Here is a 115343-nt window from a genome sequence, read left to right on the forward strand (position 1 = left end):
ATCCACTCAGCCGGGTGGCGATGTCGACGTCCTTCCGAATCTGCTCCGGCGCCATCGAGTCGGCGAACACCACGGTCTGATGCTGCACGATCGCGGTCGACAGGGCCGCGTCGGCACAGTCGGTGATGGCTGCCACCGTGACCGCGTCGGCTAGCTCAGCGCCGACCGCGATCCCCATACAGACGTCGAGAAACCGTGCCACGCCATCGTGTTCCACCCGACGAGACTCCAGGTTGCCGCGCGCGGCGTCGATGAGTCCTCCCAAGCCGGGGTCAGACGCCGATAGCCAGATCAGCCATTCGAACGCCGACCGCTTCTCGAACCGCGCGGCCGGGCTCACCGGCCGCAACACCTGATCAACGAATTCGTCGGCGATCTGAGCCGACTCCGATTGCCCGTAGGCCACCGCCGCCCGGTGATATGGGTCTGCGGCCACCGCGATTGCGGTCATCGCCGCATATCCCTCTTCTGTCACCGGCGTCCCCGTCCCTGTATTCTGGCCCCGGTCAGCCAGTCCTCACAGTCTAAATCCTAGACCCCATCTTTGGGGACACCGCTCCTGCCGTTGTTCTTGTCAATGGTACGGATTTGGTTGACACTCACCGAATCCCACACCTCATCGATGCAACTGGTCATGCACCCCTACACGCCAACAAATCCGGCGGTGCAGGCTATGATCGAGTGCAGCAATGACCGGTTCATCGATGCAGCCCAGACGGAGGTCGGAGTGCAGCGTCTGAGTGTGTGCATACCGCTGTTCAACAGCGCGGACACCGTTGCGAAATGCCTGGAAAGCGTTCTGTCGCAGTCGTACGGCGACTTCGAGTGTTTGGTGGTGGACAACGCCTCCACCGACGAGACCGCCGAGCGAGTACGGGATTTCGACGATCCGCGAATCCGACTGGTGCGTAACGAACACAACGTCGGGCTGGTGGGCAACCACAACAGGTGCGTCGAACTCGCCCGCGGCAGCATCGTCCAGTTCGTCCACGGCGATGACTGGCTGCTGCCGCATTGCCTCGAACGACTGCTGCCCTACTTCGACGATCCGACCGTGAGTCTGGCTTTCGCCCCGCGCACCGTGGAAAGCGAAGACGCCGAATGGAAAGCACAGTTCTCTCGACTCGAGACATCGTTGGCGCCCCTATCGACACTCAACGACGGCCAGGAGCTCATCCGCCGGCACCTCGACGCCGGCGGTGGCGGCAATCCGATCGGTGAACCCACCGCCGTGATGGTGCGACGCGAAACACTGATCGCAGCGGGCGGATTCCGACCTGACGTACCGCAGCTGCAGGACATCGACGCATGGCTACGGGTCATGGCCTTGGGCGACGTCGCCTTTGTGGACGAACCGCTGACCGTCCGTTGGCACCATGCCGGTTCGGAGACCGACATCCATCAGGGCGCCCCGTCCATCGACCGGATGTGGGTGATGACCGGGTTGGTGCAACGCCCGGAGCTCGACAAATCGTTACGGCGACACGCATTCAATCTGTGGTTGCGGTCGTTACGGCATGTCCCCGGAGACGTGATGCGCAACCCCGCAGAGCAACGTCGCATATTGCTGAAACGGCTCGGTCGGCAGTTGGCCGCCACGGCGCGGCGTGCACCGCTGACATTCGGTGACAGCGAATCCTGACCTCTTACCCGCGCAGGATCGACGACAGCGCCGGCCCGATGGTGCTCCAGTCCAGCGACCGCTGCGCGGCGACGACGGCACGCCGGAAGCCGTGGTTGCGCTCCGACTCCTCCACCGTGGTGAGTGCGTCGGCCAGCGCAACCGGATCCCGGGGCGGCACGACGAGGCCGATGCCGAGCGCGCGCACCGTCTCGCCGAGCCCGCCGACGTCGGAAACGATCACCGGCACCCCGTACTCGATCGCCATGTGCAGCACTCCGCTCTGTGCTTCGAAGTCGGTGTAGGGCAAGATAACAGCCTGTGCGCGAGCGAACAGCCCGGGTACCCGTTCGGGTTCGACGAAACCGTCGATCCATTCGATGCGGTCATCCCGATCGACGGCATCGACGATGACCCCCCGCACCGAGTCCTCGGCACGACCGGCGATCACCAGCGCGCTCTCACCCGAGTACTTCGCGAAACCCTGCACGAGGACATCGACACCCTTGTTCGCCCGGATCTCGCCGAAGAACAGAAAAGTCGGCGAACCGGCGGGTGGCGATCCCGCTCTCGAAACAGACGAAATTCCGTGTGGGACAACACTCACACGCGTCAGGCCGTACCGTGCAGCGGCAACCTCGCAGTTGCCTTCGGTGTGCACCAGCACCGAGTCCGCTGCCCGCAAGCCCCGGCCGGTGATCCATTCGTCGACGGCGTCGATCGTCGACCCGGTGTAGTCGTGCCGACGAATGTTGTGCAGCCGCACCACCACTCGCCTACCCCGGATTCGCGACAGCCGCACCACCAGTGGCAGCGTGAAACGCTGGATCTCCTCCAGCAAAACGACGTCGATGTCTCGGGTACGCAGCAGGAACAGGCAGAACGCCATGTCATGTCGGCGCCACGGCCGCGCGCGTTCCCAGACCCATCGCCACGTCGATCCCAGATCGGTTCTCGGGCGTTGCGCCGGTATCGCCACGGGCTGGCTGATCCGATCGGAGACGAAGCGATCCTCGAGGTCTGGGCGGCGAGGCCAGACGAACCGGATGTCCTCACCCGAGTCGAGGACGCCGTCCAGCGCTTTGCGGACATACTCCGGATGGCCGCCGGCTGCGGTAGGGGCGAACACCGCGACTGTGGTGGCCTCACGTCGGCGTGTCCTGGCCTGTCGTAACGCCATGCGCATACCCTCGAGCAACCCGGCGAGGGCGGCGACACACTCCCCAGCACCCCCGCGCCATCGACGTTCCCGCAACGGCCACACCAGCTGGCCGGCAGTGCGTTTCGCACCGGCACCGACGAGCAGCGACAACAGCCCCATGTGCGCGGCGAGAACCACCGTGCGGTTGCGGTTCATGTAGCGGTGATAGACGGCGCCGTGCTGGTCACCGACGTGGGTCTGCGAGCCGCCTTCCTGGTGCCAGACGCGGGCGCGAGGCGCTACTGCCAGCATGACGCCACGCTCCTGCCAGCGAAGGGCGAGATCCACGTCCTCCCAGTACAGGAACAGGCTTTCGTCGAACGGCTCACTGCGCCATACCCGCAGCGTCGTCGCCATCACCGCACCGCTGAGAAATCCGGCCTGGTACACCGCACCGTCTCGAGGTGGCGGCGGTTGCCCATAGCCGCGATGAGTGACCACGCCGCGCCGCAGGTCGATGTCCCCGCCGGCAAACCAGACCACCGGAGCCGTCGGGTCGCCGGTGACAATGACCGGTGAGACGACACAGTCGGGCGCCATCTCGTCCAGCGCATCCGACAACGCCCGCAAACACCCCGGCTCCATCCGCGTGTCGGGATTGAGCACACAGAGCACCTCATCGTCGGCGAGGTTGCCCAGGTGCCGCACGATGATGTTGTGTCCACCACCGAAACCCACGTTGCGCGGGCTCCGGAGCATGGTGACGCCCGGTCGGCCCGTCGCGAGCGCCGACAGTGCGTCCCATTCCCCGTCGTCGCAGCTGTTGTCGAGGATCGTCACCGATGCCGCCCCGTCGGCCAACAACTGCGAGACGAGAACGGCCAGATACCCGGAGGTGAAGTAGTTGACGATCGCCACGTGGACGTCGCGTCGGTTGCTGTCGGTCATCAGTTCCTCGGCTCGAATGTCCGCCACACCGCTATCACGTCGTTCTGCCGCACCCGGCCGGTCTCGGTCATGAGCCCGTACTCATCGTTGATCAACCCCCATTGGTAGACGCCGCGGACACGGTCCGACGAGTTCGCCAAGTTGTCGATACTCCGGTAGACGTCGACCCGATCGGCGTCCTCGTCGCGGCTCGCGCCCGCCTCACCGAACACCAACGGGATGTCCGTGGCCAGTTCATACGGCGCGAGAAAGTTGGTGCCGGCACGGATTGTCGGGGGCCGGTACACGTGGACGTCGAAGAAGTCGACGACCTCACGCCATCGACTCATGGCCGCCCGGTCGGTGATCTTGTCGATCAGCTCGCCGGTGTGGATGTCGGACACCGACAGCGGCAGCTCAGTCTCGCTCCGGATCGTCGACGCCCACCGGGCGATGAACCCGAACACAACGGGTTCGGGCACTTGCGGATAGATCACCGACACCTCGTTGCAGAGATCGACCGCCACCACGTTGGGATGCCGCGACAGCCCGCGCGCGATCATCCGCGCCAGCGGCTCCACCTCCGCCAACCGATCCAACGGTGTGTGCCGAAGATCGAGAAGGCAGTAATAGACGGTCAATCCCCGCCGACGGCAGTAGTCCAGCAGCTGATCGAGTCGGCGCCGGTAGGTGGCGGAGTCGATCCTGCCGAGCAGCAGGGCGCCGACGTCACCGATGATCCGGATCGACCGCGAACCCACCTCGATCGCGAGATCGATCGACTCGCGCACCCACTGCCAGTCCCATCGGCTCCAGAAGTTCTGCCAGGCAGAGCCGTTCACGATGTCGACGGCACGCGGGACCACGGAACTGCCCTTGAGTCCCGTCGGAACCGGCATCGCGGCGCCGACTCGGCCGCCGATCAGCGGGACGATCCCCACCCCCCACGTGGCACCCAGCCAATCGAAGTTGCGCCGCAAGGTCGTACCCGACACCGCGTGATCCCAGTACCGCAGTTGGTGCAGCACCCCGGCGAACGACGAGTTCCCACTGACGGCGCCCAGCGACAGCCGCCGGACCGCCTTCAGGCCTATGCGGTCGGTGAAGCTCGCCACGTAGACACCGTTGAGGAATCCGTACGCGGTGCGCGAGGCGTCGAGAGTGACCGCGAAGGCGAAGGGCCGCAGCATGATCGATGGATCTCGGATTCGCATCAGCTCGCTACCCCGCGACCACACGGCCAGCGTGTCGGGTGCGGCGAGTACCACTCTCAGTTCGTTGTTCCGGGCGTCGGTCAGTGCGCAGATCGTTCCGGTGCCTCCGCTGCGTGCATCGACCACCACCATCAGACCGAATTCGGTCAGTGCCGGCAGGTCGGCCACCATGGCATCCGTGGGCGAGAACCGCCAGCCGGTCCCCGAGGGCCGCGGCACCGTCGAGTTCGCCACCTGGGCCGGTCCACCCACACCACCGGTGACCTGGTTTCTGATCACCGAGATACCGTCGACCTGATCCAACGACGCCTGCGTGCCGTCGAGGTCCAGGATTCGCGTGGGATCGTTCGGCTCGGTGACATCACGCGCGGTCGCCGCACATCCGACGACGACAGCGGGAACCGCGCCCGCGGCGAGTTGCAGGAGTCGGCGGCGGGTGAGCCCCACTACGCCGCTCCCGTCCGGATCTCCACCGGCGGTGCCGTCTGTGGAGTCGTCGGACGTTGCCCGCGAGCGTATCTGGCGATAGCGTAGCCGAGCAGGCAGCCGAATACGATGGAGCCCCCGTGGTCGTTGGGCATGGGTGACACCGCGATGATGGCCGCAAGGCCCGCCGTGGTCGCGGCGACCGCGATGCTGGGGCCGTCTCGCCATCGGCGGATCATCACCGGCAGGAGGCAGGTGACGAGCACTGCGACGAATGCCGCCAAGCCCACCAGTCCCGCCTTTGTCCGTAACCAGCCGTAGTAGTTGTGCGCGTACAGTTGCCCCTCGTTGGCTGCGAACTCGTCGGCCACGCCCATCGGCGGCTTGTACCGGAAGCCGAGCCCGTTGCCCAGAATCTCCCTGTCGCTGACACTTTCGGCGAGGTAGCGGTTCTCCTGCCGTCGGTCCTGAGTGGATGAGTCGACCGTCCGGGTGGATTCGTCGAGGCCGGCGAACACTCGATGGGAGTAGCCGGAGACCTGGCTCTGCGCCCACTGACCCGCCCCCATGGCGCCCGCGCCGACGAATGCAAGTCCCAGCGTGGCCGCGAGCACCGCGACGGTCACCGATATCCGCACCACGACCCGGGTCAACATCCCGTTCAACGCGGCGGCGACCAGTACCACCGCGACCATGATCACCAGGCCCAGGAACACATTGCGCGAGAAGCTGAAGAAGTCGACCACCACCGCAGGTATCAGCAGAGCCGTGACGGCCTTTGTGCGGCCGGCGCCGACAAGCAGCATCGCGACCGCGATCAACGTGACGGCCAGCGCCAACGGGGTGGTGGACGTGAGCAGGCGGTGCGCATCCGACCCGCCGGCCACCAAGCGACCTGTGACGGTGTAGAGCTGTGCAGCCTCCTGGCGCCCGGCCAACGCGAAGCCGGTGACCGACGACACGAGCATCGCGAAGGCCGACACCGACAGGGTGAACAACAGTGCGGGCACATACCGGCCCACCTCACCGATGCCCACGATCACCGCGGCGACGAACACCGCCCCGGCCAGCGCCACCGCCGGCCGCACGTCGTACTGGATGTCACGGATCGCCAGTCCCGACATCAGCCCGTGCGCCGCCGCGAACACCAGCGACATCACGAACACGACGAAGGCGATCGCTGTCGGCGACAACAGCATTCGACGCCCGAGAGTCCCGGCCGAACGAAGCCGGTAACCGGCGTAGATCACGGCGGCCAGGAGGGCGCATTCGTGGAAGTAGACGAACAGTCCGCCGACCCGGACACCGTCGGGAACCGATGCCGGCACGGTGATGAACGTGACGACGATGACCGCGTCCACGACGGTGGCGGGACGGCGCCACACGCAGACCGCCACCGCCACGACGGCCGCAATGGCCACCGCGGCATCGACGTGACCCAATCCCAGCGGCACCACCACAGCCAGGAGCGCACCACCGGCCAGGGCGACCCAGCGCAGGCCCCCGGATACCGATGCTGCACTGGTCATGTCGGTGCCAGAATGTCGTCGACAAGGGTCAGCCACCGCTCGGCGACGGCCGGTTCGGAGAGACGGTCGCGCACCGCCTGCACACCGGCATCCAGGGATTTCCGGGTGACCTCGTCATCAAGGCTGCGTACCGATGCGGCCAGTCCGCGTGCATCGTCGACCTCGAAGACCAACGCCGCACCCGAGTCGGACACGAACCCGTGAGCGGGGATTGCGCTGACCACCAACGGAACCGAGCAGGCGATACCTTCGAGCAGCACCATCGGCATGGCCTCCCACCGTGAGGGCAGAATTAGGGCGGAAGCGCGCTCCATCATCTTCCTGACCTCGGTGTTCGGCTGCGGTCCGGCGAACACCACCCGTTCCTCGACCCCTGCCGCCCGCGCGTGTGCCTCGAGTTCGGAGGTCAGTGGCCCCTCACCCACCAGGGTCAGGGTGCGGCCGGGCAAGTACTGCAATGCATCGATCGCCGTGGACACCGACTTCTCGGCCGAGTGTCGGGCCACGATCAACAGATCCACCTCGCGGCGTCGCGCCGCAGCGCCATACGCGGCAAGCGGGACCGGGTTCTCGATCACCACCCCCCGATCGGGGTCGGGGCGTACAGACGGCGAGACGAAGACCTCTTCGTCGATGAGCGCCTTGCGCACACCGAGCGAGTACACCTTCGCAGCCAAACGCGGATACCGCTCGATCGGCCAGTGATGCACGGCCACCACCTTCGGGCGCGCAGCCGGCCGCATCGACATCGACATGAGGATCACCGCGGCAATCGCATAGTGGGTGTGCGCGATCACCACGTCGCGTCCCTGCATCAGGTTGCGGAGCTTGCGCAGCATCGTCATCAACCCGCGCGGCGATCCCGGCCGGGAGTCGGCAAGACACCGGGAACCGGTGAACAGATCGCTGCCGGACTTGTTGTACAGGAAGTACGATCGGAACCCGCTGGTACCGCTGGCCTGATTCTCGATCCACCACGACAACGTCTGGGCACCCGCCCGTTCGAGCTGGGTGACGACCTGGACGACGTCCGGTTCATCGACGGGGTCCCGGTGGACGAAGAAGCGCTTGTCGCTGTACAGCCGAAGCCCGGACATCTCGAGACGACGGGCCACGTTCCGCAGCCGAACGGCGGCCACGAACGGTTCGACGGTGTACCGTCCGGCGAGCCGCCGAGGCTCATGGCACAGCCGCCACAGCCACCCCAGTCGCAGTGCGTGCACCATCGGCGGGAAGTAGTTCTCGGCGTGCGCGAGTTGGTCGAACCAGCCTCCGGCGGTGTAGATCTCCACGCCCTGCAGGTCGTCGCGCAGGCGGATCGCTATCCGGTCCTGTGCCGGTGATCCCATGCCGAGCACGATGACCGTCGCGCCGGATGCCCGCAGCCGCTGCACGAGTCGCGGATGGTCGGCGACCCCGTCGTATCCGTCCACGGCGAGCACGACGCCGGAGAAGCGTTCGGCTGCGGCTTTCGCTATGCCGAGACCACCACCCACGAAGGCGATCGTCCGGCCCTCCCGATGTCGCTCACGCAGGATGTTGGGCAGGTCCAGATCCGCTGAGGACCGCGTGACCGATGCCCCCTGCAGGCTCAGCATCAGCTGCAGGAATGTCCCGTCCACACCCACCGCATCTGCCTGGGCCACCGCATCCCAGTCGGCCACCAACGCGCTGTGGTGGTTGAGCCACGTCGTCACCGTTGATGTTCTGGTGATCGACAGGTCGATGACCGTTGCCTCACTTGTCATGACCGTGCGTCCTCTCGGTCCAGGGGCGAGTGACCGTTCGGCCAGGTGTGCCCGTTGAGTTCGTCGGTCTTCGGTTCCTCGGCTTGCAGAGGCTCTGCACTGGAATCGGTTTCGGAATCACCGGACTCGGAGGTGCGGTCACCGAGCGAGCGCTCGACGCGCCCCCAGCCGAGGACGACCGCGGCGGCGAGCAGTAGCCCGGCCAGCAGTCCGATACCGAGATTGCGCCCGGTGTTCGGCGAGGAAGGCCCCTCGGGCGTCAGCGGTTCCTGCAGGATTCGGAGCGCCACGATCGGACCGCCACCATCGTCGGGTGAGTCTCCCCATCGGGCGGCCTCGACGAGCTGCTGACAGACCTCACGGCTCAGCCGGACGGCTTCGGCGGCGGAGGCGCCGGTGAGGCTCACATCCATGGCCACCGACTGCGGCTGGGTCTCGAAACCGATCCGGTTCTGCAGCTCCGGAACGCTCATGTCCAACCCGAGCGAGGCGATGGTCTTCTCCGAGACCCGATCGCTGAGGGCGAGATCCCGATAGGACATCACGCGGTCCTGGGCCAACAGTGAGCCCTGGTAGGACTCACCCGGTGTTCCGCTTGCGGCCGGTGAGGCGTACAGCAGGCACACGGCGGTGTATTCGCGTGCCGCAGTTGCGTTGCCCACCGCGGCGGCGGCCACGCACAGCAGACACACAGCCGCCGCGACAATCCATTTGAGACTGCCCATGCGCAGGGTGCGGTACAGGTCACCACGATTCATGGCTCGGTCTCCTCCTACGATGGCGCCTCGGCGGTCCAGGGTTCGGCGCGGTGGTCCGATGAACTCGGTCGGTCATGTGGGCTGTCGATCCGGTTGCTGTCTCCGACCGCGTACCTGCGGAAGGGTCTTGAGCGCAGCGGCGACGGCTACATAGGCCGTCGTGAACACGGCTGCCGAGAGAAGGAACGGGAGGATTGCCGTTTCACGGGTGGTGGGCTGCGCCAGGATGCCGATCGGCACCGACGCGATCAGCCCCACTGCGGCGGCTGCATAGCCGGGTGCGACATTGGTCAGGTAGTCGCGGATCGGCACGTCCAACGCCAGGTGCACCAAGACGACACCCACAGCGACACCGAGGATCACCGCTGCCGCCGCCGCGACGACGACGCCGTGATAGCCGAACAGGAACCCCGCGGGGATGGCCAACACCAGGGCCAGCACGCAGGAGGCGACCGCGGACCAGATCAGCATCCGCATGCGGTCGATGGCCAGGGTCGCGGCGGTGCTGACTCCCGTCGCGACGTTGAACGTGAACGCCACCGACAGGATGACCGCCGCCCACAGCACGTCGCTGTTGGGTTCGCCCAACCAGAGCGGGATGGCACTGACCGATGTCGCCACCAACAGGAACGGCGCGAAGATCGACACCCCGCAATTGATCCGGACCAGTGGTAGGTAGGCGTCTCGGACGGCGCCGTCGCCGCCGGCGGCGAATCGCCGGGTCATGTGGGTGGTGAGGGCGACCGAGGCGATCGATCCGAATGCCCGCGCACCGAGCGCCAGCCGGCTGCCGAGGTCGTAGGCTCCCGCGGCCGCCGGACCGACGATGAACCCCAGGATCAGCTTGGGCGACTGGAACAGGACGATGTCGCCGATGCCGAGGACCTGCCCCTTCAACCCGAAAGCGATGACGTCGCGGGTGATCTCCGCGGTCGGGAGGCCGAGGGGGAAGTGGCGTTCGTCGATGAGCACGGCGGCAATCACCACCACCAGCCCGATGACCCCGCCCAGTGCGCTGGCGACCGCGAACGTGGCGAGTTCGGGTTCCACGATCAAACCGACGACACCGCCGACCGCGATCAACCCCGTCTGCACGGCCAGCCCAGCATTGCCGGCGATCATGCGTCCGCGCCCGAAGGCGGCAGCGGCGATCACCCGCGCGAGCATGCCGGTCACCAGGATCACCACAGCGGCCAACAGGAGCGTGCGTGCCAGCCCGACGGAGCCGGTGTGCAGCGAACCCTCGAACGCATACGCCGCCAACGCGCACAGAGCGATCAGGATGGCTCCGAGTCCGGCGGTCACCGCCAGGGCCACCCCCAGCACGGCGCGTTCTTCGCGCCGTTCACCACGGGCATGGTGCAGCGCCACGAAGCGGGTGACCGCCCGCGATACCCCGAGGTCGAACAGCGCGGCGTACTGAGCCAGTGCGCCGGTCACCGACCAAATGCCGTAGTCGTGCATCCCGAGCCGGAGCACGATGAAGGGGGTGACCAGTAGGTTGACGCCGTAACCGGCCACCAACGGCAGCATCTGGGCCGTGGTGCCTGCGCGCAGCGAGTGTTGTTGTGTGGGCGGCGACCCCGTCACGTCGGGATTGTCGTCGCCGGTGACGACCGTGGATCGGGCCACAAGCGGAAACTCTCGTTCAGTTGACTTCGAGGACTTTGGGATCGAACACGAGGACACCGTCGGCGCTGCCGTCGGCGCCGTACCGCGCGATCACCTCGTCCGGCAGCGGTTCGAAGGTGTCCGCGCGCAGGTAGTCCCGCACCGATGTGCCGGTGGAGCGCGAATCGACGTTCACGGGTCCGGCATCGGACAGCAGGTCGTCGATGTGCAGGGTGCGGAAGTCGAAACTGATACGTGCGGTGTCGGTTTCGTTGGGCACGGTGGAGTGCAGCTGGGCTCCCGAGAACGACAGGATGGAACCGGGATCCCCCACGACGCGCACGGCGGACCCTTCGGCTCCGGGTGCAGCCTTCGGGTGCGGCCGCGGATCGTGGGTCACGTACTTCGCGGCATCACGTCGCGAGGTGCGGTTCCATTCGTAGGCGTCGAAATCGGAGCTGCTGTTGTCGACCGGATGTCCCCAGAAGTCGGGGTGGAACTGCATACCGGTGTTTGCGGCGTTGCCGGCCACCGGAACCCACCAGTTGTTCTGGCAGTCCGGCGACGCGTACCAGGTGTCGCGGTGCGCGGCATAGTTGTAGCCCAGCCCCGAGGACAGATAGCTCGCGGTGGGTACCACCCGGAGTTTCGGCACGTCGAAGTAGGTCTTCGACGTGTCGGCTCCGAGATCCAGCAGGATCTCCCGCAACAGTTCCTTGCAGCGCCGGTGGTGGGTGAACGCGGGTTTCAGCGCGGCCAGCACACCCACGTACTCCTCGACGCCCATGTCCTGGTGGGCGGTCAACGGGTCTCGTCCGTCGAACGCCCGCGACACCATCTCCAAAGCGAAATCGGCCATGGCTTTGATGGAATCGCGGGGTGGTAGACAGAACACCGTCCCGGCATAGAGTTGTCGACGGCGGATGTGGTCGGGCAGAGCCGCTTCGGTGGATACGACGAATGGCATGAGAGCTCCTGACTATTGGTCGACGGCGGCAGGGCGGAAGATCTCGAGATGCGGTACGGGTGTGACGAACTGGCCGCCCCACTCACGGATGAACGCGAGATCCTCGACGATCTCGTCGCGCAGGTTCCAGGGCAGGATCAGCACGTAGTCGGGCTTGGCCGTCGCGATGAACGCGGGATCCTCGATGGGCAGACGGGTTCCGGGAAGGTACCTGCCCTGCTTGTGCGGGTTGCGATCGACGGTGCAGTCGATGAGGTCGCGGCCCACGCCGCAGTAGTTGAGCAGCGTGTTGCCTTTGGCCGGTGCACCGTAGGCCATCACGCGCTCGTTGCGTTCCCGTGCTGAGATGAGGAAGCTCAGCAGCTCACGCTTGGTGCGTTCGACCGAACGCGCGAAGCCGCGGTAGCCGTCCAACTGGTCGAGGCCGGATTCGGATTCCCTGCGTGCCAGCGCTTCCAGATGCTCCGACGGCGCGTAGCGGTCGGAGTCGTCGTGACAGGCGTAGATGCGCAACGAGCCACCGTGGGTGGACACCTCATCGACGTCGAACAGTCGCAGACCGTGCCGGGCGAAGACCTGCGTGACCGAGTGCAGGGAGAAATATGAGAAGTGTTCGTGATAGATCGTGTCGAACTGGGAGTGCGCAATCAGCTGCAGCAGATGTGGGAACTCCATCGTGATCCGACCGTCCGGCGCGAGCAGCAGTTTCATCCCGGCAACGAAGTCGTTGAGGTCCGGCACATGCGCCAGGACGTTATTGCCGATCAGGTGGTCGGCCTGTCGGCCCTCGTCGACCAGCTTCTCGGCGAGCTTGGTGCCGAAGAACTCGACCAAAGTGTCGATGCCGTTGGCACGGGCCACTTCTGCGACATTCGCTGCTGGTTCGATGCCGAGAACCGGGACGTCGTTGCGCGCGAAGTACTGCAGGAGGTAGCCGTCGTTGCTGGCGATCTCCATCACCCGCGTCGACGAGTCGATGTCGAAGCGGCGGGTCACCTGTTCGACGTAGGTTCGCGCATGCTCCAGCCAACTCGACGAGTACGAGGAGAAGTACGCGTAGTCGGAGAAGATCTCCTCGGGGGTCTCGAACTCCCCGAGCTGCACGAGCAGACATTCGCTGCAGACGTACGCGTGCAGCGGGTAGAAGATCTCGCCTCGGTCCGTGTTCTCGGGTGCGACATACGAATTGGCCATCGGCGACAGTCCGAGGTCACAGAATGTCTCGGTCAGTTCGGTCCAGCACGACCGGCATACGGGTGATGTCATCTCAGTCGTTCCAGATCTTCCAGGGGGCTTTGCCGCTATCCCAGAGGTCGTTGAGCATCACCTTGTCCCACAGGGTGTCCATGCCGCGCCAGAAGCCACCGTGCTGGTACGCCGACAGCTGACCATCGGCCGACAGCTTCTCGAGCGGTTGCCGCTCGAAGATCGTGTCGTCGCCGTCGATGTACTCGAGCAGCTTGGGTGAGGCGACGAAGAAGCCACCGTTGACCCAGCCAGAGCTGCCGTGCGGCTTCTCCTGGAACTGGGCGAGTCCGTCCTCGATGTCGAGCGTTCCGTACCGTGCCGGCGGCTGCACCGCGGTCACCGTCGCGACCGTGCCGTTGCGCTCGTGGGCGTCGATCACCGCGCGCACATCCAGGTCGGCGACGCCGTCGCCGTAGGTGAAGGTGAAGGTGTCGTCGCCGATGTGGTCACGCGCCCGCAGGAGGCGGCCACCGGTCATGGTCTCCATCCCGGTGTCGAGCAACGTCACCTTCCACGGTTCGCACTTGGAGCTGTGGGTACTGACGGCGCCGTCGCCGAGATCGACGGTGATGTCGGACATGTGCAGGAAGTAGTTGGCGAAGTACTCCTTGATCATGTATCCGCGGTAGCCCAGCAGGATCACGAACTCGTTGATGCCGGCGGCGCTGTAGATCTTCATGATGTGCCACAGGATCGGGCGTCCGCCGATCTCCACCATCGGCTTCGGGCGAGTCTGGGATTCCTCGCTGATCCGCGTCCCGCGTCCACCCGCGAGAATCACTGCTTTCACGATGGGTCCTCTCCGTTGTGGAGGATCTCGACGAAGGCGGTACACACTGCCTCGACCTGGTCCTCGGTGAGCATGAGCGCCGACGGAAGATTGATTGCCCGCGAAGCGATGTCGTAGGCGACGGGATTGTTCTTCGCAGCAGAAGCGGCGGTCTGATAGCCGTCGAACGCGGGCAGCGAACTCAGCGGCGGCAGGAACGGCCGGCTGTCGATCTGGTGTCGATCGAGCAGTTCCATCATCCGGCGGGTGGACAACCCGCGGGCGCGGTCGACCACCGCCGTGACCATCCAGCAGGTGTTGACCGCATCGGCTTGCGACGGGTTGAGTGTGACGCCGGGCAGGCCGGCCAACCGTTGCGCATACCAGTCGAAGATCTCCCGCTTCTTGTCCACCAGTTCGTCGATGCGGGCCAGCTGGGCGCGGCCGAAAGCCGCTTGCAGACTACTCATCCGGAACTTGTGGCCGATCTCGTCGGTAACGAAGAACTTGTGGTCGGCAGATGTGCGACCATGATCGCGGATGCGCGACATCCGTTCGTGGAGTTCGTCGTCGTCGGTGACGACCATGCCGCCCTCGCCCGTCGTCATCGTCTTGGTTCCGTGGAAGCTGAAGACGCCGATGTCACCCAGAGCTCCCGCCGGGACACCGTTTCGTGACGCACCGATCGCCTGGGCGGCGTCCTCGAGAATCGGGATGTCGCCGGCCACTTCTCGAATCCGCGTCATGTCGGGGGTGTTTCCGTACAGGTCGACGGTGACGATGAGCTTCGTTCGCGGTCCGATGACGCGGTGCAGGGAGTCGACGTCGAGACACCAACTGTGCGGATCGATGTCGGCGAACACCGGGGTCGCACCGAGGTAGACGATGGGCGCCGCCGAGGCCACCCACGTCGCCTCGGGCACTACCACTTCGTCGCCGGGTCCCACGCCGAGTGCCAGCATCGCGAGGTACAGCGCGGACGTGCCGTGCGGCACGGCGATCGCGTGGCGTCGACCGAGGTGATCGGCGAACTCACGCTCGAACAGCGGAACCGATCGCCCGGCATCGGCATACCAGTCGTTGGCGGCGGCTTCGCTGACGTAGCGCACCTCGAGGTCGGTGACCCAGGGGCCGGCGACCGGGATGCGCGGGCCGGTCGGATAGACGACCGGCGTGGACAGATCGGCAAGCTCGGTCATGCTGCACTCCAACGCAAGTCGGTCCCCAGCGACCCGGTGGCGCGCAGCCGCTGGATCTCGCGCAACCGGATATAGGACGGTCCCGCAAACATGTCGGCGGTCATCCCGCCCTGGCGGTAGGCCGCCCACAGCTGCTCGACACCCCGACGTACGGTCCATTGCGGCTGATAGCCGGGCACCATGCGGTGGATCTTGGTGAAGTCGACCCGGTAATCGCGGATGTCGGGTGATGCGTTCATGCCGAATCCGACGGCGCAGTCGGGGACGACGTCGGCCACGATGTCGGCGATCTGACGTACCTGGTAGTTCTCACCGGCGCGGCCGACGTTGAAGGCCTGATCGTGGATCGTTTCGGCCGGCGCGTCGAGCACCGCGGCGAACGCATCGGCGATGTCGAGGACGTGGACCAACGGTCGCCATGGTGTGCCGTCGCTTTCCATCAGGATTTTCCCTGAGGTGGCTGCGTGGGCGACGAGGTTGTTCACGACGATGTCGGCTCGCAGCCGACGCGAGAGTCCGTAGGCGGTGGCGTTGCGCAGGTACACCGGCGAGAACGTGTCGCACGCCAGCGTGTGCAGCTCCTCCTCCACTCGCACCTTGGATTCCCCGTACGGCGTCACCGGATTGAACTCGGCGTTCTCGTCGAGTTCCGCGTCGCCACCCTTGCCGTACAGGCTGCACGAGGACGAGAACAGGAAGCGACGGACACCGGCCGATTTCGCGGCCTCGGCCAGACTCACCGACGCGTCGAGGTTGATGTCGTACGTCAGTTGCGGATCGAGATCCGACAGTGGGTCATTGGACAGTGCGGCGAGATGGATCACCGCGTCGACGTCGAGTCCGGTCAGATCGGCGGCCGTCACGTCGCGCATGTCGACGTTCAGCGTCGGGACGTCGACCGGTGTGCCATGAAAGTCACAGTTGCCGAAAAGGTCGGTGTCCAAGCCGATCACGTCATGCCCGCGCGACTGCAGAACCGGAACCATCTCCGATCCCAGGTACCCCAGATGTCCGGTGACGAAAACCTTCATCACCGCACCTCGCAAACACTCTGCGGTCCAGGACAACTCGAACCCAGGAGGCGATCACACGGTGTCTGCGGATATTTGTGGCACGTCAAATTTACTGTCCTCCAGGGATTCTGGACGAAAGGATGTGGGCATGGTCGAGTACGGCTCGGCGATGAACCGGCTCGACGAAGAAGTGGTCAGGTCCAAATGTATGGACAGCCACCGCGGGCCACAATCAGATTCCGAGTGACAATTGACAGTCAACCGTTGTGTGCGCTGCTAGGGGGCATCGACGCACCCCCGAAGAGCGTGCACGTAAGCGTCACCACCGATCACGCGAGCGTCACAACTGGTCCCTGAGGAGCGAGCTTGCGAGCGCGCCGCCCTGAGTAGCGAGCCTGCGAGCGTATCGAAGGGTATCGAAGGGTCACGAAGGGGCCCTTCGTGACAGGCCTCCGCAAGCTCCGGCCTTCCTCAGGGACCAGGGGTTACCCAACGCACCAACCCTTCCCACCCCCGGTGAGGCCTCAGGGACCGATTGGCGTCAGGGCTGCAGCGACGCGAGAATCTCGGCCCGGATGTCCGAGGATGTGTGCGGCAGCCACATGGCCTGCACCGGCACGGTCGGCGACTCGTTGAGCTCGATGACGCGAATCCGGTTGCCGTAGAGCCACCCCGGTTCGTTGGTGACAAAAGCCGCGGCCTGTGGGTGCGCGATGACCGCGGTATGCGGTGGGGTACCCCGCAGTCGCGACACCGTGATCTGGGGCTCGAATCCGGCAGCCTGACAGATGGAGATCAGCAACCGGAGGTATTCGCTGTCTTCCTCCGGTTCGGCGACAGCGACCACGATCTCGTGGTCGGCCAGATCTGCCAGGCTGGCCCGATCCTGTTGGGCCAAAGGGTGATCGCTGCCGACGGCTAGCCGTAGGTGATGCCGGCCGGCGACGGTCCCGGCGAGGTCGGGTGGCGGCTGGATACCGCGTCGCAATGCCAGGTCGATCTGCCCGTCGAGCAGCGCGCTGCGAATCTGCTCGGCGAAGATGGGTCGCACCGTGATCGGCACCGACGGGTCGGCCACCACCACCGGCTCGATGATCGTGAAGACCTCCGACGGTGCGAGATTCGGCGTGTGGCCGATCACATACGGCGGTACGCTTTCTGCTCCGGCCGCTTGAACCTTGGCGGTCAGTTGATGGCCGCCGGCGAGAAGTGCTGCGGCACCGCGATACAGGGTCTCGCCGGCCGGGGTCAGCATCAGGCTGCGGCGTGTCCGCGAGAACAGCTCGACGCCGAGGTTTCGTTCGAGCTCCTTGATCGCCGATGATGCCGCCTGCTGCGTCAGGAACATCTTCTCGGCCGCCACCCGCAGGCTCGGCGCCTCGGCCACCGTCACGAACATACGCAGACGCCGCAGGTCCAGATCGTCTCGACTCTTCATCAACTCGTCCTTGTCAGTTGTCCACGACGCTGTGATTGTAGGTTGTGAGTTCCATACTTACATTGGTGGTGAGTTTTCCGGGAGTGCACTGCCCACAACCCGCACTTCGGATTTCGCCGTCCGTGCACTGCGTTGCGGACCGGAGCACACAGTCAGACGACCGGTTGGGGGATGATGACCGCGTACCGCAGCACCGGTCACGAGTCGCTCGCCGTCACCCGCCGCCGACGGCTCGGCCGCGATCGCGGTTTGCCTTTACTGAGCGCTTCCATGACCCGACGTGCATGGGCGCCGCGGTACGTGACCGCGATCGCGTTGACCGATGTAGCCGTGATTGCAGTGGCAGTCGTTGTGGCACAAGCCCTTCGGTTCGGCTCCGATCTGGAGTCCAACGACTTCGGCGGTGTCCATGGTGAGCCGCTGCTGGTCATGACCGTGTTGATCGCCGCCTGGCTGTTCTCGTTGCGGGTGTATCAAACCCTGGATCGACGCATCCTCGGCGACGGTCCGGAGGAATACAGCCGAGTGGCCACCGCGTGCCTGAGCGTCTTCGGGGTGCTCGCGATCCTCGTGCTGGTACTGCAACTGGATGTCTCCCGCGGATACTTCGCGTTGGCGTTGCCTTTGGGCACCGTCGGACTGTTGGTGTCGAGATGGGCGTGGCGCAGACAACTGAGCCGACAGCGGTCTCGCGGCATCGGATTGGAGCGGCTGCTGGTGGTGGGCGAGCCACAGTCGGTGGCCACGGTTACCGATCGGCTGAGCCAGGCTCCGGAGCAACCGTTCACGGTGGTCGGCGCGTGCATTCCCATCGACACCACGGCACGGTCGGCGGGCCGTAGGTCGGTGGGCGACGCCCACGTACCCGTCTATGGCGGCCTTGATGACGTGGCGACCGCAGCGGGCAGATGCGATGCGACGACTGTCGCCGTCACCTCCCCCGATGCTCTCGGTCACCGCGCCATGCAGGACCTGTCGTGGAATCTGCATCAGATGGACATCGACCTGCTGGTGGCTCCCGGCGTTGCCGACGTCGCCGGCCCACGCATGATGGTGCACCCCGTCGCCGGGCTGCCGCTTCTACACATCGACCGCCCGAGTTATGCCGGCGCCAATCGGTTCCGCAAGGGTTTTCTCGACCGGGTGGGCGCTGCGGCCCTTATGCTCGCCCTCTCCCCGCTGTTAGTTGGCATCGCGCTGGCGATCGTCGTCGACACCCGAGGTCCGGTCTTTCACCGATCGGTCCGCCAGGGCGTCAACAATCGGCCGTTCCGGATGTGGAAGTTCCGGTCGATGGTGCCCGACGCCGAAGCGTTGGTGGCCGATCTGGCCGACCGCGACGAGGGCAACGGACCGCTGTTCAAGATCCGCGACGACCCGCGCGTGACGCCGGTCGGCCGCGTCATCCGCCGATACAGCCTCGACGAGTTACCCCAGTTGTTCAACGTATTGGCCGGATCGATGAGTTTGGTGGGGCCGCGCCCGCCACTGCCGGCCGAAGTCGCCACCTACGACGGCCGGGTGGCCCGCCGCATGCTGGTCAAGCCGGGGATGACCGGACTCTGGCAGGTGTCCGGCCGGTCGAACCTGTCGTGGGAGGAATCCGTACGTCTCGACGTTTCCTATGTCGAGAACTGGTCGATCATGCAGGATCTGGTGATCCTGTGGCGCACCTTCCGGGCGGTAGTCGCAAAGGACGGGGCGTACTGACTCCGCGTCCGATCATTCGACGTCGCCGCGGCGTATCGGCCCGCAGCACTGACATCACCGTTCGAACGCCCCAGATGCGGGTTCGGGCTTGCCGAACAGGTACCCCTGCGCGAGGTCGAACCCCAGGTCGACGACCGCCGCCCGGACCTCCTCGGTTTCGACCCCCTCTGCGAGGGTGGTCATCCCGGTCGTGCGCGCCATGTCGCAGATAGCCTGCACGACGGCACGATCCGACGCGTCGTCGATCACTCCGGAGATGAGACCGCGATCCACCTTGAGCACGTCGACCGGCAGATCCCGCACATACCGCAGTGCGGAGTAGCCGGCGCCGAGGTCGTCGACGCAGATCGTGCAGCCGAGCTCGTCGAGTCCTTCGATTGCACGCGCGGCGGCACTGCCGAGCCTGATCACTTCGTCCTCGCGTACCTCGATCCACACCCGCTGCGAGGCCACGCCATTCGCCGCGATCAGCTCACCGATATAGGTGACGATGTCGTCGGCCCAGAGCTGCTGCGCTGACAGGTTGATCGAGATGAACGCGTCGTCACCGAAGACTGGGGTGATCTCACCGGCCAAGTTGCGGATCGCCGTGCCGATCGCATGTTCCCCGATCGGCACGATCAGTGAGGTCGCCTGCGCCGCCTGCAGAAAGGACTGCGGGGTCAGCACGGCGGAATCGACGTACCACCGCAGCAAGGACTCGAACCCGACCGGACTGCGGTCGTCGGGGCGAACGATCGGTTGATAGTGCAGACGGAAGTCTTCTGGTCGCGCCGCGGCCAGCCGGTTGCCGATCTCCACCTGTTCGCGCACCAGCGGCAGCGTCTCAGCGTCGGCGAAGACGACATGATGCTGCCTGATGAGGGCGAAACACATCGCCGCATCCGCACACCGGACCAGGTCACTGTGGTCGCCGATGGCGGGTAGTTGGTCTCGCACGGCGACGCCCATGCACACGTCGAGAAAAGTGGTCTGTCCGTCGACATCGACCGCGTGTGCGCCCGAACGGACGCGGGACGCCGTGACGAACGCTTCCGGGTCCCCGTCCATCGGGGACAGAGCGATGAGCCATTCCAGATCCGAGCGTCTGTCGAAACTGCTGTGTGGACTGAGCGGCTTGAGGACACGGTCGATGAACCGTTCGGCCATCGCGGCCGAGGTCGGATGCCCGTACGCGGTGGCCGCGCGGTGATAGGGATCTGCGCAGAAGGCGATGACCGCCGCTTCTGAGGCACTGATTTGACCTCTGCGGATGGGCTCACCCATGTGCATCCCCCGAGTCTATGTGCTGGACGTCCACTTCCCCCGGATCTGGCGATGGCGCCGAGTCGCCGCGGACTCAGTTGCTGAGATAAACAAAGCATGTGCGGCGATCCACCCCACAGCTCAATACATTGGAGTATTGTTGATCGCCGGGTCGCCAGATGCGACATCCTGCGTTAGTCTCTAATCGCTGATCTGTTCGTTTCGAAAGCGGCCATAGCTGTCCTTGAATTCGTTTCGTTCACAAAGCATTACAGACTAAAATGCGCGGTCGGGGTCGCCGGGGGCAGAATTATGACCTTTTTCAAGCAGCTTCTCGACCGCTACGATGCCCGTTCGCTGGCCACTCTGATCAGTACCGGCGGCGTGCTCCCGCTGCCAATCGTCGCAGTCCTCGCACCGGACACCCTGCGGCCCGGTGGCATGGTGTTGCTGTTCGTGATCTGGGGGTTCATCGCTGCCGTCTTCGTGGTGACCGCGTTGCGCAGTCACCTCACCGACGCCGAGTTCGCCGTCCTCGGCGGGATGGGCATCATCGGCATCTGCGGCACCGCCCTGATCTTGTCCTACAAGACGTCGGCAACCGCCGTTCTCGCGCTGGTCGCGGTGATCCCCACCATCGCCGCCATCTCGCCGTCGATTCCGCTGGTGCTCGGGTTGTCCTCTCTGGCCATCGTGGGGGCGATCATGGTGTTGGGGATGATCGCCACAACATCGGCCGCGCTCATCATCGGCATCGGCGCCGTCGGCGGCACCATTGTTGTACCGGTCTTCCTGGTGATCGCCCTACGCCGGTCGCTGGAAGCCACACTCGAACGTCAGACGCAGCTCAGCGGCATCGACCCACTGACCGGGCTGCTCAACCGCCGCGGATTCCTCAGCCGGGTCTCCCAGCTCCTGTCTGCTGCGCACGTCTCGAACGGTTGGATCGGAATCCTTCTGATGGACATCGATCACTTCAAACGTGTGAACGATCGACACGGCCACATCGCGGGCGACGGCGTGCTGCTCACCACCGCCGCGGCGATCCGGGAGGTCGCGCCTCCTGGATCGGTGGTCTGCCGCTTCGGCGGTGAGGAATTCCTGGTGTTCAGCGTGGTCCGCGATGAGGCCGAGCTCCGCGCATCCGCCGACCGTGTCCGGATCGCGGTATCGGAGGCCACTCCGGTGACCATGAGTGTCGGCGGGGTCTGCGCTCCGCTGATCGCTTCGATCCGGACCCGGGCGGCACCCACCGACGACGTCGTTGCCATGATGCTCGACCGCGCCGATCATTGCGTTTATCAGGCCAAGACCCAGGGCCGTGACCGGTCCGTCGTCGAACCGATGGACCCGGTGCTCTGGCGCCGACCGCCGGCCGAACGAACCGCGGACAAGCGCGCAGACGCCGCCCTCCAGTACACCGTCCTAGAACTCTTCACCCGCGAGCTCGGTCCGAATCATCAAGCTGCCAAACGTAACTGAGTCAGATCCGACGTCCGGAGCGCATCGGCCTCGGCACGCATGCGCGACCACGTCGCGGGCGTCGTGAATTCGGACAGCCGAGCACGGTCCCACCACATCAGCTGGGTGCGATAGCGGTCGTCGGGAAACGGGGTCGGCGGGATCGACACAGCAACGCGGCCGCCGCCGGATTCCCACCGTTTGAGCACATGATCGGCCGCCGTCGCCATCATGTGCCCGACCCCGGCCAGCTCCATGATCGGCAGACCGAGCCGCGACAGCTGACCCGCGACGTCGCGGGCGACCGGCGAACGTTCATCGACCCACGCGGTCTTCACCTCCACCACACCCTCGTCGAGTCGGGCGTCGATCTCGTTCACGAGGGACTGCCGACCCGGCTGCCCCGCCCACTCCTCCAGGGCATGGGACTCAGCCGCATGCTCGAAACGGTGCTGCACGCGAAGTCCACCGATCACTTTGCGCTCCTCGCCGAGGATGGCGAAGAACCGGGCCGTACTGGTGCCATCGACCACCAGGTCGTAATCGAGTGCGGCAGCGCATCCGTGTCGGGTGTAGGCCTGCGCTGCGCCCCGCATATAGCGTTCCCACAGCCGGGGTTCGGCACGCGGGGTGGCGGTCACCAGCAAGTAGTCGTCGGTACGGAGGAAACCGGTTCGAACAGAAGCCGGAACGGAGCAATCGCTGTTGTCGAGAATCGCAGGCACGGTTGGGTCAACCTCTCATCAGTTCACATTTGAGACGAATGACTGCGCGGAACTGATTCGCAGCTTGCGATACTGCTCAGTATGCGGCGTCATGAGGCATGAATTTACCCGGATTGGCAGCGTGGCGAAGCATTGTTGCGTGAGCGAAGATATGACTATGCAGAACCCCGACGGCGCCGTCGCGACCATCTACACCGGAGACACGGTGCCCGCAGACCTGCTCTCCGACCCGACCGTTTCGGTGCTGGACATCACCGAATCGTCGGCGGCGGCCTTCGCCGGGCTCTTACAACGGTCGTTGAACGATCTCTTCGATGAACCGCCACGGTATGCGCACTTTCCGTGGCGTCGGACCCTGGTCAGGATTCCCGGCCCGGACGCCTATCGGCGACTGCGACTCGACCGCAACCGCCACAAGATGACGCTCGCCGATCTGGACCGCGCCGCCCGGCTCCGGATCGGCATCGTCGGCTTGAGCGTCGGCCATTCCATCGCATTGACACTCGCGTTGGAAGGTCTCGGCGGCGAATTACGATTGGCTGATTTCGACACACTTGAATTGACGAACATGAATCGAGTGCCGAGTTCGGTCACCGATGTCGACACGAACAAATCGGTGATCGCGGCACGCCGTATTGCGGAGATTGATCCCTATGTTCGAACCTTTTGTTTTACCGATGGAATAACGTCGGAGAACATTGATGATTTCATCGACGGACTCGATCTCGTCATCGAAGAGTGTGATTCCTTCGATGTGAAGGTGTTGGTGCGAGACCGCTGCCGAGAACTCGGCATACCCGTGGTGATGGAGACCAGTGACGGCGGCACCCTTGATGTGGAACGCTTCGACCTCGAACCGCAACGTCCGCTGTTCCATGGTCTCGTCGGAGATCTGCGGGCCGCCGACCTGAGGGGTCTCGATCGGGCCGCGACGACCCCGCTCGCGGTCAAGGTGCTGGAGCCGGCGAAGGTGACCGCAGCGATGGCCGCCTCCGCGCTGGAACTCGGCCAGACCGTCACGGCATGGCCGCAGCTGGGTGGCGATGTGCTGCTCGGCGGGGCCACGGTCGCGGCCGCCGTCCGACGCTTCGTGCAGGGCCGGCCACTGCCGTCGGGCCGGGTGCGGTTCGATCGCGACGCGTGGCTCGACGGCCTCATCGATCCCGCCGCACCGCAGACGACGTCGGCTGACCGCCCTGCAGCCGTAGCGACGTCCGCCACCGACTCGCCGGTCGTCGAGTCGATGTCCGTGCCCGACCTGATGGCCTACGCGGCATCGTGGGCGCCGTCGGCGGGCAATCAACAGCCTTGGCAGATCCACACCGACGAACACTCAGTCACCATCGCGCTCGACCCGACGCGCACCTCGATCCTCGACGTCGACCACCGGGCATCAGCCGTCGCTGTGGGAGCAGCCGCCTACAACGCCCGAGTGGCTGCCGCAAGCCGCGGACTGTCGACGCAGACTCAAGTCGTCGGCGCAGGCGACCGGCTCGGTGTGCGGATCACGCTCGACCCCAACGATTCGGCCGCCGACGTCACGCCCGCCATCATGGACCTGTCCGCGATACTCGAGCGACACACTCATCGCGGGCGCGGGGACGCTTCGCCGATATCGGCAGCCGATGCCGAACGGGTGGCCACCGCGGCCGACACCGACCACACGCGGGCCATCGTGCTCACCGATCGGGCGGACATCGAGCGCTACGCGGCGATCGCGGCACACTCGGATCGCATCCGATTCCTCACGCCCGAGCTGCATCGCGAGATGTTCGCCGAGCTGACCGACATTCCCGACGACCCCACTGGCATCGACGTCGAGTCACTCGCGCTGCCGCCGGCGATGAAGGGCATGCTCGATGTGCTAGCACGGGCCGACGTGATGGCCCTGCTCGACCAGTGGGACGCCGGCGAGGCGTTGGGGGCCGACGCCGCCGCCCGGGTGATGTCGTCGTCGGCGCTGGTCATCCTGGTGCAGGACAGTGATGACCTTGCGGCCTACGTGAACTCCGGTCAGCTCGTTCAGCAGGTGTGGGTGATCGCGGAATCGCTGGGCTTCGCGGTGCATCCGGTGACCCCGACGTTCCTGTATGCCACCGATGACACGACCGTGCGCGGGCTGTCCTTTCGGCACGGCGATGACCTCGTCGGCCTGCGCCGTTCGATGTTGGCCGCCTGGCCCATACGTGACGGCGAGGTTCCGACGATTGTCCTCCGGCTCTCGCGCACCGACGAGACGCCGGCGCGGAGCCGGCGCGAACCGGCCGGTCGCTGATCAGCCCCCGATGATCCCCCGCAGAACCTCCATGTCGGCGACCCGCTCCTTGTGGGTTCCCGCCACCGACGACGCCAGCAGACAGGTCACACCCGCCGACCGGAACGCCGCCGCCCGCTCCTCGACCTCCGAGCGCGAACCGATCAGCGACATGGAGTTCACCAGGTCGGCGGGCACCGCCTCGGCGGCCTCGTTCTTCTTCCCGTCGAGGTAGAGGTCCTGGATGAGCTTGGCCTCTTCGACGTAGCCGTAGCGCTGGGCGAGGGTGTTGTAGAAGTTCTTGCCGCGCGCACCCATGCCACCGATGTAGAGGGCGGCGTGGTGACGCACGAGGGTCTTGGCGTTCTCGATCTCCTGCGCGTCGTCGGAGATGCGGGCGGTGGCCTGCACGACGATGCCGAGTTCGCCCAGCGACGGATCGCGCTTGGCCTTGCCAGCGCGCAGCGACTCACCGAAGGCGGCATCGATCTGCTCGGGGTGGAACAGGATCGGCTGGAACTCCTCGAACAGCTCGGCGGCCAGTTCGGTGTTCTTCGGGCCGATCGCGGCGAGCAGCATGGGGATACGCTCGCGGGTGGGGTGGTTGATGATCTTCAGTGCCTTACCGAGGCCCGAGCCGCCGTGCTCCTCGTCGAGCGGCAGGGTGTAGTGCTTGCCCTGGTAGTCGGTCTTGTCGCGGCGCCACACCATCCGGCAGATCTCGGCGTGCTCACGGGCGCGGCCGACCGGGTAGTCGTACTTGACGCCGTGGAAACCCTCGATGACCTGCGGGCCGGACGCGCCGATGCCGAGCACCACCCGCCCGTCGCTGATGTAGTCGAGGCCGGCAGCGGTCATCGCCAGGTTGGTGGGGGTGCGCGAGTACATCGGCAGGATGCCGGTCTGCAGCTCCATCTTCTCGGTCTTGGCGGCGATGTAGCCGAGCTGGCTGACCGCGTCGAAGCTGTACGCCTCCGGCACGGTGATCCGCTCCACGCCGGCCGCTTCGTAGTCGACGAGGTTGTTGATGGTCTCGCGGAAGTCGCCCGCGTAGTTGATCGGCATGCCAAGCTTCATCGCAGTCATGGTCGGATTCTTCCACAGCGGCACTTCGGGCCACCAGACCCGGGTTAACGCTCGTTAGAGAAGAATCTCACCGTTGACCGCGGCCTACGATGGGTGCGTGCCCGCGCCGACAGAACCCGGTATTTCGCCGACGGAACCCCTTTTTTCGCCGACAGAACCCGGTTTCGCGCCGACAGAACCCACCACCCCCGGGGAAGACCGCTGAGTCCGCTGCTGCACGCCCTCCATCTCCCCGCTCGGCCCGAGATCCTCGACCGCCGCGCGGAGCTGTCGGCGATCCTTGACGGTTCCGCCGCCTACGTCCCGGTCCCCGACGACCCCCGCGAGACCGCACTGCTGCGCGACGCCCTCGCCGTCGGCGAACCGATCGGCGACGATATCTCCCTCGTCATCACCACCTCCGGCACCACCGGGACACCCAAGGGCGCCCAACACACGCCCGCCACCCTCGTCGCGTCCGCGCAGGCAACCACCGAACGTCTCGGTGGTCCGGGCAACTGGCTCCTCGCTCTCGCGCCGCATCATATCGCCGGCCTTCAGGTTCTGTTGCGGGCGTTGGCATCCGGCCACACGCCCGCCGTCCTCGACGTCACGGACGGTTTCGACCCGGACGCCTTCGCCCGCGCCCTCGACGCCCTCGACGGCCCCCGCCGCTACACCTCACTCGTGCCGACCCAACTCATCAAGGTCCTCGACTCCCCATCTGCGACGACAGCGCTCGCCAACTCCGACGGCCTGCTGGTCGGCGGGGCCGCGACCCCGCCGGCACTGCTGCGCCGGGCCGTCGACGCGGGCATCCCGATCATCCGCACCTACGGCATGAGTGAAACCGCCGGTGGCTGCGTCTACGACGGCGTTCCGCTGAACGGCGTGCGCATCCGCATCGACGACCCGAACCCCGAGGGTGTCGGCCGCGTCATCCTGGGCGGCCCGATGATCGCGCACGGCTACCGCAACCGCCCCGACCATCCCGCGTTCGCCGACCCGAGCTGGTTTCGCACCGACGACCTGGGCACCGTCGACGACGACGGTGTCCTGTCGATCGTCGGCCGGGCCGACGAGGCGATCACCTCGGGCGGATTGACAATCGTGCCGCAGGTGGTGGAGGCCGTGATTCTCGACGACCCGGCGGTCCGGGAATGCGCCGTCGTCGGGCTCCCCGATGACCGGCTCGGCGAGAAGGTGGTCGCATTCGTGGTCACCTCCGACTCGGTGCCGCTCGACGTGGATCGCATCAGAGGTGCGGTGACTGACCGATTCGACCGTTATGCCGCGCCTCGGGACGTCATCGAACTCGATGCGCTACCCACCCGCGGCCCGGGCAAGATCGATCGGCGGGCGCTGCGGGCCCGCTTCACCTAATCCCGCGCATTAATGGCCAGTTCCGCATGTGTTTCCGCGCACACCGCGACCAACCCCCTCGTCAGGCGTTTGCCACCCCACTTTCTCGGGTAGAAACGACCCATACCCCGCCGCGAGAAAGCGACCACCACCATGCGCGACTTCCTGTGCCACAACTGCGGACAGCGCTTGTCCTTCGAGAACAGCCAGTGCCTGAATTGCAAGAAGGAGCTCGGCTTCTGGCTCCCCACGCGCACCATCTACACCCTCGACGACAAACAGCAGACCGAGATCGACGGCACCCTGGTCGAGCGCTGCGAGAACACCAAAGTCGCGCAATGTAATTGGCTGGTCACCTGGACGGGGACACCGACGCTGTGTGAGTCGTGCCGACTCACCCGGACCCGCCCGCAGGACACCGACGTCGAGGCGATGGCCGAGTACGGGCGCGCCGAGACCGCCAAACGGCGACTCATCCTGGAGCTCGACGAGTTGGGCCTGCCGATCATCGGGCGCGACGAGAACCCGGAGACCGGCCTGGCCTTCGACCTGCTGTCGAGTTCGCAACAATCGGTCATCACCGGCCACGACAACGGCCTGATCACCCTCGACCTCGCCGAGGGCGACGACGTGCACCGCGAACAGCTACGCGTGGAACTCGAGGAACCGTACCGGACCCTGCTCGGACATTTCCGGCACGAGATCGGGCATTACTACCAGCTCGTCCTCATCGACGACAAGGTCCGCGCCCGGTTCGAGGAACTGTTCGGCAACCCCGACGACGACTACCAGGCGGCGCTGGACCGCCACTACTCCGAGGGCGCGCCGGAGGGCTGGACCCAGAACTATGTGTCCTCCTACGCGACGATGCACCCGGCCGAGGACTACGCCGAGACGTTCGCGCACTATCTGCACATCCGCGACACCCTCGACACCGCCGCCGCGTTCGCCATGGCACCGGCCGGGTCCACCCTGGAGAGCGTGCTGCCCGGCGACGTCGGGTTCGAGCAACTCATCGACTGGTGGCTACCGCTGACCTGGGCGCTCAACCAAATCAACCGCTCGATGGGCCATCCCGACCTCTACCCGTTCGTGCTGCCGCCGGCGGTGCTCGACAAGATCCGATTCGTGCACAACCTGATGTCGTCGACCTGAGCCGCAGTCGGCGTCAGCAGGTCACCGCGCTCGACGATATGCCCGCACGGCCAGATAGCCGAACACGATGGTCAGCCCGACCGACCAGACGACCGTGATCGCGGCGTCGGCTCCGAGCACCGACTCGCCCGAGGTCGTCGCGTCGCGCATGGCGCCGATGACGTGCGACACCGGATTCGCCGACGCGACGGGCTGGGCCCAGCCGGGCAGGTCCTCGAGGGGCACCATGCCGGTCGACAGAAACGACAGCACCAGCATCACGGCGTTGAGCATGGACGCCGCGCTCTCGGCGGAGTCGGCGATCATGGCGATGAACACCATGAACCAGGCGATCCCGAAACCGAAGATCAGCGGCAGCACGATGTAGATGACGACGCCGGCAGGCCCGTTGTCGAAGCGGAAGCCGAGGGCGATCGCCACGATCGTCACCAGCAGTAGCGTCACCAGGTTGCGGCCGATGTCGGCGATGATGCGGCCGGCCAGCGGCGCCACCGGTGAGATGGGCAGCGTGCGCAGCCGGTCGTCGAAGCCCGAGATCCGGTCCTGTTGTGCGGCAACCGCCGTGGAGATGGCCCCGAAAGCAACACCCATCGTGACGAACAGCGGCGTCGCGAACTGGACGTAGTCGGAGACACCGGCCCCCGGCATCACCACCGACCCGAACGACACCGACAGCAGCAACAACAGGATGATCGGCATGAACGCCGAAGTGGACAAAGTCATCGGCGAGCGCACCATCAAGGTCACGCCCCGGCGGGTCATCACGGCGATGTCGGTGGTCATGACACCTTCCCGAACACGCGCGGCGCCAGCAGTCCGAACACCACCAACGACCCGGCCATCCACAACAGGGCGATGCCGACCGTGGCCGGCACATCGGTGAACCCGTCCGTCGACACCGCGCGCAGCGCCTCGGTGATGCACGACAGCGGCTGGTACTCGACGATCGGTTGCAGCCAGCCCGGGTAGGCCTCTTTCGGCACGAACAGTGTGGAGACCAGCAGCATCGGGAAGTAGATGACACCGCCGATCGCCTGGGCGGGTTCCGGTGCCGCCAAGCGGAATCCGAGCACCAGGTACGGCAGGCAGATCGCCGCGGCCGCCACGATCACGAGGGCGAAGAACCCGAGCACCCCCAGCACGCCGGTCTCGAAGCGGAAACCGAATCCGTAACCGACAGCGACCAATACGACACAGCTGATCACCGACCGCACGACCTCGCCGATCAGCAGCGACAGGATCGGGGCGGGCCGCGCGATCGGCATCGCCCGCAAACGTTCCACCATTCCCGACGACGCGTCCTCGGCCGCCCAGATCGACCCGGACATCGCCGCGAAGAACGCCGACTGCACCACGATCGCCGACATCATGTACTGCGGATAGTCGAGGCCGGCGCGTTCCATCACGCGCCCGAACACGGTCAGGAACAGCACCGCGAAGATGACCGGCAGCACGATGCCACCCATGATCGACGCCGGGCGACGGGCCATCAGCCGCAGGTGGCGGCCGGTGAGGGCGAGGCTGTCGGCGACCAGCGCCGGTTTCGCCTCCGGCACCGGCGGCGCGACGGTGGTGGTCATGAGGCGTCCACGGCAGGCGCATCCGACGACGTCGCCGAACCGGTCAAGGCGAGGAAGACGTCGTCGAGCGTCGGGTGGCGCAAGCTGATGTTGTCGGGAATCAGGCTCTGCTCGTCGAGGACCCGGACGACGTCGAACAACGTCGATGCACCGTCGGCGGGCACGATCACCTGCGTCTCGGTATGCGTGACCTCCCACCGCGACGCGAGTACCCCAGCCACCCGATCCCGCAAGTCCTCGCCGACCGCAACCTCACACACCGCGCCGCCGACAACCTCCTTGAGCCGCGCCGGCGTGCCCTCGGCGATGACGGTGCCCTTGTCGATGACGACGATGCGGTCGGCGAGCTCGTCGGCCTCGGCCAGGTACTGCGTGGTGAGAAACACCGTGACGCCCTCGGACCGCAGCTGACGGACCACGTCCCACAACATGTTTCGACTGCGCGGGTCCAGGCCGGTGGTCGGCTCGTCGAGGAACAGCACTCGGGGACGCCCGATCATGGAGGCCGCCAGATCGAGGCGCCGACGCATCCCGCCGGAGTAGGTGACGGTGCGGCGGTCGGCGGCGTCGGCCAGGGAGAACGCCTCGAGAAGTTCATCGGCCCGACGGGCGGCGTCGCGCGCGCCGAGCTTGAACAGGCGCCCGAACAGCACCAGGTTCTCCCGCGCGGTCAGGTTTCCGTCCAGCGCCGCGAACTGTCCGGTGAGTCCGATCAGCGGCCGGACCTTTGCCGGGTCATGCAGCACATCGATCCCGGCGACCCGCACCTCGCCCGCGTCCGGGCGCATCAGCGTGGTGAGGATGTTGATGGTGGTGGTCTTCCCGGCGCCGTTCGGTCCCAGGACGCCGAGAATCTCGCCCTCGGCGACCTCGAGGTCGAGCCCGCGCAGGGCTTCGACCTCTTTGAAGGACTTGTGCACACCCTTGGCTTCGACGATCACGTGCGACCTTCGTCTCTGTAGTCCGGCACCTGAGCAGTCAGGCACCTGGAGTTAGGTTACCCTTACTCGGCGTACCGTATCACCGGGTCAACGGGTCCTCAATGCCTTGCTTGCCGCATTTCGGGTTTCGTTCGCGCGGCTGCGGGTACTCGCGGCGAGGCATCTGCACACTGCCGGGTCGCCGGGCAGCAGCTAGTGTCGATCGATACCGCAATGACAATCGGCGCCAACACCTGCGAGGTGTCGGCGCCCTGCCCGGTCCGTTCCACGACGGTTCGGACGCAGCTCGTACGTCGGAACGGAGGGGTGCACGACGTGACCCGAACTCTCGACACGACCACAGCGACCGCTTCCCGACCGCCGGACGGAACCCTGGCGCGGGACGGGGGCTGGCGCGCGGCCCTGGCCGGACCGCCGGACGCGTCCGGCCTCGTGCGGGTCCAGCGCATCGTCGCCAGGTTCATCGCGGTCGGGCTGCTCGTCATCACGGCGGTGCTGACGCCGGTGATCATCGACCGCGCCGACCTGACCGCTGCCTGGTGGCCGCCGCTGAGTGTGCTCCTGGTGGCCGGACCTGCGGTCGCGGTGGCGATCTCCACCTACCGACCCGGGCTGAATCGGCTGACCGAGTTCGGCATCCTGTCGTGTGTCTCGGTGAACGTCGCCGTCCTGTTGTGGTTCGTCGCGTCCAATGGCGCAGTCGCACCGGACGGTTCGCGGTGGGCGATTTGGATGATCCAATTCATCGGCGTCCCGGGCCTTTTGCTGTCTATGTCGGGGCATCATCGGTGGGCGTTTTTCCACGTGTTGGGTTCGACTCTGTTGGCGTACACGGCAAACCAGTTCGGCCTCTACGGGGGATTCAACTGGGAGTCGTACCTCAACGCCTTGCTCACCGTTGCGCTGATCTGCGTCTTCCTGTCGATCACCGTGGTGACGCGACGCACCGCCGAAGTGCTCGACGACGAGGAGGAGGCCGCCATTCGTGGCGCGGCGGCGTCGGCCGCATCGTCGGCGCAAGAAGAGGTTCGGGCCCGGTTCGCCGGCCTGATCCACGACAAGGTGATGGCGATCCTGCTGACCATCCGGCCCGGCCGGCAGGAACCGTCGGTGACGGCGCAGGCCGTGTCCGCGCTCGACGAACTCGACACCCGAGCAGCCGGCAGTTCGCTGCCGGCCGAGATCGGCGCCGACGACTTCGCGCACCACGTCCGGGCCGCAGTCGAATTCATCGACGACGACCTCACCTGCAGCATCCGGAGCGCCGCGGACACCGAGACGGTGTACCCGGCAGCGGTCGCCACGAGCATGATCGATGCGATGAACGAGGCGGTCCGGAACTGGCGTCGCCACGGCGGCGTGGGGTCGAGCTGCGCAGTGACCTGCGATCTCCGCGATCACTGTGTGTCGATCACCGTCGTCGACGACGGCCGCGGCTTCGATCCGCTCGACGTGGCCCCCGAACGACTGGGCCTTGCCACCGGAATCGACCGGCGGATGGCGGTTCTCCCGGGTGGACGGTCGACGGTGACCAGCTCGCCCGGCCGCGGGACAACAGTCCATGTGGAGTGGGTGCGCGATGCCGCTGAATGACGCCCCGCCTCCTGCACCGATCACCGACATCTTCGGAATCCGTTCGCGGACCGTGATCCTCGCCCTCGCCCACCTCGGGTTCGTCTATGTCGTGGTGACCATCGGCGCCGGCCTCGACATGCGTGGCCTCTGGGCGTGGACCGGTGTCACCATCGCCTTCTTCATCCTCAGCGCACTCGCGGTCGCCGTGGTCCGCGCGCCCGGGGAGAAGTATCCGCTGCCGACCGGCATCGCCGTGGTGGCCGTGATGCTGGTCGCAACCGCGTTGAGCTGGTGGTCGATTCCCACGGACACCCTCGACATCGTCCAGTGTCAGCCGCCGTTGATCGCCGCCGCCGCGATCCTGGTGCTCCTCGCCCTACGCGGACGGCCCGTGGTTGCCTGGGCGGGAACGCTGTTGATGAGCCTGTCGGCCGGCATCTGGTCCGATGGCCGCGACCGTGGTTTCCTCAGCGGCGTCTTCTTCACGACCTGGATCTATCCGACGATGATCCTGGCGACCCTGTTCGTGGTGATGTTGCGCCCCATGGCCACTCGCATCCGGGTCCTGCGGGAGGAGGCGGTGCAACGCGCCGTCGACGATGCCGCCGCGCAGGCCGAGAGCGAGGAGAACGACCGGCAGGTCGCCCACCTGGACCGCACCGCCCGTCCCATCCTGCGGCTGGTCGCCGACGACCACGAGTTCGCCGACACCGAGGTCACCCGCGCCCGACTGGTGGAAGCCGATCTGCGCGATGGCCTTCGGGCGCAGGGTTGGCACTCTCCGCGCGTTCGTGACGCCGTCTGGCGCGCCCGCGAGCGCGGCCTCGCGGTGACGCTGCTCGACGATCGTGTCGAGGGTGACGCCGGCGTCGTGCACCCAGAGTTGGAAGACGCCCTCGTCGACATCCTCGACGAGGCGACGGCCGGGCAGGTGACCGCCCGCGTGGTCCCGCCTGGACGTGCCACGCTCGCAACGATCTTGGTCGAAGGCGGCGGAGTCACCCGGCGCTACGACTACGCCGGTGACGGAAAACTCACCGTCGCCGAGCAGGCACCGTCGTTCGGTCCCTGAGGAGCGAGCCTGCGAGCGCGCCGCCCTGAGTAGCGAGCTTGCGCGCGCCGCCCTGAGTAGCGAGCTTGCGAGCGTATCGAAGGGTATCGAAGGGCCACCACCTGGTCCCTGAGGAGCGAGCTTGCGAGCCTCACGAAGGGCCACCAAACCTCAAGCTCACTCGGGCGGTTGCACGATCGTCACCGCCGACGGCGGTTGGCGCACATCGATTCCCGCGCGGCGAGCCGCGACCGCGAGGCTGATGGACTCACGACCGGACGGGTGCGGCCAGCCCGGATCGCCCATCTCCCCGAAGATCGCCACGGCCTGGGCATCGGGTCCAGTGCTGAAGCGTGGCTGATACAAAATGCCGTCGGCCCGGCGCGCGAGTGCAGTCGCCCATTGCTGCGGAACGTCGTAGGACGTCATCGCGCTGAGTTCCCTGGTGACCCCAAAATCCGCGACGGCCGATGCGGTGAGGTCGGCGACACGGTGTGCCTTAGGCAGTCGGAGTCGGGACACTCTCCGCGCAGCTGCGAACTCGGCAGTGATGAAGCCGAATTCGACGATCTCCGGGCCGATGGCCTCGCGAACCGCAGCCACCTCGTCGAGCCCCAGGTAGCAGGTACCGCGTGGTGGAGCGAGATCGAAACGCCCGTGGCCGAGGCCACTGAACCACCACGGCCCGCGCGATGCGCGATGGCAGCGGAAGAGGTCGGCATCCGCCCCAAGGGCGGTGGTGGGAAAGTCGTCGAGTTTCGCGGGCGGTGGCTTCTGAAACGAACGCTGACGGCTCATGCACTCCACCGCGCGGTGGTATGCCGGGCGGCAGCAATGACGTCGTCGATCCGGCGGCCGGATCGCAGCCAGTCGACGGGGGTCAGGTCATCCAGGCCGGCATTGGCGCTGCACATCCAGGTCGCGGCCGTCCACGGGTCTGCGTCGACCGTCAGGATCGCCCACACCTCCGCCATGCCGTCGACGAGGCCGTGGTCGTCGCCGAACTGCCAGGTGGGAAACACCCAGCTGCGGCTGGGGTTGTCGAGTTGACAACCGATGAGCCGGCCGGTGCTCAGCCGTTTGACGATCGCGTTCTTGGTGATGCCGAGAAACCCGACCATGCCCTGCATGTCGTAGAACGGACCGATCAGCGCGTCGAACGGATCGCCCAGCGGCAACGACGCGATCATGCGCTGCGCAAGCAACTCCGGGTCGTCGAGGGCCGACGACAGGTCGACTCCCGAACGTCGCGCACGACGAAGGCGCTCGTCGAGCTGCACCGCAAAGGCGCGGGTCAGCGCGGCAACGCGATCGTCGAGGTCACCAGACATAATGGTCATCGTACACCTCGTACACCCATATCGAACACTGCATACACCGCGCTCGTAGCCGTCAGGAAGACTCGAAAACCCCAGCACCCAACGCCGCCATCGTCGCCCGCACCGCCCGGCGGGCATCGCCGTCACCGAGACGTTCTGTGGTGGTGAAGAATTGGTAGTACAGCGGTGCGGACAGGTATCGGATGACGGCAGTCGTATCGGTGGTCGCCGGTATCGCTCCCCGGTCGATGGCATCGGCGACCGACGTGGACCACTCGTCGACCCGGATGCGATAGAACTCCGCCAACGCGCGTTTGGTGTGCGAATCGTGGGTCGCCGCTGCGATCAGGGCGGCGAACAGCCGACCTTGCCGACGATGACCGAGCGTGCGCACGATCAGATCGGCATTGGCCTGCAGGTCACTGTCGAGTTCACCGGTATGCGTGGCGCGGACCGACTGGGCGGCCATCTCATCGAGCAGGTCGCTCACCAGCGCCTGCGGTGAACCCCACCGGCGATAGATCGTCGTCTTCCCCACGTCCGCAGCTCGAGCGATCACGGGGAGTTCGATACCCGCGAAACCGTGCTCGATCAGTGCGTCCTCGGTCGCGGTGAGGACGCGCCGTCGGACGTCGGCGGTCCGCCCGCCCGGGCGGGCGTCAGCAGATCGTCGACCGGCCGGCGTTTCCGAAGCATTGCTCACACACGCATCGTACGACGACCACCCCGCTTAACGGGTCTGCAGTTCCTTTTTCCCGAATCCAGGCGTAGAGTCACTAACAGAACCACAGTCCCCTTAAGGAGAGTCATGGAGTATCGGCGCGTTGGCAGTTCAGGCCTTCAGGTCTCGGAGTTCGGCTTCGGTGCAGCAACTTTCGGCGGGCGCGGAGAGTTCTTCAAGGCGTGGGGCGACACCGACGTCGATGCTGCGCGCCGCCTCGTCGACCAGTGCCTCGACGCCGGGGTCACCTTGTTCGACACCGCGGACGTCTACTCGGACGGCGCGTCGGAGGAGGTGCTCGGTGCGGCGTTGCGGGGCCGCCGGGACAGTGTGGTGATCTCGACCAAGGCTGCGCTGCCCACCGGCGACGGCCCGGCAGACTCCGGCACCTCCCGGCATCGGCTGATTCGCGCTGTCGAGTCCGCGCTACGACGCCTGAACACCGACTACATCGACCTCTTTCAACTGCATGCCTTCGACGCCGCGACACCGTTCGACGAAGTCGTCGACACGCTCGACGACCTCGTCCGCAGCGGGAAGGTCCGCTACACCGGCGTCTCGAACTTCTCCGGCTGGCAACTCATGAAGATGGTCGCCGTTGCCGACCGGCGGAATTCCGTGAGACCCGTCGCGCACCAGGTGTACTACTCGCTGATCGGGCGCGATTACGAGTGGGAACTCATGCCGCTGGGCGTCAACGAAGGTGTCGGAGCGATCGTCTGGAGCCCGCTGGGGTGGGGTCGCCTCACGGGCCGCCTCCGACGAGACACCCCTCTGCCGGCGACAAGTCGGCTGCACACCACCGCCTCCGCGGGCCCACCGGTCGACGACGAGCGACTGTTCCGAGTGGTCGACGCGCTCGACCAGGCAGCCTGCGACACCGGCAAGACGGTCGCTCAGGTAGCGCTGAATTGGTTGTCGCGCAGGCACACCGTGTCGAGCGTGATCATCGGCGCGCGCGACGAGGCGCAACTGCGTGACAACCTCGGGGCGGTCGGATGGTCACTGAGTAGCGAGCAGGTCGCGCACCTCGACGCCGCCTCGACCGTCGATGCGCCCTACCCCCACTTCCCGTACCACCGGCAGGAGGGTTTCGCTCGGCTCAACCCGCCGCTGTATGACTCGTCTCGAATTGCATAGATCTTCGGGCTCATTTCGCTCGACGAGGTGGGAGCCCGTGCTCCTCCCGCAGCTCGTCGAGCGAGATGGTCTCGCCGGCAGCGTGTTCGTCGTCGGCCCTTCCGATCGCCTCGATGGCGCCTGGGCGCGAGCGCCAGTAGATCGTCTCGTGGTGAGACTCCCGATCGTCGGCGGACATCAGGACGCCGAAGCAGTCGCCACCAGCTCGCTGAGCCTGGCTTTGGCTGCGGTCATGGGGACGAATCGCATAGATCGAGGATAGACCCTCCGACGGCGAGCGCACCCGATTGCATTTCCCCCCGCACCCGAACTTCAATGAAAGGAGTCAACACAGGAGGCGTGGGTGGTCAGCGAGTACGTCGACAGCTACTCGGCGGAAAGTGGCATCGAGGGCGCGCTCTACCGCACCCTCCAGTCGTTCGTCGGTACCGCCGAACATCGTCTGTGGATCAAGGTCCCGTGGTGGGATGCCTCGCCCCACGCCGACGCCCTCCTGGACGCGACGATCGCCGCGCGCCGACGCCACGTCGACGTCATCGTGTTCGCCCGGCCCGAAACGTCCAACGATGCGGCGCTGCGTCGCCTGCGTAGTGCCGACGTCCGCGTGATCACCGTCCGCAACCTGCACGAGAAGGTCGTGCTCGCCGACAACCGCGTCCTCAACCATTCGACCAACTTCACCCGCAAGGAACTCGAGGTCAACGAGAACTCGGGGACGGTGCACAGCACGCCGCGGCTGGTCGACGCGTTCGCCGCGGGCTTCGACCTGATGGCTGATGACCCCGACCGCAACACCAGCGGCGAGGAGTCCTGGACGCCCACCGCCACCCTGATCCCACCGGCCCTGCTGCCCTACCTCGACCGTTTCGACCGACTCAACCCGCTGCAGTCGAAGTCCGTTCCGGCAGTGCTGAACACAGCAGGCCACGTGATGGTGGTCGCGCCGACCAGTTCGGGCAAGACACTGATCGGCGAGGTGGCCGCACTGCGGTCGATCCTGCTGGAGAACCGGCCGGCGGTGTGGCTGCTGCCGGCACGCGCGTTGGCCGCCGAGGTGGCCGCGACCGCGGCCCGGTGGCGCGAACACGGAATCGCCTCGATCGAGCTGACCGGCGAGACCAACATGTCCAGCGACCGCATCCGCACCGCGCAGCTGTGGGTGGCGACCACCGAGAAGTTCGAATCCCTCTATCGTCGTTCGTCATTGAGGTCCTTCCTGGAGACAGTCGGCTGTCTGATCGTCGACGAGGTGCACCTCGTGGGCGACCACGAGCGCGGCGCCACCCTGGAGTCGCTCCTCGCCCGGCTGCGCGCGTCGGCCGACCGGACGCGGATCGTCGCCCTGTCGGCGACGGCAGCCAACGCCGAGGAGCTGGCCGCGTGGTTCAACGCCCAACTGATCACGGTGAATTGGCGGCCTACGCGCCTGCTCACGCAGTTCGTCACCTACGACTCCCCCTCGGGCAAACCCTGGGCCGACGAGGACGCCAAGGACGAAGCCATCACCGACCTGCTGCACGACATGTCGGACGACGGCGACGGCTCGGGTACGGGCAGCGTGCTGGTCTTCTGCGGCAGCAAGAACGCAGTCCGCCGCACCGCGGCCCTGCAGGCCGGCGTCCGCTACCGCGGCGTCGACGACGACACCCTGGTGGACCAGACTTTCGGCAAAGGTGTCGGCATCCACTTTCGGGATGCGCCGAAAGCCCAACGCGCGCTGGCTGCTTTCAACGCACGCCAGATCGACACCCTGGTCGCGACCTCGGGCCTGTCGACCGGGGTGAACACGCCTGCCCGCTCGGTCATCATCCGCGACCTGACCCTCGGCATCAACGAACTCGAAACCAGTCAGGCCCAGCAGATGCTGGGCCGCGCCGGACGCGCCGGTCAGGAATCCGAGGGCTTCGGGTTCATTCTCGTACCGCGCAGTGAGGAACTCGCGTGGCGCAGCCGACTTGTCGCCGGCTACCGGGTGGACAGCCGACTCATCGACAAGCTCGCCGACGCCCTCCTCGCGGAAATCCTGCTCGGCAGCGTTGCGCAGCGCGCCGACGCCCGACTCTGGTACGAGGGCACGTTCGCCTACGCCCAGAACAACCGGCGCCACAACCTCGATGGGGTACTCGACCGCCTGGTCACCCATGGTTTGGTCGACGACGCCGACGGCGCACTCACCGTGACCGAACTCGGCGCCGTGACCACCCGCCTGATGGTCGGGGTCGACGCGGCAAGCAATCTCCACTCCCGCCTCGCCACCTTGTCCACCCCCACCGACGCGACCGGCGCGGAATACATGATCCTCGCTGCGATCGCGAACAGTGTTCCAGCGCTCAATGATTGGCCGGTCAATCCCCGGACCTATGGCCCCTGGGTCGAGGACACCCTGGCCTCGGTGCCCGCGTTGGCTCGTCGGCTCGACACCGACTTCGGTCCCCGGTTCTGCGCGGCCGCCGCCGTGGCGGCATTGCACAGTCCCGACCGTCTGCGCGTATCCGGTCCCCTGTCACGCTCCGAGCTCACCCGCGCCATCGACGCGTTCCCGCGCTACCTCAGTTGGATTGCCGCGCTGGGCTACATCGGCATCGGTTCGTGGCAGCCGGTGGTGGCCGCCGACCTCGCGCGCCGGCTCACCTGGTGGCATCTCACACCTCATCCGCACCGCGGGAGCGGACGGTTGCTGTGGTTCCTCGAACAACTCCAAGATGACGAGGCGCGCCTCGCACGGGTGCCGCTGCTGTGGGGACGAGCCCGTCGCGCCGACTTCACCGACCCGAACGGGATCAACTCCCCGCCCCGCGGAGTTGAACTCCCCCGCAACGACTTCGACAGTCTCGTCCACAGTCGGGCGCACCTGGAGCTCGGTCCCGCCGACGGCACCGACGTCCCGCTCAAGGCCTCGCCGCCCGAGGCCACTCTCGTGGTCATCAGCTACGACGGCGCGACCCGCGCCACCCTGCGCACCCATACCCTTCCGCGGCGCATCGAGCTGCCGGTGCCGCGGTCGACGCGTGCAAGTGTGCTCGCTGCCGACGTGATCCTGTTCGCGCGCCGCGGCGATATCGCCTATCAGAACGCCGTCGTCGACCTGCCGCAGACCGGCGAGGGCGATGCGTCGTCGGCAGTCGACCACGCCCGAGAGCTGATCAGCCGGTTGTCGCCGCCGACGGCGGTGGTCACCACACCGGGCCGTGTCCGCGGCATGGTGCAGGGCAAACGCAAACGCTTGCTGTCCGACCTGTTGCCGCAGATCACCCCGGAACCGCAGTTGCTGCCCATCGCCGAGATATTGAGCGGTGACGCCGACGACGACGAAACCCGCGTCATCAACCTTCGGGCCGCCTTGGGGGAGGTGCTTCGCATCGACGCGTCGGCCGGGATCGCAGCCCGTCCAGCGGCCACCGTCCTGAAGGCGGGGTCCGCGATGCCCCGCGAGTTCGAGTGCGCGCTTCTCGCGCTCGCCGGAACCCTCGGCATCGAGGTGGGCGCCGCAGTCACCGACCACGGACACCTGGTCGCGCTGATCCACGTGGGCGACGGGTGGCGATCCGCCACACCCCTCGACGACGGCCACGTCATCAGCAAACCGCTGTTCCCCGACAAGCTTCCACCGATCGTGAGCCCGCTCGGGTTGAGGCCGGCGAAGCCGTCGGAACCGGCCCGGCCTCTGTTCGGGTGGCTGGTGGAGTTCACCCCGGGGTCGCAGTAGCCCCCGATCCCTGATCCCCCTGATCCCTGAGGAATGAGGCGCTAGCCGAGTGTCCTCCCCTGATCCCTGAGGAACGAGGCGCTAGCCGAGTGTCACGAAGGGCCGCAACACAACTCGCCTCCGCAACCACGTGTCTCCCGCCCCCTGAGGAGCGAGCCTGCGAGCGTCACGAAGGGCCCCTTCGTGACGATCCTCCGCTAGCGCTCCGGATCTCCTCAGGGACCGGGCGGTTGGGTGCGAGCGTTCCCCCGATCTGTTCGGCGGCTACCGCGTTGCGCAGCTCGGAGTACTCCTCGAAAGTGAGTCGATCGCGCTGGAAAGCGAACTCGATGTCGTCCCAGCTGCCACGGACGTAGGCATCGGTGGCGACACCATTGACCTCAGGGACATGCCCATCGGTGTAGTCGAGTCCCGTGAGCTTCTCCATCATCTGCTCGTCGCTGATTTCGCCGGCGTCACGCTCATCGATGATGTCCAAGGCGGTGGGCGGGATCTCGCGCAACGTCCCAGCATTCTCCCGCTTGGCGGCTTTCAGCGTTCGGCTGATGTGCGGTTGCGATACGCCCAGAGAGTCCGCGATGAGTTTCTGGTTCCAACCATCCATGGCCGCGTTGATGATGGCCTGCCGCTCCTGGCGGGCATTAAGCCGCCGGCGCGCGCCGATCCTACGCATCTCAGCAACCTTCCGAGGCTCGATCTTCGTCGCCATCGCGTTCCCCAATCTCGCGCAACCCGCGATCTCAGAATTATGCAGTCAGTATACTCCCACGTAGATCTGGGTATCTAACCCAAATCAAGCCGACGACGGCGCTAGCCGCATCCACATCAAACGACCCCATAGCCGAGCCTCCTCGCCGCGCTCGCGATGCGGCCAGCGAGGTCCGGGTGAGTTAGCGGTAGGGACAGTTGCGGCCTGCTGGGCATGGCAGTCGAGGCCGGGGTGAACAATGCCAGGCAAGGCGTGCCGGCGAATCGGCTGTTGTAGCGGAGGCCATCGATGTTGGGGTGGGCCTCGACGATGTGGCGGGCCCAGCGTTGAGTGATGCGGTGGCCTCCGGTGGATAGGGCGTAGGTGCCACCGGCGCGGGTGGCCCAGGCACCCGAACTGTCGGCGGCGATGTCGATCACGGTGATCGGACGGGTGAACGACAGACCGGTGAGGTAGGGACGCTCGCGCCCGCGGTCGATCGTGCGGTCGGCCTGGAAAGCCTCGGCCAGCGCGGCATCCGGGGTTTCGGCGCCGTACCAGACTCCGCGTCCGTCAGGGTCCTCCCCACGCGGCAGATGGTGGGGGTCGAACCGCAGCACCGGCCCGTAGGTGCGCAGCGCATTCCATGCCAGCACGTGGTCGCCGATGGTGCGGTGCACGCGCCACCACACCTCGTCGACCCGTATCACCCGCACCTCGTCGTCCCGCAACCCCAGTGCCCGTAGGTCGCCCGGATCGGGCGGGTCGGGCAGCATCGAGTCCGAGGCCACTAAGAGGCTGTCCAATCGGCGATCTCGAGCAGCTCCAGGACCGCCTGAACCGGTTCTCCGTGCAACAGCCACTGCTTGACTGACCTGGGCTGTCCACCGATGGGCAGTTGCGGCTGCGGCGACTCCAGGAACTCGGCGACCGCGGTGGGATGCAGTCCACGGGATAGCAGTTGGGGCAGAACCTGATCCAACCCGCGAACGTGTATGAGTTTGTCTGGCTCGACGTGCTCAAACTGCAGGACTGGAAAGACCCACGACCGGCCGTCGTCAATCGCCCACAAGGTGTGTGCGAGACGACGTTGACGCACCCGCGAGTCCGATACCTGCAGCCCCTTGGCCACCGCGGACGCGGACAGGGCGGTGCTGTAGAGCCGCGCCATGTGCGCGGTCGCGTCTACGGCGATCTGGGCGTAGTCGTCGGGGTCCTCGGTGAACCCGGCGGTGTCGAGCAACCGGGCGTCGCCCTCGGTCAGTCGCGCCGCCCACGGGCGCTGCGGCGGCAAACTGCGGAGCGCAGCGACCAGTGCCGCTCGATCGAGGTCGAAACGGTCGCGCAACAAGTTGTCGAGGTCGTCATCCGCAGTCGACATGTTGATCCACATCCAGCTAGCCTAACGGTGTCAGATCTATGCTATTTGCGTTAATGGAATCAGGCAACCGCGACCGTCGCCAGATCCGATGCTCCTCATGCACCCAGTCACCCGACGCGATCTATAGCTCGACACACCTTGTGTTCACGCACCGCGCAGCAGTGAAGCTGCCGTCGTGCTCGAGTGCCAGTTTCCCAAGGTTCCCGTGGAACTCCCATGCGATTCAGACGCACCGGAGGGTCGTCAGGTTCCAGCCGTGCTCGCCCCGCCCATCATTCGCGCGGAACTACCCCAAACGTCGACGCCATCAGTCTGCGGACGGCGACGCCACTTCCGGCACCGAGCCCGACTCCCCCTCAGAACCAACCGACGACGAGTTCGACTCAGGTTCGGGCACATCCGAAGTCTCCGGGGCAGCGGTCGATTCATCCGTGGACTCGGCCGGTGCCGAGGTGCGCACAGTCGACGAGTCCGAGGACCCAGTCGACGGAATCGAGGACCCAGTCGACGGGATCTGAGACCCAGTCGACGGAAAGTCGCGCCCAGTCGACGGAATTTGGCGCCCAGTCGACGGGACGACGGACGGAGCGACCGACGGGGACGGAACGACCGTCGGGGTTAGGGACGGCTCGGACGGCGCCGACGTCACCGCAACCTCCTCCACCACAGCCGAGGTGGTCGCCGGCTCCGGCCGCTCGTACTCCTCGAGCGCATCCTGCACCATGTCCGCTTCTTCTTCGGCGTTGGCGTTCCAGTGCTGCCAGGTGTGGGCGCCGTGGGTGTAGTTGAAGCGAACGGGGAGGTCGAAGACGATGGCGACACCGTTGAGCGCGAGCGTCGACGCGAACGACATCGTCTCCAGCAGGCTGCCGAACACGACTTCGCCGATGCCGCCGAGGCCGATCAGTTCGTCGAACTCGTCGCGCCCGGTGAGCAGGCCCGTGCCGGCGGAGATGACGATGATCTGGTCGTTGTCGCGGGCTTCGATGATGTGTCGGGTGACGTCGTTGGCGGCCCACTGGTTGCCGGGCGCAAAAGGATTGCCCCACATACCGTCCAGGCCGTTGGCGATGCCGTTGCGGTTGCTCAGGATGTACGGAATCAGCAGATATCCGAAGACGCTGTCAGTCTGGTAGTAGCCGGAGATCGAGTGCGCAACCTTGAACACCTCGGGGTACTTCAGCGCCAGGTTCACCGCCTGCCCGCCGCCGAGCGAGAGCCCGACGATCGCGTTTCCGGTCTGCTCAACGGAGAAGTCCTGCTCCAGGTACGCTGGCAGTTCCTCACCGATGAACGTCTCCCACTGCGGGTCGTACACACCGCCGCTGCGGTTGGGCAGCGTGTTGCCGTCAGCATCCACGGGGAGCGCCTGCCAGTTCGACGACCACGCATTCGACCCGTCGACCACCTGCACCAACGTGTACTGCTCGCTGTACTGCGAGGCGATGCTGCCGGCCTCGTCGCCACCGCCGACCCCGCCCAGGAAGTAGACCGCCTGTTCCTGTTGTCCCGGTTGCTGACTCGACGGCCGCACCTTCACCACAACCATGGACTGCATCGACTCCGACCACACCCGGCACGTCTGGATGTTGCGGTCACGCTCGGAGTTGTTCGTGTAGGAGCAGCCGGTCCGCACAGTGGTCGGGTCGACCGCCATCGCGATCCCGGTCCCCGACAACATCGCCAAACTCGTCACGGCCGCAACGCCGGCCACAAGACGACGCGCCGATCGGGACCTCACGCCGCACCGCATTCGGGCACATCGACGGTCACGGTCGGGTCATCGACGAGCGGCTGGATCGGCAGCTCGGCCTCACCGTGCGCCGACGTCGGCTCGTCGAGCGTCAGCTCGACGGTCACCGTCTCGCCGGGCGGGATCTGCACCATCGTCGAGACGTACGGCCGCCCGTGTAGCGGCAACTCGACACGCATCGGGCTCTGTCCGTCCACGCTGATCTGTTTCACCACAGCACCTTTCGTAAGGAGCATCTCTACGTTGGAGAGGTTGGTGCCCTTGGGCATGGCGCGGACGGTGCCGTTGGGGGCGAGCACGTAGTCGGGCAGTGTCAGGTCGTCGAGGGTGTTGGTGAGTTTCACCGTCACGCTGCTTTCGCGCGTGGTTCCGTCGCAGGCTCCGGCGGTGTAGCTGATGTCGCGGCGCAGGTAGTAGTCGAGCTTGTTGCCGCCCGCGTTACCGATGGCCACCTGGAGGTACGGCGACGACGTGTCGGAGATCTGGTGTCCCAGGGCGGTGGTCTGCAGGATGCGTTGTTCGTCGGCGTCGGTGCTGTAGATCATGATGCGGCGTTCGTGCACGCCGCGGCCGAGTGCTTCGAGGATGTCGCCGGTGTCGCCTTCGGCCGACGCGACCTGATCTACCACGGCTTTCGCGATGGCTTGCAGGTAGAGCTTGCGGGCTTCGCTGTCGCCGCGGAACCGTTCGTACGACGTCGACAGGGTGATCGGCACGACGTTGTCGGCGGTGATCTCCTCGCCGTTGGGCAGGGTGACCGGTCCGGTCACGTCGAGCACGTAGCTCAGCGCGATCGGATCGAGTGCCATGGCGCCGTCGAGTTCCTGCCCGGTTTGGCGCTGCCAGTTGGCGATCCAGATCTTCGCGGCATCGGGGAAGTGGGCGCTGAGGTTGTTGTTGCGGAAGTCGGTGTAGGGCCGGTACGACGAGTAGATCGCGTCGTAGTCGGGGCCGAGGTCAATCTGCGGGCGCACCGGGTCGCGGAAGGTCGAGTTGGCGCCGAGTGTCGGTACGGTGACGCGGCCGTTGCGGGCGTTCATGATGGCGAATCCGCCGACGAGCCCGCCGGTTCCGCGTGCCTCGGAGGGGGTTTGGAAGGCCAGGAAGTAGTTGCGGGGCCCGTCGCCGCCGAGCATCGACGGCACCAGCTGCGCGGCGACGTTGGTGCCGTTGAGGGTGGCGGCCGCTTCGTCGACCTGCTCTTGCAGCTGGGCGTGCGCGTCAGCGACCACACCGAGCCAGCTCGGTTCGATGGTCTCGACCTGGGCGGCGATCTCGCTCGATGTGGCTGCGACGGCAGCCAATTGGGGTTGCGCTTCGCGTAGCGGCGCGGTGTCGACGGTGTCGCCGTTTCGCAGCTCGGAGGGGTTGAGTACCGATGCGAGTTCCGCCGACGGCACCAGCACCTGGGTGGCCAGATTCTCGACCGCGTCGCTCATCTGCTGCACCGATTCCAGCGGCGCACCGAGCCACGGGATGGATGCCGCAGTGCTCCACACGAATCCGTGTGACCAGTCGGATGCGCTGCGCGCCTTGTCTGCGGCGGCGTCGGCGGCTTGCGCCGCACCGTCCTGGTCGCCGTCGAGCGCGAGTTGCCGTGCGTCCGAGGCGTCCGCGCGTGCGTCTTCCAGATCGCCACGCACCTTGAACGCGGAGAACGCCAGCCAGCACATTGCGGCGATCAGCAGCAGGAGCAGCACGGCGACGACCTGCACGATGCGGTTGCCGAAGGCGCGGCGGATCATCGGCGCAGCCAGTCGACGATGGTGGTCACGTTGGGTTCGATCTCACCGAAGACCCGCTCGAAGTCGTCCTTGGGGCGGCCCATGGGGTCGGCGATGTCGAGGTGCGCCGAGTTGGTGTCGATGCGGGAACGATTCGCGATGATGTCGTCGAGCGACCCGGTTGCGCCGTCGGCGAGTTCGGCGAACTCGGTGAGCGTGAACATCCGCTTCCACCGCACCGGCAGCAGCTGCTGCGCGGCGGCCCGATGGTCACGGGTGAAGCACAGCACCAGGTCGGCGTCCTGCAGGATCGGCGGCCGCAGGTAGCGGGAGTGGAAGTCGGCGGGGTCGTAGTCGTGTTCGCGCAGGACTTCGACGGCGTGGCGGTGCATCTCGTGCCCGTTCATCGCGCCGACGCCGGCACTGGCCGACGACACGTCGAGCCCGGCCTTCTCGACCTGGCCGCGCAGGATCGCCTCCCCCATCGGCGACCGGCAGATGTTGCCGGTGCAGATGAACAGGACCGATGCGGGCTTGTCGGCTGGTGCGCTCACAGCTCCTCCTCGAGTAGTTGCGCGATGCGTCTGAGTGTTTCGGGTTCGCCGAGGTCGGCGTGGGTCGCGTTGCCGGCCACCACGTCGACCGGTCCGGCCGCGCGTCCCCAGGCGTCGGGGTCCGGGTTGTCGGATGCGGCGACATAGAGGGTGCGGCCGATCGCGAGCGGTGCGAGCGCATGGTCACGCGCGGTCTGCACCATCGTCGCGGACCGTTCGTCGAAGCGTCGTACCGCCTCCGGGTCACGCTGCTCGGCTGCAGCCCGCAACGGATGTTCGGCGCGCAGTTCGTCGTCGGGCACGCCGCGCAGTTCGGCGGGGGTGCGCGGATCGAGCAGCACCAGCTGTGTGACGTTTTCGCCGGCGTCGACGAGCTGGCGCGCGATCTCGTGCGCGATGAGCCCGCCCAGCGACCAGCCGACGAGCCGGTACGGTCCGTGCTCCTGCACGTCGCGGATCGCCGCGACGTGACGAGCCACGAGCTCGGGCAACGTCTGCGGCATCTGGAGTGCCGGGTCGATCAGCTCGGGGAGCTGCAGACCGAATACTGGCGCCGACAGCGCGTCGGCCAGTGGCCGGAACTGTTCGACGATGCCGGCGGCGGTGTGCACGCACCAGACGGGTGATCCGTCGGTGGTCTCCGACAGCCGCACCACGCGGTCGTTGCCGCGTACCGGCGAGCGGTGCAGGAGTGCGATCTCGCCGGGTGTCGGGTGCGTGAACAGTTCCGCTGCCGACACCTCGATACCGTTGCGCATCAACGTGTCCCGCAGCGACAGTAGGGCGAGGGAGTTGCCGCCGGCGGCGAAGAAGTCGTCGTCCATGCCGACCTCGACGCCGAGCACCTCGGCGAAGGCGTCGACGATGGCCTGCTGGACCGCGTCGTCCGGGGTGCGTCGCGACGTCGACCATTCCGGTTCGGGCAGTCGTTTCGCGTCGAGCTTCCCCGCCCCGGACAGTGGTAGTTCGGGGATGGGGACGATGCGGCTGGGCACCATGTGTCGCGGCAGGGTGCGGCGGCAGTGCGCCCACAGCTGGTCGGCGGGCACGTCGGGCGCGACGACGTAGGACACCAGCGCGGGCCCGGCGGGGCTGTCGCGCAGAACGGTTGCGGCACGGGTGGCGCCGGCGGCCACCAGGACGGCGTCGATCTCCGCGGGTTCGACGCGCTGTCCGCGGATCTTGATCTGCCGGTCGGCGCGTCCGACGTAGACGAGTTCTTCGGTGGCGACGTCCCAGCGCATCAAGTCGCCCGTGCGGTAGAGCCGCTCACCGTCCGGCCCGGCGACGAACCGGGAAGCAGTCAGGGCCGCATCACCCAGATATCCGCGTGCCACACCGGTTCCGGCGATGTACAGCTCGCCGACGACGCCGGGAGGGGTGGGCCGCAGTTGCCGGTCGAGGAGCAGGGCCCCGATACCGGGACGTGGACGTCCGATGCGGATCCGGGCGCCAGGCGCGTACCGGCTGGTGGAGACGGTGACCGTGGTCTCGGTGGGGCCGTAGATGTTGATGACCTGCGCGGCGCCGGCCCAGGTGTCGGCGAGGTCGGTGGTGAGTGCCTCGCCGCCGATGTACACCGCGCGCAGCGCCGTGAGGTCGGCGGCGGTGAGGGTGCGCATCACCGACGGGGTGGCGGTGAAGACGCTGACTCGTTGTGCGCGAAGGAAGTCGGTGAGGTCGCGGCCGCCGGCGATCTCGGCGGGCACCACCACGAGGGTCGCGCCGGTAGTCAGCGGCAGCAGCATGTCGTGGAAGGTGGCGTCGAAGCCGGGGCTGATGGCTATGCCGACGCGGTCGGTTCCGATCACGTCGCCGAGTTCGGCCACCCGATGCACGCCGCGGTGCGGCACGCCCACCACGTTCGGGGTGCCTGTGGTTCCCGACGTGGTGATCACGTACGCGAGTTCATCCGGCGAGACGCGTGTGAGTGGTTCGGACACAACGTCTTCGGTCGGCTGATCCGGCACATCCTCCGGGCCGATGACCGCCGCCCCGGTGACCTCGACGACCCGCTCCAGCCGCGCGGCCGGGTAGGTGACGTCGACGGGCACGCAGGTCGCACCGATCCGCGTGACCGACCACAACGCGACGACCGATTCGACGGATCGCGGGATCGCCACCGCCACCACGTCCCCACGCCCGAGCCCCCTGGCCCGCAGCGCCCGCGCCGCGACCGACACCCACCCATCGAACTCTCGGTAGGTGAGCTCCCGGCGCGCGTCGGCGACAGCAACATTGTCCGGATACGTCGCGACTGCCGTCCCAAGAAGTTCCCCAAGCAGCCCACCCTGGTCCCTGAGGAGCGACCGAGCTTGCGAGGGCGCGTCACGAAGGGCCCCGCCCCCCACCGCTCCCCCAACCGCTGGTCGAGTAGCTTCCGAGCCGCTAGGCGAGGAAGCGTATCGAGACCCCGCAACCCCACCCTCCGAGGTCTCGATACGACCTCGGCTAGCGCCTCGGTCTACTCGACCAACGACGGCCGACCCCCCAACCCGCTCCAAGAACCCAAACTCGCGCACGTCCAACAACCCAACAGAAGAAACCCGCACCGACGAATCCCCCACCACCGCACCAATACCCGCAACAACCCGCCGCCCGATCAGAGCAATCGCGTCGTCATCAAACAACCCACGCGCATACTCCAGCCGCAACCGCCACCGGCCCTCGTGCTCAACCGCGACGACGTGCAGATCGAACTCGCTGCGCTCCTCGAGCAACCCGCCGGCCATGCCCTCCCAGGACGCGGCAGCACCGAACGCCATCGAGAACGCCACCTGCACCAGCGGATGCCGACCGGGCTCACGCGGCGGATCGACCAGCGCCACCACATCGTCGAACGCGATCAACCCGTGGTCGATGGCCGCCAGGTCAGCATCCCGCACCTGCCGAATCAGGTCATCCATACGAGAAGCAGCGTCGAGCCGCGTCCGCAGCACGACGGTCGAGGTGAGCATCCCGACCGTGCCCGCTGTCCCCGCATCGCGACGCATCGACACCGGCGTCGCGAGTGCGACGTCGTCCGTACCGGCCTGAACCCCGAGCGCCAGAGCCAGTCCCGCATGGAGCACATGGAACTCACTCGCATGCTCCCGCTCGGCAGCCGTCGCAACCGCAGCCGACACGTCCCCATCGAGGTCGAATTCAGCAGTCGCCGTCCGCAGATCACGCACCAAAGGCCGGTCAGCCACCAGCTCGAGCTGCCCGCTGTACCCGTCGAGCACATCCGCCCAGAATCGCAAGTTCTCCTCGCGCGACTGCTCATCCTCGGCAGCGAGCCTCGCCGCGACGTCGTCGAATCCGGTGTGTGGCGGGTTCAGCGCCATGCCGGCCATGAGGACGGTGAGTTCGTCGGCGAGGATGTCGGCCGATTCGCCATCGAGGACGATGTGGTGCGCGACGATGACCACCGCGACCGGCGCCGCATCGGACTCGATCACCCACGCACGCACCGGCGGTGCGGCCTCGAGGTCGAACGATTCGGTGAACTCCGCAGCGTTCTCGGCGAGTGCCTCCGCGGCGATGTGGCGGATCTCCGGTCGCCAGCCCTCGATGACCTGCTGGCGCGGGCCGTCGGCAGTGGACAGGAACTGCGTCCGCAGGGCGGCGTGCCGGTCCACGATCTCGTTCACCGCACCGATGACCCTGCCCGCGGTCGCGCCCTCGGGGACGGCCACCACTACCGGAACCCCGTAGATCGGTGTCTCCCCCAGCAGTTGCGCGTTCACCCACATCCGCCGTTGGGTCGGCGCAAGTTTTCTGGTCCCTGAGGAACGAGGCGCTAGCCGAGTGTCACGAAGGTCGTCGCCATCCCCGCCCTTCGTGGCTCGTCGCTGCGCTCCTCGCACCTCAGGGAACGGGGTGGGCTCGTCCACTCTTCGCGCCTCAGGGGTCGGGAGGCTCGCGTCGTCCCCACCGCTCCCTGAGGAGCGAGGCGCTAGCCGAGTGTCACGAAGGGCCCCCGCCAACTCCTCCGCCGACGGATTCTCGAACAACACCCGCGTCGGCACCCGCACCCCGAGTTCACGCCCGAGCGTCGACGTCACCCGCGTCGCCGACAACGACGTCCCACCGATGGTGAAGAAGTCGTCGCGCACACCGATGTCGGTCACCGGCACGTCGAGCACCTCGGCCATCACGCCCGCCACCTGCCGGACCAGCTCCGCATCCGTCGACGCCGCAACAGGCGTCACCACACCAGCGGACTCGGACCCGACCACAGCGCCGGTACGCACCCGAGGGAACGAAACCGCCACATCCCCCGCAGCCGCCACGAACAATGTCACGAAGTCCGCCAGGAACGCCTGCGCGACCTCGCCGGGCACATATCCGGAATGCACCACGGTGACAACCAATTCGCCGTCGTCCTCGGCCAGCACGACCTCGATGTCGAACTTGGCGTCGACGGTCGCGATCGCCTCATCCACCACGCTCGCCTGCCACGCGTTGGCGCCAAGTGCATCCCCGGACACGGTCGGCAGCACGTCCTCGTTGACGAGCAGCACGGAGATGAGCGGGTCGTAGCCGGCATGCGCATTCGGCCGCACCGCACGAGCCACCGCGTCGTATGGCACTTCGGCGTGGTCGGCGGCGTCGAGCGCGACGTCGCGCACCTGCTCGACGACCATGCCGATCGCGTCGCCCGCGGTCAGCTGGGTGCGCAGGGCGACGGTGTTGACGAACATGCCGACCACCGACTCCCACGCAGGATTGCTGCGCCCGTGGACCGGCACGCCGACGACCACATCCCAGCGTCCCGTCCACTGCCCGAGCAGATCAGCCAGCGCCGCGTGTGCCAGGTGGAACACCGTCGCCGACAAGCGGTCCGCCGTCTGCCGCAGCCCCTCGGCGACAGCACGATCCATCCGCGCCGACACCCGTCCGGCGTCCCCCTCGACGTCGGAACGCCCGGGCAACCGCACCGGCTCACCGGCACCGTCGAGCACACCGAGCCAGTGGTCGAGTTCGCGGGTGTAGCGGCTGGTCGGGTCGTCGGGCCCGCCGAGCCGCTGCATCTGCCACTGGGTGAAGTCGGCGTAGCTCAGAGCAGAATCCAACAGTTCACCCTGGTAGGCGCGCAGCAGATCCGCCAGCAAGATGCGCATCGACCATCCGTCGATGGCGATATGATGCAGCGCCGCAACGAAATAGCGGGCTCCATCCGCGTCGATCACGCGGGCGCGGAATCCCGGCTCGTGCTCCAGATCGAACGGGATCGACAGGAACGTCTCGATCGCGGGCCGAATCGCCCCGGCGTCGACAGTCTCGTGTCCCAGCACCGGGCCGGATCGCTCGATGATGCGCTGCACCGGTCCCGCGGGTCCGTCCGGGTAGGTCGTGCGCAGGACGGCATGGGTGTCCACGACGGCGTCGACGGCATGCTGCAGTCGGGCGAGGTCGATGTCGCCGTCGATCCGGATCACCACCGGCACGTGATAGGCGGTGGACCTCGGCGCGTAGTGGTGGTGAATCCACATGCGGCGCTGCGGGTGTGCGAGCGGCAGATGGTCCGGGATCGGCAGCGGCGCCGGCGCGGGTCCGGTGTCCGCGCCACGCAGCTCGTCGATCCGCTCGGCAACCGCCCGGACGGTGCGGGCCTCGAACAGCACCCGCACCGGCACGTCGACACCGCACGCCGCGGTGAGTCGCGCGGTGGCCCGCGTCGCCGACAGCGACGTCCCGCCGGCCGTGAAGAAGTCGGCGGTCGCGCCAAAGCTGTCGAGATTCGTCTCGAGCACATCGGCCCATGCCTCGACGACGAGGTGTTCGGTGGCGGTGGTCAGCGGCTCGTCAACGGCGACGTCACGGCCGGCGATGTCCGGCTCGGGGAGCTGAACTAGGTCGACCTTGCCGTTGCGCCCGATCGGCAACGCCGCGACCTCGACGAACGACACCGGAATGATGCTGCGCGGCAGCACATGCGACAGCGCCTCGCGCAGCTCATCGGCCACCACAGCGTGACCCGGCTCGGGTACCACCCACGACACGAGCACTTTCTCGCCGCTGGTGGTGGCGCGGGTGGCGGTGACGGCGGTGGCCACCTCGGGTAGCCGGGTCAGCGCGACGTCGATCTCGGACGGTTCGAGTCGGATGCCGCGGATCTTGACCTGGTCGTCGGTGCGGCCGTGGATGACGAGGGTACCGTCGGGCCGGCGATGCACGAGGTCGCCGGTGCGATACATCCGCTCGCCGCTGCCGGACGGGTCGGCGACGAATGCGCTTGCGGTCCGACCGGATTCGCCCAGGTAGCCCCGCGCCAGGCATGCGCCGGAGACGTACAGCTCGCCGACAGTGTGGACGGGTACCGGCCGCAGCTGGGCGTCGAGCACGTGCGCGGTGACGCCCGCGAGGGGTGTGCCGATGGTGACCGGGCCGGGTTCGGTGAATCGTGCGCTGGTCACGGCGACGGTCGCTTCGGTGGGACCGTACTCGTTGCTGACCGCTGCGACGGCCGTCCAGTCGCGGACGAGGCCACCGCTGAGTGCTTCGCCGCCGACGGCGATGTGGCGCACGTCGGGGAGTTCGCCCGGGTGCAGGGTGGCGAGCACCGACGGGGTGGTGAACAGCCTGGTGACGGCGTGGTCGGTGATGGTGTCGCGGAGTTCGTCGGCGGCAATGACGGTCGGCGGGCAGATGACGATGCTCGCGCCGACGAGGCGGGCGGGCAGCAGGCCCATGAGTTGGGCGTCGAATCCGACTGCGTAAGTGTGCAAGACGCGGTCCGCGGCAGTGATCTGCAGGCGCTGCGTAGTGTCGCGGGCCCAGCCGGCGAGGCCGCGATGGGTGACCACCACACCCTTCGGGGTTCCGGTGGTGCCGGAGGTGAACGTGATGTAGGCGGCATCGTCGACGCGCAGCGGCCGCACCCGCTCGACCGGGTCGAAAGGCTCCGAGACGTCGGTGTCGAGCTGGTCGACCCGGAGCACCGTGGTCGACGTGTCGATCGGCGGAAGCGTGTGCTCACCGAGCGCCAGAATCGCCGCCGGCTGCGCCCGCTCGATCAGCGAGCGACGCCTCTCCGCCGGGTCGGCCGGGTCGACGTTGACGAACGCCACACCTGCCCGCGCGACCGCGAGCGTCGCAACCACACCCCAGGTGGAGCGCGGGAGATGCTGCACCACAACATCTCCCGGTCCGACTCCAGCAGCTATCAGCTGGCGGGCGATCGCCGTGGACATCCGATCCAGGTCAGCGTTGGTGAGCACGTCGCCGTCCTCGACGACCGCCACTGCATCCGGCGCGTCGGCCAGCCCGGCACCCAACAGTTCCGCGAGAGTCTCCGCCGGCGGCGCAGGCCGTGCCACCTCGCTGGTCCCGGCAAGCAACGCCGCGGTCGGTCGGTCAGCTTCCGCCACCGCCCGCTCGAGCGTGTCGACAACGAGTCGGCACAGCGCGTCAAGACGTTCGGCGTCGGCGACGCGGTCGGTGCACGTCATCGAGATCTGCAGCCGCCCGTCAACCCGGTACATGGCCACATCAATCCCAAACAGCGGAACCTGGTCCCTGAGGAGCGCCGGAGCTTGCGAAGGCGCGTCACGAAGGGCCCTCGCCGGATCGCCTACCGCTGGTTGAGTAGCCCGAGGCGCCTCTCCCCCCGCTGGTTGAGTAGCCCGAGGCGCTAGCCGAGGGCGTATCGAAACCCCGGAACCAGAACCAGAACCCCCAACCATCGCAGCAACCTCATCCGGCACCACCCCCAACGACACCTCGAACAACGGCGTCCCCGCCCCCGCCCGTCCCGGATCAGCGATCTCCGCAATCTCCGTCAACGGCAGATCGGCATGCGCAAACGCCCCCAGATCCACCTCGGTGACCCGCGACAACAACTCCCCAAACGGCAGTTCCAGATCAACAACCGTGTGCAACGGAAGAGCACGCGCAAACAACCCGGGCACCCGAGCCAACCGTGCATCCAACCGCCCAGACACCGCCGTCCCGATCGTGACGACCGACGTATCCGACTGCCGCGCAAGCACCGCCGCCAACGCCGCATGAACAACGATGAACGCCGTCGACTTCCGCTCCACCGCCAACGCATCGAGCGCCCCGGTCACCGAGTCGTCGAGCTCCCCATGCGCCTGCACCACCGAGACATCCGCCGGCGTCACATCACCGGCGGTCGGCAGATTGACCTCCGGCAACCGCAGCGGGCTGACCGGCTCACCGAACGCCGACGACCAGTGCGCCACGAGTTCGTCCCGCCGCACCCGCACCACGTCGTCGCGCCACAGCCCGTACTGCCGATAGTCGACCCGGTCCCCAGCACTCCCGGGCTGGCCGTCGAGTTCCGCGGACAGCTCGTCCAGGAGGATCGGGAATGACTCGCCATCGGTGGCGATGTGGTGCCCGACGATGAGCAGCCACGTCTGCCCCTCGCGTTCGATTACCCGCACCTGCCACGGCAACGTCTCGCCGAGGTCGATCGGGCGGAGCAGCGATTCAAGTACATCCGACACGTCGAGCGCAGAATCCACGTCGGCATCGAGCTGCCCACGCACAAACATCGCGAGTTCCTCATCGCTCCAGCGGTTTTGGAAGGGCGACCCGTCGTGGACGGGGAAGCTGGTGCGCAGCGCGTCGTGCCGACCAACCACCGCGGCGACGGCGTCACGGACCTGCTCAACCGGCGCCTCGACGGGCACCGCCACGTGCATTAGGTAGCCGGTGAACTCGGGTTGGGTGCGCCACCGCAGCCACACGTCGAGTTGCTCGGGGGTGAGCGGCAGGTGCTCCGGCTCGACGCGACGCTCCCCCAGCTCCGGCATCGCGACCTCGGTTGCGCCGGTCAGCAGTTCGGCAAGGCCTGCGACGGTGGGGCGGTCGAAGACGTCGGGTACCGCGACCGGGTGCCCGTCCGCGGCGAGCGCGGCGGCCAGTCGCGCCGCCGACAGCGATGTTCCGCCGGTGGCGAAGAAGTTGCTCTCCGGGGTGAGGTCGACGGAGTCGTCGCCGATCACCGTCCGCATCGCTGCGGCGACGATCTCCTCGGTCGGCGTCAGCGGCCGCACCGGCGTCATCGATTCCCGTAGTCCGGCAAGCAGTTTGTCGCGATCCAGTTTGCCGGTCGGGGTACGTGGGAAGCCGTCGACGATGATCGCGCGCGCGGGGACCGCGTAGGCCGGCAGCCGGGCCGAACAGGCGGCGAGCATCATGGTTTCGGTCAGGGCGGAGACGTCTGCGCGGTCGGCGAAGCCGTCTTCGGTGATGAACGCGATGAGCCGTTCGTCGCCGGCGTTTTGTCCCGGGTCGACGAGGACGCGGGCGTTCCCGACGCCGGGGATCGCGCGCAGGACACTGGCGATCTCGCCGAGTTCGATGCGGTAGCCGCGGATCTGCACCTGGTCGTCGTCGCGGCCCAGGTAGGCCGGCCGGCCCGGCGCCACTTCCCGCACCCGATCCCCGGTGCGGTACATCCGACGTCCGCCACCGACCGGGTCGGCCACGAACCGGGTGGCCGTGAGTGCCGGCGCATTCAGGTAGCCCAGCGACACCTGGTCACCCGCGACATACAGGTCCCCGGCCGCCCCCGGCGGCACCGGCCGCATCCGCGAGTCGAGAATCGCCCACCCCACCCCGTCGAGCGGTGCACCGATGATGCTGCGCTCGTCGTCGAGGTCCACGTCGCACGCCGTGAGATGCACCGTCGTCTCGGTGATCCCATACATATTGATCAGCCGCAGCCCCGAGCTACCGCCGATTGAGTAGTCCGAGCCGCCCCTCTCGCTGGTTGAGTAGCCCGAGGCGCTAGCCGAGGGCGTATCGAAACCAGCGTCACCCCCCTGATCCCTGAGGAGCGACCGAGCCTGCGAGGGCGCGTCACGAAGGGTCTCCCCCTCGCCGACCAAATAGCCCGAGCCCCCTTCGCCGGTTGAGTAGCCCGAGGCGCTAGCCGAGGGCGTATCGAAACCAGCCGAACCCGGCTTCCCAGGCGCGTCGCGGTCGGCCTTCCCGCCCTTATCGTCGGTCGAGTAGTCCGAGCCGCTAGGCGAGGACGTATCGAGGCCACGCCCCTCCACAAACCCCCGCAACCCCTTCGGCTCCAACGCCTCCCCACCGAACACGACCGCCCGCACCGACGACAGCACACCAGCACCCACAACCGCCGGATCGGTCAACGCCGAGAACGCCGTCGGTGTCTGCGACAGAATCGTCACCCCGTACCGATCCAGCGTCGCCGCCAGCCGCCGCGGATCACGCGCCGTCGCCCGATCCACCGCAACCACACATCCACCCGACGCCAGCGCCCCGAAGATCTCCCACACAGAGAAGTCGAACGCATACGAGTGCACCCAGCTCCACACGTCGTCGGGCCCGGCCTCCACCTCATCCAGCGCCGCCCCCAGCATCGCCGCGACGTTCGACCGTGTGACCACCACACCCTTGGGCGCACCCGTCGACCCGGACGTGTGGATGATGTACGCCGCACCCGGAATCGGTTCGGCCACACCGTGGCCCGCACCCACCGACAGCTCTAGCCCGGGATTTACAACGACAGCCGGCTGCGTCGACTCGACGATCAAATCGATCCGCGCCTGCGGATACTCCGGATCGATCGGTACATACACCGCATCGGTCATCAACGACGCGACCATCGCGACCACGGCGTCGGTACCACCCGGCAGCATCAACGCCACCCGATCACCCGGCCGCACCCCGCTCTCCCGCAGACGATCCGCCAGATCCCGAGCACGCGTCACCAGCTGCTGATACGTCAGGCGATCCTCCCCAGCAACCAGGGCACCCGCATGAGGCCGATCCTCGGCGTGCGCCAGCAGCGCCTCGATCGGATCGACCAACACCGTGCGTCGGTCCGTCCGCACAGGAAGCTCCGGCACCGGAACACTCTCCGAAACCAACGCATCCCCACCACCAGCCACGAGGCCTGCAACCGTAACGATGAACCGGTCGAGAATATGTTCCGCCGCAACCACATCGACGTGCTTCTCGGCGACGGTGAGCGTGACCTCGAGTTCGGACTCGTTGTCGACAACGCTGAACTCAAGAGCGGTGCGCGCCTGATAGGTGGGCAGCACCTCGTAGTCGACGATGACACCGGTCGCGGAGAGGTCGGGTTGCCCGGCGTGATACGCGAAGATGACGTCGGCCAACCCAGACGGTGCGGTCGCGGCGTGGCGGCGGGCGTCGTCGATGTCCTTGGCCACTCGGGTCAGCGCTTCGCTGACCGCCAGATCGCGGACGCCGGTGATGCGGAGCGGCGCGGTCTGGACGAACATGCCGACGGTCTGGAGTTCGTCGCTGGTCTCGCGGCCGGCGAAGGGGATCGACAGCACGATGTCGTCGGTGTCGGTGTAGTTGCCGAGTGCGGCAGCCAGAGCCAGGCTAAGAAGTGTGTTGAGGGTGGTTCCGGCCGAGCGCGCCACTTCCGTTGCGCGCCCGCGAAGGTCGCTGCTGATGGTGTGTCGCAGGTAAACGGCGGGTCCGCCGGTGAGGCCGGTGGACTCGGTGGTCGCCGGCGCGGGCAGCGCTAGGTGTTCCGGCGCTCGGCGGAGCTTGCGGGTCCAGTAGATGCCGGAAGGCGCGGTGTTCTCGCGTGCCGCGAGGACCGAGCTGAAACCGGGGGCGTCGGAGGGCCATGTGGGTTCGTGTCCGGCTTGTCGCGCCTGCACTGCGACGGCGAAGTCGGCAAAGACGAGCGGCAGCGACCATTCGTCGATCGCGATGTGGTGGGCGACGAGCAAGAGTTCGATGGTGTCGCCAGAGGTGTCGAGCACAGCGCGCCACGGCGCGTCGACTGCCAGATCGAATGATGAGACAACTGCTCGTTCGATCCCCGCCACGGTCAGTGATCCCGCGGTGACCGGTGGTGTCGCAAAGACTTCTCCCACACCGCGGACGAGCGCCATTGGCGCGCCACCTTCGTCGGGATAAACCGTGCGCAAGGCTTCGTGGCGCGCGAACACATCCATGAGAGCTTCACGCGCGGTGTCGGCCGTGATCCCTACGGCCAGCGCGAGGTGGACGGACAGGTGGTAGACGAGATCAAGAGGGGAACGACCCGGCCGCTGAGGTCTCGGCAGCGACGCGGCGAGTCCCGAAGGGTCGGCGCGGGCAAGCAGCCAGATCTCCTCCTGTGCTGGCGTGGGTCTGTACTGCACATGACCGACCGGGTCTTCGCCTACCGCGATTGCTTCGCCGCTCATCGAGCTTGCTTCATCGGTCATCGAGCGTGTCGAGATGCGCGCCGGCGCAGCCTTCTCGACGACCGCCGCCAGTTCACGCAATGTGGTGACGTCGTTGAGCTCACGCGCGCCGACGTTAACCCGCAGCGTGGTCCCGATGTGCGCGGCCAAATGAAGGAATGCCATCGACGTGGCACCGAGCTGAACCATCTCATCGTTCATCGACGGCCGCTCGACTCCGACGACATGCGTGAATGCGTCGGCAACGGCCTGCTCGGTGGAAGTCGCTGGCGCGCTATATCTGGTTTGCAGTTGCGGCATCGACGCGAGCATGGCCGCAATCGCATCGCGGTCCGAGGAACCTTGATCGGTAACGGGAATCGTGTCGACCACATCGACGTAACGCGGCCAGATCACCTGCGGCACCACCATGTTGATCCGCCGACGTGCAAGGCCCTTCACATGGAGACTGTCTACCCCGTCCTCGATGAGGATCGCCACGCCGAGGCCCGACGACGTCGTGACCGCGACTGCCTCGATCACTCCGTCCACGTCGAGGGCTGCCCGTTCGATTTCGGCCAAGTCGACGCCAACGCCATCGACTGTCACCCGGTCTTCCGCCCGGTGGTCAACAACAAGGGCGCCTGTCTCGACATCGATGTGCCCGAGGTCGTCGCTGACTACGCCGTCGCGGCAGACATACCCCATCAGACCAGGCGGAAGGGCACCCCCCCGTTCGTCAAGGATCCGAAACGTGCCGGCCCCACCGCAAGTCGAGTTGCCCGACGCGTTGGGCGAGAGCACACCGAGACCTACCTCCAACGGCAGATCCCCTACAAGCCGCTCCGGCTCTTCTAACAATGCCTTCGCGAATGTCTCAAGCATCGCGAGAAAGCGCTGATAGTGCACCTCAACCTCGGCCTGGCTATACCGGTTCGGATTCGCCTCGAACCGCACCATCAGCGCCCCAGAGCCCGACTCCCCTGATACGGGATAGATGTTGATCGTCAGGTCATCCGCAGGGCCGACCGTGAGGACATGGAAGGTCGCTGTCGCGTCGCCGCAGGGGAACTCACGATCAAACAGCATCAGATTCAGCATCGGCCCCGACCGTTGTTGCCTAGACGTTCGTGGCTTGCGTCCACTGGTCTGGTCGGCTGCTACGTCGGCCCAAATGTCCTCGCCGCGATATCGCTGATGACGAAGCGCGCCCATCAGTGCCGACTGCGTCGTGCGCAGCGCCAACGACACCGTGGAGTGTGGGGTGACATGCGTCCGCAGTGGAACGGTGTTGGCAACCGGCAGCGGGGTGGCACGAAGTTCTTTGGTGGTCCGCGCTGCCACCGGGAACTGGAAGATAACTTCGTCACCGTCACCGGCTCGACTCAGGTATGCACCAAATGCTGCGACGATCAAGGTCGGAACAATTGTCGACGTCTGCGTCGCGCCGTGGCGGAGGTGTTCCAACGTGGTGTCACGGATACGCCCGGACACTTGCCGACCGACCGCGTCAGACGGGCCGTACCGATGCGCCAGCGTCTTACCAATTCCGACGCCCGCCAGCGCCTCTCGCCAATAGCGGCGATCGACAATGAAGCGATTCGACGCACGGTATCGAGCATCTGCCCGGGCCGGGAGATCTAAATCCACAGGGTCTGGAGCTAGCGGGGAATCACCTCTAACCCCGGCTGTGTATGCGGCCAGAGCTTCAACCATCCGACTCTTGCCACCCCAGCCGTCTGTAAGCAAATGATGCGCGCGGTTATACACCAAGAAGCTCTCGTCGGAAAGAATAAACAAGAGTCCGCGCGCGGAACGATCGACGACTGGGTCGACCCGACGCGAGTAGTCCTTCCGCATGATAGATTCTGCCGCTGACCGGGGATCGCTATCGTCCCGGAGGTCAATCACATCGGGCCAATAGTGCAAGGCCGGATCATAGACACCGACCAATCCTCGGCCTCTATCCTCGAAACGAAGCTGCAAATACTTCCCGTCGCGCACTGAGCGGCTTGTATAACGAACGAACGCGTCCACGTCAATAGGACCATCAATCTCGACATACTGGGCCACGTTGATCGGCTTATGGGGAGCCGCCAACTGATTGGACCAGATAGCCGTTTGGGCTCTACTCACAGCAAACGGTCGCTCGTGTGCATCGCGAGTCATAACTCCGCACTCCTACACCAATCACTCGGATCGGCTGAGTAAGAACCATTCTCAGGAGTACAATTGCCCGACGCACGCGGAGGGAAACGCATTGAGCAATCAGCGACGACATTCAAATCCAGCACCCCGTGCACGAACACTCGTGGGCAGCAACGAGCGCAACCTGGTGTACGCACCTGTCTAAAAGCTTCGGCAGAAGCGAGCTCTTGCGCGGTGACTCACCTCTACCTCCGCCTCGTGCCTATGGCGTGCGTGGCCGGAGAATCCTCGCCGTCTAGGACACCCCCGTGGTACGAGTAGGCATAACGATTGTCCGTGCCTGAAACGCAGTTGAGAACTGAACCAAGTAGTTCGACGTTTCCCAAACGCAGACGATCGGCCGCCTCAATGAGATCTGGGCGCCTACTTCTCCCAGCCCGCAGCACCAGCAGGGTTCCATCGAGGTACTGGGCCACAACGTTCGCATCAATAACCGGCAACAGCGGGGGAGTATCGACGATAACGTACTCAAACCGGTCGGCAAGCTGTGCGAACGCGGCTCGCGCCCGGCCGGTCCCAAGCAACTCCGTCGGATTTGGCGGCCGTGGACCACTCGCCAACACGTGCAGCCCAGGCCGACGAGTGGCCTGTATGACATCCGCGACGTCAGCGTCACCTCGAAGAATATTTGTAAGCCCAATCTCGGGATTCACTCCAAGTCGACCGGCCACGGTAGGACGTCTCAAGTCAGCGTCGACCAAAACAACGGAACTTCCAGACTCTGCCAGCGCCGCTGCCAGATTGACAGCAGTAGTCGTCTTGCCCTCTGCCGCATTCGGACTCGAAACTGCAATAGACCGAACAGGGTTGTCGACCCGAACGAACGCAAGATTTGTACGAAGTCGCCGGTACGACTCTGCAGCCACACTCCCCCCAACCTCAAACTCAGCCAGGTCATCTACGAGTGGCGGCTCCGAAGGAACAGTCGCTAGTACCGACGCTCCCAAAACATCGACGATGTCGCGCTCGTCGCGGAGCCTATCATTGAGTCGAACGTAGACGAAAAGAAGTAATACGCCGAGAAGGACTCCACCTACCAAACCGGCGAATGTCAGACGTAGGGTCTGCGGAGAAATAGGTTCGTTAGCAGGCGAACCCGGAGTCACGACCGTGAGTTTAGCGAGCGGATCTCCCCCGTTCGCCGGCGTCTCTAATGACGACACATAGTCCACCATCGCAACCGAGACCGCATTGACCAGCTCCGACGCAACAGCCGGATCAGGGTTTTCAACAGAAATCTCAAGCAACACGGTCTCGTCCGATGCTGATGCGCTCAGGATCGACCGCGCATCTGACACAGACATCGGGAGTCTCGACGATAGCAACGCAGACTGAATGATCGAATCCGAACGCACCAGGTCAGCATAGGAAGATACACGCTGCTGTGAAGCCATAGAGCCTTGATACGCGTCACTGGCCGACGCGCCGTCCGAGCCCGAGGTTACGTATAGAGTCGAGGACGACTGATAGGTCGGCGTCTGGAGATTCGACCATCCCAAGGATATCAGCGCACCAAAGAGTCCGAACAGTGCGGGAACCCACCAATTTGACGCCAATGCATCAAACCCTCCCCGTAAGCCAAGGGAGCGAGCCCCTATACCAGGGTACTGACCGGTGTTCATGACATACCTTTCATGGCGGGTCGCCCGCCGAAACTGGTCTGATGACATTATTTCGCAACCTCTGAGGGCTGGGTCGGACAGCAAGACTCCGCGTAGCGGACTGAAACGTAAACTCGACGGTTCCAAGACGGCTCGCAGCAAGCCCCAGGCTCCACCCCACGACAAGCGCCGTTGGAATAACAGAGAAGCTGTACACAAGGTTGTTATCCGTAAGCATTAGGGCCAGGAATGCAAACCAGCAATAGACACCAGAGTTGAGAAAGTCGGCATCCGGGCCAGACATCAAGGTGGCGGCACGTGTGAGTACAAAAAAGATCACGAGCGCCCCTAATGACCATAGAACTACGCCCGGAAGTCCAGTATCGACCAGCAACCGAAGATAATCGTTATGAGGTTGGGGGATGTGTGGGACCGCTTCTACAGTGACACGTTGCGCGCGGCCAAGCCCAGACCCTAACGGGAATCGCTCGGCCCAGCTGACAAGTGCACCCCATATCTCGGCACGACCCGCCGTGTTGTAATCAATCCCCGAGATAGTAATTCCAGCATCGCCGCCTACAAATCTCTTACGCACAGGCTCGACGTAGGCAATTAAAGCCACAACAGATACCGCTGTCGCCAGAACTGCAAACACAATTCCTACAAAACCGCGGCGACGAGAGGAGAAAGAAACCAGTACAATCAGCGTCGCGATAACAAACGCGGTACGAGCGCCACTCGCTAATATCTCCAGAAAGAGGACTATTCCTACAAGACGCACCCAGAACGGAACAATTCGCCAATGACCGGCGATAACCGCGATAACTATCACCGCCGAAATCCCAAACGACCGCCGGCCTATGATACCGCGAGCGTTAAAGCCGGACTGCACAAGCTGAACCGAGAATAAAATGGCAAGAATCAATCCCGCCACGGCTATCCCGAGAACCAATACTCGAGACAATCTAGGGTCTGCGCGTTGCGCCGACCAACTCATACCTAGGATGAGAATCCCCAGGAGGACAGCATTCTGAATTCCTTCGCGACTCACGCCATTTGCCGCAGTGACAACTGCGCACCATCCGACCCACAGCATCCACATCAGTGGAATACCCCCCGAGCCAAATGACCCCACTGTGCCAAAAGAAAAGAGCGAGCCGGTCAATATCTGCGAGCACACCAAGTAGTACAATGTCGCCATTGACATCAATGCGAGTCCAGTGAAGCCAAATATCGACACCGAGCCAAAGACGTCGGACGTTGCTATCAAGAACAAGGAGATAACGACGAATGGACCAACGAGCAGTCCTCTAGACCAAGACCTCGGCGAGTCCTGATAAAGCCATGACTTGCTACTGCCGGCCCGTGCCATGGTCATCTGACGATCTCCGATCCATGATCAGTGCGATCGACGAGTCGCACGAAGAGCACTTGAAGTGCCGTCCCCACGTTATTCGCCAAAGGGCCAAGCGCTATTCCCGGCGCCCCGAGAGCAATAGCCGACGGAACACCAATTGCAGGGTCCCACAACGACGCAAAAGCCCTGATCTTCAGCCATCGTCGGGGTCGCCAAAGCACACGGAGCCGTAGAAGAATCACTCCGAGACCTGCGCCCAGCGACAACGCTAATGAAAGGATGGTCGCGGTCGCAACGAAGGACCCTGTGGCGTTGAAGCCAAACCGAGAGAAAAGCGAAAGTGGATCCCAACTGGAGAGCCCAATTCCTAGCAACCCAAAGATAAGACAGACACCCGACACACAAGCGCCTATTCCAAGAACACGATTCTTATCGTCTATATCTAACCTGGGATAAAATACCGCCTGAGCAAAGCTTGATACAAAGGTGATCGGGGTGAGCAGTAGCAACGCCGAACGGTACTCACCTACTGCCGAGACATTTACAACAATAGCGCACACGTACTGCGCCACCTGAGCCATGCCAAAGACAAGAAGTGACTCAAAAACCAAAGGCCCCAAAGGAACAAATTCGACCGAATACAGGCTCCGCCCAGAAGGGGCATTTGCTGCAAGCACGGCAACAACCACAGCCACACAGCAACCGATCGTCGAGGCTCCAACGATAAAGTTGGGCGAATCCACGCTGTATAGCGCAAGGCCTATCAACAGGGATATCACAACAAACGTGAGCCAGGTAATATCAGAGATCATGGAAGCTACCGGGAATTGATGCCCAAACAGCATCGACCGGTACTGATCCTGAATTAGCCCTATAGGAACTCCAGCCGCAGCAAACCACATCCAACTGTCCGAACCCAGCCAAATAACGATCCCAACGGATGTAGCGCACGCACTAATCTGGATTAATAGCAGCACAATCCGAAGGTAGGGTATTTCAGAAATACGAGCGCCACGTAACACATTCTGCGATAGAATCATTCGCTGAACCGCTAGACCCATGACATATGGACCGGTAACTAGAGCGTAAACCCCTAGGCCATCCGCGCCGGCTGAGATCTGCACGCCAAGTGCTACGAGAAATGTCGTTAGGCCAGTCGCAGCAACACTCAGCGCAGAGGCTACTGCCGAGGACCGATAGCTAGGCACTGTCCGGACCATAAGCGATTCTTCGCAAACTATCTACCTGCGCTTCAGCCGACCATTTATGGTGTGAAGAGTCCCAATTGTCGAGACATCCCTTCAGGAACTCAATTGTTCTGACGAAATCGGATGGGGACGCATAAGCGAATCCGATTCCGTGCTGTTGCACGAACTCGACAGCGCTTTTGGCTTCCTTGGGCACAGCTTGACACGTCCGTGCGCAGATCCCTAGCGAGAATCTGGATGATAGGCCGTTCTTAACTCGCCGCTCTATAGTACGGTTGTTAACGTTGTAGCCGGCAAGGTGAATGGCGTAGTTGTCGATAACCTCGCTCAGCTTGCCGTCTAGCACATCGGAGTTCGTCATTCTAGAATAGAGCGAGAGGCCACGACGCGAGAGGCTCGCGTTCTCGCTTGGATTCCCCGTGTCCGACACGGTCACCGAGAATCCCAAATCTAGCAGAGATTCTAGAAACGGCCCCATCCTATCCTTGCGCATACGCGGATTATCGCTAAAAAGAAGATCGGAGCGCCCAGTGAAGATCACACTGTTAGTGTCTCGAAGTTTTGGACTGCCAGTCGATGCGGAGTGCGTGGCGAGTGGATATGGCTGCATCAGCGCCACGATGTCAGGTAGACGTTTGACTCTTGGAGCCGTCTCGATCGCGGTATGCATGTGATCGCCATAGACTACGAAGCAGTCGGCGCGGCGCCGCGCCAGCATCAGGTAGTACTGCTCTCGAATTTCAGTACTTAAGACACTTGCGTTGGGGTAAGTATCAACAACGAGAACCTTACGAATCTTCGACAGTTCCGGTGGAATAGTCTGCGCAGCAAAATACTGGGTTCCCCACCAAAAAATAATGCAGCTTATTCTTCCAACCTCGACCCTCTCTAGCAGGCCTCGCCACGAGGTCCATCGCGAGTCACAAGGCGAAGGCGTTCCAGAGGACAGGACCCCGATAGTTTCAAACCCCGCTACTTCGAAGCTCCGACGCCATGCCTCGGCGAGCGGATTGCGCAAACTCGCAGAAACGATGACCACGCAGTCTCTTCGCCGACTCCCTACACGATCCCCTGTCACGGTACCTGCCCGACAAGCCTCGTGCCGGCCACGCCCCTCACGACTGCCGGGCCTCCACTTGTGGCGACAAACGGATCTAGATCACACAACAGATTCTGCGCCAGAGGCGACCCCGTGGTTTCGTCGCTGGTCGCACTTGCGCACCTAAACGTTGGCAAGAACCCTCTGCTCCCCGCCAAGTATCTACTTGGGGGCTGCACCGGTAGCTTCCTAAGTTCGAATCCCACTATCCATACCCTTCGCCTTGGACCCAACGGAAGACAATGCAACAATTCGGAGGAACTTCAGATTCCCGATTAGGTATCGGCGCCACAACCTCTTCGGATCCTGCGTCAACCGGTATAACCATTCGAGTCCCCGACGTCGCATCCAGAGTGGAGCCTCACTCACTGTCCCTGCCACGAAGTCGAATGCCGCTCCTACCGCGGCACACGACAGACCCATCTCCGTCACTAGAACTGCCCCGGCAAAGTCCTGCTTTGGAGTTCCGAGCGCTACCCACACCATATCTGCGTCGGCCGCAGTCGCGGCCGACGCCATCTCCGTCAGCGCTCCCGAGGTGAGCGGTCCGAAAGGAGGCGCAAATGTTCCAGCAATCGCGACACCCTCGAACCGCTCTTGAATGTTCTCAGTAAGCCGTCGTAGAGTCTCATCCGTCGTCCCGATAAAGTAGTGACGAACCCCGACCCGCCGACCTTTGTCGATAACCCCCTTAAACAAATCGGCGCCGCGGACCTGCTCTGTCGATGTACGATTTCGGCGCGATAGCACCCGTGCGACCGGTAGCCCATCAGCAAAGTTCACGCCCGGACCGCGAAGTATGTCCCTATATTCCAGGTCATCGTCCGCGAGCACAACGCAATAGGAGTTTGTGAGCCGAATAGCCTGAGGCTTACTCTGTACTACCGACTCTAGAACGAAATCTATCGCCCCTTCCAGATTCGAGGCGGAGAATGGGATTCCCTTCAGCCATACTTTGTCATGTTGATCAAGCAATCTGCGGCCTCCTATCTTTCATTCGCCACATCCCAATCGACAGTCTGCGTTGAACACAATTCAGCACGGTGATAGTCCGCCGACGTTCCGCAACAGAGTGCTTGGCTTTAGCTTTAACGTCTGACTTCACCTGCGGCCCGGTGCGACCGAACTTGCTGTTCAATTACCTCGGCCATCCTTCCACTCCACACTGCAGGGCTATAGTCATCTTCGAACAGCCGTCTGGCCGAATCTCCATATGTCCTCTGGTTCCCTGCTATCGACCTCGCAGCAGATTCAAGTGAACCGGAAACTCCCACGCCGAAGGTTTCACCGGCCCCGTTTCGCGTGAGCTCAAACGCGGCGCCGCAAGTGTCAGATATCAGAATTGGACATCCGAGTGCCAGCGCTTTCAAAGCGACTGTTGGTACACCCTCGGACCACAGGCTGGGAATGACAATGCCTCGTGCCGTAGTTAGGAGCCGTTCGACGTCGGACTCGCTGCGCCGACCGACATACTCGACGGCACCGTTCGTGTTGCTGGCAAGAGACGAAACCTCCTGGGCCAGCGGCCCATCACCTGCCAGCGTCAACTTTTCCCCCAGCTCCCACGCGTTTCTCACTAGCCAGGTCACGTTCTTTTCTTCAGTCAACCGACCGATGTAGAGCCAACCACTGCGCTCGTGGTTTAGACAGCGTGCTGCACCTGCGTCGACAGGTCCAAAATTGGGAAGGCGAAGTACATTCGAATCGGGAAAGTAGCTCTTAAATACGCGGAGGGCGTCGTAGTTCAACGCAATTACGGCAGCCGCGTCCCGGATCAATGGGTCTCGACCTACCCGCCAGGTTGACAATGCCAGCGGGGCTGTGGATACACGGCTACCGCGATAGCATCCGTGCACTACGGCGTGGTGAGGCCCTTTGTCGGGACAGTCCGTACAGGCTGATCCGTCCCGCCACAGCAATGCATTGGAGCATATCGCTCGATAGTTGTGGAGTGTTGTCAGATGTGGAACTTTTAAGTCCTTGAGCCATTTAGTTCCAATATTTGGAAAAGTATTGTGGACATGCACAATGTCCGGCTCACTTGCGTTTACCTCGTCCACTATGCTGCGATTGATGCCTAGGCCTGAGGCGTAGAATGCAGACCGGACTTTGTATCCTGGTTCGTGGATCAATTCTTCAGTTCGACGTTGAACCAATTCAACTGTATAGGTTTTCGATAGTTCTTCGACCTGGGCGCGAACAACGGTATTCTCGCCGCTCGGAACAGCGTCGTCGTAGAAACTATGTACTACAGTTACCCGCATGAGTCGGACCACCCTCTCTCTTGGCCCCGTACGTACTCTCGCTATCGCGGACGTCTACAGCGGCTGTTGACGCTAGCTGGGAGACGCCAATGATTTCAGCAATGCCGAAGGCGAACCGTTCTGCCATCGCCTCAATCGTGTAGGAGGGCGCACGGCTCCGACACCCGCCGCTAAGTTGCTGCAACCGAGGCCGATCGTGAAGAAGTCCCACAACACCGTTTGCGAATGAACTCTCGTCATTTTCCGTAACAACAGAGTTGCTCTCATCGAGGTACTCAAACTCCGGTGCGTGCGCTTTTGATTCCGTTGTAACAATTGGAAGCCCAAGGGCTAGGGAATCTACGGCCACAAGGCCAACCCTTCCAGGCATGAGAATTAACACAACGTCATACAAGTTCTCTGCGAAATCCTCGATCGGGCCCGACCCCAAGTACTCGCACCAACCTCTGGAAATCGGACCATCAAGCTGTCTAGCATCAGGTCCGTCACCAATGACCTTCAGCCGGAAGTTGTGTTCGCGACTAAACACTTCTTCGCAAGACCGCAACAGAAATGGAATCTTCTTCGATTCATCGAGAGCACCGACATAGAGGCAGGTATAGCTGGTCCGGTTCTCGTTAACCCCTGTGACTATGGTCTCCAAGGAGGCCGTACTCTTTGAGTTGTTGAGAACCGTAATTCGGCCTGGATCTGCCCCAATTCTGACCGCGCGCTCTGCGCTGTTGGTAGTATAAGCAAAGTACCAATCAGATAGTCGGGCCATCGAGCGCTGCAAGGACCTCGTGAACGCCGACACAGTGGTCGTGACCGTGTGCCCGTGACCCCAAATCGCGACTTTTTTTCCGCTAATTCTTGCCATCAGAAGAATTAGGTAAGACTCAAGGTTCTTTACAGCATGCTCGATTATTATCAAGTCGGCTGCGAACGCCTTCGGCGGGAGAAGTTTGAGCACTACAGGCTTTCCCCGAAGTTGGAGTGCAAATTGGCGCACCGTTGTCCTGCCACGAACCGAGTCACGCCGCTTAGCCTGGTCGCCTTCTGCGCGTCCGAAAACCACAACCAAGTTGGTTTGGTACCTGGTTTGCATCTCACTCGATAACAGCTTCCAGAGCTCTTCGCGGTAGGTTGTGGGATACGGTTGAACAATAAATACTGTTCGTGGAGTATGCAGCTGCTTCATTGTATATTTCACGCTTCTAATCCTTCAGTTTGGACGTGAAGGTTTATGTTCGTAACTCACCCGAGTTTTCCCTGAACCAGGCTACGGTCATATCTATCCCGCGCTCCAGTTCGATGGAGTGCTTCCATCCAGAATCATGGAGCGTTTTCACGTTGAGCAGTTTCCTCGGTGTTCCGTCAGGCTTGGTCGTGTCCCATTCAGTACTCCCTTGGTAACCGACCGCGTCGGCGACCATCTCCGCGATCTCTTTAATTGAGTGGTCCACGCCCGTTCCAACGTTTATTTGCTCATCGCGATCGAAGTTCTCTAGTAGATGCAGACATGCATTCGCCATATCATCTACGTGTAAGAATTCGCGCATAGGGCTCCCAGATCCCCAGTTCGTCACAACGGGCTCATCATTCCTTTTGGCGTTCTCATATCTTCTTATGAGGGCTGGCAGCACGTGCGAGTTCTGCAACGAAAAGTTGTCCCCTGGTCCATACAAATTCGTCGGCATCGCGGATATCCATCTATATCCGTACTGCCTCCGCACAGACTGTACGTGGACTATTCCGGCGATCTTCGCTAGGGCATATGCCTCATTTGTAGGTTCGAGCGGTCCAGTCATTAGCGAGTCTTCACTGATCGGCTGTTCAGCATACTTTGGATATATGCAGGATGAGCCTAGAAACAACAGCTTGGGAACTTTGAATTCTACCGCGGCATCGAGCACGTTCGTTTGGATCTGCAGGTTCTCTGACAGGAAGTTCGCGGGATACGTGTTATTAGCCAGTATTCCACCTACCTTGGCAGCTGCAAGAACCACTACCTGCGGTGTGTAGGTTTGAAAGAAGTCGAAGACCAGAGTTCTACTTGTCAAGTCCAACTCGGCACTAGATCGTCCTATTAGATTCGAGAATCTCTTATCGACGAGTTGTCGCCAGATAGCCGATCCAACGAGACCATTGTGACCAGCAACATAGACCGGAGCGTCTTTGTCGAGCTTTGGAATCGGGGTGATTTCACTCATTTTCATTTGATCACTCCCAGTAGTCCAGAACCGGGCGGTCAATCCAGGGTGTTCCTTCGCATTCGAGCGCCGAGATATCGGCTTCAACCATAATTCGCGCAAGGTCAGGTGCCATTACTGTTGGCTTCCATCCCAGTACCTCCTCGGCCTTCGCGGCGTCTCCGATCAGCGCATCGACCTCTGTCGGGCGCAGGTATCTTTCGTCGAAGCGAACATGCTTCTCCCAGTCGAGACCTGCGTGCTCGAATGCTGTGGCCAGGAAATCCTTGACCGTATGGCTGCCGCCGGTCGCTAACACGTAGTCGTCGGGCTGCTCGGCCTGGAGCATGCGCCACATTCCCTCGACGTATTCTGGTGCGTAGCCCCAATCGCGGACGGCGTCAAGGTTTCCCATGTATATGTAGGTTTCGATTCCGGCTCTGATGCGCGCGGCAGCCCGAGTTATCTTCCGCGTCACGAACGTTTCACCGCGCCTTGGTGATTCGTGATTGAACAGAATTCCGTTTACCGCGAACATTTCATAGGCCTCGCGGTAGTTCTTGGTCACCCAGTACGAGTAGACCTTTGCAGCCCCGTATGGAGAGCGCGGGTAGAAGAGCGTGTCTTCGTTCTGAGGCGGCGGCGATGCTCCGAACATCTCGGAACTCGATGCTTGATAGAAGCGGCACTTCACGCCGGCAAGGCGCACCGCCTCGAGGAGACGGATGGAGCCGATCCCAGTGGTATCGCCAGTGTGTTCAGGCTCATCGAAGCTGACGCGCACGTGTGATTGGGCCGCGAGGTTGTATACCTCGTCCGGGTCGATCGAAGACACGAGAGTCACCAGCCGTGCTCCGTCGCTGAGGTCGCCGAAATGCAAGAAGAGTCGCGCGTCGGGGTCATGGGGGTCTTGGTACAGGTGATCGATCCGCGACGTGTTGAAGGTCGATGACCGGCGGATAAGGCCATGCACTTCATAGCCCTTGGCCAAGAGCAGCTCAGCCAGGTAGGAGCCGTCCTGCCCGGTGATACCCGTGATTAGCGCTTTCTTCATCATCCCTCACTCTTGTGCGGCCCGGCCGCGACCCATACTCGACATAACTGACGTGCGCTCATACGCGGTACGTCCAACCAGCTCTCGACCACTCATCTGCGTCGAGACACATCCGTCCGTCTATGACGTTTCGCTTGCGTGTGGTCTCAGCGACCTGACGAGGGTCCAGTGTCACGAACTCAGGCCACTCTGTAAGCACCAGCACTGCGTCAGCGTTTTCACACGCTTCTAGGGCCGACGGTGCGTAGTCGAGTGTCGGGAAGAGCCGCCGTGAGTTCTCCATCGCCTTCGGGTCGTACACCGTGACCGATGCGCCTTGCAGTTGAATCTGGCCGGCAACGTTGAGCGCCGGCGAGTCACGTACATCGTCAGACTCGGGCTTGAACGCCGATCCAAGGATCGCGATCCTGGCCCCGAGCAGCGAACCACCGCAAACCTCACGAGTCAGCTCGACCATCCTGGTCCGTCGCCGCATGTTGACGTTGTCGACCTCGCGAAGGAAGCTCAGTGCCTCTGCTGCGCCGAGTTCGCCAGCTCTGGCCATGAACGCGCGGATGTCCTTCGGAAGGCAACCACCTCCGAATCCCAGGCCGGCGTTGAGAAACTTTCGTCCGATGCGCGCGTCGTACCCGATCGCATCGGCGACGGCGCCGATGTCAGCACCAGCGGCGTCACAGACCTCGGCGATCGCGTTGATAAACGAGATCTTGGTGGCAAGGAACGCATTCGCAGATGTCTTGACGAGCTCTGCTGACGGCGGGTCCGTCACGATGAACGGCGTTCCATCATTCAGCATCGTCTGGTAGATCTCCCGGGCAATCCGCTCCGCTCGCCCACCCTCGAATGCTCCCAACACCAGGCGATCTGGGTGGAGGGTGTCTTTGATCGCGTATCCCTCGCGAAGGAACTCCGGGTTCCAGGCGATCTCTACGTCGACTTCGTCGGCCAATGCGTGCGCGCGCTCCGACAAGCGCTGGGCAGTACCGACTGGGACCGTCGACTTTCCGAAGATCACGGCGTCACGTGACAGCAACGGCACCAGTTCATCGATGGCTGCATCCACGTACTTCAGATCCGCGCTGTACTCCCCCTTCTTTTGCGGCGTGCCGACCGCGACGAAGAAGACATCGGCGAACTCAGCTGCTTCAGAGTATGAGCCTGAGACCCTCAACTGCCCTGAGGTGATGTGTCGCTCGAGCAGTTCCGGTAGTCCTGGCTCGTAGAACGGGACTTCGCCCTTGGCGAGGAGCTCACGCTTGTCGGCAACGACCTCGATACCTAGCACCTCATGTCCAAGCTCCGCCATACAAGCGGCATGGGTCGCGCCTAGGTAGCCGAGTCCGAGAACCACCATCCGCATCAGTACGCCCCGTCCTTCGCAAACACTGCCCTGACCGTCTTCCACAGGATCAAGGCATCCTGCATGATCGACCAGTTCTCCACGTATGAGAGATCAAGTCGCACAGACTCTTCCCACGACAGATCGGATCGACCCGAGACCTGCCACAGCCCGGTCATGCCAGGTTTCACCAGCATCCGTCGCGCGACGCGCCCGTCGTACTGATCCACCTCATCCGGGAGAGGTGGCCTAGGTCCGACCAGGCTCATCGTTCCGCCGAGGACGTTGAACAGCTGTGGCAACTCGTCGATGCTGTAGCGCCGGATCACAGCGCCGACACGGGTGACTCGTGGGTCGTCACGCATCTTGAACAGGACCCCGTTGCCCTCGTTGTGGGCGCGCAGGTTGCCTTTGAGGTCGTCGGCGTTCTGCACCATCGAGCGGAACTTCCACATCTTGAAGTGCGAGTTGTTGATGCCGACGCGGGTTGCTCGATAGAAGACCGGGCCACGCGAGTCGAGTTTGATGGCCACGGCCACCGCGGCGAGGACCGGTGACAGGGCGAGGACGAGGATCGCGGCACCGACCCGGTCGACGATGGCCTTGCGGAAACGGTTCGCACCCTCGTAGCGCGGTTTGTCGATGTGCAGCAACGGAAGACCGGCCACGGGTCGCATCATCATCCGCGGGCCGGCAACGTCAATCACACCGGGCGCAACGACCATGTCGACGTCCAGGCCCTCGAGATCCCAGGACAGGTTCTGCATCGCGGTGTGGCCGAGCGCTTCCGCGGAGGTGACGGCGACCGTCGTCGCGCCTGACCGCGCAACGGCGTCGCACACGTCGTCGAAGTTGCCGTAGACCGGCACTTCGTCGTCGCCCATCACCACCGAGCTACGCGGGCCGCTGCGGCCCGGGAGGCAGATGCCGACGACTCGGTAGCCGAGGCTGGGATGACTCACTAGCCGTTTCATCAGGGGTAGTGCGGAGGCCGGTTCGCCGACCATGAGGACATGTTCGAGGTTCTCGGCGCGAGCACGGCGGCGGGACAGATCTTTTCGCCACAACCAACGCTCGAGCAGGAGACCTATCGTGCCGACCGGTAGCGCGATGGCCAAGAACCCGCGAGCGATGTTCAACCTGAACAGAAGGTCGACCATCGCGAGAACACCGAAGAGCGACAGGCACGCGGTGACCACGCGGCTGTACTCCTGGGAACCGGCGCCGATGATCCGGCGGTCCAGAGTCTGGAAGGCCCTGAGAGTGACAAGCCACGCGAACGCGAGGATGACGGAGACGTAGGTCGCCGGCGCCTGAACGTCGCCATTCGGGGTCATGGCGCTGTCCGCGCCGAAGCGAACGATCTGCGCAGCCGCGACAGCGACGATGATGACGGCGGCATCCGACCAGGCAAGGCGACTGAGGTAACCCTGCACCCAGGAGCGCGACTTCTCGCGGGACCGTCCGACAAACCGAATTCTGGATGTCCGACGATCGGCGCGCGTAGAGCGCGATGCACCGAAGGCCTGACTGTTCGCCAACGCTGTTCCCTTCCCCTTATCGTTCACAGCGCTCTCATGCCAACAATTGGGTACGACAAAATAAGCCGTGCCATTCGATCGGCATTCTTGGGGCCACCTTTTAGGCCGCCTGAAGAGATGCTGAGAGCGTATGGCAGTCATCTGACTTTGACAACTTGAAAGCGGACCGTGGACCGATCCCGAGGGAGCTGAACAGTGGTCGGCGACAAACGTTACAGCGGACGCCGGTCTAGTAGGTCACACTTTCCGAACGCCCCCGCGAAGTCGCAATGCTGTGACCTGCACGTTCGTCTGGAGTGTAGTTAGCGATGCGTAGGATCTCGCACGCGCAAGCTTGAGAGTGATGTCAGACACACTGCTAGGCAGGCGCTTTCGGGGCCACTGCCCCCAGAGCCTGGGGCTTGACGCGGCCTAGATTCTGCGCGTCGCGGCGATATTCATATGTTCACTATCGTAAATTTTCTGGCTGTCATGGCTAGCCGTTCACACTTTTGGGCGACCGACCTCGGGACTTCCCTGCAGCCCTGGGAAAATCGCATTCGCCATTCAGCAATTCGTACGACAGAATCGACGCTCTACATAATAACCGTAGTTGAAAGAAACGTAGCATCAACGTTGCATTGAAGCCATGGCTCGATTTACGAGTGCGATCACCTTATTGGACACATGACCCAGATCGCGCTGAGTTCAGCGGGCGGACCAACTGCCAAGCGTTCTGGTCGGCAGCTCTGCGGCGTAGGTCGGCGGGCTCGGCGCCGGGTTCGGGTTCCACGACTCTCCCCCACGTCGGCTACCGACGCTTCGGACGTCCAGGACCTCGGCGAGAACTCTTGCCCGGAATCTTCCCCGCCGCTTCGCGTGCCGCCCGCTTGGCCGCCGCTTTCTCCCGGGCCGACCGTTTCGGCGCCTCGTCGGTGCGGCCCCGCGACGACGTCGCCTTGCGACCGCGCACGATGCCGATGAACTCGTCGGCGAGGTCGGTGGTCGGTTGCGGCCACAGGAGCCCGACGGTGGAGGTCGGGGCGTCGGTCACCGGCCGGTGCACCAGATCCTTGCGGTGGTGCAGACGCGCCAGCGACTGCGGTACCAGCAGCACACCGATCCCGGCGGCGACGAGTTCGATGGCGTCGCCGGTGGTCTCGGGTCGATGCGACACCGCCGTGCCCGGGCGCTGCTCCACCGTCATCGGCTCGTCGAGCGGCCACAGCAGTTGTTCGTCGGCGAGGTCGGCCAGCGTCATCTCATCGCCTGCGGTCAGCACGTGGTCTTTCGGCACCACCACGACGGTGGTCTCCTCGTACAGTTCGATGCTGTGATGCGCTCCCGCGTCACCGTGACGCAGCGCATCGGGTAGTCGGGTGATCGCCATCTGCACGCGCCCCTTCCCGATGGCCTCGGCACAGTCGGCGACGTCGAGGGCGACGAGGTCCAGCGGCACGTCGGGACGTCGTTGCTCCCAGATCCGGACCCACTTGCCCGGCGTGACCCCCGGGACAAACGCCAGCCGGAACACCGGGGCATCGTCGCTGGTGGTCGCGTCGGGTGTGGTCACGACCAGAGGCTACCGCGCGATATCCTCGGCCGATGAGCTCGCAATCGATGAAGCCGGCCACCGCCGCCAAGAAGCTGGACGTGTACCTGCCGGCCACCCCGGCCGAGTTCCGCGAGCGCCCCATCACCCGAGCCGAACTCGCCGACCTGCAGGCCGACCCGCCGGAATGGCTCCGCACGCTGCGCACCGACGGCCCGCATCCGAAGAACCTGGTCGCCGCCAAACTCGGCATCTCCAACTCCGGCCTGGTCCGCGGTGGTATCACCGAAGCACTCACCACGGCGCAGATCGATGAACTGCTCGCCGCGATGCCGGACTGGCTGGCGGCCGAGCGCGCCACCCAGCTCGAGGTGCGGCGCGAAGAACGCCGCATCAAGTCCCTGCACGCGGACAAGCGTCGGGCACGGGAGGAAGGCGACGCCGAGCCAGACGCCTGACACGTCGGCAGCCCCAATCCGCAGATAGCTAATCGTCGATCAAGTATCGTTGAGAGTGCGCCCCGTCAGACCACCCCCCGACTGGTCTGGCGGGGCGCTTCGGGTCTCGCGTTCCTCAGCTCGAATAGGCGTGCCGCGGGTGTGCCGCAGCAGGACTCGTGAAGATTCGATTCCTCATCGAAATCCGGGGCATGCCATCCATGTTAACTTGAGCGAATAGCAAAGGCATCGATTTGCTCGCGGAACCCAATAACCATTAATGTCGGCCGATGAGCTAGCGCGACATAGCATTCGAAATTGGTGCAGGCTCCACCACCAATACCCAATACCCGGCCCGTATCCGCGCCGATACGGCCACACCTGACAATCCGTCTCACCGAATTCGCAGCGACCGCGTCGTCTAGCAACGCTGGGCTGTCGGTCGAGGCGGTCATCGCCATTATCTGCCGCATTGAAATGTCGAGAACTGGTCGACAACCACCAGCACCGACCCGGTGCGCAACGATCTACCGGAGATCCAAACCCCGTTCCGGCGCATCGACCAACCGCGACCACCGCGGATAGTGGCGCCAGATTCAAACTTTGGTTCCCGGATCTTCTGGGGTGACACTGTTCACGCCGAGTGCGTCCTCAACGATACCGGCGATAGCTTCAGGGTCCCAGCGTTTTAACATCTCGCGAACGCTGTCAACTCCATTTCCGTAGTCATGAACTCTAAAAACTTGCAGAGCGCGAAATGCCACGGACCGGGCACGTTCACGGTGTCCCATTGCATATCGCGCTTGCGCAACATTGCTAAGGCAAAATCCAACCTCCACATGACTAGTACCATAGTAGCGTTCAATAATAGGTAGAGACTTCTCGAGAATCACCAAGGCTTCTCTCCCATTTCCCTCCGAAAGAAAGCTCACCGCAACATTGCACGACACTTTCGCCACTTCCACATGATCCTGCCCGTAGTTCAACCTGTAGGCAGCCGAGGAGCGCAGAAATACTTTCCGGGCTTCAGGATACTTACGTCCGGCTAACAACGCATTCCCAAGGTTGTTCAAGGCCCTAGCTACCTCTATATGATCTGGCCCGTAATCGCGCTCAAAAGCATGCAATGCCTGCATATGGAGGTCTTGAGCTTTTATATAGTCACCTAGGTGGTGCCAAATATTTGCCAGATTATCGCGAACCTTCGCCGCTTCGACATGAGTACGGCCGAAATTTCTTTCCATAATCGAAAGAGAGCCTTCAAAATGCACACGCGCTGCGTGAATATCATCGAGTCCACTAAGAGCTAGGCCTAGATTATTCAGATTTGCCCCGACAAAGACGTGATCGGGACCATGCTCTTGTCGATTTATAGATAACGCACGCCTGTGCATGTCGACAGCCTCGCGATACTTACCCAACGCTCGCAAGTTGTTGCCAACAAATGTCAGACTCTCAGTAATCCCGTGATGGTCCATGTCGAGATAATCTTCGCAATTTTCAAGGGCACGTTCGTGAAACCCTAATGCCGTACCAAAGTTCCCCTCGGCGCTATGACTAGAGCCAATGTTGTTCAGGGTTTGCGTTATCGCAGCGTGATTTTGCACTCGATCGGTCTGAAGAATCCGAAGAGCCCGCTCGAAGAGTTTGCGCGCCCTCTGGGTATCCCCGGTTGACAACACAACTAAACCAAGTTTGTCAGCGGTCTTTGCCACCTCTGTATGGTTCGGTCCGAACTCGGCCTCCTGCAAATCGAGCAACAGAATCAGAGCCCCGAGCGACCCGCCGCGAGAATTGCTTTCACTTCCGTAGTCAATACACCTCCGGAGCCACACAACTCCAGGTTCACCTAGAGTATCAATATGCGACCACGCGGCGTCTCGATGTTTGACTTGACCAGATACATGGGCAGTGAAGGATATCCGGCCAATAGCGTCTGAATCGTTAGAGGCTTCCTCAATCGCAGCCAGCCAAACCGACGCGTTGGGCCCGTGTAATTCGTCGGCTAAAAGTGACGCTGCGAGCCGCGGATCAGGCAATACACCGTCTCGTTCGTCTGCAACATTGAGTAGCGAACCGCCTTCCAAGATGTCGGCGGTTGCCCATTCCAAAACCAAGGCCAGGTGCGCCGGATCGGGGGGAGACGCACCAACGCGAATGCTTAGTTCAGAGAACCGTGCGAGAGGAAGCGGGCGAGTAGTTCCAGTGCCAACCCACTGAATTGCCACTTCTACCAATTCAGTCGCCAAATCACAAGCGCCCCGATCAGGCTCGTGCGGGCATTGATGGAATCCGCTAGCGAGTCGGTTCAAGAGTTTGGTCAATGACACAAATGCGGCAGCAATTCCTTCACTGAAATCAATTTCTGGATGCTCACTCTGCGCTCGCCGCACTTCAACGATTGACGGCAATCGACGAAGGGAAATCGGGCTGCGGAACTCTGCCGCTACCTCGGGATTGTCCGCCGTCCATGCTTGATATGCAGCACCACTGGGGATTGTGGCAATAATCCGTGAACCTGGCGCATGCTTCAGGCATTGCTTAAGCAAGTTTGAGTTGATGTCACCTTTGCCGAACTCATCGATTCGATCAAGCCAAAGAACTACAGGCGTTGTTCTTCCTAATCGCGACAGAATGTCTAGATCAACCAGCAACCTACGCAATCCAGCGGGCGATCTCGGTGTGAGAATAATGCTATCTGGCCCAGCCCGCAGGGCCAATTCATATGCCGTTCGGGTCACTCCACTAGCGGGGTCTCCTACCAAGAGAATTAGACCGTTCTGTCGTAGCCGCGCGTCGACCGATGCGTCGACGTCGCGACCTACATACGCTGGCAGTTTCGTCTCGGCAAAACGAGGTCCACCAGAGGGCGGTGAGACGCCCAGGACTATAGGATCCGCATCCGCGACTCGAGGTGGCGGGTTTGTCCACGCGATCTTCAGACTGTCGTTTGCCTGTCGGCGCCAGGAAGACTCGGCGGCGGCCCGCAATTCATTCTCGGCGTCTCGCTTTCTGATCTCATTCGCCCGAGTATCACGATGCTTGACAACCTCAGTTGCGACACCAATACCCAGGCCGACCAGAACAACGACCACTCGGAGCCAAATCGGGCACTCGAAGAGACCCAGGACGGCCGTCATAGCAGCAGCCGCCGCCGCACAGATACCAAACGCCGCGATAGGAGGTAGATCGCGGACCCTCGCTGCCGCCTTACGCCACACCATTCTGGCATTCTGGCAGGTGCTGCGGATTTGCGCTCCTCTTCTCCCTCCTGCGCGCCGCCTGGGAGCCGATACCTGCAGTATTAGTTCGCATCACGATGGTGGCTTCACAGTATTCTGCTGCTATCCGTAGTAGATTGCTGTTTTCTACGCTCGAACTTCTACGGTCCCGCCTGACTACCTGCAACCGGCTGGATGAGTAGGGCGGGATCACTCAACTCGCGGGCACTCCGTGCCCACTAACGCTTTCGTCAATCGTTTCTCACACGGAACCTTCTCACCTCAAATCTCCGCAGCCCTAAGACGTTTCGGTGGAACATCGGGTTCCGCGGAATGCTGGCAACACGGGTCCTAGTTCCGCGGCGAACTCGTGCTCAGTCCCGATGAGCCACGGTTGCGACGGAGGCATCATCCCGCGGGGACCCATCCGGCAGAAACTCGATGCGCAACACCTTGCCAGGACCGTCGACCACGACAGTCCCGCACAACACGCGACCCGGCGGCAGGATGCGGACCACCACGGAACCCTCGGTGGCGCTGTTCAATTCGTCGGCGATGCGCGACAACACGGAGGTGCGCGCATCTTCGTCGGCGTCGTCGAGGGCGTGTCCGTCGACCATGATCACCTCCACGCCGCGGGCGCGGGCACGGGACGCCGCCGCCGCGACCTCCGGGGTGCCGGCGAGGATCGGCGCACGCAACGAATCCCGTATCTGCGCTTCCAGATTGCGGCACCGCTCCCGTTCGGCCGCGGTCAGCGGTTCCTCCTCGGCGATCCGCTGCAGCAGCGGCGTCACTTCGGCATTCAGTTCGCGCAACCGCTGATCACGTTCAGCGACGGCCCCGACCGCTGCGGCGCGGGCAGCGTTCTGCTCGACGGCACGTCGTCGCAGTTCGTAGATGTTGCGGGCGGCCGGCCGGATGGTCGCGGCGAACAATGTCGACATCAGCAGCGGGCCTAGGTTCACCACACCGGCTGCGAATCCCTCTAGGGGCCCGCGATCGGTCGAGATGGTCCACAGGATCGACGCGGCGATCAGGCCGACCATCGTCAGCCACGCCGCCCCGACCCGTCCACGCACACACAACCAGGTGCACAGCATGGTGACCCCGCCGAACATCCACAGTTGATCGGGTGAACTGTTCGGCACCGGAAGCGCGTGGAAGCAGGCGTAGGCCGTGGGCGTCGTCGTGATGACCACGGCGACCGCGAACGGCGCCGGCAGTGGGTCCTGCCGGACCGCGAGGATGGCCACCGCCCCCAACGCGAGCAACACCAGGAGTACGGCGCCCGGCCAGAGCGCGGACAGGTCACCCGCCGACGTCGCGAACATCGTTGTCTCCGCGACGATGAACAGGGCCGCGATACCCCAGGCCGCGCGAGTGTTCATGCCCAGCAGCGAGCGGATGTCACCGGTCTCCTGGTTCAGCCGGAAGTCGAGCACACTCACCGGATGTTCTCCCATCGCAGGTCCACGCGGGTGCCGGCGTCCGGGGCCGACACCACTTCGGCCGACCCGCCGGGTAGCGACCGCACTCGCGCGAGGATGCTCACCGCCAGCCCGAGTCGATGTGGCGGAATACCGGTGGGGTCGAAACCGACACCGTCGTCGACCACGGTGACACTGATGGCGTCGCCGGTGATGTGCAGGGCCACCGCACGGTCGGCGTCGTCGCCGGCGTGGATGATGCTGTTGCGCAGCGCCTCCGCGGCCGCGGATTCGAGAACGTCGACGACGTCGACGGGAGCTCGCAGCGAGTCCGCGTCGTCGTCGAGGCGCGTGTTGATCTGCTGGGTGACGTCGACGGCCAGGACGGCCGCGCGCAACCGGGTACGGATGGCACCCGCGGCAAGGGTGGTGACTTCCTCTGGCGGCGAGTTCAGTTTGTCCATCGTGATGGTCGCCTGCCGCCGAACCGAATCCGTGTTGCCCTGTTTCGCGGCGGCGAGAAGTGTCGAGATGACCCAGTCGTGCATCAGGCCGTCGACGTGACTGCGCTGGCTGCGTCGAGCATCAGCCTCGGCGGCAGCGGCGGCGCCTGCATAGGCTTCGGCGCGCGTCTCGTCCAGCACCCGCCCTGTCCGCAGCGCCATCAGCGCCGCGCAGGTGTACGGCAGGATGAACGCGAAGGCGAACAGGACGTTGGCGGTGAGGTTCGCGGGGTAGTCGTCGGGTCGGCCGAGTGCGTTGGCCAGCTGTGCCGGGATGATCGCGGCTGTCATCAGGGTCAGCGTCCACCGGGGCGGCAGGGTGATGGCTGCGGCGAGTCCCGCGAGGCCGGGGATAACGGAGAACCACAGCTGGTCGTCGACGGTTCCGCCGTTCCATGCCGGGAACCAGCTGATGCCGACGATGATGAAGACGACCGCGCATGTGCGCGAAGCGGTTTGCGCAAGGGTCCGTCGTCGGGTGATGGCGGCGATCAGCAGCACCGCCGGGGGCGCGAAGATGGCAAGCGGCGCCAGTAGATTCCACCACGCCGCCGTGATCGAGAACTGCGCCGCGATCTGTGGGCCCAGGATCGCCAGATAGGCGAAGTAGCCGGCGCCGACGAAGATCGAGAACAGCCGCTCGATTCGTATTGCGGCGCTTTGCTCTTCGATGCGGGTCAGCGGTTTCGTCGTCGGCGGGGAAAGGGCAACCATCCGTCCTCCAATGCGCGCTGATACAGATCGGTCTTGGTGGGGGCGGGACGTCCCGACGCGGCGTACTTCTGCCGGATGCGGGTCAGGTAGTCGTTGACCGTGTCCGGCGAGAGGCCCGACAGCGTCGCCACCCGCTGCGCCGACTCCCCGGACGCGTACAGGCTGAGGATCTCGCGTTGCCGGGGGCTCAGTGCGACGTCGGCGAAGTCGGCGTCGCCGTCGATGGCCATCGCCCAATCCATAGTCCCGACCACACCGCCCGCAGCCGCGCGGCGGATGGCGGCGACCACCACCGAGTCGTGCTCCGACTTGCGCACCACGCCCAGGACACCGGCTTTGGCGGCCGTTCTGACGAGATACGGTTCCTCACCCGAGGTGAACACCAGAACGTTGTCGATGCCGGCCGCGGCGAGATCGGCGACGTTGGCGGCGGGCGACGAACCGTCGGGTAGTCGCAGATCGAGGATCGCCAGGTCGAGGTCGGTGGCCTTGGCCAGCAACTCGGCCACGCTGGGTGCCGCGGCGATGATGGCCAGCTCCGGATACGGATCGAGCAACGCCCGGATACCGGCGACCGTGACCGCGTGATCTTCGACGACACCGATCCGACGTGAGTTGTCCACAGATCTCCTTGACCCGGCCGAGGCAAAATGCGATCTCAGAGTATGCGACGAAACGGACTTTCACCGGATAGTCAAAATCCGGCACGCGATTCTTCGAATGACCGGTGCAGAATCATTCCCGCGGATTCAGCGTAAGAGATGAATTGCTGATGCTATTCCGACACTGGCAGATGGGTCACCCAAACCAGCTGAGGGCAGTGACCGGCTCGCAGTCGCTTTCATCAATGTCGATTGCGCAGATAGCTCGCTGGATGCCGGCGAGATCATCTGGGTCGGTGATCTCTTCGTGACGAATGAACTCTGCCCAGGCCCCGGCCGGGGTATCAGCGAAGTACTGGACAGGTCCGTCGCCATGAGCGTGCCAGCGAGCCCCAGGTTGGGTATTCAATTCCCACAGGAACGGGAAACGCGGGTCGTAGTTGCGAAAGACGATCACGTCGCTCCGAGCGCCACGAGGGACGCGGCGAGTCGAGCCACCTTCTGCGGCCCACGATCCTCTGGGTCCCAGTCCCCCTGTTCCAACACATCGCGCGGGGTTGTCGGGTCGACGTTCCGCGGAACGTCGAGCGCAGCCTGGTGCAAACCGACGGCTACTCGCCTGTGCCCTTCGATCTGCGCCGCCGCGGAGCCGCCGACCGTGGCGGAGACCGACGCATGTGGTCGCGCACGCGGGTAAGGATGTCGGCGAGTGTCTCGACATCGGACGACGAGAGTGGCGCCAACAGCATGTCGGTGACCACGGCGATGTGTCCGGGGAAGACGTCGGCGAGTACGGCGCGACCCGCTTCGGTGAGCGTGACGATGACGCCACGTTCGTCGTCGGCCGCTGGTGTCCGGGTGATCAGGCCACGCTTTTCCAGCGTCTGTGCCTGGTACGTCAGTCCGGAGCGGCTGTAGACCACACCGTCGGCCAGGTCGGTCATCCGCCGACTGCCGTCGGCAGAATCCCCGAGCGTGGCCAGCAACTGGAATTGCACATAGCTGAGCCGCCCGGCGTCCTGCAGTTGTTGCTCGACAGCGTGTCTGAGCAGACTGCTCGTCTCGACCAGTGCGAAATAGGCGGCCAGCTGAGTGCTGTCCAGCGGCCGTGGCGATGTCATACCGGCAGACTAACAAACCTTCAACTTCGAAACACTTGCTTCGAAATTGAAGCAGTGTTAGCGTTGCCCGCAGTTGCTTCGAATCCGAAGCACTTGGTGAAAGGAAGTCATCATGAAGGCTGTTCGATTCCACGAGACAGGCGACGCCGAGGTGCTGCGCTACGAAGATGTCGACATCCCCACCCCGGGTGTCGGCGAGGTGCGCATCCGGGTGGCGGCATCGGCGTTCAATCCGGCCGACGGCGGCATGCGGGGCGGCTTCCTGCCGATCCCGGTGACCCTGCCCCACATCCCGGGCTACGACGTCTCGGGCACGATCGACGCCGTCGGGGAGGGCGTGACGGACCTGAGTGTGGGGCGCGACGTCGTCGGTTTCCTCCCGATGGCCGCTGACGGCGCGGCGGCCGAATATGTCGTCGCACCAGCCGATGCCCTCGTGGACGCACCCAAGGCAATCCCGCTGGCCGATGCCGCCGGGCTGCCGTCGGTCGCGCTCACTGCCTCACAAGCACTCTTCGAGGCCGGCGGGCTGAGTGCTGGTCAGCGCATCCTGATCAACGGCGCCGGCGGTCCCGTCGGCGGATACGCAGTGCGACTCGCGGCGCGTGCGGGTGCCCATGTCATCGCGACGGCAAGCCCCCGCAGTGCCGATCAGGTCCGGGCAGCGGGCGCCGACGAGATCATCGACCACACCGCGACGACCGTTCTCGACGCTGTGGACGAGCCCGTCGACGTACTACTCAACCTCGCGCCGATCACAGCGGAGAACTTCGTGGCGATGGCGACTCGTGTCCGCGATGGCGGGGTGGTCGTGTCCACGACGCCGATGGTCGAAACCCCTTCCGACGAGCAGCGCGGCGTGCGTGCGGTGACGATCTACGTCCACCCCGACGCACGGGTGCTGACCGAACTGGTGGGTCTGATCGACAGCGGTGACCTCCGCGTCGACATCGCTCGCCGAGTGCCGCTGAGCGAACTACCCGGTCTGCACCGGCAGTCCGATGCCGGTGAGGTCCGCGGAAAGGTGGTCGTGATCCCGGACTGAAGGGTGGCGCGGGGCCTACGCGAAGAACATGCCCAGCGTCAGCAGCCCACTCGCGGCGAAGGAGGCGGCGATGACCACGGCGGCGCGGGCGTGGTCGACCACCGAATCGACCGGCTGCGCCAGATCGGTGGCGACCGCAGGTTCGTGTGCGGCTGGCATCGTGACTCCCCCTCGTTGCGCTCTGTTGGTCTCGTTAACGACGCTAAGGGCGTGCGCTGGTGCGTTCGACTGCGTGACCCACATCGTGGCGGATTCGCGATCGAGGTAACGGGTTGATAACGGCGAACCTCCTTCGAGGGGTCGATCGGAGGCTGGCCTATCCTCGGTCGGACGGATTGGACAGCGAGGTACCACCCGGATGAACTACGAAATGGCCATCGCCGCTCTCGGGATCGGCATCGTCATCGGCCTGACCGGTATGGGCGGCGGCGCACTCATGACGCCGACGCTGGTGCTGTTCTTCAACGTTCCCCCGCTGACCGCAGTGTCGAGCGACCTCGTCGTCAGCGCGGCCACCAAACCCGTCGGGACCATCGTGCACACCCGCAACGGGACCGTGCACTGGAAGATCGTGCTCTGGCTGGTCATCGGTTCGGTGCCGGCAGCGTTCTCCGGGGCGCTGGTCATCTCCTGGGTCGGCCCCCTGGCGGGGGTCAGCGAATTCGTGAAGACAGCGCTCGGCGTCGTATTGCTCATCGCCGCAGCCGGTCTCGTCGGACGCGCCTACCTCACCTTGCGTCAGAACATGCGGCCCGACCCCTCCGCGGTTGCCGGGCCACCCCCGGCCACCGGCAACGACATCGCCGTGCGCATGCTCCCCACCCTCGCGGTGGGGGTGATCGGCGGGCTCGTCGTCGGACTCACCTCGGTCGGCTCAGGGTCGCTGGTGATCATCGCGCTGATGGCGCTGTACCCGTTCCTGTCGGCCAACTGGCTGGTCGGCACCGACCTCGCCCAAGCCGTCCCCCTCGTCATCGCCGCCGCCGCCGGGCACCTGCTGTTCGGTGACGTCGACTGGAGCGTCGTGGCGCCGCTGCTGGTCGGCAGCATCCCGGGTGCCTACATCGGCGCGCGGCTGTCGTCGCGGGCGTCGGCCGGACTCGTGCGTCGCGCACTCGCCCTTGTCCTGGTGACCGCGGGGCTGAAGATGCTCGGCGTCAGCAACCTGTGGACGCTGATCGGGCTGGGTATTGCGCTCGTCGTGGGGACTGTCGGGTGGATGGTCATCCGGATGCGGTACGGGCTGAAGGCGACGAATTGGCAGGATCGTCGGGCGGCGGTTTGAGGCGTCGATAGGCGTTCCGCGGAACGTCATGCCGCGGCAGCGGTGGAGACGTCCTGCGATGGAAGGAACTCAGTTCTTGACCAGCCCACCGTCGACGACGAGGTTCTGACCGGTCACCGCCCGCGACCACGGCGACAGGAAGAACAACACAGCATCGGCGAACTCTTCGGGCGTGGTCACCGACCGCAGTGGCGTGGAATCGGCGATGGCGTCGAACACCGCACCCGGAGTTGCCGCGCTGGCATCGGTGGTGCGCAACAGCCCTCCGGAAACCATGTTCACCTTGATGCCATCGGGGCCGAGATCGTGCGACATCGTGCGGGTCAACGCGAGCAGCGCCGCCTTCGCCGCGGTGTAATCGTGATACGGCACAACCGGATTCTGCACCAGGTTGGTGCCGATGTTGACGATTCGACCGCTGCCGGCCGCACGCATTCCCGGTAGTGCCGCCTGGATGACATTGAGTGCGCCCCCGACGACGCCGGTGAGCTGCGCGTCCAACTCATCCCACGAGAGATCGTCGGCGTGGGACCGATCCTCACCGTTGAAGGAGTAGTCGGGCAGCGCATTGTTCACCACCGCGGTCACCGGGGTGCCGAAATGCTCGCCCGCAGCGGCGACCATGTCGCGCACCGCATCTCGATCGGTGACGTCGGCGCCGACGACAAATGCCTTGTCACCGATCTTGTCGGCCAAAGCCCGTGCGGCATCACCACTCCGGCGATAGTTGATGACGACGCGGGCTCCCTGGGCGGCGGCCGCCAGGACGATGTGCGCGCCGAGGCCGCGGCCTCCGCCGGTGACCAGAACGACATGCTCAGAGGTGGGCACAGCAGACATTCGGACCATCCCTTCGCCGGTGCTAACCGGAGCAGGTTCGACGGGTGTGATCTCAGCCGACCCATGCCGGCACCCCGTGTCGCACCCCATCCGACCGCATCGGGTGGGCGAACGCAACTTGCGGTGGTGCACCGAGAACTATGGCGCGCCCAGCCGACCAGAAACGGCACCCACTCGACGGAAAGTAGCGCCCAGTGGACCGGAAACGGCGCCCAGTGGACCGGAAACGGCGCCCAGTCGACGGGAAACGGCACCCACTCGACGGAAAGTGGCGCCCAGTCGACAGAAAGTGGCACCCAGTCGACAAGATGGACACATGAGTTCTGCGCAGACCGGCCTGGCGTCGCCACGAGGGTGGACGCGTCGGCAGGCGCTGCGCACGATGCTGCTCGCGGCGGCGGCGCTTCCGCTGGCAGCCTGCGGGTCGTCGACCAGCGAGGACGCTGGGCCGCGGCGCACGTGGGGCGCGTACATCCCCAGCGTCACCCCTGCCTCCGAAACATCCCCCTCACCGATCGACCAGCTGGCCGCGCTCGCCGGCGCGACGCCGGCGTACCTGCATCGGTTCGCTGCGATCGGCGACTCCGCCCCGACCACCGATCTCGACGCCATCGTCGACGCCGGGGCCACCCCGCTGTTGACACTCGAACCCTGGCGGCCGGACGGAGGGATCGTGCAGCCGCGATATGCGTTGTCACGCATCGCGGCCGGCGATTTCAACGCCGATTTCCGTCGCTGGGCAACGCAGCTCGCCGATTGGGGCCGGCCCCTCCTGCTCCGTTTCGCGCAGGAGATGAACGGCACCTGGTATCCGTGGTCGATCGGGGTCAGCGGCAATTCGGCGGCCGACTATCGAAATGCGTGGTCGCAAATGCGGACCATTTTCGACGACGAGGGCGTCGAGAACGTGTCGTTCGTGTGGGCGCCCAACGCACTGACCGTCGCCACCACCGACTTCGGTGACGCGTACCCGGGCACGGACCAGGTCGACTACCTGGCCGTCGACGGTTACAACTGGGGCGACACCCCCGGACACCACTGGCAGCCGGCCGCAGACCTGTTCTCCCCCAGCCTCGCCCGACTACGGGAACTCGATGCCGACCGGCCGCTGCTGATCACCGAGGTCGGCTGCGCCGACGGCCCCACACCGGAGATGAAGGCGGACTGGATTCGCGACTTCTTCGCCGCCGTCGACGCCGAGCCGCGGCTGGAGGCGTTCCTGTGGTTCCAGACCGACAAGGAACGGGACTGGCGGTTCAACACCACGCCGGACAGCACGCAGGCGTTCCGGCGTGGCGTCAGCTCCCTCGCAACCGGCTGACCGCGCCCTATTGGGTGTGCACCACCATCACCGGGCACTTCGTCACATGCAGCACCGACTGGGTGGTCGAACCGAGGAGCAGGCCACGGAATCCGCCGCGTCCCCGGTTGCCGAGGACCACGAGCTGCGCGTCGTCGGCCGACTTGACGATGCTCTGGGCCGAATTCTCGGCTTCCACAACGGTTGTCACGTCGACATCGGGATAGTCGGCGCGGAACTCGTCGACCAGGCCGGTCACCAACGCCTCCGCGTCGTCGTGGATCTGCTGCTGCGGCGGCAGATGACGTCCGCCGATGACCTCGCCCGACATGGCACCGAAACCGTTGACCGCGACCAGCGACGTCTTCAAGAGTTGCGCCTGCTGGAACGCGGCGGCGGTCGCCACCCGCGAGACCTGCGAACCGTCGACGCCCACCACCACCGGGCCGGCGGCATCGGCACGTGCCGTGGACGGAACCACGACGACCGGGCAGTCGGCGTGCGCGGAGATGTAGGTGCTCACCGACCCGAGCAGCAGGCCGGCGACCCCACCACGGCCCCGGCTGCCGACGACCAGCATCTTCGCCCGCGAGGACAGCTCCTGCAGCAACAGCGACGGCCGGGATTCGACGACCTGGGCGGTGACCTTGACGCCGGGAGCGACCTCGGCCGCCACCTGCGCAGCGTCGTCGACCGCCTGCTGGCTCTCGGCGCGCCAATTGTCGAGGAATCCCTGCGTCGGGACGATGGGCGGATTCTCGAATGCGCACACCACCGTGAGCGGCAGGTTCTCGCGTTTCGCGGCCCCGGCGGCCCACCGAGTAGCGACCAGTGCGTTCTCCGAACCGTCGACCGCGACCACGACCGCGTCGTCACCCAAAGCCATCAACCGTCTCCTTTTCGCATGGTGTCCGTTACGTCCGACCCCACCATCATCCCACCGACCACGGACCGGGTGGCTCGGCACTGCCATACCCTGGAACCCGTGGCAGCCGACCCCCGATCACACGAGCGCCGCGCCCTCCTGCTGAGCCTGGCCGTCACCGGCGCACTCGGCTCGGCCGCACTGGTGTGGGGCATCATCAGCGGCTCGAGCGTCATCCTGTTCGACGGGCTGTACATGCTCGCCGGGATCGTGCTGGTGGCGGTGTCCCTCGTGGCCGCGCGCACCGCGGAGACGCGCCCGACACCCGATTACCCGTTCGGCCGGCACGGCGCCACCCCGCTCGCGGTGTGCCTGCAGGGTGCAGCATTGCTGGCGACGCTTGTGTACGGCGCGTCCGACGCCGTAGCCGTGATCGTCAACGGAGGGTCTGGCGCGTCCGCCGGCAGTGTGGTCGCCTACGGAATCGTGTCGGCGGCGTTGTCGTTGGTGGTGATGATCTTCCTCCGCGGCCCCGCCCGGCACGTGAATCGCAGCTGGCGCAGGCCGAACTGGTGAGCTGGCGGGCCGGCGCACTGTTGAGTCTCATGGTGGCTGTCGGCGGTGTCGTCGCCGTCGTCATGCGCCGCTCCGAGGCCGAATCGGCAGCTGCCTACGTCGATCCGGTCCTCGTCCTGATCGCGTCCGCAGCGATCGCGCCCATGGCCATCTCCCTGCTGCGACAGGGGCTGCGCGAGCTGATGGAGGCGGCCCCTCCCGCCGAACTCCGCGCGACCATCGAAGCGGCAGCCGCCGCGGCCGCATCCGAATACGACCTGCCGGACCCGATCGTGCGCGCCACCCGCCTCGGCCGGCGCCTGTACGTGGAAGTCGACTTCCTTGTGCAACCCGGTGTTTGGCGGGTGGAGGACGAGGACCGGGTCCGGCGCTTCGTCGTCGACCGGCTGGAATCGTCCGACTACCAGCTGTGGGCGACCGTGGAACTCAGTACCGATCCGACGTTGATCGAGGATTGATCAGCGTCGGCGTCACATCTTGCGCGGATGGGACCGATTGATCGACTTACGCAGTCGACCCATCTCCTTCGCCGACCGCTTCGCCTCGGCACGCAGTCGGGCGTCGGTGCGGGCCGCCGCATGGGCGTTCTCCCGCTGCAGCCGGTGATAACTGTCGAGCCGTCGACGAGGCAGGTCGCCGTCCTCGATCGCGGCCAGCACGGCACAGCCCGGTTCGGTCTGGTGCGCGCAGTCGGTGAAGCGGCAGTGCTCTGCCAGATCGGTGATCTCGGCGAAGGTCTGATCGAGACCGTCGTCGACATCGTGCAGTCCCACGCCACGCAACCCGGGAGTATCCAGCAGGACGCCACCGCCCGGTAGCGGCACCAGCTCGCGCCACGCGGTGGTGTGGCGACCCTTGCCGTCCGTGTCGCGAACAGTGTTGATCGCCAACAGATCCGAGCCGAGCAGGCAATTGCCGAGACTGGACTTCCCCGCACCCGACCGGCCGAGCAGGACGACGGTGCCCGTGATCGCGGCCCGGACATCGTCGATGCCCTCGCCCGTCGTGGCGCTGGTGACCAGCACGTTGACGCCCGGCGCGATGTCGGCGACCTCGGTCGCCTTCTGATGGGCATCGGGACACTGGTCTGCCTTGGTCAGGATCACCAGCGGCATGCCGCCGCTCTCCCACGCGAGGGCGAGAAGCCGTTCGATGCGAGATTGTTTGAGCGGGTCGGCGAGGGAGACGACGATCGCCACGATGTCGACGTTGGCGGCCAGCAACTGCCCGACGGAGGTGCCCGACACCCGGGCGCGGGTGACGGCGCTTCGTCGATCGAGGATTGCCGTGATGGTCGCCGCGGACTGCGCGGTGGGCGGTTGCAGTGCCGCCCAGTCGCCTGTGCACAGCACGTGCTGATCTCCGGTCGAATCGGGCGGCACGGTGGCCCGGATGAGGCCAGCTGCGGTGACGACGTCGCACTGGCCTCGTTCGGCCCGGACGACCCGCCCGGGGACGAGGCCCTGTGCTGCGTGTTCCGCGAAGTCGTTGTCGCGCTGCTCGTCCCAGCCGTAGTCGGCGAGCGTCAAAGAATGTTCAGAAGACAATGTAGAGACCCTTGTTGTGATGGGCCTCGGATCCGTGAATGGATCAGATCGAGGCCCGGTGAATGAGGATGGACCGTGCACCGCGCACAGCGGTGCTCGTCGGCACGGTCATCGGCTCATCACTCCAAGGGTCGTCTGCTGACCAGTTGTCAGCGCGTGAGCGACGCTAGTACCTCCGCGTTCCTCGACGCAAGGGGTTTTCCGGCGGACATTTCGCACTCCCGAGAATTGCCCCTTGCGGACATTCCGGACATGGGTTACTCTCGAACATACGTTCGGACTGCAATCGGGGGGTGCAGCAGGATGTCGGACAATGCCCAGGTGAGTGAAGAGCACGTCACCGAGGTGGAAGCGCTGTATCAGCAGCTGCATGCCGTCCTCGATCAGATCCGTGCAGTCGACACCACACCGACGTCTGCCGACGCCATCATGAAGGTCGCCGAAGAACACGAGCGCGCCTACCGGAGGATGAGCGGCATCGGACATCGCCGCGTTCTGGACGTGTCGGATCGTGGCCTGGTCGGCGAGCTCGGGTATCGCGGACTGCTCGATCTGATGTTGCATCGGCTGCGGATACCCGATGCGCGTCGCCGCATGACACACATGCGCTTCGTGGCCGAGATGTATTCGCTGCAAGGCGAACTCATGGAACCGCGTTATGCGCATCTCGCCGATGCGATCGCCGATGGTGATGCCGCCCCGGCGCATGTCGACGTCGTCATCGAGACGATCCGCAAGATCCCGTCATCCGTCCCCGCCGACGTCCAGGATGCGGCCGAGGCGTTGATGGCCGACTTCGCGCGCACGCTCACCCCGAAACAACTCACTGCCGCGGGCGTCCACCTCCTCGAGCGCATCGACCCCGACGGGTCACTCGTCGACGACGCCGACCGCAAGAAACGCCGACAGATGAGCCTCGGCAATCAGGACTCGCAGTCGATGAGTGAACTCGATGCCGTCCTCAGCCCCAAGGCCCGAGCGATGCTCGAAGTGCTGTTCGCGGCGTGGGCCGCACCGGGCATGAACAACCCCGACGACGAGAACTCGCCCAGCGGAGTCGAATCCGACGCCGACATCGAGAAACTGAAGGAAGCTGCGAAGCGCGACAGGCGAACGCCCGCGCAATGCCGCCACGACGCGTTCGAGGCGATGTTGAAGGCGGTCCTCGACGGCGGCGCACTCGGCAAGAGCCACCGCGGTCTGCCGCCGCACCTGGTGGTGAAGATCGACGAGTCCGAGCTCCGCAAGCGCGCGGGCGTCGGCACCACCGCGACGGGTTCGCACCTGCCGATCAAGGACGTGCTCGAGATCGCCGCCGAGGCGCAGTGGCATCTGGCGGTCTTCAAAGACCATACGGCACAACCGCTTTACCTGGGAACTTCCAAGCGACTCGCCAGTCGTGCGCAGCGGCTGGCGCTCTTCGCGCAGCCCGGCGGCAGTGGGTGTTCCACGCCCGGTTGTTCGCAACCGATCGCGCATGCGGAGATCCACCATGCGGAGAAGGACTGGGCAAAGGGCGGTCGCACCAACATCGACGAGACCGCGCCGGCGTGCCCTCGACACAACCGCATGGTCGGGCCCAAGCCCGGGCAATGGACGACACGCATCATCCGGGAAGGTCCGGACGCGGGTCGCGCGGGGTGGTCACTGAATCCGGTGAGTGGTCCGCCACCACCGCCGCGGGTGAACCGCATCCACGAGGTCGGCGAACTCTTCGAGCACTACCTGCGCGGAGGGTCGATCAGTGAAGCGCCGCGCCCGCCGGAGACACCGTCACCGGCTCGGCCGACCACGCCGCCGGCCGGCGGGGTTCGCCCGCGCCGACGGCAGCGAAAGAAGCGCACGCTGGTGCGCCGCATCGGGCGGGACCCGCTGGTCCGTCCCCGTCGTGGGCGGCCGGAGCCGATCGTGCGTCAGCTCAGCGACGAATCCGTGCCAACTAGTCGCCGCCGGCCAGACCTCGTACAGGATCAGCAATAGAGTTCCGCGTGGCCCGGGCCAATCCCCGTGGCGTAACCCGAACAGCGACAGCTGACACGCGAAGAAGTGGTGATCGAGCAATGTGCACCCGAGTGATCTGGCCCGACGCCGACGGCGCCGTACTGGTCGGCCGCAACATGGACTTCCACAAGGATCTGATGACCAACCTGTGGACGCAGCCTCGTGGCATCACCCGCGACGACGGTGTGAAGGGCAAGCTGAGCTGGACGTCCAAGTACGGCAGCGTCATCGCGGCGGCGTTCGACATCATCTCGGTCGACGGCATCAACGAGGCGGGCCTCGCCGGACATGTCCTGTGGCTCGCCGAGTCGGACTACGGCACGCCCGATGACAGCCGCCCGGCATTGAGCCAGGCCGTGTGGTTGCAGTACTTCCTCGACAACTTCGCCACGGTCGCCGAAGCGGTGGACTGGATCGTGGAGACCGACGTCCGGGTGGTGCAGATGCCCGATCCCACCGGCGGCAACCCGCCGACCATCCACCTTGCGCTCGACGACGCCGGCGGCGACTCCGCGATCATCGAGTACGTCGGCGGCGAACCGCAGGTGTACCACAGCCGCGACTACCACGTGATGACCAACTCCCCCACCTACGATCAGCAGATTCAGCTGCTCACCCGGTGGGAAGGACTCGGCGGCGACCAGCCGCTCCCCGGTGACACCGAGGCCGAGCACCGCTTCGCGCGCGCGGCCTACTATTCGCGGCGGCTGCCGCAACCGGCCACCCAGTCGGAGGCGGTCGCCAGCATGTTCAGCGTCATCCGCAACGCCGCACAGCCGTTCCGGCTGCCCGATGCCGGGAAACCCGATGCCTCGCAGACCATCTGGCAGACCGTCACCGACCTGACGAACAAGCGGTACGTGTTCGAATCCACGACCCGACCGAACATCGTCTGGACCGACCTGGCCGATCTCGACTTCGCCGAGGGCTCACCGCAACTCAAGCTCGACCTGCAGAGCACGCTGTCGATCGAGGGCGGGATCGCCGGCAACGTCAGCAACCAGTTCCAGGATCACGGCCCGATGACGTTCCTGTCGTTCGCACTGCTCGAGCAGCTGGAGAAGATGCAGCAGCCGACGTAGGCGCCGGCGGGACGTCACCGTCCGGTGTAGTCGAACCGCGCCTCGTCGAGCTGCCGTACCAGCGCGGGCTCGAGCACCTCGGCCGCCGTCGCGGTGAGGTGCGAGTCGTCGCGGTAGAAGAGGATCTTGTTACGCGCCGGGAAGCACAGATTGTCGTCGCACAGCAGATCATTCACGCCGATGGTGATGATGTCGGTGCTCTCCCCCGCCGCCTGCTGATCCAGGATGGGCTCGATGCGGGTGAAGCCGTCGAGCGGGAAGTCGCACTGGTGCCAGTTGTCCAACGCGCCGGACATGCAGTCGGCGATCTGGAATCCGGGGTACGGGGTGTCGGCGATGTAGACGATCTGGGCGCCGGTGGCGCGCAGCGTGGTGAGGGTGTCGTCCCAGGCGGTGTCGACCGCGGCCCGCTCCGGCACATACGTCGACAGCGACGACACGAAGACGATCTTTGGCGACAGAGATGTGATGTCCTGCAACGCATCCGCCCGCCACTGCGTGCACTCGGAGGTGGTGTACGGGTCGGCCACCCCCGGCCGAGGCCGCAGATTCTGCGCCGGGCAGGCGGCCTTGGTGAACTGGTGAATCTGCCAGCCGTGCGTGCTGCCGATGCTGCGGATCGCTTCCGACCACTGGTCGGCGTGGCTGTCGCCGAACAGCACCACCGGCACACCGTTGTCGGGCCCGAAGGTGCAGTCGTGACCGGCTGCCTGCTCGCCGACCGGGATCAGACATTCGTGCGGTTCGGGACGGTCGTCGTAGGCCTGAAAGGGATTGGGCACCACCGGACCCGCGGGCTCGGTGCTCTCCGAACCGAACACCGACTGATAGCTGAGCGCGGCGTTGGCGACGGTGTCGCGGCTGGCGATCTGCACGGCGACCACGCCGGCCGTCATCGTCACGGCAAGGCCCACCACCACACCGGTCACGCCCACCGAGATCGACGCAGAGGCGTTACGTCGCAGCTCGCGGTTGTTGATGATCGGCTCTTCGAAGTACAGCGTCGACACGGTCGCGATGCCCAGGGCCACCACGGATACGAGGAGCAGCGCGGGCCAGGATGTTGCGCCGGTGACGGTTTCGAACAGGACGATCGCCGGCCAATGCCACAGATACCAGGCGTAGGAGACGCGGCCGAGGAAGGTGAGCGGGGGTGTGGAGAGGAGGGTGGAGATGGCGGGCCCTTCGTGACGCCTCGCTCGTTCCTCGCGAGGCTCCTCAGGGACCGGGGGGCGCAACTGCCCGGACGCAATCACCAGCGCGGCACCCATCGTCGGCAGCAGTGCCGCGGTGCCGGGATAAGGGGTGGTGGAGTCGATCGTCAGCACGGCGACGACGATGCCCGCGAAGCCGAGCCAGCCGATCAGAATGGCGACCACCGCCGCGAGCCGCGGCGACTTCCACCGCAACGCGAACAACGGTGCGGCCACGGCGATCAGCCCACCGACACCGAACTGCCAGGCACGGCTGTAGGTGGCCATGTAGGCGGCGGCCGGGTCGGTCGGGGTCAGCCGGATCGCCACCACCAGCGAGGCGACGGTGATCGCGCCGACCACCAGACCCACGGCCATCCGCATGGACACATAGCGGCGCAACGCCGTTCGCGACGCCACCGCCGCGGCGGCGAACACCGCCAGCGGCCACACGAAGTACAGCTGTTCCTCGATCGACAACGACCAGAAGTGCGTCGCGAGACTGCCGTCGATGGCGCCGGCGAGATAGTCGGCGTCCTGCGACAGGAATTGCCAGTTCGCCAATTGTGCTGCGGCAGCGAGCAGATCGATGGCCTGCTTGAACACCTTGAGCAGCGGCATCGTCAACGCGGCACCGATGATCGACACCACGATCACCAGCGCCGCCGCCGGGATGATGCGCCGCGCCCGTCGTGCGTAGAACCCCTTGAACGACAACGACCCGGTGGTCTCGTACTCGCGGATCAACAGGCGGGTGATCAGGAACCCGGAGATGACGAAGAAGATGTCGACGCCGACGAAACCGCCGGTGACGAACGGGACATGCGCGTGGAACAGCACCACCAACAGGACCGCGATGCCGCGCAGCCCGGCGATGTCGTCGAAGAAGACCTTGGCCGCCGGAGTGCGAATCGGTTCGGTCGGCGCATCGTGGGAGAGGGTCGTCACGCGCCCGCCCAGGGCACCATGATGTCGAAGAGGCCCAGGGCCAGTGCCGCGATGAATACGATCGCGGATGTGTAGCCGATGACCTCCCAGATGGTGATGCGGTTCCAGTTGGTGGAGGTCGGGCGGTAGGGGGTTTGTTGGGGGTGCGCGTTGTTGGCGGCGGCCCTTCGTGACGCTCGGCTAGCGCCTCGCTCCTCAGGGACCGAGTGGTGACGGCTAGCGCTCCGGACCTCCTCAGGGAGCGGGGGGTGGGAGGGCCGGAGGACGCGGATGAACTCGAGCAGCAGGGGTGCGGTCAGGTAGGTGTAGGCGAGGACGAAGCCGACCATCATCCAGAAGTCGTCGAGCCCGTACACCACCACGTCGCGGATGATGAACGCCCAGAAGGCGACCAGGGAGCCACCGAGGGTGACGGCACCGAGCCACGAGATGGACCGCGCCAGCGAGTTGCTCTTGCCGATCGCGCCGGTGGGCACCCAGTCGAGCTCCCGTCCGATCACCTTGTGCCAGATGGCGATCGTGTGGGCGTAGCTGTAGGCGATCTGCACCCGCAGCACCTCGAACCGCCACCGGGTGCGCGACACCAGCGGGAACAGCACCACGTACACCCACAGGCCGAACAGGAATGGGACGAGTTGTTCGGGCCGCACGTCGTCGGGGTAGAAGGCGGCCATGATGATGCCGGGCGGGAACAGCAGGAAGACGTTCATCGCGGTGGTCAGGTAGTAGAAGATGCCCGCCCAGTGGGCGAACCACTGCCGCAGGCGCATTCGTCGCGGCGACTCGATGTGGTCGTTGCGCAGCCGCGACAACGACCCCTGACACCAGCGGTACTGCTGATTGAGGAAGCCGGCGAGGTCCGACGGGCACAACCCCCGCGACAACACCACCGGTACGTACCGGATCTCGTAGCCGGCCTGCTGCAGGTGGCGGCCGGTGTGCAGATCCTCGGAGTGCTCGATGGGGGCGAACCCGCCGACCTGCTCGAGCGCGCTACGCCGGTACACCGCCGACGTGCCGACGCAGTTGGCCGCGCCGATCCGATCACGCGACGGCAGCACCCAGCGGTAGAAGAACTCCTGGGTGGCGCCCGCGGTGCGCTGAATCCAGTGCATCGCCTCGGTCGTGTCGAAGCACTGCGGGCTCTGCGCGATCGCGACCTGCGGGTCGTCGAGGTAGGGCACGAGGTGACGTAGGAAGTCGGGGCGGGGGCAGAAGTCGGCGTCGAAGATGACGATCAGTTCGCCGGCGCTGATGGTGCACGCGTGCCGCAGGTTGCCGGCCTTCCGCAGGTGCCCGCGGTCGGGACGCACGACATAGCGAAAGCCGTGGTCGGCGGCCAGCGCACGCACCTCGTCGCGGTCCGCGTCGTCGAGCACGAACACGGTCAGCGGGCTCGACCAGCTCAGCGCGTGGACGTGCCGGTAGGTGTTGCGCAGGATGTCGAGGCTCTCACCGCACGTCGGCAGGAAGACGTCGACGCTCGGGTGCCAGCCGTTGTGGTTCTGCCACTCGGTGATCTTCTCCTGGTGCGACCGCCAGGTGACGCGGCGTCGGTAGGTGCCGGTGAGCGTGGACAGCGTGTTCCCGATCACATTCGCGGCCAGGACGATCCACACGGGCCACAACAGCGGGTGGCCGGTCGTGAACAGGATCATCGACCAGGCGACGAGCAGAAAAGCGGAGATCAGTAGCGGCTGAATCCAGCGCATCTGCGGGCCGAGGTAGTCGTACACCTCGTCGTCGGCGGGTGGCGACACCGCCTGCGGGTCGTATTCCGGCGCCGGGGGTTCCGCCTTGCCGCGACGCACCGGACGGGTGGGCAGCGCGATCGGTTCGGTGTCGACGTCGACGACCGCGATGCGCGCCGTGTCGTCCTCCCCGATCGTCAACTCCACGCGATCAGAATCGGGGAGGCGAGGCGACGACGCAAACCGCGCAATTGTGATCTCGAATGGCCCGCAGTGGCGGTATGCAACGCAGCGGCTACCTTTCTTCTGTGAAATCGCGGCGAATGCTCGGCGTGGCGGCGTACGGAATCGCCGCGTTGCTGCTGATCTCCGCGTGCGCCGGGGAGGGCTCGCCGGATGTGCAGGCGACGTCGTCCGGGGTCACGATCAGCGCAGATGCGCGCGACCGGCAGGGTGAGGTGGTCGGCACCGAACCCGGCCTCGAGCAGTGGGCGGCGGCACTTCCCGCCGGTACCCGCGCAACCCGGATCGTCTACCGGTCCACCTCCGGTGTGGACGGTGCGGGCACCGCGGTCAGCGGGGCGATATTCATATCTTCTGATGAACGCCGCCCCGAGGACGGCTGGCCGCTGATCGCCTACGCGCACGGCACCACCGGCATCAGTCGGGACTGCGCACCGTCGGACCGGGCGGACATGTTCGGTGATCTGACCGCGGTCGACGACTTCCTGCGCCGCGGCTACGCAGTGGTGACCACCGACTACCAGGGCCTCGGAATCCGCACCGGCGAGACACCGCCGCACCCCTACCTCGAACCCCACACGGCCGCATACAACGTCATCGATGCCGTGCGCGCGGCGCGGTCGGTGGAGCCCGACATCGGGACCGAGTGGTTCGCGGTCGGCGCATCGCAGGGCGGCGCGGCGGCGTGGGCGACGGCCGAGCAGTACGCGTCCTACGGCGACGGCAGCGGCGACCTCGTCGGGGCTGTGGCGGTGGCGCCCCTGCTGGACGCGACGTATCTGGTCGACAACGCGCAGAACGGGCATCTCACCACCGCACAGCGCTATCTGTATCCGCTGGTCGTCCGGGGAGTTGCGCAGGCCGATCCGCAGATCACGATCAGCGATCACATCGCATCGACCGGGCCGGCGGCGTCCTGCCCGCTGGACCGCACCGCCCTCGCCACACAGCCGGCCGCGGCGTCGGACGCGTTCGTCGCGGTCACGCCGGCCGCTGCTGAACGCCTGCGCACCACGGTCGGGTCCTACGCGTTGCCGCAGGAGTCCACGGAGGTGCCGATCCTGGCCTTCTACGGCAGTCTGGACGACATCATCCCGCCCGACGTAATGCAAATCACACTGCAACGTGGCTGCAGCGTCGGCGATCAGCTCACGCGGGTTCGCCGTGAACGACAAGGGCATTCACTCGATCCGGGACCGCTGATGGCGAAGTGGATGAGTGATCGGCTCGTCGGCGCGCCGGTGCCGAGTGATTGCTGAGCGGAAACGGACAACTCACCGAGAAGTCGCAGCGGACCGCCCGTTACAGTGACACGGTCGGACCGGCGCTGAAGCAAACCGGCGCTGCAGGTCGGCGTACTGGTTTGTGGTTGTTTCGATTCGGGAGCGTGCGGGGATGCCGAAGGTTGTCAAGCGGATCTGGGATTCGGCTCCGCTGTGGGCGTGGATCGTCATGGCCGTCTGTGTGGTGATCCTGGTGGTCGGCCTGATCATCTCGTCTAACCGCACCGCACCCACGTCGCCGTCGGCGGCCGAGACGCTGCCCACCACCAGCACCGCGATGCAGACCCCGGCGACCGTGGCGTTCGTCGACGACGCCCGCGCCAACCCGGAGACCCCGAAAACGCTCGTGCTGCTGGGCGACTCGACGGGGGCCGACCCCAACGGCTGGGCGCCCGCGCTGGGCGAGTCGATCTCGCAGACGCTGGAGCGCCCGGTGGCCACCCGGTACTGGAACTCGTCAACCGACAGCTACGGGCCGATGGTCGGGCTCGGCGACGGACCCAACGGTCCCGTCGGTTACTGGAATGCCAGCGCGTCGGGCCGTGACGCCGACTATGCGCTCGACAACCTGGACGCGATGATCACGCCCGACGTGACGCCGGATCTGATCATGCTGAACTTCGGCCACACCCAGGACACCAGCCAGCCGCTCGCGCCGCAGCTGCAGCCGCTCATCGACGAGCTGCGCCAGCGCTATCCCGAGGCCGACCTGGTCGCCATCAAGCAGAGCCCCGCGCAGGGTGCGGACACGGCCGCTCAGCTCGAGGGCTTCGCCGCCGCCATGGACGCCGAGGGCATCCAGCTGATCGACGTCAGTTCCGCCTTCCCCACCAGCTCGACCCAGTTGTCGGCGCTGCTGCGGGACAGCGTCAACCCGAACGCCGAGGGTCAGCAGCTGTGGACGCGGACCGTGTTGTCGGCGTTCGGGTTGCCGGAGGTGCAGTAGGGTCCCGATCCCCGGGGTTTCCCCGATCCCTGAGGAGCGAGCTTGCGAGCGTCTCGAAGGGTCTCGAAGCGTCACGAAGGGCGGCCCTTCGTGACGATCCTCCACCAGCGCTCCGGATCTCCTCAGGGACCAGGTGGTGGTGTGATTCAGGCCGCGCGAGCGGGCAACACGGATTCGATGGCGCCCCAGATGACCTGTGCCAGCGGCGTCGCGATCACCGCGGGAATGCCCTGCGCCTGCAGGTAGGCCGAGATGAGCGGCACGGTGACGATGGCCCAATCGAAGTTGTCGAGGAAGTCGCCGACGATCGGCCCGAGTTCGGCGGAACCGCTCGAGGAACCGCTCGACGACCCGAAGGACGGTGACTCGGTCTCGGTCTCGTCGGACTCCGTCTCCTCGGTCTCCTCGACCACCGGTGTGCGGTTGAGCGAGTCGAGAACCGCCTGCTTGATCTGGAGCTTCTGCGCCTCGGTCGGCGCCCAGTAGGCGGTGGACTGGGTGGCGGCGCCCGACGGCGCGGCGAGGGCCGGCGCGGCGGCGAGCCCCGTGACGCTGACCGATGCCGCGATCGACAGCGCGGCGATACCGGATGCGAGTTTCTTCTTCATGCAATCTCCCCGAAGATTGTGAGAACAGCTGTTGTCTGAACAGCCCTGTGCCAGAACACTTTTTGCCGAACGATTCCCGCCCGGACGGTAGGAACGTATCAGCTGATGGGCGACTCTGCCGGACTCGTGTCGGGCCTCACACGCCCACCGTGGCAGGATCGACCAATGGCTACCCCAAGGGAGTGGATCCAGGGCGCACGCCCGCGCACGCTGCCCAACGCCATCGCACCGGTGGTTGTCGGAGTCGGCGCGGTCGGCGATCTGGGTGAGGTCGTCTGGTGGAAGGCGGCATTGGCACTCGTCGTCGCGCTGGCGCTGATCATCGGGGTCAACTTCGCCAACGACTACTCCGACGGGGTGCGCGGCACCGACGACGACCGAGTCGGCCCGATGCGCCTGGTCGGCTCGGGCGCGGCCTCCCCCGGCGCCGTCAAGCGGGCGGCGTTCGCCTGCTTCGCCGTCGGCGCCATCTGCGGGCTGGTGCTGGCGATCAGCACCGCGTGGTGGCTGGTCGTGGTCGGCGCGATCTGCATCGCCGGCGCCTGGTTCTACACCGGCGGCAGCAAACCGTACGGCTACCTCGGATTCGGCGAGGTCGCCGTGTTCACCTTCTTCGGTCTCGTCGCCGTCCTCGGCACCCAATACGTGGTCAGCGACTCGGTCGACTGGGTGGGGCTGCTCTGCGCGATCGCCGTCGGTTCCATCTCGTCGGCGGTGCTGGTGGTCAACAATCTGCGCGACATCCCTAGCGACACCGAGTCCGGCAAGATCACGCTTGCGGTTCGGCTCGGCGACAAGAGAACTCGTGTGCTGTTCGCCACATTGCTGGCGGTGCCGCTGGTGATGAGTGTGGTGCTCGTCGCGGCCACGCCGTGGGCCCTCCTCGGGCTGCTCGCAGCGCCGCTGGTGTGGAAGGCGTACGCGCCCGTGCGTTCTGGCGCCACCGGGCCGGGTCTGATCCCGTCACTCGGCGGAACCGGGCAGGCGATGCTGGTGTGGGCGGTACTCACCGCGGTCGGGTTGGTCGTCGGGTAGCGGCGGGCGACCCACATCGACCGCGCATATCCTTGTCGCATGCGCGGATTCATTCTCACGTGACGACGCAGCTTCTGGTGCGAGGACCCAATCGTCGCCGCCGGCGTCGTCAGACTCTGGCCGCCGCCACCCTGTGCGTCCTGATGGTCGCGGCTCTCCTCTTCGCCGCGCTCGGCCGCCAGTTGTTCACCGAGGAACATCAGGATGCGCTGCGGCCTGCCGACGCCATCGTCGTCCTCGGCGGCGAGCACGACGGCCGCGAGGACTACGGCCTGGAACTCGCGGCCGACGGATATGCCGACACCGTGCTGATCTCCGACCCGTATCGGCCCTACGATCCCGACGACGCGCGCATCATGGACCGCGTCTGCAACGCCGGGACCGACTCGGTCGAGGTCATCTGCTTTGCGCCCGACCCGTCGACCACCCGCGGCGAGGCGATGTTCACCCAACGCATGGCCATCGAACGCGGCTGGGAATCGGTCATCGTGGTGAGCTGGCGCTATCACATGGTCCGGGCGCGCTACATCTTCGGCCAGTGCTCCGACCGCGACGTCGTCATGCGCAGTGTGCCGCGCGACTATTCACGGTCGCTGGCCGATTGGGCGCACGTCTACGCCTACCAGTACGGCGCGCTCGTCAAGGCGGCGGTGCTGGGGTGTGGCGGATGACGGTCCCCTTGTCGACTGGGTGCCGTTTTCCGTCGACTGGGCGCCGTTTTTCGTTGACTGTGCGCCGGTTTTCGTTGACTGTGCGCGACTTCCGTTGGTCTGTCCGCACCGGCAGATCCCGGACGAAGGGTGGCGCCTCGTACGCGTAGCGCAGCACCGGGACGTCGCGGATCGCCCGCCAGATCAGCAGCGAGATCGCGACGGCGGCGGCCATCACCACCACCGGTAGCACCGGACGCACGACATCGAGCGCGGATGTGTCGGCGACCCGGCTCAGCAGGCTGGTCAGCGCGCCGATGACCAGGACGTGCGCCACGTAGATCGGTAGGGTCTGCCGTCCGATCCAGCCGGCGGGTCGTCCCAGCGGCTCGAACCTATCGATCGTGCGCGACAGCAGCAGTCCGGCGGCCAGCGCGAGGATCGCGAGGACGAACAGCGGGCCGGGCAGGTTCTCGATGCCCAGTACGGCGACGACGGCATAGCCCACCCCGAACACGGCCAGTGCGACACCGGCTGCGACGATCCCGCAACGCTGCACCGCCGGGAGGATCCGATCCCGGAAATGGCAGGCGACCAGGAAGAACACGAAGTACTGCAGCATCCCGTCGTAGCTGATGTTGCCGACCGTCGCGCCCGCGAAGAACGGCACCGACACCGCCCCGGCCGCTCCGATCTGCAGCCACAGCGGGACCCGCAGGACATCGAGCAGTTTGGCGGCGACGAAGAACACCACCAGGGCGTGCAGGAACCACAGGCCGGTCTGCGGCCACAGCGGCGCGACCGCCAGCCGCAGCAGCTTGGTCTCGTCGAGCGGCAGCGGTGAGTCGACGATGTGGAAGAACCCGAACCGCACGACGCTCCACACCGCGAACACCCAGACCAGCAGGGCCAGGCGGGTCTGCCAGAGTCGCGCCCAGGGTCGGCGGATGACGCTGAGTGCAAAAAGTCCGGATGCGAAGAAGAACAACGGCATCCGGAATACGACGAAGACGTCGTCGATGTCCGTCCAGACATCGCCAGCCAGGCCGGCAGCTGTCAAGAAGAGTATTGAATGATGAAGCGCCACAAGCAGTATGGCGATGGCTTTGGCGATGTCGACCCAACGGGTCCGTGCTGTGGATGTCCCCCGACTCACCGTGCCAATTGTCGTCCGGGTCGGTCAGTCGCGCATCTCGAGCGGCGGGGAGGGACGTGATCGGGCCCAGTCGACGGGAAATGGCGCACAGTCGACCGAAAGTAGCGCACAGTCAACGGAAAGTGGCACCCAGTCGACGGGAAATGGCGCACAGTCGACGGGAAGTAGCGCACAGTCGACGGGAAATGGCGCCCAGTGGACCGGGTCGGCGGCCGGCCTACGGGGGTCGCGGCCGGCCGCCGGGTCAGCGGCCGGTCGACGGGGGTCGCTGCTGGACCAGGCGAACCTGGCGATCGAGTCCGCCGTCGACGCTCGCGGCGATCTCGTTGAGCGTGGTGTACCCGTCCTCGATGGCCCGCACGAGCAGGGCGATCTTGGTGGTGGCGGGCCGTCCGGCGTCGCGGTACTTGTTGCGGATGCGCACCAGGTGGGTGCGGACGGTGGCGTCGGTGATGAAGAGCTCGCGCGCGATGTCGCGCATCGGCCGGTCGGCCACCCAGCGCACCAAGACGTCGACCTCGCGGTCGCTCAACACTGGCGGCGAGTAGTGGTGCCGTACAGCTGGATTCGTCATCGATCGTCTCTCTCGCATCCGGATTCTGAATTCGACGTTACAAAAAGTGGATGAGACGGGACAGACGCATCTTCTCGCGCCCCCAGAAATGGGGGCACGGTCAACAGAACGTATGAACGGCTCCGTGTCGGTCGATCTCGGACCGCACACTCGTCCCGTCGACGCGGCGATGCAGTACCGACGCGGCGACGTCGCGGTCCGGTGGGGACAGGCGCACGTAGACCTGACCTTCACGCGCATCGTCGAGGACCCGCGTGGCCAGGTCGCTGACCGCGGACGCCACCCGCGGATCGATCGGTCGGTCATCGCCGTCAGCGGTGTCGACCCGGAAGTCGTCGATGAACACCACCTCTACACCGTTCCGGCGGGCCTGATACGCCGGTTCGTCGAGGTCGAGGGCAGACATCAGCGGTGCCCGCAGCCGGTCCCGCAGGTGCGCCTCGAGCAGGGCGCAGTCGATGCGCTCGTCCGCGGTGAGGTCGGCGCCCGACGCGATGCGTTCGAGCATGGGACGGGCGACCTTGTCGAGCATCCGGACCTGGGTGGCGCGTTCGTCGTCGGCGGCGGCTTCCGCGGCCAGCCGCGCCACCTGGGTCATCGTCTGCGCGCGCAGGGCGAACACGGCCCGCGCCGTCGGCCGCAGGGTGAACGAGAAGAGGGTGGCCATCGTCAGCGGGGCGATCGCGATGGCGACGATCGCGGCGCTGCCGAGAATCGGTTCGCCCACCGAGTGTCCCCACCAGCCGTAGACGACGGCTTCGGCGGCCAGGCCCAGCCAGGGCGCCACCCGTCGGCCGCGCACGCACATGAAGCAGTACACGGCGTCGATGCCGCTGTGCGCCCAGCCCAGCAGGATCGCCGAGGCCGTGGCGCTCGGCGTCACCGACAGTGTGCAGAAGCACGCGATCGGTCCGGCGAGGGTCAACGCGATGGTCGCCGCACGCGGGAGGGGATCGCCGGGCACCACCACGATCGCGACCACCGCGGCGGAGATGATGACTCCGGCCAGCGCCATCGGCCAAACCGCGGTGACGTCGCCGACGGAGTACGCGATCACGATCCATGTGGACGCAAGGAAGATGCCGACGACGAGCCATGCGCCGGGCTGACGCATCCCCAGCAGGTCGCGGACGTCCTCACGCCCGTTGGTGACGCCGAAGTCCGTGGTCGTCATCCGGCCCATCCCAGATGCACGCGGGTGCCGACGCCGATGCGGGAGTCGATCTCGGCGACACCGCCGGCCACCCGCTCCATCCGGCCGAGGATGCTGACAGCCATCCCCATCCGCGCGGGCGGCACGTCGGCGGGGTCGAAGCCTCGACCGTCGTCGGCGACGTCGACGTCGAGGGCACCGGCGCGTGCACGGACCGTCACCGACACCGCGACGTCGGGTCCCGCGTGGCGCAAGCTGTTGCGGACGGCCTCCGCGGCGGCCGCCGCCATCGCCGTGATCGCCTCACCCGGATAGGTCGCGGAGGGGTCGCTCTCCCGCAGCGCGACGGGCACCGCGGGCTCCACCAGGCCGACCGCCGCGCGAATCTGGCCGACGGCCACATCGGCGGTGACGACGGCGTTGCCGTTCCCGGCGGCCGCCCGTTCGACCGCGGCGATCGCGGCGCGCGCCTCGGCGGCCAGTTCGGGTGAGGCACCCTGACGTGCCGCCGACAGCAGGGTGGACATGACGTTGTCGTGGGTGAGGGCGTCGAAGCGATTGCGTTCGGCTGTCCGCGCATTGAGGGCAGCGGCGTCGGCCGTGGCGGCGAAGGCCTGGGCGTGGGTGCGGTCGAGGAGTGCCGCGGTCCGGATCGCCATCACGGCTGCGGCAACGAAGATCAGGGAGAAGGCGTACGCCCAGACGATGTCGGCGACGAGCGGCCCGTTGTACTGCGATGGCCGGACGACCTGACCGATCGACAGCGTCATCGCGATGGCCACCGCCAGATGCCCGAGGGCCACCGCCGGACGGAACGCCATCGCCGCCGCGATCGCGGCCAGACCGGGGAACTGGGAGAACCAGATGCCGCGGACGTTGTCGATCTGCTCCCCGTTCCACGCCGGCCACCACAGCGCGGCCGCCACGATGAACCCGATGGCCGCCGATGCCGCCACGAACCTCGTGGTCCGCGGGTCGCCCCACCACCCGACCGGCCCGAGCATCAGGCCGGTCCCGAAGATCAGCACGATCGCCAGCACCGACCACCACGGCGCCATGTAGGGCAGCGACTCGACGAGCAGCGGCGCGGTCATCACCGCATAGGCGAGATAGCCGACGGCGACGAACACCGCCACCAACCGCAGGATCTGCCGGCCCGCCTGGTCGTCGTGCGCGACGTGTGTTCCGCCTACCGACGAAAGCGCCGCGGTATCGGCAGCCATCCGTCCTCGATCGCACGCTTGTAGAGGTCGGTCTTGGTGGGCGCCGGTCGCCCCGCCGTGTTGTATCGCCCACGAATCCGGTTGACGTAATCGGTCACGGTCTCGGGCGAGATGTCCAGTTCCCGGGCAACCCGCGACGACGATTCCCCGGCGGCATACAGCTCGAGCACTCGACGCAGCTGGGGCGACAGGTCGACGAAGCCGGGATCGGAGTCGATGGCCGCGGCCCAGTCCACGCTGGGCACGGCATCGCCGGCGAGGGCGCGGCGCATGGCGGCGAGCAGGTCTTCCTCACGCGCGTTCTTGCGGACGACGCCCATCACGCCCGCGCTCGCGGCCTGCCGCACGAGGTAGATCTCGTCGCCGGAGGTGTAGACGAGCGTCGGTATCCCGGCCTCCCTGAGGGTGTCGATGTTCGAGACCGGGGAGGTTCCGTCGCCGAGCCGGAGGTCGAGCAGCACCATGTCGAGGTCGGTGGTCACCGCGAGCAGCGCGTCGACGGTGGCGGCGCCGGCGACGACGTCCATGTCGGGTTGTTCGTCGAGGGTGGCCCGCAATCCGCGAACAATTTGCTCGTGATCGTCCACGACTCCGATGCGCCACACCCCGCGGGGCGATTCGGTCATGTCGACCATCATCTCCGATGGCTCCGACACGGGTGCAGGGGATTCGATTCGATCGGTAATGAACTGTGATGAACCGGTCGGATGATCGGGCGATCAGGTGGTCGGCCGCCGGGCCGCGTCGGCCGGGCGCAGCGCCCATCCGGGCACCCAGTGGGTCACCTTTTCCTGTCGATCGCGCGCGGTGATGGTGTAGGTGACCTTGCCGTACCACTCACCCCATTCCGACCGCGCCCACGCGGTGAGCACCCCGAGGTGCACCGACCGGATCTGCAGTCCGTCGGGGAAGTACTCACCGCTGTGATGCGGAGTCTGCGGGTACAGCGCGTTGAGATCGATGAGCACCGCTTTGTGGCCGACCGGGAAGAACACCGGCCGTCGTGGTTGGCCGCTGTCGCCGCCGATCCACTTCATGCCCACACTCGAACATTAGTTCGAGTGTGGGCATGACTCAACTTGCTCCGGCCCCGTCGGGCTGCGAGGTGATCAGACTCCGGCGACGTCCGGGAGGCTCGCCTCGACGGCGGCCCTCAGGTCGTCGGGAGTGGTCGCCGACTCGATCACCGCGCGGGACGCGTCATCGGCGATGTCGATGATCGCCAGGAGCAGGTATTCGGAGCGGAGTCGACGGTCGCCGCGTTCGCGGGCGATCTCGACGGCCCTGCTCAATACCTCGCGGGTCTGCGGTGCGAATCGTGGGCGGTTGCCCCGACCGCGCGGGCCGCGCCGTCCGCGTCCCGGCTCCCACGGGCCGTCGTCGGCGAACGGTCCGCCGGGTCCGAAGCCGCCGGGTCCGAAGCCGCCTGGCCCGAAACCGCCGGGCCCGAAACCGCCCGGTCCGAATCCGGCCTCCGGGCCGAAGCCACGTGGGTCGGGACCGCCGTGCGGTCCGCATCCTCGGTGGGGTCCGTGGCCGTGCCGGTGGCCCCTCCCCCGGCCTCGACGGCCACCCGGTCCGCGTCCCGGACGCTGAGCCCAGCCCTCGGACAGGTCCTCGCCGAAGCGGCCGCGGACCGCCTCGCGGACCTTGTCGAGGTCGATGCCGATGCTGCGCAGGGCTTCTCGGTCTTCCTCATAGCGCTGTTGCGCGGAATCGTCGTCGCTTGTTGCGGCCTCGTCGGTCGCGTCGTCGTGCTCGGCGTGGAACTTCTGCGCCGCCTCGCGTGCCGTCACCAGGTTCAGGCCCTGCTCGGTGAGCAGGGTGAACAGCGGGCTGCGGGCGTTGCAGAGCATGCCCAGGACCAGGTGGTCGTTGCCGAGCTGCCGGTGACCCAGGTCGCCGGCCTCTTGCATGGCGAATGCGATGAGCATTCTGTCGTCGCGTGTGAATCGCTCAAACATTGTTCGTGTCTCCTTCCGGTCCGCTCTCGCGGGCCTCACGGTGTGCATGTTTCTGGTGCACGGCCTGGCGGCTGATCTGCAGGACTTCTGCGATCGATTGCCAGCTCCAGCCGTTGGCGCGGGCGTTGGCCACCTGGACGTCCTCGAGTCGGTCGGCCAGGGTGCGCAACGCGCGGACGGCGGCAAGGCCCCGGGCCGGGTCGTCGCTCGCGGCGGCTCCGGCCACGTCGGTGGGGTCCTGTTCGTCGTGCATGGTTGTCAGGTTATGTTGACGAATCGTGGTTGTCAAGAATTATTGACAGACTTTGGCTAGCCGCGTGGATACGGGGTGGGTTGCTCGCCGAGGATCACGGCGACGACGTTGCGGAAGGCGTCCGACGCGGGGTCCTGCCAGTAGTCGCCGTGCCCGCTGACGCCCTCGACCGGCGCTCGATGACCGTCCGGATCGGCACCGAACAATCCGGTGTCCATCCGATGGACGCCGGGCGCGGTGTCGGGGTCGTCGCCGTGCGGGTTGCCGGGCAGGGACTGTACGAGGTGGATGGGATCGCCGGGCGCCGTCATCGAATACCGCTCGACGTCGGGGTTGGGGTTGCGCCACGGCCCGTCGAAGACCCCGGTGCCCGCCGACGACGCGTAGATCACCCGGTCGGCGCGCAGTCCGAGTTGTTCGGCGGACCCCACCACCGAGCCGCCGTAGGAGTGGCCGATGACCGTGGTGGCCGCGCCCGGTGCGGTCGCGGCGATCTCGGCGTCGAGTTCGGCCGCGAAGGCCACCAGGTCGGGCGCCATTTCTCGCGCGAATCGCGGGTCGACCGCCGAGTCGTCGACGGACTCGGCGATCCCGCCGGCGAAGCCCAGTGCCTGCCCGAGCGGGCCGGCAAAGGTGCCGAGCAGCGCGCCCCGCGCGGCCGCTTCCCCGAGACCCTCGAATCCGGTGGTCAGGGGTAGGTCGCCGTCGAGGTAGACGAGGACCGGGCCGCCGGTGGCGCGGGCGAGTTCGGTTGCCACGTCGGTGGTTGTCGCGCTGGAGTCGAGGTCGGCGCCGGTGCCGGGCACCAGGATCGCCACGTTGCGGGTGGTGGGGCCGAGCTCGCCGACCATCTCGATGAAGTGGCCATGTCCGGCGGGGTCGAAGGCGATGAACCGTCGTCGGGTGCCGTCGGCGAGCGGCCGGAGGAAGTCCTCGAGCCGGCGTGCTCGCGGACCGTCGCCTCGGCCGGCGTTGCGTTCGGCATCGAGCGCCGCGCGGATCGCGACGTCGTTGGCGGAGGCGCGCAGTTCGAAGTCGACGCCGTCGAGGTTTCCGATGGTGTGCGGATCGGCCAACATCACCCGTCGCCGGTCGACATCGGTCAAGCGGGACAGGAACTCTCGCCGGGTTCGTGGTGTCATCTGAGTCAGTGCGGTGACGACGCGTTCAGGGTCGGCGGTATTTCCGTCGGGCAGGCGGATGGGGTCGGTGTCGGTGCCGGTGGTGCCCGATAGGGCTGCCACCAGCTGCTCCAGACGCGCTCCGTGTCGTTCGTCGATGGCGTCGATCGTGCTTACGCCCTGCAGGATTCGTGCCTCGACGACCTTCGCCTGCTCGACCCGCCCGGCTGGGTCGGTGACCGTCCCATGGTCGGTGACGACGAATCCGTCGGCCACCGCTCCGTCGATCTCGCGGAGCAGCCACTCGCGCGCGGACGCGAGTTCGGCGCCGGCGAGAGCCGCTTCGTCGGCGATCCGAGTGAGTGCTTTTCGCGCCTCATCGGCGCCGGCCTGCTCGGCGGCGGCATGCTGAACCACGGCGTCATGGGTCGCGCCGAGCCACCGGACGTCGTCGAGGGCACGCCCCACCGCCTGCACCGAGGAACTCAGCGACTGCGCGATCACCGCGATACCAGCGCCCGCGGCCGTGACCGCGGCCGGGCGCCATAGTCGCAGCTCCGAGATCGTCGGACGCATCAGCGATCTGCCGATATCGCCCGTCCCGATCTGGTGTCGTGGTCGACCACCGTGCCGGTGAACGCGTTCAGTGCCCCACCCATCTTCTCGAGCCTGTCGCGCAACGACCGGACGATGCGCACCACCGGCTCGTCGACGGCCCGGAGCGCGGCGACGACTCGGCATGATGGTTCCGACATCGATTCCGCGACAGCGATGTTCAGATCACCGACGTAGCGGGACTGCGTCCGGCAGACCCGTGCGAGCCGGTCGATCTCTTCCGGGACGACGACCATCATCGGTGACTCCTAGCCCGCCGCGAGGCGAAAGAATGCGAGAACTGGAGTTAGGACGCAGCAGAGCGCCGACTGGTTCCCGTGACCTTTCTGCTGTAGCGGGTAGGCTGCGCCGCATGGGACTACGAGCGTTGACGCTGGTGCACAACGTGCTGCCGGAGTACCGGCGCGCGATCGTCGGGTCATTGCTGCCGGCGATGGAGCGGCGCGGCATGGACGTGGAGATAGTCGCCGCCGACGAGGCCGAATCGTACCCGTCGCCCGACGACGTGGATCTGGTGGTGGTGACCGGGTCGGCGGACTCGGTGCACGACGAGTCGCTGGCGTGGATCGACAAGGAGCGACAGTACCTACGCGAGGTGATGGCCGCCGACGTCCCGATCTACGGCATCTGCTTCGGCGGGCAGATTCTGGCGAGCGCACTCGGCGGGACCGTCCGTCCCAGCGAGCGGCCGGAGCACGGCTTCATCCCGGTCGAGACGACGCGACCCGACCTGGTGGCCGAAGGACCGTGGATGGAGTACCACTACGACGTGCTCGACGTACCCGAGAACGTCGAGGTGATCGCACGCAACGACGCCGGAGTGCAGGCATTCGTCAGCGGTCCGCACCTCGGGGTGCAGTTCCACCCAGAGATCAGCTCCGAATGCTTCGTCGCCTGGAAGGCCGGGTTCTCGGGCCCGAAGTCCGACATGTCCGGCCACGACGTCGATCTGGTGGCGATGGCCGCGTCGATCGCCGAACGCGAGAAGTCCGCCGCCGCCGATTGCGACGACCTGTTCGAGCGGTTCCTGGCGCACGCGGGGCTGGTGCCCTCCCCCACGCCGGTCGAGTAGCCGAACCCCCACCGCTGGTCGAGTAGCCGAGGAGCTTGCGACGAGGCGTATCGAGACCCACCCCACCGCACCTTCCCTCGCTGGTCCAGCAGCCGAACCCCCATCGCTGGTCGAGTAGCCGAGGAGCTTGCGACGAGGCGTATCGAGACCCCCGCACCCCCACCTACTCGTCCAGAATCGACTCACTGATGTTCATCCGCGACGCCCGCATCGCGGGCACCAGCGCCCCGATGATGCACAACCCGCAGGCGATGGAGACGAACAACAGCGTCGACGGCCGCGGCGCGTAGGCGATGTCGATCGAGGTCGTCGCGGACAGGATCTTGTCGGCCAGGAAGTGCAGTGCCCCACCGAGAATCACGCCGGTCGCCGATCCGATGAGCGCGACGCCGGCGGCCTCGGCCACCACCATCCGCGACACGAATCGCCGCGATGCGCCCATCGCACGCAACACTCCGAGTTCGCGGCGCCGCTCGATCACCGACAGCAACAACGTGTTGAGCAGGGCCACGGCCGCCGCCAAGGCGACGATCCACTGGATGGCCACGGTGAACGCGCCGGCCTGCTCGGCCTGCGCCTGGGCTGCCTCCAGCGCCTCGTCGCCCGAGTGCACGAATACCTCTCGGCCGCCGTCCAATTCGTACTCGGCGGCCACGGCGTCGAGCCGCTGTTCGATCTCGGCCCGGTCGGCGGCCGGGTCCGTGGAGATCTGCAGGTAGGCGTCGCCGGGCCGGTCGAACCATTCGGACAGAAGCGAATTCGACATCGCCGCAGTACCCGAACCGATCGAGATGTAGTTGACGGTGTCGCGGACGACGATGTCGCGATAGCCCGACGGGGTGGCCATCCGCAGTGTGTCGCCGACCCCGACGTCGAGGCTACGGGCGAGGACGGTGGACAACAGCAGTCCGTCGCCGTCGATCACCTGCTGCAACGCGGCCGGGTCGGCCTTTTTCACGAACGGCGCCAACGAATTCGGTTCGAGTCCCTGCACGAAGATCTGCGCCTCGTCGACGTTGATCTCCGCCCACTGGGCCCCGACGACCTCGGTGACGCCGGGGATCTCCGCCACCTGCGATGCGAGCTCGGGCGGTAGCGCCGGGCCGGTGGGCAGTCCTCCGCTGTCAGCCGACGACACGTAGAAGTCCGGGTCGGCGAGCCCGTCGAGCGAACCCGAGATGGAGCTGACCAGATTGTCGAGAGCGCCGGAGGTGCCCATGCCGACGGTGACGGCCACCGCGACCGTCATCAATGTCGCCCACGCCCGACGCGGCGCGCGTTCGGTGTTGACCGCGGCGAGTTGTCCGGGCCCGCCGAACCGACGCGACAGCGCGACCACGAGCCGGACCAGTGGACCGGTGAGCGCGAAGCTGAGCAGGAGCCCGCCGATCGCGAACACCGCACCGCCCAGGATCGCCGGCCGACCGGGCACGGTGGTGGCCACGAACCAGGACGCCACCAGCAAGGTCACCCCGACGACGGCCGCGATCCACACGCTGCGACGGGCCTTGCCGGTGGTGTCGGCGACCTCACCGGCCACCATCGCTTCCACCGGCGACACCGCGAACACCGACCGGGCGGCCAGGGTGGTCGCCGCGACACACGCCAGGACGCAGGCGAGGACCGCGACGATCGGCGCATACACGGGCAGGTGATAGCCGACGGCCGTGGCCATCTGGTCGTTCGCCGTCTCGGGGAATTGTGCGATCGCCCACCGGCCCGCGAGGATGCCGATGGGGACGCCGATGGCTCCGCCGACCAGGCCGAACAGCGCCGACTCCCCCAGCAGATCACCGACGAGATGCCCGCGCCGAGCGCCGAGCGCACGCATCATCGCCAGCGATCGCCGTCGCGACGCGACGGCCATGTTCATGGTGTTGAAGACCAGGAAGCCTGCGATGACAAGCGATATCAAGGACACGAGCAGGGTCGCGTCGCGGGTGACGGAGCTGGCGGTCTCGGCCTGCTCGGCGCGAAAACCGGGGTCCACCACCACTGCTCGGCCGTCGACGACATTGGACACCGACGACTTGAGGGCGGTGATGTCGGCGCCCGGTTCGGCGACGATCAGGATGGAGTCGAGCTTGCCCTCGTGCGACGCGAGTTGCTGCGCGAGTCCGAGGTAGGCGAAGACGAAGTTGCCGCGGTTGAGGACTGCGGCCTCGTCACCGTCGATCACCGAGATGACTTCCACGTCAACACCGTTGATGGTCAGCCGCTGTCCTTCGGACAGTCCGGTTCCGGACCCGGCGATGATGCCGTTGTCCAGATCCTGCTCTGCGACACCGGAGCTCTGCTGCTGCGATACCGCCTGTTGCAGTTCACCGGACAGGGAGGTGACGCGGAAATCGGAACCGAGCAGGGCGATGTCGCGGTCGTCGATGACGACGGTGTTGCGGATCAGTGGCACCACCGATCGCGCGTCGGGGACCTCGCGGCGGATCTCGGTGGCGAGTTCGTCGTCGATGCCGGAGTCGGCGATGGCGGCTACCTCGACCTGCGCGGTGCCGGCGATGGCGGCGTTGACCTGCCGCACCGACTCGGTGAGCGACCCGTAGAGTCCGAGCACCGAGACCAGCAGCGCCGACGCCACGATCACGACCAGCAGCGAGGTGGTCACGCGCAGGCGGTGGGTGCGGATCTCGCGGAGATTGAGCACCCGGATGCGCGAGAAACCTGACGCGATCGACCGGACCGGATTCATGCGTGTCGACGGAGACGAGGTCACGCGATCTTCCCGTCGCGCACCGTGATCGTGGTGTCGGCGACGGACGCGGCGTGGGCGTCGTGCGTGACCATCACGACCAGGCGGTT

91 protein-coding genes, 1 pseudogene and 1 riboswitch (2 of these 93 running past the window's edge) are annotated in these 115343 nt (G+C 65.5%); of the genes and pseudogenes, 24 read left to right on the forward strand and 68 right to left on the reverse strand.

Features of this window, described 5'->3' with window-relative positions; all coding sequences use genetic code 11:
• A protein-coding gene (locus tag VZC37_RS13235; protein ID WP_330433015.1) for an EAL domain-containing protein crosses the window boundary here: on the reverse strand, positions 1-475 show its 5' end (the start). The gene continues 707 nt to the left of window position 1, outside the view; the window shows 475 of its 1182 coding nt (coding positions 1-475); its start codon is at positions 473-475; the stop codon falls past the left edge of the window.
• 198 nt (positions 476-673) lie between these two features.
• Here VZC37_RS13235 and VZC37_RS13240 point away from each other — a divergent pair, with 198 nt between their 5' ends.
• Positions 674-1642, forward strand: a complete 969-nt coding sequence (locus VZC37_RS13240; RefSeq protein WP_330433016.1) for a glycosyltransferase family 2 protein — start codon at positions 674-676, stop codon at positions 1640-1642.
• 4 nt (positions 1643-1646) lie between these two features.
• Here VZC37_RS13240 and VZC37_RS13245 read toward each other — a convergent pair whose 3' ends face one another.
• The 12 genes from VZC37_RS13245 to VZC37_RS13300 all read right to left on the reverse strand — a co-directional run bounded on the left by VZC37_RS13245 (position 1647) and on the right by VZC37_RS13300 (position 17609).
• Complete coding sequence (locus VZC37_RS13245; protein WP_330433017.1) at positions 1647-3710, reverse strand: glycosyltransferase; 2064 nt, start codon at positions 3708-3710, stop codon at positions 1647-1649.
• Positions 3710-5350 (reverse strand): hypothetical protein, encoded by a 1641-nt coding sequence (locus VZC37_RS13250; RefSeq protein ID WP_330433018.1) that lies wholly within the window; start codon positions 5348-5350, stop codon positions 3710-3712. Before VZC37_RS13250 ends, VZC37_RS13245 begins: the two co-directional genes overlap by 1 nt.
• Positions 5350-6858: an O-antigen ligase family protein gene (locus VZC37_RS13255; RefSeq protein ID WP_330433019.1), complete on the reverse strand. Its 1509-nt coding sequence runs from the start codon at positions 6856-6858 to the stop codon at positions 5350-5352. Before VZC37_RS13255 ends, VZC37_RS13250 begins: the two co-directional genes overlap by 1 nt.
• The gene (locus VZC37_RS13260) at positions 6855-8606 is read right to left on the reverse strand and encodes a WecB/TagA/CpsF family glycosyltransferase (protein WP_330433020.1); all 1752 of its coding nucleotides are present in this window, start codon (positions 8604-8606) and stop codon (positions 6855-6857) included. The genes VZC37_RS13255 and VZC37_RS13260 overlap by 4 nt, the downstream gene beginning before the upstream one ends.
• Complete coding sequence (locus tag VZC37_RS13265; protein ID WP_330433021.1) at positions 8603-9364, reverse strand: YveK family protein; 762 nt, start codon at positions 9362-9364, stop codon at positions 8603-8605. The genes VZC37_RS13260 and VZC37_RS13265 overlap by 4 nt, the downstream gene beginning before the upstream one ends.
• 72 nt (positions 9365-9436) lie before the next feature.
• Positions 9437-10996: a lipopolysaccharide biosynthesis protein gene (locus VZC37_RS13270; RefSeq protein ID WP_330433022.1), complete on the reverse strand. Its 1560-nt coding sequence runs from the start codon at positions 10994-10996 to the stop codon at positions 9437-9439.
• Between the two features lie 16 nt (positions 10997-11012).
• Positions 11013-11942 (reverse strand): 2OG-Fe(II) oxygenase family protein, encoded by a 930-nt coding sequence (locus tag VZC37_RS13275; RefSeq protein ID WP_330433023.1) that lies wholly within the window; start codon positions 11940-11942, stop codon positions 11013-11015.
• A 12-nt stretch (positions 11943-11954) separates the two neighbouring features.
• A complete protein-coding gene (locus VZC37_RS13280; RefSeq protein WP_330433024.1) occupies positions 11955-13208 on the reverse strand; it encodes a class I SAM-dependent methyltransferase in 1254 nt (417 codons plus the stop codon).
• A 1-nt stretch (position 13209) separates the two neighbouring features.
• Positions 13210-13980 carry a glucose-1-phosphate cytidylyltransferase gene (gene rfbF / locus VZC37_RS13285; RefSeq protein WP_330433025.1) on the reverse strand — a complete coding sequence of 257 codons (771 nt, stop codon included), beginning with the start codon at positions 13978-13980 and terminating at the stop codon, positions 13210-13212.
• Positions 13977-15158, reverse strand: a complete 1182-nt coding sequence (locus VZC37_RS13290) for a DegT/DnrJ/EryC1/StrS family aminotransferase (protein WP_330433026.1) — start codon at positions 15156-15158, stop codon at positions 13977-13979. Before VZC37_RS13290 ends, rfbF begins: the two co-directional genes overlap by 4 nt.
• Positions 15155-16189: an NAD-dependent epimerase/dehydratase family protein gene (locus VZC37_RS13295; RefSeq protein WP_330433027.1), complete on the reverse strand. Its 1035-nt coding sequence runs from the start codon at positions 16187-16189 to the stop codon at positions 15155-15157. Before VZC37_RS13295 ends, VZC37_RS13290 begins: the two co-directional genes overlap by 4 nt.
• Before the next feature lie 523 nt (positions 16190-16712).
• Positions 16713-17609: a LysR family transcriptional regulator gene (locus VZC37_RS13300; RefSeq protein ID WP_330433028.1), complete on the reverse strand. Its 897-nt coding sequence runs from the start codon at positions 17607-17609 to the stop codon at positions 16713-16715.
• Between the two features lie 270 nt (positions 17610-17879).
• On the opposite strand from VZC37_RS13300, the gene VZC37_RS13305 reads away from it, so the two are divergent.
• Positions 17880-19319: a sugar transferase gene (locus VZC37_RS13305; protein WP_330433029.1), complete on the forward strand. Its 1440-nt coding sequence runs from the start codon at positions 17880-17882 to the stop codon at positions 19317-19319.
• A gap of 54 nt (positions 19320-19373) precedes the next feature.
• Here the strand turns inward: VZC37_RS13305 and VZC37_RS13310 are convergent, their stop codons facing one another.
• Positions 19374-20591 carry an EAL domain-containing protein gene (locus tag VZC37_RS13310; protein ID WP_330433030.1) on the reverse strand — a complete coding sequence of 406 codons (1218 nt, stop codon included), beginning with the start codon at positions 20589-20591 and terminating at the stop codon, positions 19374-19376.
• Between the two features lie 285 nt (positions 20592-20876).
• Between VZC37_RS13310 and VZC37_RS13315 the strand changes: the two genes are divergently transcribed.
• Entirely contained in the window at positions 20877-22046 is a 1170-nt protein-coding gene (locus VZC37_RS13315) for a GGDEF domain-containing protein (protein WP_330433031.1), read from the forward strand.
• On the opposite strand, the gene VZC37_RS13320 is transcribed toward VZC37_RS13315, so the two are convergent.
• On the reverse strand, positions 22025-22666 hold the full coding sequence (locus VZC37_RS13320) for a hypothetical protein (protein ID WP_330433032.1): 642 nt from the start codon (positions 22664-22666) through the stop codon (positions 22025-22027). The genes VZC37_RS13315 and VZC37_RS13320 overlap by 22 nt on opposite strands.
• Before the next feature lie 241 nt (positions 22667-22907).
• Here VZC37_RS13320 and VZC37_RS13325 point away from each other — a divergent pair, with 241 nt between their 5' ends.
• Positions 22908-25025, forward strand: a complete 2118-nt coding sequence (locus VZC37_RS13325; RefSeq protein WP_330433033.1) for an Rv1355c family protein — start codon at positions 22908-22910, stop codon at positions 25023-25025.
• Here VZC37_RS13325 and VZC37_RS13330 read toward each other — a convergent pair whose 3' ends face one another.
• Positions 25026-26090, reverse strand: coding sequence for an LLM class F420-dependent oxidoreductase (locus VZC37_RS13330; protein WP_330433034.1), 1065 nt, complete (start codon positions 26088-26090; stop codon positions 25026-25028). It abuts the gene before it with no gap.
• A 246-nt stretch (positions 26091-26336) separates the two neighbouring features.
• Here VZC37_RS13330 and menE point away from each other — a divergent pair, with 246 nt between their 5' ends.
• On the forward strand, positions 26337-27452 hold the full coding sequence (gene menE / locus VZC37_RS13335; RefSeq protein ID WP_330433151.1) for an o-succinylbenzoate--CoA ligase: 1116 nt from the start codon (positions 26337-26339) through the stop codon (positions 27450-27452).
• A 132-nt stretch (positions 27453-27584) separates the two neighbouring features.
• On the forward strand, positions 27585-28586 hold the full coding sequence (locus tag VZC37_RS13340) for a zinc-binding metallopeptidase family protein (RefSeq protein WP_330433035.1): 1002 nt from the start codon (positions 27585-27587) through the stop codon (positions 28584-28586).
• Between the two features lie 21 nt (positions 28587-28607).
• Here the strand turns inward: VZC37_RS13340 and VZC37_RS13345 are convergent, their stop codons facing one another.
• Genes VZC37_RS13345 through VZC37_RS13355 form a run of 3 tightly spaced genes read right to left on the reverse strand, consistent with a single transcriptional unit; the run spans position 28608 to position 31107 of the window.
• Positions 28608-29369, reverse strand: a complete 762-nt coding sequence (locus VZC37_RS13345) for an ABC transporter permease (protein WP_330433036.1) — start codon at positions 29367-29369, stop codon at positions 28608-28610.
• The gene (locus VZC37_RS13350) at positions 29366-30166 is read right to left on the reverse strand and encodes an ABC transporter permease (RefSeq protein WP_330433037.1); all 801 of its coding nucleotides are present in this window, start codon (positions 30164-30166) and stop codon (positions 29366-29368) included. The genes VZC37_RS13345 and VZC37_RS13350 overlap by 4 nt, the downstream gene beginning before the upstream one ends.
• Positions 30163-31107 carry an ATP-binding cassette domain-containing protein gene (locus VZC37_RS13355; protein ID WP_330433038.1) on the reverse strand — a complete coding sequence of 315 codons (945 nt, stop codon included), beginning with the start codon at positions 31105-31107 and terminating at the stop codon, positions 30163-30165. Before VZC37_RS13355 ends, VZC37_RS13350 begins: the two co-directional genes overlap by 4 nt.
• A gap of 315 nt (positions 31108-31422) precedes the next feature.
• On the opposite strand from VZC37_RS13355, the gene VZC37_RS13360 reads away from it, so the two are divergent.
• Together VZC37_RS13360 and VZC37_RS13365 are read left to right on the forward strand one after the other, a co-directional pair.
• Complete coding sequence (locus VZC37_RS13360) at positions 31423-32700, forward strand: sensor histidine kinase (RefSeq protein WP_330433039.1); 1278 nt, start codon at positions 31423-31425, stop codon at positions 32698-32700.
• Positions 32687-33754 carry a hypothetical protein gene (locus VZC37_RS13365; RefSeq protein WP_330433040.1) on the forward strand — a complete coding sequence of 356 codons (1068 nt, stop codon included), beginning with the start codon at positions 32687-32689 and terminating at the stop codon, positions 33752-33754. The genes VZC37_RS13360 and VZC37_RS13365 overlap by 14 nt, the downstream gene beginning before the upstream one ends.
• A 156-nt stretch (positions 33755-33910) precedes the next feature.
• Here the strand turns inward: VZC37_RS13365 and VZC37_RS13370 are convergent, their stop codons facing one another.
• From VZC37_RS13370 to VZC37_RS13380, 3 genes are read right to left on the reverse strand one after another with little or no spacing between them, the layout of a single operon-like run.
• Entirely contained in the window at positions 33911-34531 is a 621-nt protein-coding gene (locus VZC37_RS13370; RefSeq protein ID WP_330433041.1) for an RES domain-containing protein, read from the reverse strand.
• The gene (locus VZC37_RS13375; RefSeq protein WP_330433042.1) at positions 34528-35073 is read right to left on the reverse strand and encodes a hypothetical protein; all 546 of its coding nucleotides are present in this window, start codon (positions 35071-35073) and stop codon (positions 34528-34530) included. The genes VZC37_RS13370 and VZC37_RS13375 overlap by 4 nt, the downstream gene beginning before the upstream one ends.
• Before the next feature lie 52 nt (positions 35074-35125).
• A complete protein-coding gene (locus tag VZC37_RS13380) occupies positions 35126-35755 on the reverse strand; it encodes a TetR/AcrR family transcriptional regulator (protein ID WP_330433043.1) in 630 nt (209 codons plus the stop codon).
• 105 nt (positions 35756-35860) lie between these two features.
• Between VZC37_RS13380 and VZC37_RS13385 the strand changes: the two genes are divergently transcribed.
• A complete protein-coding gene (locus tag VZC37_RS13385) occupies positions 35861-36913 on the forward strand; it encodes an aldo/keto reductase (RefSeq protein ID WP_330433044.1) in 1053 nt (350 codons plus the stop codon).
• Between the two features lie 10 nt (positions 36914-36923).
• Here VZC37_RS13385 and VZC37_RS13390 read toward each other — a convergent pair whose 3' ends face one another.
• A complete protein-coding gene (locus VZC37_RS13390; RefSeq protein ID WP_330433045.1) occupies positions 36924-37091 on the reverse strand; it encodes a hypothetical protein in 168 nt (55 codons plus the stop codon).
• A gap of 165 nt (positions 37092-37256) precedes the next feature.
• On the opposite strand from VZC37_RS13390, the gene VZC37_RS13395 reads away from it, so the two are divergent.
• Complete coding sequence (locus VZC37_RS13395; protein ID WP_330433046.1) at positions 37257-40619, forward strand: DEAD/DEAH box helicase; 3363 nt, start codon at positions 37257-37259, stop codon at positions 40617-40619.
• A gap of 166 nt (positions 40620-40785) precedes the next feature.
• Here the strand turns inward: VZC37_RS13395 and VZC37_RS13400 are convergent, their stop codons facing one another.
• From VZC37_RS13400 to VZC37_RS13430, 7 genes are all read right to left on the reverse strand, one after another.
• A complete protein-coding gene (locus VZC37_RS13400; protein ID WP_330433047.1) occupies positions 40786-41328 on the reverse strand; it encodes a winged helix-turn-helix domain-containing protein in 543 nt (180 codons plus the stop codon).
• 116 nt (positions 41329-41444) lie between these two features.
• Positions 41445-42083 carry an RES family NAD+ phosphorylase gene (locus tag VZC37_RS13405; RefSeq protein WP_330433152.1) on the reverse strand — a complete coding sequence of 213 codons (639 nt, stop codon included), beginning with the start codon at positions 42081-42083 and terminating at the stop codon, positions 41445-41447.
• 14 nt (positions 42084-42097) lie between these two features.
• Positions 42098-42688 (reverse strand): DNA-binding protein, encoded by a 591-nt coding sequence (locus VZC37_RS13410; protein WP_330433048.1) that lies wholly within the window; start codon positions 42686-42688, stop codon positions 42098-42100.
• 307 nt (positions 42689-42995) lie between these two features.
• Complete coding sequence (locus tag VZC37_RS13415) at positions 42996-44369, reverse strand: alpha/beta hydrolase-fold protein (protein ID WP_330433049.1); 1374 nt, start codon at positions 44367-44369, stop codon at positions 42996-42998.
• Between the two features lie 56 nt (positions 44370-44425).
• Entirely contained in the window at positions 44426-46186 is a 1761-nt protein-coding gene (locus VZC37_RS13420; RefSeq protein ID WP_330433050.1) for a DUF4012 domain-containing protein, read from the reverse strand.
• A complete protein-coding gene (locus VZC37_RS13425; RefSeq protein WP_330433051.1) occupies positions 46183-46719 on the reverse strand; it encodes an arsenate reductase/protein-tyrosine-phosphatase family protein in 537 nt (178 codons plus the stop codon). The genes VZC37_RS13420 and VZC37_RS13425 overlap by 4 nt, the downstream gene beginning before the upstream one ends.
• Positions 46716-59321: an amino acid adenylation domain-containing protein gene (locus VZC37_RS13430; protein ID WP_330433052.1), complete on the reverse strand. Its 12606-nt coding sequence runs from the start codon at positions 59319-59321 to the stop codon at positions 46716-46718. The genes VZC37_RS13425 and VZC37_RS13430 overlap by 4 nt, the downstream gene beginning before the upstream one ends.
• Here VZC37_RS13430 and VZC37_RS13435 point away from each other — a divergent pair, their 5' ends adjacent.
• Positions 59322-59717 carry a hypothetical protein gene (locus VZC37_RS13435; protein ID WP_330433053.1) on the forward strand — a complete coding sequence of 132 codons (396 nt, stop codon included), beginning with the start codon at positions 59322-59324 and terminating at the stop codon, positions 59715-59717.
• A 63-nt stretch (positions 59718-59780) separates the two neighbouring features.
• On the opposite strand, the pseudogene VZC37_RS24705 reads toward VZC37_RS13435, so the two are convergent.
• From VZC37_RS24705 to VZC37_RS13490, 13 genes and pseudogenes are all read right to left on the reverse strand, one after another.
• Positions 59781-61028 (reverse strand): annotated as a pseudogene (locus VZC37_RS24705) (condensation domain-containing protein); the annotation flags it as partial.
• A 224-nt stretch (positions 61029-61252) separates the two neighbouring features.
• On the reverse strand, positions 61253-62371 hold the full coding sequence (locus VZC37_RS13445; protein ID WP_330433055.1) for a tyrosine-protein kinase domain-containing protein: 1119 nt from the start codon (positions 62369-62371) through the stop codon (positions 61253-61255).
• Positions 62372-62699: 328 nt separating this feature from the next.
• The gene (locus VZC37_RS13450; RefSeq protein ID WP_330433056.1) at positions 62700-64046 is read right to left on the reverse strand and encodes an O-antigen ligase family protein; all 1347 of its coding nucleotides are present in this window, start codon (positions 64044-64046) and stop codon (positions 62700-62702) included.
• Positions 64043-65065, reverse strand: a complete 1023-nt coding sequence (locus tag VZC37_RS13455; protein ID WP_330433057.1) for a hypothetical protein — start codon at positions 65063-65065, stop codon at positions 64043-64045. The genes VZC37_RS13450 and VZC37_RS13455 overlap by 4 nt, the downstream gene beginning before the upstream one ends.
• A gap of 160 nt (positions 65066-65225) precedes the next feature.
• Entirely contained in the window at positions 65226-66272 is a 1047-nt protein-coding gene (locus VZC37_RS13460) for a hypothetical protein (protein ID WP_330433058.1), read from the reverse strand.
• Between the two features lie 249 nt (positions 66273-66521).
• The gene (locus VZC37_RS24710) at positions 66522-67307 is read right to left on the reverse strand and encodes a WecB/TagA/CpsF family glycosyltransferase (RefSeq protein WP_488803384.1); all 786 of its coding nucleotides are present in this window, start codon (positions 67305-67307) and stop codon (positions 66522-66524) included.
• Positions 67308-67420: 113 nt separating this feature from the next.
• Positions 67421-68596 carry a glycosyltransferase family 4 protein gene (locus VZC37_RS24715; protein ID WP_431309397.1) on the reverse strand — a complete coding sequence of 392 codons (1176 nt, stop codon included), beginning with the start codon at positions 68594-68596 and terminating at the stop codon, positions 67421-67423.
• The gene (locus tag VZC37_RS13465) at positions 68574-69548 is read right to left on the reverse strand and encodes a glycosyltransferase (protein ID WP_330433059.1); all 975 of its coding nucleotides are present in this window, start codon (positions 69546-69548) and stop codon (positions 68574-68576) included. Before VZC37_RS13465 ends, VZC37_RS24715 begins: the two co-directional genes overlap by 23 nt.
• Before the next feature lie 271 nt (positions 69549-69819).
• Complete coding sequence (locus VZC37_RS13470; RefSeq protein WP_330433060.1) at positions 69820-70788, reverse strand: GDP-L-fucose synthase family protein; 969 nt, start codon at positions 70786-70788, stop codon at positions 69820-69822.
• Between the two features lie 10 nt (positions 70789-70798).
• Positions 70799-71821 carry a GDP-mannose 4,6-dehydratase gene (gene gmd, locus VZC37_RS13475; RefSeq protein WP_330433153.1) on the reverse strand — a complete coding sequence of 341 codons (1023 nt, stop codon included), beginning with the start codon at positions 71819-71821 and terminating at the stop codon, positions 70799-70801.
• A 58-nt stretch (positions 71822-71879) separates the two neighbouring features.
• The gene (locus VZC37_RS13480; RefSeq protein ID WP_330433061.1) at positions 71880-73181 is read right to left on the reverse strand and encodes a UDP-glucose dehydrogenase family protein; all 1302 of its coding nucleotides are present in this window, start codon (positions 73179-73181) and stop codon (positions 71880-71882) included.
• Positions 73181-74638 (reverse strand): sugar transferase, encoded by a 1458-nt coding sequence (locus VZC37_RS13485; protein ID WP_431309408.1) that lies wholly within the window; start codon positions 74636-74638, stop codon positions 73181-73183. The genes VZC37_RS13480 and VZC37_RS13485 overlap by 1 nt, the downstream gene beginning before the upstream one ends.
• A gap of 853 nt (positions 74639-75491) precedes the next feature.
• Positions 75492-76259 (reverse strand): LysR family transcriptional regulator substrate-binding protein, encoded by a 768-nt coding sequence (locus tag VZC37_RS13490; protein WP_431309409.1) that lies wholly within the window; start codon positions 76257-76259, stop codon positions 75492-75494.
• 41 nt (positions 76260-76300) lie between these two features.
• Here VZC37_RS13490 and VZC37_RS13495 point away from each other — a divergent pair, with 41 nt between their 5' ends.
• Positions 76301-76690, forward strand: a complete 390-nt coding sequence (locus tag VZC37_RS13495; RefSeq protein WP_330433154.1) for a DUF5997 family protein — start codon at positions 76301-76303, stop codon at positions 76688-76690.
• Between the two features lie 575 nt (positions 76691-77265).
• On the opposite strand, the gene VZC37_RS13500 is transcribed toward VZC37_RS13495, so the two are convergent.
• The 6 genes from VZC37_RS13500 to VZC37_RS13525 form a co-directional block, all read right to left on the reverse strand.
• Entirely contained in the window at positions 77266-79410 is a 2145-nt protein-coding gene (locus tag VZC37_RS13500) for a tetratricopeptide repeat protein (protein WP_330433064.1), read from the reverse strand.
• 854 nt (positions 79411-80264) lie between these two features.
• Complete coding sequence (locus VZC37_RS13505; protein WP_330433065.1) at positions 80265-81356, reverse strand: hypothetical protein; 1092 nt, start codon at positions 81354-81356, stop codon at positions 80265-80267.
• The gene (locus VZC37_RS13510; RefSeq protein WP_330433066.1) at positions 81338-82537 is read right to left on the reverse strand and encodes a sensor histidine kinase; all 1200 of its coding nucleotides are present in this window, start codon (positions 82535-82537) and stop codon (positions 81338-81340) included. The genes VZC37_RS13505 and VZC37_RS13510 overlap by 19 nt, the downstream gene beginning before the upstream one ends.
• On the reverse strand, positions 82501-83160 hold the full coding sequence (locus tag VZC37_RS13515) for a response regulator transcription factor (protein WP_330433067.1): 660 nt from the start codon (positions 83158-83160) through the stop codon (positions 82501-82503). The genes VZC37_RS13510 and VZC37_RS13515 overlap by 37 nt, the downstream gene beginning before the upstream one ends.
• A 175-nt stretch (positions 83161-83335) precedes the next feature.
• Positions 83336-83596 (reverse strand): hypothetical protein, encoded by a 261-nt coding sequence (locus VZC37_RS13520; protein WP_330433068.1) that lies wholly within the window; start codon positions 83594-83596, stop codon positions 83336-83338.
• Positions 83597-83750: 154 nt separating this feature from the next.
• On the reverse strand, positions 83751-84260 hold the full coding sequence (locus VZC37_RS13525; protein WP_330433069.1) for a MarR family winged helix-turn-helix transcriptional regulator: 510 nt from the start codon (positions 84258-84260) through the stop codon (positions 83751-83753).
• 112 nt (positions 84261-84372) lie between these two features.
• Here VZC37_RS13525 and VZC37_RS13530 point away from each other — a divergent pair, with 112 nt between their 5' ends.
• Positions 84373-85305: an NADP-dependent oxidoreductase gene (locus VZC37_RS13530; protein WP_330433070.1), complete on the forward strand. Its 933-nt coding sequence runs from the start codon at positions 84373-84375 to the stop codon at positions 85303-85305.
• Between the two features lie 15 nt (positions 85306-85320).
• On the opposite strand, the gene VZC37_RS13535 is transcribed toward VZC37_RS13530, so the two are convergent.
• Complete coding sequence (locus VZC37_RS13535; RefSeq protein WP_330433071.1) at positions 85321-85464, reverse strand: hypothetical protein; 144 nt, start codon at positions 85462-85464, stop codon at positions 85321-85323.
• Between the two features lie 199 nt (positions 85465-85663).
• On the opposite strand from VZC37_RS13535, the gene VZC37_RS13540 reads away from it, so the two are divergent.
• A complete protein-coding gene (locus VZC37_RS13540) occupies positions 85664-86590 on the forward strand; it encodes a sulfite exporter TauE/SafE family protein (RefSeq protein ID WP_330433072.1) in 927 nt (308 codons plus the stop codon).
• 69 nt (positions 86591-86659) lie between these two features.
• Here the strand turns inward: VZC37_RS13540 and VZC37_RS13545 are convergent, their stop codons facing one another.
• Positions 86660-87430, reverse strand: coding sequence for a 3-oxoacyl-ACP reductase (locus VZC37_RS13545; protein ID WP_431309398.1), 771 nt, complete (start codon positions 87428-87430; stop codon positions 86660-86662).
• Positions 87421-87517, reverse strand: a riboswitch (TPP riboswitch). (Overlaps the previous gene by 10 nt.)
• Positions 87518-87746: 229 nt before the next feature.
• Here VZC37_RS13545 and VZC37_RS13550 point away from each other — a divergent pair.
• On the forward strand, positions 87747-88751 hold the full coding sequence (locus VZC37_RS13550) for a glycoside hydrolase family 26 protein (RefSeq protein ID WP_330433074.1): 1005 nt from the start codon (positions 87747-87749) through the stop codon (positions 88749-88751).
• Positions 88752-88758: 7 nt separating this feature from the next.
• Here VZC37_RS13550 and VZC37_RS13555 read toward each other — a convergent pair whose 3' ends face one another.
• Positions 88759-89616, reverse strand: a complete 858-nt coding sequence (locus VZC37_RS13555; protein ID WP_330433075.1) for a universal stress protein — start codon at positions 89614-89616, stop codon at positions 88759-88761.
• Between the two features lie 99 nt (positions 89617-89715).
• Here VZC37_RS13555 and VZC37_RS13560 point away from each other — a divergent pair, with 99 nt between their 5' ends.
• Both VZC37_RS13560 and VZC37_RS13565 read left to right on the forward strand, forming a co-directional pair.
• A complete protein-coding gene (locus VZC37_RS13560) occupies positions 89716-90171 on the forward strand; it encodes a cation efflux transmembrane domain-containing protein (protein WP_330433076.1) in 456 nt (151 codons plus the stop codon).
• A complete protein-coding gene (locus VZC37_RS13565) occupies positions 90168-90629 on the forward strand; it encodes a hypothetical protein (protein WP_330433077.1) in 462 nt (153 codons plus the stop codon). Before VZC37_RS13560 ends, VZC37_RS13565 begins: the two co-directional genes overlap by 4 nt.
• A 12-nt stretch (positions 90630-90641) precedes the next feature.
• On the opposite strand, the gene rsgA is transcribed toward VZC37_RS13565, so the two are convergent.
• Positions 90642-91718, reverse strand: a complete 1077-nt coding sequence (gene rsgA / locus VZC37_RS13570; RefSeq protein ID WP_330433078.1) for a ribosome small subunit-dependent GTPase A — start codon at positions 91716-91718, stop codon at positions 90642-90644.
• 321 nt (positions 91719-92039) lie between these two features.
• Between rsgA and VZC37_RS13575 the strand changes: the two genes are divergently transcribed.
• The gene (locus VZC37_RS13575; protein WP_330433079.1) at positions 92040-93698 is read left to right on the forward strand and encodes an HNH endonuclease signature motif containing protein; all 1659 of its coding nucleotides are present in this window, start codon (positions 92040-92042) and stop codon (positions 93696-93698) included.
• An 80-nt stretch (positions 93699-93778) separates the two neighbouring features.
• Positions 93779-94801, forward strand: coding sequence for a linear amide C-N hydrolase (locus tag VZC37_RS13580; RefSeq protein WP_330433080.1), 1023 nt, complete (start codon positions 93779-93781; stop codon positions 94799-94801).
• 14 nt (positions 94802-94815) lie between these two features.
• Here the strand turns inward: VZC37_RS13580 and VZC37_RS13585 are convergent, their stop codons facing one another.
• Both VZC37_RS13585 and VZC37_RS13590 read right to left on the reverse strand, forming a co-directional pair.
• Positions 94816-96942 carry an acyltransferase family protein gene (locus VZC37_RS13585; RefSeq protein ID WP_330433081.1) on the reverse strand — a complete coding sequence of 709 codons (2127 nt, stop codon included), beginning with the start codon at positions 96940-96942 and terminating at the stop codon, positions 94816-94818.
• Positions 96939-98840 (reverse strand): glycosyltransferase family 2 protein, encoded by a 1902-nt coding sequence (locus VZC37_RS13590; protein WP_431309399.1) that lies wholly within the window; start codon positions 98838-98840, stop codon positions 96939-96941. The genes VZC37_RS13585 and VZC37_RS13590 overlap by 4 nt, the downstream gene beginning before the upstream one ends.
• Positions 98841-98941: 101 nt before the next feature.
• Between VZC37_RS13590 and VZC37_RS13595 the strand changes: the two genes are divergently transcribed.
• Positions 98942-100135 carry a lipase family protein gene (locus VZC37_RS13595; RefSeq protein WP_330433082.1) on the forward strand — a complete coding sequence of 398 codons (1194 nt, stop codon included), beginning with the start codon at positions 98942-98944 and terminating at the stop codon, positions 100133-100135.
• Between the two features lie 136 nt (positions 100136-100271).
• Positions 100272-101105, forward strand: a complete 834-nt coding sequence (locus tag VZC37_RS13600; protein WP_330433083.1) for an SGNH/GDSL hydrolase family protein — start codon at positions 100272-100274, stop codon at positions 101103-101105.
• Positions 101106-101251: 146 nt separating this feature from the next.
• On the opposite strand, the gene VZC37_RS13605 is transcribed toward VZC37_RS13600, so the two are convergent.
• Complete coding sequence (locus VZC37_RS13605) at positions 101252-101713, reverse strand: hypothetical protein (protein WP_330433084.1); 462 nt, start codon at positions 101711-101713, stop codon at positions 101252-101254.
• Between the two features lie 165 nt (positions 101714-101878).
• On the opposite strand from VZC37_RS13605, the gene VZC37_RS13610 reads away from it, so the two are divergent.
• Positions 101879-102748 (forward strand): 1,4-dihydroxy-2-naphthoate polyprenyltransferase, encoded by an 870-nt coding sequence (locus VZC37_RS13610; protein WP_330433085.1) that lies wholly within the window; start codon positions 101879-101881, stop codon positions 102746-102748.
• 143 nt (positions 102749-102891) lie between these two features.
• Positions 102892-103419, forward strand: coding sequence for a YdcF family protein (locus VZC37_RS13615; RefSeq protein WP_330433156.1), 528 nt, complete (start codon positions 102892-102894; stop codon positions 103417-103419).
• Here VZC37_RS13615 and VZC37_RS13620 read toward each other — a convergent pair.
• The 10 genes from VZC37_RS13620 to VZC37_RS13665 all read right to left on the reverse strand — a co-directional run bounded on the left by VZC37_RS13620 (position 103388) and on the right by VZC37_RS13665 (position 111696).
• Positions 103388-104554 carry an acyltransferase gene (locus VZC37_RS13620; protein WP_330433086.1) on the reverse strand — a complete coding sequence of 389 codons (1167 nt, stop codon included), beginning with the start codon at positions 104552-104554 and terminating at the stop codon, positions 103388-103390. The two genes, VZC37_RS13615 and VZC37_RS13620, sit on opposite strands and share 32 nt — an antisense overlap.
• Positions 104555-104798: 244 nt before the next feature.
• Positions 104799-105128 (reverse strand): response regulator transcription factor, encoded by a 330-nt coding sequence (locus tag VZC37_RS13625; RefSeq protein WP_330433087.1) that lies wholly within the window; start codon positions 105126-105128, stop codon positions 104799-104801.
• 100 nt (positions 105129-105228) lie between these two features.
• Complete coding sequence (locus VZC37_RS13630; protein ID WP_330433088.1) at positions 105229-106302, reverse strand: hypothetical protein; 1074 nt, start codon at positions 106300-106302, stop codon at positions 105229-105231.
• On the reverse strand, positions 106299-107504 hold the full coding sequence (locus VZC37_RS13635) for a sensor histidine kinase (RefSeq protein ID WP_330433089.1): 1206 nt from the start codon (positions 107502-107504) through the stop codon (positions 106299-106301). The genes VZC37_RS13630 and VZC37_RS13635 overlap by 4 nt, the downstream gene beginning before the upstream one ends.
• Complete coding sequence (locus VZC37_RS13640; RefSeq protein ID WP_330433090.1) at positions 107471-108130, reverse strand: response regulator transcription factor; 660 nt, start codon at positions 108128-108130, stop codon at positions 107471-107473. The genes VZC37_RS13635 and VZC37_RS13640 overlap by 34 nt, the downstream gene beginning before the upstream one ends.
• Before the next feature lie 93 nt (positions 108131-108223).
• Positions 108224-108541 (reverse strand): hypothetical protein, encoded by a 318-nt coding sequence (locus tag VZC37_RS13645; protein ID WP_330433157.1) that lies wholly within the window; start codon positions 108539-108541, stop codon positions 108224-108226.
• A gap of 72 nt (positions 108542-108613) precedes the next feature.
• Positions 108614-109468, reverse strand: a complete 855-nt coding sequence (locus VZC37_RS13650; RefSeq protein ID WP_330433091.1) for a Clp protease N-terminal domain-containing protein — start codon at positions 109466-109468, stop codon at positions 108614-108616.
• Positions 109461-109721, reverse strand: a complete 261-nt coding sequence (locus VZC37_RS13655; protein ID WP_330433092.1) for a helix-turn-helix domain-containing protein — start codon at positions 109719-109721, stop codon at positions 109461-109463. The genes VZC37_RS13650 and VZC37_RS13655 overlap by 8 nt, the downstream gene beginning before the upstream one ends.
• Positions 109722-109777: 56 nt before the next feature.
• Positions 109778-111418: an alpha/beta hydrolase gene (locus VZC37_RS13660; RefSeq protein WP_330433093.1), complete on the reverse strand. Its 1641-nt coding sequence runs from the start codon at positions 111416-111418 to the stop codon at positions 109778-109780.
• Positions 111418-111696, reverse strand: coding sequence for a hypothetical protein (locus tag VZC37_RS13665; protein ID WP_330433094.1), 279 nt, complete (start codon positions 111694-111696; stop codon positions 111418-111420). The genes VZC37_RS13660 and VZC37_RS13665 overlap by 1 nt, the downstream gene beginning before the upstream one ends.
• Before the next feature lie 113 nt (positions 111697-111809).
• Here VZC37_RS13665 and VZC37_RS13670 point away from each other — a divergent pair, with 113 nt between their 5' ends.
• Positions 111810-112529 carry a type 1 glutamine amidotransferase gene (locus VZC37_RS13670; protein ID WP_330433095.1) on the forward strand — a complete coding sequence of 240 codons (720 nt, stop codon included), beginning with the start codon at positions 111810-111812 and terminating at the stop codon, positions 112527-112529.
• Between the two features lie 163 nt (positions 112530-112692).
• On the opposite strand, the gene VZC37_RS13675 is transcribed toward VZC37_RS13670, so the two are convergent.
• Together VZC37_RS13675 and VZC37_RS13680 are read right to left on the reverse strand one after the other, a co-directional pair.
• Positions 112693-115233, reverse strand: a complete 2541-nt coding sequence (locus tag VZC37_RS13675; RefSeq protein ID WP_330433158.1) for an FtsX-like permease family protein — start codon at positions 115231-115233, stop codon at positions 112693-112695.
• Positions 115234-115253: 20 nt separating this feature from the next.
• Positions 115254-115343, reverse strand: the 3' end of a protein-coding gene (locus VZC37_RS13680; RefSeq protein WP_431309400.1) for an ABC transporter ATP-binding protein. 609 nt of this gene lie beyond the right edge of the window; only the last 90 of its 699 coding nucleotides appear in the window; its start codon lies off the right edge, out of view; its stop codon occupies positions 115254-115256.

Source organism: Gordonia sesuvii, from assembly GCF_036350415.1.
Classification (GTDB): domain Bacteria; phylum Actinomycetota; class Actinomycetes; order Mycobacteriales; family Mycobacteriaceae; genus Gordonia; species Gordonia sesuvii.

Coding starts and splice junctions, on each gene's coding strand:
- VZC37_RS13370 (WP_330433041.1), bottom strand. CDS start 34,531: ATGAGCCGTCAGCGTTCGTTTCAGAAGCCACCGCCCGCGAAACTCGAC.
- VZC37_RS24715 (WP_431309397.1), bottom strand. CDS start 68,596: ATGCGGGTAACTGTAGTACATAGTTTCTACGACGACGCTGTTCCGAGC.
- VZC37_RS13655 (WP_330433092.1), bottom strand. CDS start 109,721: ATGCACGACGAACAGGACCCCACCGACGTGGCCGGAGCCGCCGCGAGC.
- VZC37_RS13605 (WP_330433084.1), bottom strand. CDS start 101,713: ATGAAGAAGAAACTCGCATCCGGTATCGCCGCGCTGTCGATCGCGGCA.
- VZC37_RS13640 (WP_330433090.1), bottom strand. CDS start 108,130: ATGACCGAATCGCCCCGCGGGGTGTGGCGCATCGGAGTCGTGGACGAT.
- VZC37_RS13305 (WP_330433029.1), top strand. CDS start 17,880: ATGACCCGACGTGCATGGGCGCCGCGGTACGTGACCGCGATCGCGTTG.
- VZC37_RS13480 (WP_330433061.1), bottom strand. CDS start 73,181: ATGCGGATGGTGGTTCTCGGACTCGGCTACCTAGGCGCGACCCATGCC.
- VZC37_RS13450 (WP_330433056.1), bottom strand. CDS start 64,046: ATGACCATGGCACGGGCCGGCAGTAGCAAGTCATGGCTTTATCAGGAC.
- VZC37_RS13455 (WP_330433057.1), bottom strand. CDS start 65,065: ATGATTCTATCGCAGAATGTGTTACGTGGCGCTCGTATTTCTGAAATA.
- VZC37_RS13415 (WP_330433049.1), bottom strand. CDS start 44,369: ATGTTGTCGGGGACCGGGATCGCGATGGCGGTCGACCCGACCACTGTG.
- VZC37_RS13345 (WP_330433036.1), bottom strand. CDS start 29,369: ATGACCACCGACATCGCCGTGATGACCCGCCGGGGCGTGACCTTGATG.
- VZC37_RS13540 (WP_330433072.1), top strand. CDS start 85,664: ATGAACTACGAAATGGCCATCGCCGCTCTCGGGATCGGCATCGTCATC.
- VZC37_RS13325 (WP_330433033.1), top strand. CDS start 22,908: ATGCAGAACCCCGACGGCGCCGTCGCGACCATCTACACCGGAGACACG.
- VZC37_RS13310 (WP_330433030.1), bottom strand. CDS start 20,591: ATGCACATGGGTGAGCCCATCCGCAGAGGTCAAATCAGTGCCTCAGAA.
- VZC37_RS13410 (WP_330433048.1), bottom strand. CDS start 42,688: ATGTCGACTGCGGATGACGACCTCGACAACTTGTTGCGCGACCGTTTC.
- VZC37_RS13670 (WP_330433095.1), top strand. CDS start 111,810: ATGGGACTACGAGCGTTGACGCTGGTGCACAACGTGCTGCCGGAGTAC.
- VZC37_RS13630 (WP_330433088.1), bottom strand. CDS start 106,302: ATGACGACCACGGACTTCGGCGTCACCAACGGGCGTGAGGACGTCCGC.
- VZC37_RS13530 (WP_330433070.1), top strand. CDS start 84,373: ATGAAGGCTGTTCGATTCCACGAGACAGGCGACGCCGAGGTGCTGCGC.
- VZC37_RS13295 (WP_330433027.1), bottom strand. CDS start 16,189: ATGAAGGTTTTCGTCACCGGACATCTGGGGTACCTGGGATCGGAGATG.
- VZC37_RS13610 (WP_330433085.1), top strand. CDS start 101,879: ATGGCTACCCCAAGGGAGTGGATCCAGGGCGCACGCCCGCGCACGCTG.
- VZC37_RS13535 (WP_330433071.1), bottom strand. CDS start 85,464: ATGCCAGCCGCACACGAACCTGCGGTCGCCACCGATCTGGCGCAGCCG.
- VZC37_RS13550 (WP_330433074.1), top strand. CDS start 87,747: ATGAGTTCTGCGCAGACCGGCCTGGCGTCGCCACGAGGGTGGACGCGT.
- VZC37_RS13405 (WP_330433152.1), bottom strand. CDS start 42,083: ATGCTGCCCGACCCGCCCGATCCGGGCGACCTACGGGCACTGGGGTTG.
- VZC37_RS13315 (WP_330433031.1), top strand. CDS start 20,877: ATGACCTTTTTCAAGCAGCTTCTCGACCGCTACGATGCCCGTTCGCTG.
- VZC37_RS13255 (WP_330433019.1), bottom strand. CDS start 6,858: ATGACCAGTGCAGCATCGGTATCCGGGGGCCTGCGCTGGGTCGCCCTG.
- VZC37_RS13365 (WP_330433040.1), top strand. CDS start 32,687: ATGCCGCTGAATGACGCCCCGCCTCCTGCACCGATCACCGACATCTTC.
- VZC37_RS13340 (WP_330433035.1), top strand. CDS start 27,585: ATGCGCGACTTCCTGTGCCACAACTGCGGACAGCGCTTGTCCTTCGAG.
- VZC37_RS13625 (WP_330433087.1), bottom strand. CDS start 105,128: ATGACGAATCCAGCTGTACGGCACCACTACTCGCCGCCAGTGTTGAGC.
- VZC37_RS13260 (WP_330433020.1), bottom strand. CDS start 8,606: ATGACAAGTGAGGCAACGGTCATCGACCTGTCGATCACCAGAACATCA.
- VZC37_RS13290 (WP_330433026.1), bottom strand. CDS start 15,158: ATGACCGAGCTTGCCGATCTGTCCACGCCGGTCGTCTATCCGACCGGC.
- VZC37_RS13645 (WP_330433157.1), bottom strand. CDS start 108,541: ATGAAGTGGATCGGCGGCGACAGCGGCCAACCACGACGGCCGGTGTTC.
- VZC37_RS13275 (WP_330433023.1), bottom strand. CDS start 11,942: ATGCCATTCGTCGTATCCACCGAAGCGGCTCTGCCCGACCACATCCGC.
- VZC37_RS13470 (WP_330433060.1), bottom strand. CDS start 70,788: ATGAGTGAAATCACCCCGATTCCAAAGCTCGACAAAGACGCTCCGGTC.
- VZC37_RS13300 (WP_330433028.1), bottom strand. CDS start 17,609: ATGAAGAGTCGAGACGATCTGGACCTGCGGCGTCTGCGTATGTTCGTG.
- VZC37_RS13435 (WP_330433053.1), top strand. CDS start 59,322: ATGGAGACTGTCTACCCCGTCCTCGATGAGGATCGCCACGCCGAGGCC.
- VZC37_RS13330 (WP_330433034.1), bottom strand. CDS start 26,090: ATGACTGCGATGAAGCTTGGCATGCCGATCAACTACGCGGGCGACTTC.
- VZC37_RS13495 (WP_330433154.1), top strand. CDS start 76,301: ATGAAGCCGGCCACCGCCGCCAAGAAGCTGGACGTGTACCTGCCGGCC.
- VZC37_RS13265 (WP_330433021.1), bottom strand. CDS start 9,364: ATGAATCGTGGTGACCTGTACCGCACCCTGCGCATGGGCAGTCTCAAA.
- gmd (WP_330433153.1), bottom strand. CDS start 71,821: ATGAAGAAAGCGCTAATCACGGGTATCACCGGGCAGGACGGCTCCTAC.
- VZC37_RS13510 (WP_330433066.1), bottom strand. CDS start 82,537: ATGGTTGCCCTTTCCCCGCCGACGACGAAACCGCTGACCCGCATCGAA.
- VZC37_RS13240 (WP_330433016.1), top strand. CDS start 674: ATGATCGAGTGCAGCAATGACCGGTTCATCGATGCAGCCCAGACGGAG.
- VZC37_RS13635 (WP_330433089.1), bottom strand. CDS start 107,504: ATGGCTGCCGATACCGCGGCGCTTTCGTCGGTAGGCGGAACACACGTC.
- VZC37_RS13390 (WP_330433045.1), bottom strand. CDS start 37,091: ATGTCCGCCGACGATCGGGAGTCTCACCACGAGACGATCTACTGGCGC.
- VZC37_RS13615 (WP_330433156.1), top strand. CDS start 102,892: ATGGTCGCGGCTCTCCTCTTCGCCGCGCTCGGCCGCCAGTTGTTCACC.
- VZC37_RS13650 (WP_330433091.1), bottom strand. CDS start 109,468: ATGTTTGAGCGATTCACACGCGACGACAGAATGCTCATCGCATTCGCC.
- VZC37_RS13245 (WP_330433017.1), bottom strand. CDS start 3,710: ATGACCGACAGCAACCGACGCGACGTCCACGTGGCGATCGTCAACTAC.
- VZC37_RS13545 (WP_431309398.1), bottom strand. CDS start 87,430: ATGTCTGCTGTGCCCACCTCTGAGCATGTCGTTCTGGTCACCGGCGGA.
- VZC37_RS13675 (WP_330433158.1), bottom strand. CDS start 115,233: ATGAATCCGGTCCGGTCGATCGCGTCAGGTTTCTCGCGCATCCGGGTG.
- VZC37_RS13660 (WP_330433093.1), bottom strand. CDS start 111,418: ATGCGTCCGACGATCTCGGAGCTGCGACTATGGCGCCCGGCCGCGGTC.
- VZC37_RS13280 (WP_330433024.1), bottom strand. CDS start 13,208: ATGACATCACCCGTATGCCGGTCGTGCTGGACCGAACTGACCGAGACA.
- VZC37_RS13505 (WP_330433065.1), bottom strand. CDS start 81,356: ATGGGAGAACATCCGGTGAGTGTGCTCGACTTCCGGCTGAACCAGGAG.
- VZC37_RS13350 (WP_330433037.1), bottom strand. CDS start 30,166: ATGACCACCACCGTCGCGCCGCCGGTGCCGGAGGCGAAACCGGCGCTG.
- VZC37_RS13525 (WP_330433069.1), bottom strand. CDS start 84,260: ATGACATCGCCACGGCCGCTGGACAGCACTCAGCTGGCCGCCTATTTC.
- VZC37_RS13555 (WP_330433075.1), bottom strand. CDS start 89,616: ATGGCTTTGGGTGACGACGCGGTCGTGGTCGCGGTCGACGGTTCGGAG.
- VZC37_RS13600 (WP_330433083.1), top strand. CDS start 100,272: ATGCCGAAGGTTGTCAAGCGGATCTGGGATTCGGCTCCGCTGTGGGCG.
- VZC37_RS13665 (WP_330433094.1), bottom strand. CDS start 111,696: ATGATGGTCGTCGTCCCGGAAGAGATCGACCGGCTCGCACGGGTCTGC.
- VZC37_RS13375 (WP_330433042.1), bottom strand. CDS start 35,073: ATGACCATTATGTCTGGTGACCTCGACGATCGCGTTGCCGCGCTGACC.
- VZC37_RS13400 (WP_330433047.1), bottom strand. CDS start 41,328: ATGGCGACGAAGATCGAGCCTCGGAAGGTTGCTGAGATGCGTAGGATC.
- VZC37_RS13580 (WP_330433080.1), top strand. CDS start 93,779: ATGTGCACCCGAGTGATCTGGCCCGACGCCGACGGCGCCGTACTGGTC.
- VZC37_RS13385 (WP_330433044.1), top strand. CDS start 35,861: ATGGAGTATCGGCGCGTTGGCAGTTCAGGCCTTCAGGTCTCGGAGTTC.
- VZC37_RS13445 (WP_330433055.1), bottom strand. CDS start 62,371: ATGTCTGTGTCAGATGCGCGGTCGATCCTGAGCGCATCAGCATCGGAC.
- VZC37_RS13420 (WP_330433050.1), bottom strand. CDS start 46,186: ATGATCCGCCGCGCCTTCGGCAACCGCATCGTGCAGGTCGTCGCCGTG.